We start from the raw sequence: 115,343 nt of genomic DNA on the forward strand, positions 1-115,343 counted from the left end.
CTTTATCAAGGCCTTCACGTTCGATCAAAAGGCGCTGCAAAGCCGCCGCAGCGTCGGCTTCTTTTTTGCGAAGATCCGGCAGGCTGGCGGCAATATGGGCCTGAACCGTGGTTGCCTCGGTCACCGATGATGTCAGATCACGTACCGCACTTTCGCCCGCGACAAGCAATTCACGGGCATCGGCTTGTCGTTTTTCCGCATCGGTCCAGCGGATATGGAACAGTAAGGCCTCGGTTTCACGGATGCTTTCGCTGAGTTTGCGATATCGTTCGGCCTGACGGGCCTGTTTTTGCAAGGATGCGATTTGACCATCAAGGGTGACCAGAACGTCATCAAGACGTTCCATATTCTGTTCGGCATTTTTCAAACGAAGTTCGGCTTCGTGCCGACGGGAATGAAGGCCGGTAATGCCGGCGGCTTCTTCAAGGATCAGGCGACGCTGGATCGGTTTCGCCCCGATCAGTGCACCAATTTTACCTTGGGAAACCATGGCATTTGACCGGGCACCGGTCGCGGCATCGGCAAACAGCAATTGCACATCACGCGCACGGACATCCTTGCCATTGACCCGATAATTCGATCCCCCGCTGCGTTCGATCCGGCGGGTGACCTCAAGCATTTCAAAGTCATTGAACATCGCGGGCGCCTTGCGCTCGCTGTTATCAAGGATAACCGATACTTCCGCCACGTTACGGGCGGGACGTGTCGACGTCCCGCCAAAGATGACGTCGGACATGTCCGAACCACGCATTTGCTTGGCCGAGGTTTCCCCCATGACCCAGCGCAGCGCTTCAACAAGATTGGATTTGCCACAGCCATTCGGGCCGACAACACCTGTCAGCCCGTCTTCAACCAATAAATCGGTTGAATCGACGAAGGATTTAAACCCCGTCAGCCGTAGTGATTTAAACTGGACCAATCATGTCCCCCGGTCCGAACCTGTGCCCCTGGTGCCGGACACCGTGGTTACGGTATCCGGCATGTTGTTTTCATCAGTCGATAAGGTCTTCGACTTTTTCAATAAAGAATTCTGCGTCACGTCCACCGGCAATGGTTTCACCATCAATGATGAAGCTTGGTGTCGAGGAAATGTTAAATTCCTGTTCGCCCTTCATGCGCGATGCAACGATGGCTTCAATCAAGGACTCATTCGCAATGCAGGCGTCAACGGCATCGCCGGTCATACCGCCAAAACGAACGACTTCTTTGATGCCGCCAACCGGATCTTCCGAGCGTGCCCAGGTCATCTGGGATTTAAACAGCATGCTCAGCACACCGAAATAACGGTCATCACCTGCACATTGGGCAACCGCCGCCGCGCGCAAGGCAACCCCATCAAGCGGGTAATCGCGGTAGATCAATTTGAGCTTGCCGGTATCGATCAGCTTTTCTTTAAGCTCTGGCAGAACTTCATTATGGAACGCTGCACAATGCGGGCACGTCAGCGACGCATATTCAATCATTGTGACCGGCGCGTTCTCGTCGCCCAATACGCGTTCTTTCCATTCTGTTGCATGTGCCTGTTGCGTGCCTGAGACACCAAGCGCAATCAGAAACGCACTTGCAAGAAACTTAACCGCCTTAAACAAGGAAACCTCCGTGAAAACAAAGTTTTGTGATTACAAGCCTGTTGCAGCACGCGAGTCAACACGCACCCCAAAACAGCTATTGCACCAACGAGTCGCCAAGCTGCCCGGAAAATGCGGCAACTCCGTGATCGTTCATTTCATGAAACTGATTCGATAATTTGATCTGACATCGCGTCCCTATGCCAACCCGCCAAGGGTTCAATCGGCAAGCCAGTCAGCAAGACCTTTAAGCGTTTGCAAGCCGTATTCCACCGCACCAAAACCAATGACGGCCAAGCGTCGTTCGCGGGTGGGGTGGAGCTGACGCAAAGTGACCACTGTTTTGCCATCGCTTTGTTCGTCAAAGGTAACCGTCATCCGGAACCGGTCGGGGTCGTTTGGATCGGGTGTGCCATAATCCATAACGATCCGCTCGTTCGGGACGATTTCCAGAAAATACATGTGGTTTTCAAAGCGCTGCTCTTTGCCTTCGAACGTGCCCACCATGTCGAACCGCCAAACCCCGCCTTCACAGATATCGGCTTCCTGCGTTTCGATGTCGAGACCCTCCGGACCATACCATTTTGCCAGCGCATCGGGGTTTGTCCATGCGGCAAAGACCTTGTCGCGCGGGTGATTGAACAGCTTTACGAGCACAATCTCCCGGTCGAGAGACCATGTCTCAATCGAATTTTTTATCTGATCCATCATCTTCTTCCTTCGAATCCAGGTAAATCTCCAGACGGTCCAGCTGAGCAGCCCAGCGCCGACGCTCTGCCTCCATCCAGACTGCTGCCTCGTTAAAACGTTCCGGCACCAGTCGACACCAGCGGCTGCGCCCGCGTTTCTCGCTGGCGATCAGCCCGCAATCCTCAAGCACTTTGAGATGCTGGGTGAATGACGGCAGCGCCATGTCAAAAGGCGCTGCCAAGTCGCTTACGGGCGCTTCACCGTCGGCAAGTTTTGAGACCACCGCGCGACGGGTCGGGTCACTAAGCGCGTGAAACGCAAGATCAAGGGGATTTGAATGATAAGGCATATGCCTTAGTAATCGAACTTTGCGGCATCTGTCAACAAAGATTAGGCAATCACCTAACTATTCCCATATGCGTCGTCAGGTCAAAAAATCAGGCCCTATGGTGGCTTCACACTGAGAAACGTTTAATCGGCATCCGCATTGAGCATCTAGTTGATCAGCGCAGCCGCCAACTGAGCTTGCGGATATGCCCTATTTTTTGCCGTCTTTTGGCCGAAGCCCGCCAGTCGCACCGGCAATATGACGGCCCAAACGGGTCAAGACTTCGCGCAAATGTGGATCTTCAATTTTGGCAATATTGATTTCGCTTGCCTGTGTGATGTTGCCTTCAGGCACCACCGTTGGGCGATGCACCGTACGTTCAGGTCGGGAAATATCGCCCTGCATCATCTTGATCCGTTCGACCGCGCGATACCCAAAATAGGTATTCACCCGATCAATGATCTGGGGCATGCGGTGCTGTAATTCGATCGCAACGGGTCCTGTCACCCGGATAACCAATGTTCCGCCACCGGCATTTTCGCCGCGCGGCGGGGCATACTTCACCGGCATGGTAAATTGTTCAAGATCACGTCCGACGATTTCGGCCCAATGCAGGATAATTTCCGTTTGGAAAAAACCGCGTTTGCGCACCAGCGGACGTGTTAGATTGCCGACCAAGGGTGCAACATTCCGCAATCCCATGCGGCGTTCCGTGCTGCCCATCGGTGTGATTTTTTGCTTCTTTTTAACCGCGTTTTTTGCTGCGACCGACGAGGATCCCTGATCCACCCCGACACCGCTTTTCGTATCACGACTATCTTTTTGCTTGCTCACGCCCGCTTCTTTCGTAGGGTCAGTTCAAATTTACCCGTCATTCAACCTGCAACATAACACGGGAACGCCGTGCATTTCACCAATCAGGAAATACAACGCCTCGGCCATACCATGCTTGAATGGTATGGCCGGCATCACCGCACGTTACCATGGCGCTCGGAACCCGGCGATACGCCCAATCCCTATCACGTCTGGCTTAGCGAAATCATGCTGCAACAAACCACCGTGCAAACGGTTGGGCCATATTTTGCGGCATTCCTGAAACGCTGGCCAACGGTTATCGATCTTGCCAAGGCGGAACTTGATGATGTTCTGCATGCCTGGCAAGGGCTGGGCTATTATGCCCGTGCGCGAAACCTTCATAAATGCGCCAAGGCAGTCGCAGACGAGTATAATGGAATTTTCCCCGATACCGAGGAAGGCTTGCTCAAGCTACCGGGCATTGGCCCCTATACCGCCTGCGCGGTCGCAGCAATTGCCTTTAACCGGCATGCAAGCCCGGTTGATGGCAATATTGAACGGGTCATATCGCGGCTGTTTGCCTTGGAAACCCCGCTTCCTGACGTCAAACCCGAGATCAAGGAAAAGTCATCGGCCCTGACCCCGTCAAACCGGCCCGGCGACTATGCGCAGGCCCTGATGGATCTGGGGGCGACGATCTGCACCCCGCGCAATCCGGCCTGTGGCATTTGCCCATGGCAGGCAGATTGCGAAGGCCGCAAGTCCGGCATTGCTCCTGATCTTCCGAAAAAGCGGAAAAAACCGGCCAAACCAACCCGGGTCGGGTATGCGTTCTGGATCAGACGCGAAGATGACGCCCGCATTTTGATCCGTCGACGCCCGGAAAAGGGTTTGCTTGGGGGACTTTATGAAGTTCCCGGTTCTGACTGGCGGGCGATTGACGCCCCCGATGATGTGATGCTGTCCGAAGCCCCGATATCGGCCAAGTGGTCAGAACTTGATGGCACAGTCGGTCATACCTTCACGCATTTTCATCTCAATGTCAGTGTATTGGCGGCCACCCTTCCGGCAGAAGAAGCCGATAAACTGGATGGCAGTTGGACAACAATTGACGGGCTGGCGGACTTCGCCCTGCCAACCATCATGAAAAAGATCGTCCGCCACGCATTGAAGTACCGATAAGGTTACTGATCTGGCAAATATCCATCCAGATCGTAGAATTGACAAAGGCCCGTGACATAACATCGCGGGCCTTTGTTTTTTTATAACTTGCTCGGCGCGATCAGGCGTAAATATCGATCACCTGTCCACGTCCCTCGGTCGGGGGTGGTGCGGCCTGTTGCGAAGTTTCCGTTTCTGCCGTTTGCTCAATTCGCTGTCGTGCCGGAGAATTCAGATCGTTATTTCCGGTTTCAGCAATCGGCGCTGCCGCCTGCTGAACCTGAACGGGGTTGGGTGCGTATCCTGCACCGCCTACTGAACCTGCTTGCATAACCTACTCCATCTATCCTTACGGATAATATTTAGAGATTAGATATAGCACTTTTTTTCGAAAATGCAAAAGCCGACGGGTTTCTCAACCACGTCGGCTTTTAGGCATCAATGATTTAATCGGAAAATTCCGATCAGGATCAGGCGGGGACCTGACCCATTTCTTTGCGTAACTGCGTGCGCAGATTGTCAATCACAACCAAACGCCCGTCACATTTGTAATGCCAATAAGTCCAACCATTACAAGCTTCTGCGCCTTGAACACGCGCACCGATCTGATGGATCGAACCGGCATTGTCCTTGTGACTGATTGATCCGTCTGCACGCACCATCGCCGCAACATTGCCGCGGTTGTCATAGATTTTGTCGCCGGGTGACAGAAGACCACGTTCAATGACCGCACCGAACGGAATCCGCGGAAGCGAGCGTTTCGATTCGGTCAGCTCAAGGCTGTCGCCATCCAGCATCTGGACCTTGGCAATCCGTTCACGGGCGGCTTCGGCATAGGTTTCTTCGCGTTCCAGACCGATAAAGTGGCGTCCCAAACGACGCGCCGCAGCACCGGTCGTACCCGTTCCAAAGAATGGATCAAGAACCACATCACCCTGACGGGTGGTTGCCATCAAAACGCGCTGCAAAAGGGCTTCCGGCTTTTGGGTCGGATGGACCTTTTTGCCATTATCGTCCTTGAGACGTTCCGAGCCAGAGCAAATCGGCATCAGCCAGTCAGAGCGCATCTGCAGCCCTTCATTGAGCTGCTTCATCGCCTCGTAGTTAAAGGTGATGGCTTTTTGCTCTTCGCTTTTGGAACACCACAGAAGCGTTTCATGCGCATTGCAGAAACGTTTGCCACGGAAGTTCGGCATCGGGTTGGTTTTGCGCCAGACAATGTCATTGAGGATCCAGTACCCGATATCCTGCAGCGTATTACCAACGCGGTAAATGTTGTGGTACGAGCCGATCACCCAGATCGCGCCGGTGTCTTTCAGCACGCGCCGCGCCGCCGTCAGCCAGTCACGGGTGAACTCGTCATAGTGACGGAAGCTGTCAAACTGGTCCCAATGATCGTCAACAGCGTCGACCTTGGAATTGTTCGGCCGCAGCAGATCGCCGCCAAGCTGAAGGTTGTAGGGCGGATCAGCAAAAATCAGATCAACGGATTTCTCCGGCAAGCTGTTCATAAGCTCGATGCAATCGCCGACCATAACCTGATCAAGTGGTAAAGTTGTCTTTTGTGTCATGATGCCTTCTAGGTTCCCCCTTGAAATCTTGAGGAAAGCATCGACTGAAATAGTTAATGAAAGAGTTAACCGACTCCGATTTTTTCCTCGGAGTCGCATTAATTTTTCAGGGAGTCGCATTGTGTTCGAAACTGTGCATTCCGTTTATACAATTTTAACGGATATGCTCCAGAAACCGGAAGATTTTGCTCGTGCTTCCGCTGCCCCCTTCTTATCACGCACAGACTGGTAAGACCGGGCGGACTCCGCAAGGCATGGCACCTTTCGCAAATCCCACCCAAACGGCATCCCCCATGCGGACATCACCTTTAAGATGATGTTTTTGCGGGTTATACACGCGAAAGACTTCATTAAAACGCGAAGACATCCCAAATACTTAGGTCAATCTATAAAAACTGACCATTTGGACAGAACAAGCTTTGCCTCTTTTCTGATCGTGTATACAATCTGCCCACAATCTACGCATGAGAGTTGAACTTCGCAAAACAGCAATAACCTGCAGGGGGACATTATGAAGTCTGCTACATTCGGCCTTTCCCGCCGCGCACTGCTTTCGGTCATGGCGGCCGCAGCAGCCGTCGTGTCGTTTGGCCTTGGCACACCGGCACAGGCCGCAGATCCGCTGAAAGTTTCAGCGATCTACACCGTTCCGGTTGAACAGCAGTGGGTATCACGCATCCACAAGGCGCTGAATGCCGCCAAAGACCGTGGCGAAATTTCCTATGAGTTTTCTGAAAACGTCGCCAATACCGATTATGAGCGCGTCATGCGCGAATATGCTGAAAACGGGTCAAACCTGATTGTCGGTGAAGTATTCGGCGTTGAACGCGCAGCCCGCAAGGTTGCCGCCCAATATCCCGAAACCGCCTTCCTGATGGGGTCAAGCTTTGCCCCGGAAGCCGACAATTTTTCGGTCTTTGACAACTTCATCCATGAGCCAAGCTACCTTGTCGGCATGGCTGCCGGTGCAGCAACCAAGTCGAACAAAATCGGCATGGTCGGTGGTTTTGCCATCCCGGAAGTAAACCGCTTGATGCATGCCTTCATGGAAGGTGCCAAATCGGTCAATCCGGATGTCGAATTCATGGTGACCTTCATCAACAGCTGGTATGACCCGCCCAAGGCCAAAGAAGCCGCCTTTGCCATGATCGATAAGGGTGCCGACATCATGTATGCGGAACGCTTTGGTGTTTCCGATGCGGCCAAGGAACGCGGTATCCTTGCAGTTGGCAACGTTATTGATACGGCGGCCGACTATCCGGGCACCATTCTTGGTTCGGCACTTTGGCATATGGAAGCCACCATTGACCACGCAATCGCTGCGGTCAAAGCCGGTGAATTCAAAGCCGAAGATTACGGTAAATTCAGCTACATGGAACATGGCGGCGGCAGTGTCGTGCTTGACGCAGCCCTGCTTCCGGAAGGCACGGTTGCCGACGTCGAAGCCAAGGAAGCAGAAATCCTTGGTGGTACGTTCAGCGTCACGGTAAATGACGAAGAACCGAAATCTTCGATGTAAGATTTCCTTAAATTTGCAGGGCAGTTCGGTGTAAAAGCCGAACTGCCCTTCATTTGTTTGATCCAAAATATTTTGACCCGCCCCCGTGTCGGGTTCCATCATCACTTCGCAATCTGTTCGCAATCTGTTCGCACCATCGCCTTACCGCCTTATCGCCCCACAGCGTGACGCATATAAACAAAACGGATTCCCCGGATGTCATCTGCTGCGCATACATCATCTGAAACGTCCCAGGACCTGCTGCTGTCGCTTGCAGGTATCACCAAGAAATTTGGCCCGCTGATCGCCAATGACGCCATCGATCTTACGGTTCATCGCGGCGAAATCGTCGCCCTGCTGGGCGAAAATGGTGCGGGTAAAACCACCTTGATGAACATTTTGTTTGGCCATTACATTGCCGATGAAGGCAGCGTAACTGTTGCCAATCGCAATGGTGATCTTGAACTGCTTGAACCGGGCGCCCCGCAGGCTGCCCTTGATGCCGGTATTGGCATGGTTCATCAGCATTTCACATTGGCCGAAAACCTGACAGGGCTGGACAATATTGTTCTTGGCACCGAACCGATTTTCCGCCTGCGTCGCGACCTGACCAAGCCGCGCGCCAAGCTAAATGATCTGATGGCAAGATCGGGTTTGAATGTCGATCTTGATCAGCCGGTGTATAAACTGACGGTCGGTGAAAAGCAGCGCGTTGAAATCTTAAAGGCACTCTATCGGGATGCACGGCTTCTGGTTTTGGATGAACCAACAGCGGTCTTAACCCCGCAAGAAGCCGAAAGCATGTTTGCAACCTTGCGCAAACTGGCATCAACCGGGCTTTCGGTCATTATCATTGCCCATAAACTGGCCGAAGTTCTTGCCGTATCGCACCGTATCGCGGTCCTTAGGGGCGGGAAAAAAGTCGGTGAAATGACCACGAGCGAGGCCGATCATAGATCCATCGCCGAACTGATGGTCGGGCGCGAAGTCCCGGTCAGCCGCCGCACAGCCCGTGAACTGGGCAAACCGGTCATATCACTGATTGATGTGACGATTGATCGCGGTGATTCCAGACGATCCTTGCATGGTGTCAACATCACCGCCCGCGAAGGTGAAATTCTTGGCATTGCCGGTGTATCGGGCAATGGTCAGGCGGCCCTTGCGCAACTGATTGCCGGGCTTGATAAACCCGATCACGGGACGGTGGAGATTTTTGGAGCGATCGTTACAAAATTCGATGCCCATCAGTTCGCCCAAAACGGCATCGCCCGCATTCCCGAAGATCGCCACCATGACGGCATGGTCGGGTCTATGACGGTGGCTGAAAACATCGCGATTGAAGATGTCCGAAGCGCTGAATATCAAAAACTTGGCTTCCTTGATTTTGACGCCATCCGCAAACGTGCCGAACATGCCATTACCGATTATGATGTTCGCTGCCCCGGGCCCGATGCCCCGGCACGGCTGTTATCAGGCGGTAACATTCAAAAACTGATTCTGGCCCGCGTTCTGGAAAAATCGCCAAAGCTTATTCTGGCCAATCAGCCATCACGCGGTCTTGACGTTGGCGCACAGTCCGAAGTCCATCGCCGGTTGCTTGAAGCGCGCCAAGGCGGTGCTGCCGTCATCCTGATTTCCGAAGATCTGGACGAATTGCTGACCATTTCTGATCAGATCGCGGTGATCCATGCTGGCCACATCACGCCTTCCATGGCGACCGACACCATTGATCGATCTGAACTGGGGTTGATGATGGCCGGGCACAAGAAATCACCCCATGCCGATACCACCCCGAACTCAGGAGAAACGGCATGATCCGGTTTGAACCGCGCAGCAATCCCGGTGCGTTTTTAACTTACGGCGTTCCCGTCATTGCCGCTGCCATTGCAATCCTTTTGGCCGCCATCCCGCTTGCCCTTGCCAATGCGCCGATCCTCAAGGCATACGGTCTTATGATCAGTGGTGCCTTTGGGTCGGTCTTTTCAATTTCGGAAATGCTGACCCGTGCGACCCCTTTGATCCTGACCGGACTGGCGGCAGCCATCGCATTTCGGGCAAAACTTTGGAACATCGGTGCCGAAGGACAGCTTTATATGGGGGCCATGGCCGCAGTTGCGGTTGGGGTCGGGGTGATTGATGGTCCAAGCTGGATCATGATCCCGATTGTGATGATTGCCGGTGCCCTTGCCGGTGCGCTGATGCTGATCGGTCCGACATTGATGAAGACGCGGCTTGGCGTTGATGAAGTTGTTACGACCTTGCTTTTGAACTTCATTGTCTTGCTGTTTGTTCAGATGATGCTTGAAGGTGCGCTTAAAGACCCGATGTCGATGGGGTGGCCGCAATCTGAACCGATTATTGATAGCGCGGCTTTCCCGGCCCTTATCGAACGGATGCGGGTTCACTTTGGTCTGGTCGTTGCCTTGATGTGTGCCATTGCATTGGCCGTTTTCGTTAAACGCACCGTCTGGGGTTTTGAAATCCGCGCAGTTGGTGAAAATGCCGCTGCTGCCAGGTTTTCGGGCATCTCTGTGACCAAAACCATGATCCTTGTTGCCGCCCTTTCGGGCGGGCTGGCCGGTCTTGCCGGTGTGTCGGAAGTTGCCGGTACGCGCGGCTATCTCGCAACTGATTTATCACCGGGTTATGGCTATGCCGGGATCGTTGTTGCCATGCTGGCCCGCCTATCCCCAATCGGGGTGATTGCATCAGCATTGTTTGTCGCATCGGTCTTTGTCGGGGCAGATTCCATGAGCCGTGCGATTGGTGTTTCAAGCTATCTCGCCGATCTGATTGTGGCGATGGCGTTGCTGTGCGTTTTGATTGGCGGCTTTCTAACCCGGTTTAAAGTTCATTTTGAACGCAAGACTGCGGGTTAAGGGGAAAAGACATGGAAATCCTTGAAATTCTTCTTGCCGCAAGCTTCTGGGAAGCCGCCATTCGCATCGCGACCCCATTGATCTTTGGGGTATTGGGCGCGCTTGTTTGCGAACGTGCGGGGGTTCTTAACCTTGGGATTGAAGGCATCTTTACCGCCGGTGCCATGGCGGGATGGATGGCCGTGTGGCTTGGTGCGGGTCTGTGGGGTGGGCTTTTGGTTGCCGCCCTTGCTGGTGGTTTCTTTGGTTTGATCCATGCGATCCTGACCGTCCCGCTTGGGTTAAGCCAGCATGTTTCGGGTATTGGCGTAACGTTGTTGGCCACCAGCCTGTCTTATTTTACCTATCGCACCGCCCTTCCGGACGTTTCTTCGCCCCCGCGCATTACGCCGTTCCAGCCCCTTGATATCCCGTTTTTGTCTGACCTGCCCTTCATCGGACAGGCGCTGTTTTCGCAAACGGCGATGACAATCCTTGCCTTTGTTCTGGTCTTTGTAACCGGCTGGGTTTTGTATCGCACCCCGCTTGGCCTTGCGATCCGGGCGGTTGGCGATAATCCATCGTCGGTCGAGGCACAGGGACTTTCGGTTTATGCGCTGCGTATTGGTGCGGTAGTTGTCGGTTCGGCAATGATGGCGCTTGGCGGCGCATTCCTGACCATGTCGGCCTTTGATGCGTTCTTCTTTGGCATGATCAATGGTCGGGGATGGGTTTGCATTGCACTGACCGTCTTTGCCAGCTGGCGACCGGGCAAGGCATTGATTGGTGCGTTGCTTTTTGGGGCGTTCGATGCGTTTCAGGTGCGCCTGCAAACCGAAGTCGGGGCGTTTTTGCCATCACAGGTTTTCTTGATGATGCCCTATATCCTGTCGATCATTGCCCTGATTGTCGTGGCGCGTAAGGCCGATTACCCAAAGGCCCTTCTTGTGCCATGGTTTAAAGGCCAACGTTAAACGTGACACCAACCGCGACCCTAAATCGTTCTTCTGATACCACGACCACCAGACCAAGGATGACACCATGCAAGCCGATCTGATTTTGAAAAATGCCAATATCGCCAACGGGCGTACCGGCGTTGATATCGCATGTCAAAACGGCAAGATCGTCGAGATTGGCGAAAACCTGAACATCCCGGCGGTTGAAGAAATCGATTGCGGCGGCATGTTGGTCAGCCCGCCATTTGTCGATAGCCATTTCCACATGGATGCAACTCTGTCGCTTGGCCTGCCGCGCATGAACGAGTCTGGAACGCTGCTTGAAGGCATCGCCCTTTGGGGGGAATTAAAACCCCTTCTGACCCCCGAAGCCGTTATTGAACGCGCCCTTAAATATTGTGATCTGGCCGTGTCCAAGGGGCTTCTTGCCATCCGAACCCATGTGGATGTTTGCGATGATCGTCTTTTGGCGGTTGATGCGTTGCTTGAGGTCAAACAACAGATCGCGCCCTATATCGATCTGCAACTGGTGGCCTTTCCGCAGGATGGTTATTTCCGAAGCCCGACCGCCAAGGACAATGTTATTCGCGCCCTTGATAAGGGGGTTGATGTCGTTGGTGGCATTCCACATTTCGAATGCACGATGAGCGACGGTGCCGCCAGCATCAAAGAACTGTGTGAAATGGCAGCAAATCGCGGGCTTATGGTTGATATGCATTGCGATGAATCCGATGACCCCTTATCCCGTCATATAGAAATGCTGACCTATGAAACCCAACGTCTGGGGCTTCAGGGGCGTGTTGCCGGATCGCACCTGACATCGATGCATTCGATGGATAATTACTATGTTTCCAAACTGATCGCCCTGATGGCCGAGGCAGAAGTTTCCGCCATCGCCAATCCGCTGATCAACATCACGCTTCAGGGCCGCCATGACACCTATCCCAAACGTCGCGGCATGACGCGTGTGCCGGAACTGCGCAAGGCGGGGTTAACAGTTGCGTTTGGTCATGATTGCGTCATGGACCCTTGGTATTCAATGGGATCGGGCGACATGCTTGAAGTTGCCTCCATGGGTCTTCATGTTGCCCAGATGACATCGCGCGAAGATATCCGGGCCTGCTACAACGCGGTCACTATCGAACCGGCCAAAATCATGGGCATTGAAGGATACGGCATTGACGTTGGCAACAATGCCGATTTTGTTGTTTTGCAAGCACGCGATACGATAGAAGCCATCCGCATGCGGGCCAATCGCCTGTTTGTTATTCGCCGTGGCAAGATCATTGCAGAAAGCCCGATGGCGCAAACCCGTCTGCACTTGGCCGACCGACCGGATCATGTTCGCGAACATGAATATGCGCCGGGTCTATGATCCAAACTAAATTGACTGCACGATAGAAACCATCAGTTGCTGAACGGAATGCCCCATGTTCTATGAACCCGGAAAAACCGCCCATAATCTTCCACACGATCCGTTCAAGGCCTGTGTCGCGCCACGTCCGATTGGCTGGATTTCCACGGTTGATGCCGAAGGTCGCCCGAACCTGGCACCCTATTCGTTTTTCAATGCTGTGCATGGCAATCCGCCAATGGTGATGTTTTCTTCAGGCGGGTCTGTCGATAGCCTGACAAATGCACGGGCCACCGGGGAATTTGTTGTCGGTGTTGCGCCAAAGGCGATGCTGAAAGAACTGAATTTCTCTTCTGCGCCGCTGCCATCTGATGAAGACGAATTTGAATATGCCGGGCTTGAAAAACTGCCCGCAACGTGCGTCAAACCGCATCTGATCAAAGGTGTTCCGATCCATATGGAATGCAAGGTTTTCCAGATTGTCGATTTGCCCAGTGCCAATCCCGAGCGCCCCTGCGCAATGGTCATCGGCACCGTCATCGGCCTGCATATTGATGATGCGATCATTCGCAATGGCATGGTTGATATCACACTGTTCGAGCCGCTTGCGCGTCTTGGCTATCAGGAATATGCCAGCATTTCGGAAACCTTTACTGTCAAACGCGAAGATTTCTGGAAGTAGGTCTTCTGCCAAGACATTGATTGGTTTCATTAAAACGACGCTCAACCGCAAACAAACTGTCACAGAGACTCTCTAATGTGAACAAGCACACAGTTCGCCCGAACATCAAACGGGCTTGAGCTGCATGTCTTTGTACATTTTACAGACCAGGTTCTGTGGGGGATTCCATATTATGAAACGGATGTTTGCAGCCGGTATCGCCGGCGTTGCAGCAATGCTTCTGGCCAGCACTGCAATTGCAGGCGAAGCCAAGGTTTTCGAAACCAAAAGTGCGATGAACAATCTTTCGACCGTCATGGTCGAAGGGGGCAAGGCCCGCGATTTAACCGTCGGTTTGGGTTCCGGTGCTTATCGTCGTCCCGGCGATCCGGCCAATATGTTCTATGCCGTTTCCGACCGTGGTCCGAACTTTGTCTGTGGTGACGTTCAGGATGTTCTTGGTGTTGCCGAAGATGTTGTCTGTCAGGGCAAAAAGGTCCGCGTTTATCCGACCCCGGATTATTCCCCGTCGATCTACACCATTTTCCTCAATGACGATGGCAGCTTTGACATCAAGGATGTCATCACCATCAAGGATCAAAGTGGCGTTCCGCTGACCGGCCTTACCAACAAGCTTACCGTTGCCAAAACCGAAAAGCCGGTTGATGCCAACGGTAAGCCACTGGAACAATCGGTATCGTCGATTGATGCAGAAGGCATCATTCGTCTGACGGACGGCACATACTGGATTGGTGAAGAAAACGGCCCATCGGTTCTGCATGTTGGCGCAGACGGCACCGTGATTAACCGTCTCGTCCCGGCTGGCTCGGAAAAAGATTTCGACGGTGCGGCCTATAAGGTATCCGGCGGCCTTCCAGCCATTCTGGTCACCCGTCAGACCAACCGCGGCATTGAATCCATGGCCGTTTCGCCCGATGAAACCAAGCTGTATTTCATGGTTCAGAACCCGCTGGCCAACCCGAATGCCGATGCCTACAAAGTGGCAAAAAACACCCGTCTGTTCGTTTATGACCGTGTTTCGGAAAAGCTGAGTGGCGAATATATTTATCAGCTTGATGACCCGCAGACCTTCCGCAACGATCCGTCTGACAAACAGAACGCACCGCGCATTTCCGAAGTTCTGGCACTGGGCGATGACCGCCTTCTGGTTCTTGAACGTACCGACAAAACCACCAAGCTTCATGAAATCAAGCTTGCTGGTGCGACCAACATTCTCTCGACCCGTTGGGATGATATGTCGACCAACCCATCGCTTGAACAGGAAAACGATCTTTCCAAGATCGACCTGATCGCGGTTTCCAAGACCCTTCGTTTTGACAGTGCGGATTACCCTGAAGCACCGAACAAACTTGAAGGCCTTGCAATCATGGGTGATGGCGCGCTTGCCATGATCAATGACAATGACTTCGGCATCAAAGGTGACCCGACCAAGGTGATCCTGATCGAAGGTCTGGTTCAGGCTGACAAATTCTGATTTCAGGCCTTTGTTCGGGTTATTCCTGATCAAACAGAACCAACCCGATCGAACACACACCAAAGCAGGAAGGCTGTTATGCAGCTTTCCTGCTTTTTTATTGCGAAAAATGGGCGTAAAAGCAGCCCCATGATGACAGAAAAACACACATTCGATACCCCGGACGGCGTTACAGCCGTCATCGAGCCAATGAACGCAACCGGCTATCTCGCCCCTGTCGGGTTTGAAGATCAGTTGTATAACGAGTTGGGCGATGTGATTGAACGCCACGACCGGTTGATGTTTGCGCCCGGTCCCGAACGGCGTGTTTTCTGGGCACAAAATGTCTGGCGTAATCCGGTACGGATTGCCATCCCGTCAATCAAGGGTGCTGCCAAGCTCCTGAAATTCAATCAGCGTAACTGGGCAATGTTCAAGTTTGACCATTTCTCCCGTGCCAAACTGATCGAAGCTAACCTGCCGCATGTATCGGCCAAACGTCAGGTCTTTGGCGAACCGGCCCCGACTGCACCGCTTGGGTCATGGACGCTGATTGATCCTGATACGATCATTGCAGCAACCGATTGTTCCAGCCCGTGGAAAAACGGCGAGGTCGAGTTTGAAGAAGACAAAACCACGCCGCCAAACCGCGCCTATTTGAAATTGTGGGAAGCATTCACGCGTCTGGGCGTTTATCCGCAACAGGGTGACAGCACCATGGATCTGGGCGGAAGCCCCGGCGGCTGGACATGGGTTTTGCATGAATTCGGGACCGATGTGATCAGCATCGACAAGGCCCGGCTTGATCACAATATCGCCAAATTGCCGCGTGTTGATTTCCGTCAGCAAAGTGCCTTTGGCATGAACCCGGAAGAAATCGGCTATATGGATTGGCTGTGCTCTGACGTGATCTGCTATCCGGATCGACTGTTTCAACTGGTCAATCAGTGGTTGGATGCCGGTATGGCAACCAATTTCATCTGCACCATCAAATTACAGGGCGACACGGATTATTCCGCCATCACCCAGTTTGCCGACATCCCCGGATCAAAAGTCGTGCATTTGTATAACAACAAGCACGAACTGACATGGCTGAAGATTCCCGGCATTACCGATCAGACTGACTGAACTGTTTAATCGCCGGATCAAGCGGATAATAATTGCCTTTATCCGCACAGAAAATCTGTCCCGTCACCATAAGTGTTCCGGTATCGTCAAGGGTGCCGGGCATGACCGCCATGCCGCTTGACCGCACTGGCCGCCAAAAAATGCCGGTTCCACATAGCTTGCAAAATCCGCGGTCGGTTTTGTCTGACATGCGATACCATCGCAAACCGGTGTCATCGGTCAATTGCAAGGCATGTGTATCAAACCGGCAATAGGAACTGACATGCCCATGCAGTTTGCGGCATAGCTCACAGTGGCACATGACCGGGTTATCAATCTGCCCTTTGATTTCAAAGCGGACCTTGCCGCAATGGCATCGGCCCGTATGCGACGGTTCTTGCGTATTGACATTGGTCATCGAAACCTCCCCTGATCCGCGCCCTGTTGCTCTTTAATAATCTGTCTGCCAAAAGCCCGATTGCAAGGGCTGCTAAGATCCCCCAACACCGCACGATCGTTAAACATCGTACGATTTCAGACAAATATGTTTGAGATTGCCGAAAAGCAGTCCTATTCTGCGCCTTCTGATCGGAGCCGATGTTGACGCCACCGCGCCAAATCCTGCCATCTGGCACCGCCCAAAAGCGATGGGATAAAATGGCCGAAAACTCTTTTCACTATGATGTGCTTATCATTGGCAGCGGTGCTGCTGGTCTGTCCACAGCCTTGAAACTTGCCCCAAGTTTGAAGGTCGCCGTTCTTTCCAAGGGAAAGATTGATGACGGATCTACCAACTGGGCACAGGGCGGGATTGCCGCCGTGCTTGATGCCACTGACAGCATTGAAAATCATGTCCGTGACACCCTGATTGCCGGTGCAGATCTGTGTAAACGCGAAACCGTTGAATTTGTCGCGGCCAATGCGCCGCGCGCCATTGCTTGGCTTGATGAACTTGGCATTCAGCTAACGCGTGATCCGCAAGGCGACAACAGTCAGCCGTTTCATTTGACGCGCGAAGGCGGCCACAGCCATCGGCGCATTGTCCATGCGGCTGATGCCACCGGGCGGGCGGTTCAAACCACGCTGCAAAGCGAGGCCGTCAATCATCCCAATATCAAGATTTTCGAAAACTATCTTGCGATTGATCTGGTCACAGATCGCAAGTTTGGCGGCGAAGGACGCCGTTGCATCGGCGCCTATGCGCTTGATCTTGATAGCGGAACGGTAAAATCATTTAACGCCCGCACAGTTGTTTTGGCAACCGGCGGGGCGAGTAAGGTTTATCGATTTACATCCAACCCGGATGGCTCGACCGGCGATGGTATTGCCATGGCATGGCGTGCGGGCTGTCGCGTGATGAATATGGAATTTAGCCAGTTCCATCCAACCTGCCTGTATCACCCGCAAGCCAAATCGTTCCTGATTACCGAGGCCGTCCGCGGCGAAGGTGGCAAGCTTCTTCTTGCAGATGGTACGCGTTTCATGGACCGGTTTGATGACCGTGGGGAACTTGCACCGCGCGATATTGTCGCCCGTGCGATTGACCATGAAATGAAACGTCTGGGGGCCGATTGCGTCTATCTTGATATCACTCACAAAGGGTCTGATTTCATCAAGGAACACTTCCCCACCATTTATGAAACCTGCCTTGGTTATGGCATCGACATGACCAAACAACCGATCCCGGTTGTCCCTGCTGCGCATTATACCTGCGGCGGGGTATTGACCGATCTGCGGGGGCGCACCGATCTTACCGGCCTTTACGCAATTGGTGAATGTGCCGGAACGGGCCTTCATGGGGCCAACCGCCTTGCATCCAATTCGCTTCTGGAATGTCTGGTGTTTGGTGAAGCCGCAGCAAAAGACATCATCGAAGCCTTCCCGGTCGAAGACCATTTCAAACCGCTTCCGGAATGGGACGAAACCGGCATTACCGATTCTGACGAAGAAGTCATTGTCGCCCATAACTGGGAACAGCTGCGCAACGTGATGTGGGATTTTGTCGGCATTGTCCGCACCACCAAACGCGTGCAGCGCGCCCAGCACAGGGTGGATTTGTTGCTCTCAGAAATTGACGAATATTACGGCAATTTCCGGGTTACCAATGATTTGCTGGAATTGCGTAACCTGTCCGTCGTTGCCAAACTGATCATTCAATCCGCCCTGTGGCGCCGCGAAAGCCGTGGTTTGCATTACACAACCGATTACCCGGAACTTGATGAAAGCGGATCACCACGCCAGACCATTCTGGTGCCTGAAAACTTCGCCGGTCGCTGGGTGATTTCCGGTCAATGGAAGACCTGATCTGTGGTTGCCGACCAACATAATGACACCGCAGTGCGTCGAGATAGAGTGCTCTGGAGTTTTCCGATATGACCGAGACAGCCGAACTGATCGGCATCGCCCGAAAAGCAAAATCCCATGCGCCAATGGAAACGCTTGATCAGGTTGACGTCACCACCAAGCTTGGCATCGATGGTGACTATCGTGGCAAACTGCGCCGTCGTCAGGTCACTATCCTGTCGAAAGAAGGCTGGCAGTCAGCCTGCAAAGAGATCAATCAACCCGATCTTGACTGGACAATTCGGCGTGCGAACCTTTTTGTCGGTGGCATCACTTTGCCGCGAACCAAAGGCAGTAAAATCGCAATTGGGTCAGTGATATTCGAGATCACCGGCGAAACGGATCCCTGCCACCGGATGGATGAAGCCGCACCGGGGCTAAAGAATGCAATGACGCCGGACTGGCGAGGCGGGGTGACGTGTCGGGTTATCCAAGATGGCGTCATTTGCTGTGGTGATCGCGTTAGCGCGATTGATTAAACGCCCAACCTCTCTTTAAACGCAGAGCTATCAGACCAACTTTAAATGAACTATAAATTATGGAGTTCTGAACATATGGTTCAGAACACGCACCACGTATGGCTGTCTGTGTTTTGGCATTGGTGCACGGAACTTTATAAAAGCCTGCACCAAATCGGGAGATCGCTTTGTGAAGCCTGCACCTATCCCTGCGAACGAGATGGCCCGTCAAACGTCGCTAAATACGATGGGGCTGCTTTCAATCGAACGCGATCCTGAGCTTGACCGAATCACAAAATTCGCCAAGCGGTTGTTTGGAACGGATATTGTCGCGATATCACTTCTCGACAATGACCGGCAATTCTTCAAGTCACACGTCAATCTTTCTGTTTCTGAAACCAGCCGGGACATTTCATTTTGCGGCCATACCGTCATGCATGACGCACCGATGGCCGTTTCCGACACCCATAAAGACGAACGGTTTATTGACAACCCGTTGGTCACTGGTGACCCCAAAATACGCTCCTACCTTGGCGTTCCGATTTCCAATGAACAAGGCTATAAGCTTGGCACAATTTGCGTGATCGACAGCCACACACGCAACTTCAGCGACGATGAAATTGCAACGCTTCAGGATATTGCCCATTGGGTAGAAACAGTAATCGCACTGCGCTATAGCGAACGCAGCCAGAGGCAACTGGTTTCGGACCTCGACACGGCACAGCGCGACGCACTGATTGATACTTTGACCGGCATCTGGAACCGGCGCGGACTTGAAGAATTGCTGGAACGCGAAATTTCATCTGCCCATATCCGGAACACGCCGGTTGGTATCTTCATGCTTGATATCGATCATTTCAAACGCGTCAACGACACCCATGGCCATCTGGTCGGTGACAAGGTGATTCAGGGCATTTCAGAAATCATCGCATCCAGCCTGCGCGATCAGGACATTATCGGGCGTTTTGGCGGCGACGAATTCGTCTGTATTTTGCCGGGTGTTCGTTTGGACCCTATAATGTTTCTGGGTGAGAAACTCTGTCAAACCATTCGCCAGCTTGGAAAAGTAAGCAACAAAAACGGTGATCCTGTTGAGGTTACCGTCAGCATTGGCGCAACGTGGGTCCCGCCGCACATCAAAACGAAATACAGTTCAAGTCAGGTTCTTCAAATGGCCGATGACGCCCTTTACCAAGCCAAAAAAGCCGGACGCGATACTGTGTGCTACAAGCCCCTTGATGTTGATCGTGCTTTGGATTAACGCGATGAACCATGCCCTGCAATGGATACGCCTTCCAAGCCATTGCAATAACAACGCGCACTCCAAAAAGCTAACTTGATCCCCTGTTAGAAATACCTAGAATTCAGTTTCGACGGGTTACCGATACACCGGGGGAACGGTTGGATGAAAAAAGCGGCATTGCCCGAAAACGAAATTGCGCGTCAGAAATCTCTTGAAAGTATGGGGATTCTGACCAGTGAAGCGGACCCGGAACTTGATCGCATCACACGGGTTGCTCAGCGTATTTTCGGTTCAGAAATCGTTGCGATCTCGTTGCTTGATAATGATCGTCAGTTTTTCAAATCCAACATCAACCAGCCCAGCACTGAAACCCCCCGTGATATTTCGTTTTGTGGTCATGTGATCAATGGCGACACGACCTTTGTTGTCGAAGATGCCACCCGTGATGAGCGTTTCCATGACAGCCCGCTTGTCACCGGGGTTCCAAATGTTCGCTCCTATGCCGGTGTTCCGTTGACCAACCCGGACGGGTTCAAGATCGGCACCCTTTGCGTGGTCGATAGCGAAACACGTCACTTTAGCGCGGAAGACCTTCAAATCCTTGAAGATCTTGGCCATTGGGCTGAAACAACCATCGCGCTGCGATATGGTGCAAGAACACCGCAGCAGGTCTATGACGATCTTGATCCTTCGAAACACAGCATGCTGATCGATCCATTAACCCGGCTGTGGAATGAAATGGGGATGAAAGAATTCCTGCATCGTGAATTGATCAATGCCCGACTGAAACATGGAAGCATTGCGATCTATCGTTTTGAAATTGATGATCATAAAAACCTTGTCACCAGTTTTGGCCAGGAAACCGTCAACAGGATTGTCCAGGCAATTGCATCTGCCATCACATCTTCATTGCGGGATCGCGATGTCGTCGGCCGGGTCGATGGGTGTGGCTTTGCCTGCTTGATGCCCGGTGTGCGTCAGGAACAAACAAGTTTTCTGGGATACAAGCTGTGCGACACGATACGTGAACAATGCCGTTTTACGGATGCGGAAGGCAATCCTGTGCGCATCACAGTCAGTGTCGGCTCAACTTGGGCCGAACCAGAAGCAACACAACATTTTCAGGCAAATGAAATTCTGGACTTTGCCGCCAACGCGATGCGTGAAGCCATCGCAGAAGGCATTGAAAATGTTGTCTATCGTTCGTTGCCAATCCCGGCAGACGCGAAATAACCGTTTATTCGCGGCTCAGCATCAAACCAAGTCGGTCTTTTAGTTCCGCGGGTGATAAATCTGCAAGCCCGGCAAGTGTGATGTATGGATCGCCATCAAGCCCAAGAATCTGAGCAAAGGCGGGTTCGGTCTTAACCCCGGCCTGCTTTAACGCCCGCACCTTTTGCGCAAAATCGTCGCCCAGAAGCGCCAAAATCCTTGCTTCAACCACCATATGAACAAACCCGAACTGTTCTGATGTCGGGCAATCTGTTGCAAAAATTTCGAACGGTATTTCGTCACACGTAAACCGCGCGACAACGGCCTGTCCAACATGGCGGGTTGGTGCACGGTCATGACGGGCGTAGTCGTCAAAGCCTGAAAAAACGTGATCGGCAATCTGTTTGAACGCGCCCAAATCCGAACATTCACAGAGAATATCAATGTCGGATTCTACGGTATCAACCGCAATTGGCAGCGTACCCGCGACAACCGGATTGAAGTTGGCCAAATTCTCAAAGATGCGATTTCTGATTATGCTTTCAGCCACAAATGCACCTTTTTCCGATGCACGCTTTAGTCGGCCCAGTCCATAAAACCCTTGGGGTTTCAGCTCATCCGGCCAATCCATTACCGTTTGGTTCATCGATAAAACCATTCCGTTTCTTGACGTCTCCCCCGACAACGGGGATACCTGTTACAACCATCCCGATACGATACGCCAAACATGCTACTCCATGCGTCAGCGGTCATATTTACATCAAACATCCGCGGGCACCCATGCTTGATATTCTGGCGATAACAACACCGATCTTCCTGATCATCGCAATTGGTTATTTCGCGGTATATCGCAATATTGTGCCCCAAACCATTGTCCGAGGCATGGGGGCATTTGTTCTGAACTTCGCCCTGCCATGCCTGTTGATCCGCGCCCTTGCCCAGCGTGACCTGACCGAAATCATCGATCCGATTTTTCTTCTGGCATATGGTGGCGGATCTATACTGCTTTTTGCACTGGGTTTTTCCTATGCCCTTCTGATCGCAAAGAAAAGCCAGCCGAATGCCACCTTGCAAGGCCTTGGCATGTCCATGTCCAACAGCGGGTTTGTTGGGTATCCGGTTGCATCACAATTGCTTGGCCCCGCTGCTGAAATCGCCTTGGCACTTTGTGTAATTATTGAAAACCTGATCATGATGCCAATGGTTCTTGTTCTTGGTGACAGTGCCAAAAATGAAGACCAAAGCCGTTGGCAGGTTTTAAGCAAGGCGCTCGGCAATCTGGGCAAAAACCCTATCATTATCGCCATCATGATCGGGCTGGTTATTTCGCTGTCTGGCATCACGCTGCCCCGTCCGATTTTTAAGGCCGTTGATATGCTGGCATCGGCATCAGGACCGGTTGCACTATTCGTCATTGGCGGCGGTTTGGTCGGGTTGAAGTTAAAAGGCCTTCGTGCGGATATGGCACGGATCGTCAGCGCAAAGCTGATCTTGCATCCGCTTGCCATCTTCACCCTGATCTATTTCATGCCAGACATTGATCCGATGTTGCAGATTGCCTGCGTTTCCTTTGCCTGCTCACCCATGCTCAGCATCTATCCGATTTTCGGCCAGCGATACGGTCATGAGGGGCTTTGTGCTGCTTCCCTGATGATGGCAACGTCGATGTCGTTCTTGACCATCAGCACGGCCCTTTGGCTGCTTGATACCACACAGGTTTTCGGGCCACTGCCCTGACCCGACAGATTTAGAAAGAAAGGCCGCCCAACCGGACGCCCCTTCTCATCTTTAGCGTGGTGGCGGGCCAAATTTTGGTCGCTGCCCGGGGAACCCGCCACCGCCACCCGGTGGTGGTGGACCACGACGCCCGTCGGGTCCGCCGCCGCCAGCGCCACTCCCACCCGGTGGCATGCCGCCCGGGCCTTTATTAAAACTTGGATCCCCCATTCCCGCCAAAACACGCGGAATAAACGGGAAACTTTCGGTGACGAAATAGGCATATGTGCCTTGCGGATATTCCGGTGTGACCGTTTCACGACCATTGGCCTCATCAAGATCACCAAGACCGGGTAAGAATTCGAAATCCTCGCCGTAAGTCCCATCATATCGACCACCCGGACCGCCTGATCGTTGTCCGTTTTTCACCTGCCAGGAACTGCGCAAGGCGACAATTGGCGACCCCGCATCATCGGGGTTCTGATACCCGAACATCGTATAGATCGGAAAACCATCTGCAGCAAAACCGATGCGGGCAGAGTGTTGATTGGGTGACCAGCTTTTGATCAGGCCCTTGGGAACCCCGTGATAGTGATAGGTGCCATCAGGTTGCACATGGGCATTATTCTGATCCAGACCCAAATCCACCGTCGGCGAAATTGCCTCATACCGCCATCCCGACTGACGGTCACGTTGCCAGTATTCTGCCGTGTAAGGATCAAACGGCACCCCATTGACCGCCACGCCGAATGACAACCGGTCGATGGGTGAAAACCGCCCGGTGCGGGTCGGGTTCAAGGGAAACCGAAATTCAAGCGACTGTGCCTTGATCGAATTGGGGTTTTTACGGTTGGGAAAACTGCCCGTTGCGTGATCGGGTATCGCGTTGGAATTGATATATCGAAAGCGTCCGTCTTCCCGAATATTGACTTCGTTGGACAAGGCCCACGCCTGTTTCGTCGGATTTAGCACCATCCCCGCCAGCGGCAACATACCCAACCCGACCAAAAGGTTTCGGCGCATACGATCAACTTCTTCACGCGTATCACCGGAATATTGCCCTTCATCAAGCGGTTCATGATGATGGTCATGACTGTGATGATGGTTGGCGTGACCGTGACCTGTTCCGCCATTTTGCAAAGCGTGCAGTTCGCTTCTTGTTAGTTTCGGCACCAGACTTTCCCCCAAAATAACTGTGACGTCATCCCCCTAATATTTGGCGATGACGTCACAAGGTTCCAGTCAAAAATCAGACTTTTCGCAATTAACTCGGGATTTCCCCCGCATGGGCAAGGATTTCTTCGGCTTCGCGGATTTCCTGCTGCTGCGCCCACATTTCCGTATACAGCCCGTCTTGCGCCAAAAGATCCTGATGGCGGCCGCGTTCTGCCACCTGACCATCGCGCAGGACGATGATTTCATCGGCATCAATCACCGTCGACAAACGGTGCGCAATTACAAGTGTCGTATGCCCGCGCGAAACGTCACGCAAGGCCTGCTGGATGTCTTTTTCCGTGCGGGTATCAAGGGCGGATGTTGCTTCATCAAAGATCATGATCTTTGGCCGCTTCAACAACATGCGGGCGATCGAAACACGTTGTTTTTCCCCGCCCGACAATTTCAGGCCGCGTTCACCAACCATGGTTTTGAACCCGTCGGGCAATCCGGCAACGAATCCATCAATGCTGGCGAGCTTTGCTGCGTTTTCAATTTCGCCCTGATCCGATCCCGGACGGCCATAGGAAACGTTATAGGCAATCGTATCGTTAAACAGGACAGTATCCTGTGGCACGATGCCAATATCTCGACGCAGCGAGTTTTGCGTCACATCGCGAATATCCTGCCCGTCAATCGTAATCCGGCCATCCGATACGTCATAGAACCGGAACATCAACCGGGTCAGGGTTGATTTACCCGCCCCGCTTGGCCCAACCACGGCAACAGTTTTCCCGGCGGGCACCTCAAAACTAACCCCCTTAAGAATCTTTCGATCCGGGTTATAGGAGAAATGCACATCTTCAAACCGGATCGCGGCCTGATCACATTCAAGCGCACGGGCATCGGGGCGGTCTTCGACTTCCTTTTCAACATCAAGCAACGAGAACATCCGTTCCATATCGGTCAGGGACTGCTTGATCTGACGATAGACAAAGCCAAGGAAGTTAAGCGGCATATAAAGCTGCAGCAAATAGGTATTTACCAACACAAAGTCGCCAACCGTCATGCTGCCGTCTTTGACACCTTGGGCTGCCAAAAGCATGTTTAAAACCAGACCAACCGCAATAATTGCGCCCTGCCCGACATTTAATTTCGACAAGGAAACTTGCGATAAAACGGCCGCGGTTTCATAGCCACGCAAGGCTGCATCATATCGTTTTGATTCGTGGGCTTCGTTGTTGAAATATTTGACTGTTTCGTAGTTGATAAGACTGTCGATGGCCTTGGTATTGGCTTCGTCATCGCGCTTGTTCATTTCGCGGCGAAACTTCATGCGCCATTCGGTCACGATCAGGGTAAAGGCGATATAGATTACGATGGTTGTAAACGTAATCACCGCAAACCAGACGTCATACAGCGCCCACAAGATGATCGAGACCATTACGATCTCAAGCAAGGTCGGCAGGATGTTAAACAGCATGAAGGACAAAAGAAATTCAATGCCCTTTACCCCACGTTCAATCGCACGCGAAAGCCCGCCCATCTGACGATCAAGATGGAACCGCAAAGACAAACCATGCAGGTGTTCAAACACCCCAAGTGCCGATCGACGAATGGCGCGCTGGGCAACCTTGGCAAACACCGCATCCCGTATCTCGCCAAAGGCCGACACCAAGATACGGACAAGGCCATAGCCAAGAATCAATGCCACCGGCACAACAATCAGTGATGTGCTGTCTGATGCACCTGATTGGGCTGCATTTGATGCGCCATCCACCATATTGGCGGATTTTCCACCACCCCCAAGGGCATCGACGGCATACTTATATAGAACCGGGATATAGACATTCGCGACCTTTGCCCCGACAAGGAACATAAGGGCAAGAACCACACGCACCTTGAGTTCAAATTCGCCACGCGGCCAAAGATAAGGCAAAAATGTCTTAACCACACCGAACTCTGCGCGCGCAGTCGGCTGATCAGAACCCATATTTTTCAATTTTTTATCCCCAATCAGGCACCGAACAACATTGCGGGATGCGCACGGCGTATCTTTTCATTCTGTCATCAACAGATGGACCGGCACGAACCGTTTGGCAAGCATGCTTGGTGCTTTATCACCTTAATGCCATTGCAGATCGTCGGTTTGATGTCTATTTTGCCAATTTGTTGATAAAATCTCAAAAAGACGGATCTGTTGCATGACCGCAATAGACCAAGCTTCTAGGAACGGAACCAGGACCATGACGGCTCTTGCCAGTATCGAAAACCAGGATGTCGCCGCACTTATGCGCGACATGGGCATCAAAGCACGCAAAGCAGCGCTGGAACTCGCACAGGTCCCGTCCAAGCCAAAAGAAGCCGCCCTCAAAGCCGCCGCTGCCAAACTGCGCGAAAATGCTGCCTTGATCCTTGCTGCCAATGAAAAGGATATGGAGGCTGGTCGCGCCAAAGGCCTGACCGATGCGCTTCTTGATCGCCTTGTGCTTGATGCCGGGCGGCTCGAAGGCATTGCAGCCGGTGTTGAAGCGGTTGCCGAACTGCCAGATCCGGTTGGCCGCGAACTGGCACGATGGAGCCCGGAACATAACCGCCTTGATATTGCACGCGTGTCTGTGCCGCTTGGCGTAATTGGCATCATCTATGAAAGCCGCCCGAACGTAACGGCCGATGCCGGTGCCATGTGCCTCAAATCGGGCAATGCGGCAATCCTGCGTGGTGGTTCGGAAAGCTTTCATTCATCGCGTGCGATCTTTGACTGCATGGTTGCCGGAATCCGCGAAGCCGGATTGCCTGACCATGCCCTTCAGATGATCCCGATCACGGATCGCGCCGCCGTGGGCGAAATGCTGAAACTTTCTGATTACATCGATGTGATTGTGCCGCGTGGGGGCAAGTCGCTTATTTCGCGCATCACCGAAGAAAGCCGCATTCCGCTGTTCAAGCATCTTGAAGGCCTGTGCCACACCTATGTCCATGCCAGTGCAGACCCGCAGAAGGCGGTCGACATTGTCGTCAATGCCAAGATGCGCCGTGTTGGTGTTTGTGGTGCGACTGAAACCGTTTTGATCGATAATTCGGTCGCGGGCCGTTTACTGCCCCGCATTGCCGAAGCACTTGTCGCCAAAGGCTGCGAGCTGCGCGGCGATGAAACGGCACAGGCTGTGGATGGTCGTATCAAACCGGCAACATCGGATGACTGGGTGACGGAATATCTTGATGCGATTGTCGCGATCAAGGTCGTTTCGGGTGTTGATGAGGCAGTTGATCACATCAACACATTTGGCTCCCACCATACCGATGCAATCATTGCTGAAAATGCCTCCGCAACAACAACGTTCCTCAATGGTGTTGATTCCGGGATCGTCATTGTAAATGCATCAACACAGTTCGCGGATGGCGGCGAATTTGGCATGGGTGCGGAAATTGGTATCTCGACCGGAAAGCTTCATGCGCGCGGTCCTGTCGGAGTCGAACAGCTTACAAGCTATAAATACATCGTTCGCGGCCAAGGTCAGACACGTCCATGACCTTTGGCACGCCAAGATCGCATGTGGCTCCGCCACGGGTTGGTTTGTTGGGCGGGTCGTTTAATCCCGCCCATGAAGGCCACCTGCATATCACGCTAGAAGCGTTGAAACGCCTAAGGTTGGATGCGGTTTGGTGGCTTGTCTCACCACAGAACCCGCTGAAGTCCAGATCGGGCATGGCAGACCTTGCGGATCGCTTTGATTCAGCACTAATGATGGCCAAGCATCCCCGCATTGTGGTTTCTGCAATTGAAACCGAGCTCGGAACCCGCTATACGGCCGATACTCTTGCAGCCTTGCAACGCCGTTTTACCCGAACACAGTTCGTTTGGCTGATGGGAGCAGACAACTTGGCCCAGTTCCATAAGTGGAAATGGTGGGACAGGTTGATTTTACGTGCTCCCATTGCGGTTATCGACCGTGAAGGGTATTCTAACAAGGCATTGTCCGGGACTGCCGCGCGCCGTATGGAACGCTGGCGTATCCCTATGGACAGGGCGGGTTTGCTGGCCGATCTGGATGTTCCGGCCTGGGTATACCTGCCAATCAAGCGCCATCCGGCCTCTTCGACCGCAATTCGCGCCGAAGGCAGATGGCAGGTGTAAGCAATACTGCGATGTGTGCTTTCGGTTTAAACCGAGCCATCGCGTGAAAATTAAGGTGGCGACCATAGGTACCGCAAAACAATCTCTGACTTCCGGCGAAATGCTTTCGCTGATCCAGAGTACTCTCGCAGATGACAAGGCCGAAGACCTTGTTACCATTGATTTGATCGACAAAACTTCTATTGCCGATCACATGATCATTGCTACTGGCTCGTCCTCGCGTCGCGTGGCCGCCATGGCAGAGCATCTCGTTGAGGTGATCAAGAATGCCGGTCAGGGCCGCGCCTTGGCAGAAGGCAAGGAACAGGGTGACTGGGTTCTGGTTGATACCGGTGATGTCATCGTCCATTTGTTCCGTTCGGAAGTACGCGCCTTCTACAACATCGAAGAGATGTGGGGCGTTGAAAATCCGGCACTGAAACAGCAGGCAGCGCGACTGTATTAACAGTCTGCGCCGCTTGGCGCGCTTGAGGTGATCCTCAAGCGCACGCCTGACAGTATCTGCGTAACGGTCTGGATCAGAAACATGCAAATCACTCTTGCAGCGGTAGGCCGGATGAAATCTGGCCCCGAGAAAGATCTGTTTGACCATTATGCTGCCCGACTGCGCTGGCCATTCGTTGTCCGCGAAGTCGAAGAAAAGAAAAAACTCCCGCCAAATCAGCTGAAAGACCGCGAAGCCGAACTTCTGCTTGGCGTCATTCCTGACAATGCCTTTCTGATCGCCCTTGACGAGCACGGCAAGGAATATGGATCTATTGATTTTTCACAGAAGCTTGAAGGCTGGATGGATCAATATGCAGGCAATATCGCCTTTGCCATTGGCGGGGCGGACGGTCATGGCACAGCCCTTAAATCACGCGCCAATACTCTTTGGTCGCTGGGCAAGGCCACCTGGCCGCATATGTTGGTCCGCGCCCTTATCGCCGAACAACTGTTCCGCGCACACGCCATTCAGACCAACCATCCTTATCATCGTGAATAATCCTACCGTGTGACGATATACGCGGTGAATTTGGCGATCCGCCTTATTCGTCACCCTTGCTGTGGCTGTCACCGTCACAGGCATCAATCCGGTTCAACTTGTGACCGAATGAACAAGCACCTTCTCCCGCTATTCGTTTATGCTGCCTTGCAACATAACCAAAGCTTGGCTAAAGTTTCATCATAAGAAAAAAACATTCCCAGAAAAATACCCTTGGGCAGTGGTGAGGCTTTTGACGATGGAACAAACCGTTTTCGCGGTACGCGACGTAACGTATGACAATGCCCAAACGTCTGCACAGGTCGACGACCTGATGCGGGGCATTACAACCGCACTTGATTATATCGAGCACCTTTTAAAATTCGCCAATACGGCCGGTGAAAGCCAGGACAGCCTGATGCGCGAGATCGACGTTCGATCCAGCAATCTGCGCATTGGCATTGAACAAACCGGTCGCGAAATCGATGAAAGCACCGTCACCGCAAGTGACGTGCAAAACGCCACGCGTGCGACGGTATCGGCAAAAACAAACGCCATCCGCAGTGATCTTGAAAAGATCAGTCAGGATCTTGAAACCAAGGCAGAAGGGGCGTCTAAAGTCCTTAAAGCCATTGAAGATATCGGTAAGGGGATCAAGCTTCTTGCGCTTAATGCAACGATTGAAGCAGCCCGTGCCGGTGAACATGGGCGTGGTTTTGCCGTGGTCGCCAAGGAAGTCGGCAACCTTGCGCAAAGCACAATGCAACGCACCAACGAGGCCGTCGATCTGATCGATCTTTCAGATGTGACAAAGTCCCTGCGTGAAAGCATGGGCAATATTGGCAATGATCTTGACAGTCTGGGCAGCGAAATCGAAGAGGCCCTTGGCGGCCTTAAAGACCGCTTTTCGCAAATGTCGGGACGATTGGAACATATCAGCGGCCACAATCAGGTCGTGTTTGAACTTCTGGACGCCAGCAAAGAATCATCGGCCCGAACGCGCGGCAAGGTTTCCTGGGCTGAAAGCGAAATCGCCAAACTTTCGCGCTGCACCATGGATGGCGCAACCGTAACTGGCAAACTTTCGCAATTTCTGGCATCCAACCACATCCATGAAGACCCCGCCTATGACCGGCTGGCCGATATCAAGGCGAGCGGCAAAATCCGGATTGCAATTGATCCGGCATTGGTTGGCGCATCTTTCCGGCCCCAAAAACATGGGCCACTGCACGGGATCGATATCGACTATGCCGAGGCCTTTGCAAAATCCATCGGTGTTACCTGCGAGTTTGTTGAACATCCATGGGACTTGCTGACCGAACTTTTATTTGTCGGCAAAAAGGAAGGCCAACCAACCGCCGATGTTGTCTGGTGCGCCTTGCCGCCAAGTGATTTTTACAAAGGTGTCGCCTTTTCAGACACCTACACCTATCTGAATTTTTCACTGATCCGCCGACCGGACAACACATCGATCAACACCATTGCCGATCTTGAAGGCAAAGTATTGGGTACGGTCAATGATCCGGCCGCCCTTGCCGTTCTTGAAGATGTTGGGCTGCGCTGGGCGGATAATGAAAACAAGCCGGGCGGCATTGCAAAACTGTCAAACATGATTGCCTATGGCGACATTTCGCGTGTCCATGACGCGGTTGCCAACGGGGCGATTGATGCCTTTGCCGGTGATCACCCTGTATTTCACTGGGCGTCACAAAACCCGCAAAGCCCATGGCACAAACGCCTTGAAGTTCTGCCCAAACCGATCTTGCCCCATCCGTTCTTCTATGTTGCTGCGGTCGCGGCAGACCCGGCATCCTATAACCTGTTGACCGCAATTAACGCCTTCATCGCCCAGTTCCGGACAACCCCTAAACGGGCCGAGATTGAAAAACTGTGGCAAGGTCAGGCCATCGAACATCACCTGACGTATAAGGATGAGGCCGGAAACCTGATCGGTGCGGATGAGCTCGCCAGCAGTTATCACGCCCATTGCCGGAAATACGGGCTGGATCCCGCGATCTGAGAGCACATAAACGGCTGGCGTGATGATGCCCTCGGCAGTATCATCACGCCATGGCAGCAAACAAAAAATCCCTGCGACAACAACGCATTCTAAGTGAATTGGAACACGAACCGTCTTTACGGATCGCGGATCTGTCTGGCCGTCTGAACGTATCGAGCGAAACCATTCGCCGTGACTTTGACGACCTGACGGAACAGGGATTGATCAACCGTACCTATGGCGGGGCAGTCCGCCGCCAATCAAGCGAACCGGGCTTGAATGAACGCCATAAGCTCCATATTGCCGAACGCGAAATCATCGCCAAACAATCGGTTCCTATTTTGGCCGGTGCGCGCCACATCATGATTGGATCGGGTGCGACCACGGTTCACGTCGCCAAACGACTTGCCATCACCATGAATGATCTGACCGTGATTACGCATTCGTTTGGCGTGGCAACCGTTCTGGCAATTAATCCGACCATCCGCGTGATCATGGCCCCGGGCTTGTATCACGCACAGGAAGGGGCGATGCACGGCGCACAGACCATTCGTTTTTTGGAAAACTACCGGGTTGAATGGGCCATCCTTGGCGCCAGTGGCCTTGATGACGATGGCGCAAGTGATGCCTTGATCGAGGCAGCAGACGTCTATTCCGTCATGATGGAACGGGCAACCCGCAGCATGATCGTTGCCGATCACACAAAATTCAATCAGGTCTTTCCTGCCCGATACTGTGACTGGAATGCAGTTGATGTGCTGGTCTGCGATGAAAATCCGATGGGGACGCTGGGGGGAACCATCCGGGGAGCCGGATGCACGATCAAGGCCGCAAGCAAACCTTGATCCCTGTAATCCTTAACCACATTCCCGCAACGATTTCCCAAGCGCCTCGATAAAGAAATCAACTTCGGACTGCCTCAGGCACAAGGGCGGGCGGATTTTTAATGTCTGACCATATTTCCCCGCCGCACCAATCAAAACCCGGTGACGACGCATGGCATTGATCACATCCCCGACCAACTGCCCGCTTGCGTCTCCCGGCACCCCATTCGGGGATAAATCCACGCCAAGAAACAGCCCCGCACCGCGGATATCACTGATACGTCCGTCGATATCGGCCAGATGCTGCAATCCTTCGCGCAGGTATTTCCCGCAAATCATCGCATTCGCCAAAAGGTTCTCGTCGCGAAGAACATCCAGTACGGCAAGTCCGGTTGCCGCCGCCACCGGGCTTGCGGCAAAGGTATTGAAATAACCAACATCTTCGCAAAATGCCGCCAGAAGTTCCGGGCGCACGGCGATCCCCGCCATGGGAAATCCATTGCCCATCGGTTTCCCCATGCTGACAATATCGGGCGTCACATCATGGCGTAGGAACCCCCAAAACGCATCCCCGGTCCGGCCAAAGCCCGGCTGAACTTCATCGGCAATAAAAAGCCCCCCGGCACGATGAACCACCGCAACCGCCAAGCGCAAAAAGCCACGCGGATTGGAAAACACGCCATCGCTGGAAAAGATACTATCAACGATCAGGGCGGCAATCCCGTGACCGCGATCTGAAAGAACAGCAATCGCCTTGACGATCGCATCGGCAAAACCCCCGGCGATATCATCGCCGTAAGCCAATTTACCGGGTGCAGGCACGCTCACCACATGGTCGGGCAATTCACCGCGCTTGAAGGCAGACGGCGAAATATCGGTCACCGTCGCTGTATTCCCGTGATAGGCGCACTCAGTCACGATAATGCCCCGCGCCCTTGTTCCACGCTGGGCAATGCGCAGAGCAAGATCGTTTGCTTCGCTCCCGCTGCAGGTCAGAACGACATTTTCCAAATGATCGGGGAAAGTTGCCTTTAGCCGATCAAGATAGGTTTCCGTGGTCTGATGCAGATACCGGCTGTTGATGTTCAGCCGTGCGGCCTGATCGGCCATGGCTGAAACCACCTTTGGGTGGCAATGCCCGACGGATGGCACATTGTTATAAAAATCCAGATAATTGGTGCCATCCGATGCTGTCATCCAGCATCCAGAAGCCGAAACCATTTCAATCGGATCACGGTAAAATAAAACCGATGCCGCCCCGACATTCCGGGTACGACGCATAAGAAGATCATTGCCCTGATCTGCTTTGGCGGACACCTGACCATCATAGGCGTTCATATCAAGGATGGGGCGCACGGTGGCGTTGGGTAAGGTCGGCGAAGTGGGCATTTTGCTCATCACACACCTTCAGCCGAAAGGTAGCTTTCCGCCATCTGCAGCGTTCCGGTCGTAAAGCCCGTCCCCATTTCCTGTGCCGTCGGTGTTTCCGGATGGCTGGCAATCCAGGCGGTTAACAACAACCGGCGCAGCATGACGAAACTATCAAGCATCGCAGTGTCAGCCGCCAGAAATGGTGCTTCGGTGCGATACCCTTCTACCCATGCTTCTTTTAAGGCCGGAACAATCGGATCAAGTTCGATGAAGCTGATGGCCGCGGCAAAGTCATAGCCAAACCAGCCAAAGCCACAATCATCAAAATCAATCACACCCAATCGGTGTCCATCGACCAACAAATTGGCCAAGCGCAAATCCGCATGGATCAAGCCAAACCGGTCCTTATCCATCCCGAACGCCATAAGCTTATGCTCAAGGTGATCACAAACCCGTTCCAACAAGGCCGTGCTGGCACCATCCAAACCCGGTGCTGCCCGCCAGTCTCCCCAATGGGGTGTCGCGCCAAGGGTCGTATCAAAGGTCCAGCTTTTGCGGACAAAATTAACCGATCGTGCCCATTGCTGCGCATGACCATGAAGCCGCGCACTGATCGCGCCCAGTTTAAAGAACCCGTCAACCAACGCGTCCCCCGCCGATGGCTCATCGCCTGCCAGAAAGTCAAACGCGACGACATGGCGACTGACCCCGTCCTGATCAAACTCGGCCACCAAACTTCCATCGCTGCGCAAACGGGGTTTCGGGGTGTGGACAATCTCGCTGGCACGAAGGGCGTTAATCCACGCCAGTTCGGATTCAATTTCAGCCCGTGTGTGATAGCCCGGACGATGCACCCGCAAAATCAGCTTCGCACCGGTCGCGGGATCGGTCGCAAGAAAGGTCGCATTTTCCGAGACGGTCAGAAGCGACACATCGGCATTTTTCCCCATGCCCCATCCCGGCAAAACCGACATGGCACCGGTCTTTAGGACACCAATCATGTTGTCATCATAAATGCCACCCAACAGTGATCTCCTTTGGCCCAGTACCAGCATACAGGCAACGCTTCACCAACCCCCAACAAGGCGGGAAACAAGAGTTGCGCCGGTTTGAAATCATTCACTTCCCGCCGAACTCTGTGGTTCAGCACGTTACCCTGTGAATATTGCGCCTTAAAATGTGTAACTTGCAACATTTTTTGTTGCATCACGGCAAAAATAACCCAATCATCGGGAAAACATAACGCACCGCACAATCAGGAAGGCCGCCAACAAGATGAACCGCATCATTGCCGTTCCTGTTGCTGGATGGTTTCACGAAAGGATCGACCATGCTGACTTCAATTTCCGGGAAAAGTGTCATCGTCACAGGTGGTTCAAAGGGTATTGGCAAAGGTATCGCCAGTGTCTTCGCCAGCAAGGGGGCGAAAGTCATGGTAGCCGCCCGCACGGAACCGGATGCTGCGGCTACGGTCGAAGAAATCCGCGCCAACGGCGGTACGGCCGATATGTTTCTGTGCGATGTGTCTGATTGGGATCAGGTCAAAGCCATGGCGGAATACACCGCCAAAACATTTGGCGGCATCGATATCCTGTGCGCCAATGCCGGTATCTTCCCACAGGTCAAAATGGTCGACATGGCGGCAGATGACTGGGACCAGGTCATGTCAACCAACCTTAAAAGCAGCTTTTTGTGCGTAAAGGCCTGCATCCCGTATTTTGAAAAATCGGGCAAAGGCCGGGTTGTCATCACGTCATCCATCACCGGCCCGGTCACCGGTTATCCGGGATGGGCCCATTATGGGGCGTCCAAGGCAGGTCAGCTTGGCTTTATCCGTACAGCGGCCATGGAATTGTCGCGCTATAACACAACGATTAATGCCGTCATGCCGGGCAATATCATGACCGAAGGTCTGGCTGATCTGGGACAGAGTTATCTGGAGTCAATGGCAAGCTCGATCCCGCTCAAACGATTGGGCAGCGTCGAAGACATCGCCAATGCCGCCCTGTTCTTTGCATCCGATGAAGCCGCCTATATCACCGGTCAGTCAATCGTCGTTGATGGCGGTCAGATCCTGCCGGAATCACTTGATGCAATTGGCGAGATTTAACACGTTAAACGTGTTTAGATTGGAAATGATCAATTAAAATTTGCACGACTCATCCCCTTTGGATACAGATAGATACAGTGTCCAAAAGGGGAATTTAATGAGATATAATTGTCTTAAGTTTATCGCGATTTTCGGCTGTGCAGCTTTGCTTAGCGCCTGTGCTGTTTCAAGAAGTGTTGTTCACATTGAACAGAGCGAGACAATAGAAAACCCGGCAGAAGGCCCAGAGGTTCGGATCGTCGAAGTTAACGACAATCGTCAATTCGAAATTGATCCGCGAAGCCCTGATATCCCGTCACTTGCGAATGACGAAATTGATGATGCTTCAGTCACTGAGCGCGCTTATGGCCGCAAGCGAAACACCTATGGGATGGCCCTGGGTGACGTCTTGACCCCAGAAGGCAAAACCGTTTCGGACGCTATCGCGAAAACTGTCGAAAACGGCTTCCAAGCCGCCGGTTATCGTGTCTTAACGCCTGAAGACAACAATTACGCCAATGCAAAGGATGTCAATGTCGATGTCACCGAATTCTGGTCTTGGCTGGAACCGGGATGGGAAATAACTGTTCATAATCGCAGTGACATAACCCTGACAGCGGACCGCGCTTTATTCACAGACCCAATCAGAATTAAAGCAGAGTCTTCCCAGCCCATGCAGATGGTTCTGGACAGTGACTGGCAAGCCAGTGCGATCAAAGCTCTGCAAGAAGTTCGCGAAAAGATCACAGATGCGCTTCTTGCTTTGCCCAAGCCTTAACCTTGCTCTGAAAAATAGAAAACCGCGCTGAACCAGCGCGGTTTTTATTATTCGTGCAGTCCGTACTGGCTGCGAACGACCCCGGAATTATACCGTTCGGAGGCCAGCAATCGGGGTTTTATCCCGCCGGCATCGCGTCCAAACAGGGATATCCCATCGCCCAGAACTTCGGGGATTGTGAAAATATCAAGTTGATCGGCAAAGCCACCAAACAGGAACTGTGTCACCACACTCCCGCCGCCAACAACCCAGATATCACCATTGCCATTTCGGCTATCGCGCAACTGATCAACCAGTTCGATGATACTGCCGCCATAGGACTCGGTATTGGCCGGTCGATTTTCTGGAAGTTCACGTGATGTCAAAACGATCGTGCGGCGGGCCTCATAGGGCCAGTCGCCAAATTCCATGACCTGATCAAAGGTATTCCTGCCAATGATCAATGTCCCGACGGAGTCCAGAAAATCCTCAAAGCCAAACTCGGCCGGATCATATTCATCCAACCAGTCCACCGCGCCATTGGCGCGCGCAATGAAGCCATCCAAACTGACCGCGATATAAATGCGAAACAGCTTTTTGCTCATATCTATGTCCAACCTTGGGTGGGGTCTTTGCCCCATTTTTGCTCGATTAATTATAACAGATTGCCATACACGCGTGACAATAAACCAAACACCCGGCCAGACGGTACTGCTGCAAAAACGCTAAATTTCCCGGTTTTCCGCCCTATTCTTACGAGGAGGCTCTAACACTCCACCACGTTGACATTGACGGCAAGACCACCCTGACTGGTTTCTTTGTACTTACTTTGCATGTCGAGTCCCGTCTGGCGCATGGTCTCGATGACCTTATCAAGGGACACCGTATGCTGCCCGTCACCGCGCAAGGCCAATCGGGCTGCGTTGATGGCTTTGACTGCCCCCATGGTGTTACGTTCAATGCACGGTACCTGGACCAATCCGCCAATCGGATCGCAGGTCAGGCCAAGATTATGCTCCATGCCGATCTCGGCGGCGTTTTCAACCTGTTCGGGGGTGCCGCCCATCACGGCACAAAGCGCACCTGCTGCCATTGAACAGGCAACACCAACTTCGCCCTGACAGCCAACTTCGGCAGCCGAGATTGAGGCGCGTTTTTTATAGATCGATCCAATCGCTGCTGCCGTTAACAGGAATTCACGAATATTGTGCTGGCTGGCATTGGCCCCGAACCGTTCGTAATAGCGCAAAACCGCCGGAATAACCCCTGCTGCACCATTGGTTGGTGCGGTAACCACGCGACTGCCGGCGGCATTTTCCTCGTTCACTGCAAGGGCATAAAGATTGACCCAGTCAATCACCGTCAGCGGATCCCGGAGCCCTGCCTCCGGCTTTTCGGTCAGCTCCTTATAAAGCTTCGATGCCCGACGTTTGACATTCAGCCCGCCGGGTAAAATGCCGTCGGTTCGACAGCCCCGATCAATGCAGTTCATCATCGCTTCATGGACACGATCAACAAATGCGATTGTCTCGTCGGGATTACGCCAGCTTTGTTCGTTTGCCATCATTATTTCAGCAATGGACAGCCCTTCGCGTTTGCAGATCTCCATCAATTCATCGGCTGATGAGAACGGAAATGGCAGCGTGATATTATCCCCGGAATATTCCGCACCGTGATCATCGCTTGAAACGATAAAGCCCCCACCGACCGAGAAATATTCCTGACTGTGGATTTTCACCCCGTCGTTATCAAAGGCCGTGATGCGCATGCCATTGGGGTGCTGCGGAAGCGTTTCGGTAAAATGGAAGACCAGATTGGTGTCGCGGTTAAAGACAACCGGATACTGACCATAAAGCTGGAGCTTGTGGGTTTCATCAATTGCCGCCATGGTCGGCTTGATATCATCCGGGTCAATATTGCGCGGACGCTTCCCGTTAAGGCCCATAATCACAGCCGTATCTGTGGCATGCCCCTTACCGGTCAGGGCAAGCGATCCATAAAGATCAACCACAACACTGCCGGTTTTCGCCAAAAGACTACGTGCTTCAAGCTCAAGGCAAAAACGATAGCCTGCGCGCATCGGACCAACCGTATGCGAACTCGACGGGCCAATTCCGATGGTATAAAGATCGACAACAGAAAGGTTTACGTCTTGCGATCCTGTCGTGGGACCGGTGGCGGGAGCATTGGTCATAGGGCCTCCTTCACGGCTCTTGAACGCGCGAAAAAATCGCGCCGTTTACGAACCGGTGTCTTGCCCCCTCTGTCCCTTGACCTGAGATTGTGTTCCTGCTGGCCAAAAACAATAAGCCAACAGGTTTTCATCCTTCGGTGGAAGCCAGATAACACACTCTCTCATGCGTTATCTTTTTTCTCTCTCCAGAGCCTCTATCCGCGACGGTCCATCTGCCTGAGAGTGTTTATGAGGCAATTGCTCCTTCGGCGCCGGTCATATTGGTGACCGGACTCTCCCGTCGCGGTGCGAAATGACATTTCTGTCACCTCTGAGGTTCACCGTTGGGGAAAACTGTATCTGCGTCTTTAGACGCTGTCAAAAGAACTGGTTCGCTGCTGCAAAATTTTCCCCGCCCAAGTGCTGTTAAGGCACCACATTCGTGCTAAATTGCCGGGATTACGCATGCGCCTGTTGTGAGTAACGGATAACCCACCCTGCCCGCACAACGGGATTGATGGCAAAATGGCCTGTAAGTCACCATATTTATTGGTAATTATTTACAGGTAATTCAGCCTTTATCTTTATTTGTGGGATCTATGAACGTGACTGTATCGAATTCCGTAAAGCGCCCGCGCCCTGTAGTGCTGTGCATTCTGGACGGCTGGGGGTATCGCGAAGAAACCAAGGACAACGCAGTTGCCTTGGCCAATACGCCTGTCTGGGATGAACTTTATGCCAACAATCCGACCGGTTTTTTAAAGGCCTGTGGTCTGGATGTCGGCCTGCCAGAAGGTCAGATGGGTAATTCGGAAGTCGGTCACATGAATTTGGGTGCGGGCCGCGTTGTCATGCAGGAACTGCCCAAAATTGACGAAGCCGTCAAAACCGGCACCATTGCCGAAACCGACACCGTCAAAAAAGTCATCGCCAAACTGAAGAGCAGCAAAGGTGTGTGCCATGTTGCCGGTCTTCTGTCCGAAGGCGGGGTTCATTCCCACCAGGTTCATATGGCTGCCTTGGCGAAAACCATTGCCGATGCCGGTGTGCCGGTCAAAATCCACGCCTATCTTGATGGCCGTGATACTGCACCGAAAAGTGCGGCAAAATTCCTTGAGAAATTCCGTACCCTGATCGGGGATGCCAATGTTGAAATCGCGACTGTAACCGGACGGTACTATGCCATGGACCGCGACAACCGTTGGGAACGTGTCAGTCAGGCCTATTTCACCATGGTTCAAGGCAAGAACTACGCCGATGGCCGCAGTGCGAAAAGTGCCGAAGCCGCGATTGCCGAAGCCTATGCCGCCAACACGACCGATGAATTTGTTCTGCCGACGGTGATTGACGGGTTTGATGGCATTGCCGATGGCGATGGACTGTTGATGACCAATTACCGTGCTGATCGTGCCCGTGAAATTCTCGCCGCCCTGTGCGCCCCGGAATTTGACGGATTTGATCGTGGCACCGCCCCCAAATTCGCCGTTCAGGCCGGTATGGTCGAATATTCGTCAGAACATGCCAAATATATGGATGCGATTTATCCGCCACAAACCCTGCCAAACATCTTTGGCGAAGTGGTTTCCAGGGCCGGATTGAAACAGCTCCGTATTGCTGAAACTGAAAAATACCCGCATGTGTCGTTCTTCTTTAACGGCGGTGAAGAACAGGTGTTTGACGGCGAAGATCGTATTCTTGTCGCATCGCCAAAGGTCGCGACCTATGACTTGCAGCCGGAAATGTCGGCCCCCGAAGTCACTGAAAAGCTCGTTGCGGCGATCAAGGCACAGACCTATGACACCATCATTCTTAATTTTGCCAATCCCGACATGGTCGGCCATAGCGGTATTCTAAGCGCTGCGATGAAAGCAGCTGAAGCCGTTGATGCCTGCCTTGGGCAAGTGATTGATGCCATCAAATCGGTTGGTGGTGTTGCCTTTGTCACTGCAGATCACGGCAATTGCGAAGTGATGGTCAATCCGGAAACCGGCGAACCACATACTGCACATACCCTTAATTTGGTGCCGACCATCCTTGTTAACGGTCCAGAAGGGGTAACATTGGAGAATGGACGTCTTGCCGATGTAGCACCAACCTTGCTGCAGCTGCTTGGCGTACCGCAGCCAGCGGAGATGACTGGCAAACCGTTGCTTAAGGGCATGAAACAGAATGATGCGCTTCTTGCGAGCTGATCCAGTCTCGAAGATGACCCTGCCTGCGCTGACTGCCTTGGCAGTTCTGATCGCGGGCGGGGCCGCACCTTCTTATGCCCAATCGCTGCAAAAAGTTGATCAGGAACTGGATCAACTTGAAAGCCAGCTGACCGAACAGCAAAAACAGGAAGAATTCCTGTCGCGTAAATCGCGTGAACTTTGGACCGAAGAACAGGCTCTTCAATCCGAAGCCATTTCAGTTGCCCGTCGGACCCAACGTCTTGAAGCGACCCTGACCGATATGGAAGATCAGCTTGCAACGCTGGAATCCCGTGAAAAACGTGCCGCGACCAGTCTTGAAGACAAGGCCGGACAATATGCCCGCATTCTGATGGCGTTGCAGCGCCTCTCGACCACCCCACCAGAAGCTGTGATTGCCTTGCCGACATCGCCGCAGGATACCTTGCGCTCCGCCGTTCTGTTAAAAGCAGCCCTGCCCGGTGTCGAGCAACATGCACGTGATCTGCGGAAGGAACTTGGCGAAATCGCCAGCTTGCGCGAAGATATCCGCAATCGTCGTGGTGACGTTGCAAAGGCGACAAGCGAACTGCAATCAGAACGTGCTTCCCTTGCCGAGCTGCTTGGTGAAAAGCGCCGCCTGCGTGCCGCAACCGAAGCCGAAGCCCACGAAGCAGCCAAAGCCGTCAGCGCCCTTGCCGACGAAGCTAAATCGCTTGGCGACCTTTTGCGGACTTTACGCAAACGCGCCGAAGGCCTGCCCAAGCCCCGTGCCCGCCCGGACGTTGAAGTTGCAACCCGCACGGAACCGGATGCCGATACGCTGGGCACTCCGACCATCGCAAAAAACACACCTCCCCCACCGCCTGTTGATCGAGATGATCCGGGCAAGGTCGGGACCGATAACGACACCACAAACGACGAAGATTTTGCTGTTGGTAGTTCGATAACACTGGCCCATGGTGATTTACGCATGCCAGCCAGTGGCAAAGTCGTCACACTGTTTGGGGAAAAATCACGTGGTCCGGATGGATTGACTGTTACACGATCAAAAGGAATTGAGATCAGCACACGTGCAAATGCACAGGTTGTCTCGCCATTTGATGGTAAAGTGGTCTTTTCTGGCCCCTTCCGCGGTTACGGCCGACTCTTGATTATCGAACACGGCGAAGGATACCATAGTCTCATCGCCGGTTTTGATCGGCTCGACAGTGTGGTAGGACAATATCTCTTGGCGGGCGAACCTGTTGGTATTATGGGTGAAACTGCGCCAAAACTGTATCTGGAGATGCGCCAGGACGGGGAAGCAATCAATCCGCTTCCGTGGCTGGCCTCGAAAAACGGCAAGGTAAGTGGATGAAAACCTCTCGATTGGCAGTACTCGCTCTCGCGACCGGCATGACTTTCGGCCTTGCGTCCCCATGTTTGGCGCAATCTTCAACGTCTTCGGCCGAGACCTATCGCCTGCTCAACCTGTTCGGCGATGTCTTTGAACAGGTAAAAGCCAAATATGTCGAAAATATCGATGACAAACAGCTCATCGAAGCTGCAATCAACGGTATGCTGACGTCGCTCGATCCGCATTCCTCATATCTTAACATGGATAATTTCGAGGAAATGCAGGTCGATACCCGTGGGGAATTTGGCGGGCTTGGCATCGAAGTCACGATGGAAGACGGTTTCGTCAAAGTCATCGCACCAATCTATGACACACCGGCTGAAAAGGCCGGTCTGCAGTCTGGCGACTTCATTACCCACATCGATGGCACCGCCATTCGCGGCCTGACGCTTAATGACGCGGTCGAAATGATGCGCGGCAAGGTCAATACAGACATTTTGCTGACGATTGTCCGTAAGGGCGAAGCAGCACCGTTTGATGTTACCCTGACCCGTGCCGTGATCAAGATCCAGTCGGTCCGCGCCGAAGTCAAAGAAGATATCGGTTATATCCGCATCACCAAATTCAACGAGCAGACCTTTAGCGGTCTGCAGCGTGCGATTGGCGATATGCGCGATCAAATCGGGCCGGAAATCAAGGGTCTGGTGATTGACCTTCGTAACAATCCGGGCGGTCTTCTTGATCAGGCGATTTCAGTATCAGACGCCTTCCTTGATAAAGGCGAGATCGTCTCGACCCGTCCGCGCGACACGCAAAACACTGAACGTTACAATGCACGTACCGGCGACCTTGCCGAAGGGCTTCCGATGGTTGTCCTGATCAATGACGGTTCTGCTTCGGCATCTGAAATTGTTGCCGGTGCGCTTCAGGATCACCGCCGCGCGGTCATCATGGGCACACGCAGCTTTGGCAAAGGATCGGTTCAAACCATCCTGCCAATGCCGGGCAATGTCGCACTACGTTTGACCACGGCGCGCTATTACACCCCGTCGGGTAAATCCATTCAGGAAGTCGGGATTGTTCCGGACATCATTGTCCCGCAAGCCCATCTTGAAAGCATCGAAGCGGAAACGCGACGTTCCGAAGCATCCCTGAGTGGTGCCCTTCGTAACGAAGATGCCCGCACAACAAATGCGGAAGAGGATGCGAATTCCCGCCGCGATCAGGCTGAGCAGCTTGCGACTGATGATTATCAGCTCTCGCGTGCGCTTGACATGATCCGAGGCATTTCCCTGTTTGGTCCGCGCCCTCATGGGTAAGGTCCAGCAGGGCATCGTGAGAGACTAGCTGTTCGTGTTCAGGAAAATCCTAAATTCCTTGCCGTTCCGTAAAAAGAACAACGGCGACATCGACGAGGACATGGCCGACGAATTGGCCGACGACCTTGACGACGGGATGACTGACGCCGACGATGAGGACGATGAACACGAAACTGATCTTGAAGACCTGCCCTTCAGTGAATGGCCAATTGACATTCAAACCAAAAAGCTGCCAAAGCGACCAAAGTCGCGGCGCAGCTGGATGTCGAAACTTCTAATCATCACGCTGTTTATGTCGCCCTTCGGGGCGACAGCAGTTGCGATGATCCCGATCCTTGATCCGGAAACCGGCTGGCGGCTGTTTCATATGGGGGGACCCGAAGCAACCGTTGCCGTGCCCGGATCGGAACGTGAACTCCAAGAAGAAATTGCCCGTGGTGTCCGCGATGTGCAGGAACGCGATCGCGCGCAGGCAGAAGATGGCGCATCGGACGCCACTGGTGACGCCCCCCTATCGGCTGAAGATATCGCCAATCAGCTTAATAGCGGGGCCGACGCAACTGATGCACCGGGACAAACTGATGGCACCGGATCAGGTGATCACCCAACACCCGAAGAACTTGCTGCCCTGATCGAAGAAGAAGGATCAATTGACGATCCGATTGAACCTGATCCGTTGCGCCCGGCCCCGTTGCCGGGTCTTGATGAGGAAGGCAGCTTTGGTCGCATCCCGCGGATTGCCGATGACGGCACAACACCGTTTGATGCCTATAAACGACCATTCGAATTGGTCGAAGGGCAACCTTATGTCGCGATTATGCTGACCGGGGTTGGTTTGAATGAAGCGCGAACCGAAACCGCCATCAACAAATTGCCGCTCAATATATCTTTGGCAATATCGCCTTATGCCCGCGATGTGCAAACCGTTGCCCGCGACGCCCGTGCGATGGGCCACGAGGTCTTTCTTGAACTGCCAATGGAACCGGTTGATTTCCCACTGTCTGATCCGGGACCACGTGCCCTTTTGACATCGCTTTCAGAAGGTGAAAACCTTGTGCGACTGGAGTGGTTACTGGCCCAGTTCCCGGGATATGCAGGCCTTGTCAGTCGTCAGGGATCGAAATTCGGTAGCCTTGATAGTGCGATCAGACCAATCATTGAATTCATCTCGCGCACGGGGCTTATGTATATCGAAGGATCAAACAGCGGTGTTGCCAGTTACGGCGCACAACTGGCAGCCAATGCGGGATCGCCAAATGCGATTGGCAATGTCATCATCGATCAGGTTCTCAGCCGCCGTCAGATTGATGCAAATCTGGCTGAGCTGGTGGAAATTGCCAAACGCAACGGGGCCGCTATTGGCATTGCCCAATCCTATCCGGTCACCATTCAGCGCCTGCGGAGTTGGGCGCTTCGATTAAAGCGGTTCGGTGTTGAACTGGTGCCGGTCAGCGCGATTGCCAACCTGCAGGTTGCCGCACAATCCGCAATCGAAGCAGAAGCAGCCCGTCGCGAAGCAGAAGAACGTGAAAATGCCGCCATGGCCGAAGAGGCCGCACAAGGCGAAGACACTGGCGGCGGCTCTATCGAAAACTAGGGATGAATGCCCCGCATGTCGGGCATCAATCAATCAGGAAGAACCATGGCAAAAAAGTCCCCGACCCCATCGACTGACGATACCCGCAAAAAGTCCAAAGTCCGGGCGGAAGACCTGCCGTACCGGCCGTGTGTCGGCATTGCATTATTTAATGAAGATGGTCTGGTCTGGATGGGAAACCGGCTTGGGTTCGAGGGGGCCTGGCAATTGCCACAAGGCGGGATTGATTACGGGGAAACCCCGGTTGAAGCCGCAATGCGCGAACTTAAAGAAGAAATCGGCACAAGCAAGGCCGAGATCATTGCCGAAACCCCCGGCTGGTTGACTTATGATCTGCCTGACCATTTGATCGGCAAAGCGTTCAAAGGAAAATATCGCGGCCAGAAACAAAAATGGTTCGCCATGCGCTTTACCGGCAAGGACAAGCATATCAAAATTGATGTCCCAAATCCGGAATTTGACGACTGGCGCTGGAACGATCTGGTGACTTTGCCGGACCTGATCGTTCCGTTCAAACGCCCCGTTTATTTGCAACTTGCCGACGCGTTTCATGATGTACCTCAAAGAATTCGTGAAATGAAAAATGCATAAAGAAACAGGTTGCGGCTTTGAAGCGACATGTGTTTCGCTTTATTTCACGAATTATCAGACACTTACGACACAAGGAACTCTACCATGGCGACGGATCGGTTTATCTTTGGTGTTTTGACCATCGCGGTTGGTCTTTTCGGCCTGTTTTATTCAGCAGGCTCGCATGACGGTTATTCCTACTTTGTTGGGCTGGCACTTTTCATTGGTGCGGTGCTGTTCATGTTCCATCTGATCAAGGGACATTATGACCAGCTAGAAGCATCTGATCACTGATCGGCCACGACCAACATCAAATGCTTTAAAATCACCCCGAAAAGCTCTAAGAATCACTTATGAGCAATACACATTGGGATCCTGCCCGCTACGGTTTGTTTGGCAATGAACGCCTGCGACCGGCCATCGATTTGATCGCCCGCCTGCCCAAAGCAGCAAGTGGGTTTTCGCCCCGTCATATTGTCGATCTGGGCTGCGGCCCAGGATCGGTGACCGCAGTTCTGGCCGATGCCTTTGCCGCGTCCGGTGATGATGCGCCACGTATTGTCGGGGTCGATTCTTCGGACGAGATGCTTGAAACCGCCCGCAAACGTTCTGAAAATATCGAATGGCAAAAAGCCGACATCGCCTCATGGGAACCCGATGGTCAGGTGGATCTGTTATTTTCCAATGCGGCCCTGCATTGGGTGCCCGAACATTCCACACTGTTTCCCAAACTGATTGAATTTGTCCGCCCCGGTGGTTTTATTGCCATTCAGGTGCCAAACAACTTTCTGGCACCCAGCCATCAATTGATCGGCGAAGCGGGCATTGAATGGCGCAAGGAAGTGGCAGAAGCAATGCATGTGGCCCGCATTATGCGCCCGGGCGACTACTTTGATGTTCTCGCGCCAACCTGTGACGACATTGATCTGTGGCAGACACAATATTGTCACGTCCTGACCGGACCCGATGCGGTGTATAACTGGACCAGTTCGACCATATTGCGTCCGGTGCTGGCCGCCCTTCCCGATGATGACGCCCGCGCGAGCTTGACCAAGAAATACAAAGACCGTCTTAATCAGGTCTACCCGTCGCGTGAAGATGGCCGCACCCTGTTTCCGTTCAACCGCCTGTTCATGATTGCCCGCAAACGTTCAGAATGATCATCTGATAAGACATCCCCTGACAAGGAGCCATCTATGGCAGAGTTTCGCGAACATTTCGTCAAATGCTGCGGTTATGAAGTCCATGTCAGGGCATGGGGTGATCCATCCAAACGTCCCTTGATCATGATGCATGGTCTGGCCCGCTTGGCCGATGATTTTGACCATGTCGCACCGCATTTCACCGATCAGTATTATGTTCTGTGCCCCACCATGATCGGGCGCGGTTTTTCCGGTTGGGCCAAGGATCCCGATGCGGAATATACCGTGCCATTCTATGTCGCGCAGATGTTCGAACTGCTTGATCATTTTGGCGTTCAAACCTGTGACTGGATCGGCACTTCCATGGGCGGGTTGATCGGGCTCTATGCCACCGCCGAAGTCGCCGGTCGGATTGAAAAACTTGTGCTGAATGATATCGGCCCGGAACTTGATCCCGATGCTGTTGCACGCATTAAATCTTATGTCGGCGCATCGCCGGAATTTGAAACCATTGATGATGTCGAAAAGCTTGTCCGACTGGTCTATGCCCCGTTTGGCGTTGCCGATGATGCGACTTGGGCGTTTTTGGCATCTCGTTCCGTGCGGCGCCTGCCCAATGGCAATTTCATGATGCATTATGATGCCGAAGTCATGCGCGTCTTTGCCGAACATATTGATTCCTTTGATGCTTGGCCCGAATTTGACGCCCTTCCCTGCCCCGTTATGCTGATCAGCGGCGAACAATCCGATCTAATCCCCAAAGCCATCGTCGATAAAATGAAAAATAAAAAACCACAAATGCCGGTTTTTGCAGTGGCGAACTGCGGTCATGCTCCCCATCTGAATGACAAAGCGCAAATCAACGCAATCAGGGACTTTCTGGGCATCGATCGTCAATAGTCTGCAAATCACTTGCACAAATTGACAATTTCCCGCCAAAGAACCTGAACAAATACGATCCTGACCGCATAGAACCATACTTAAATTGGTCGCTGCGGGCAGACATATGGTTGGTATGGGACCGACACTGATACTGCTCTGATTTGTCCATTCATCTGGACGATCCCGGACCAATGCGTCGATTGTTGTGTTTGTTTGATCACCTGTGGGAACAGGCGGCATGACGAAACTGCATTTGATAAAACGCTCGCTGCTTACATTAATTCTGGCCACCTGCATCAGCACAGGTTTGGGCCCGATTTATGCTGCGTACGCGCAATCAAATGAAACCGCGGAAACTGTCACCCCGTCATCCCGGCTGGCATTTGGCGGCGGCTTTGCCACGGGTATACTCCCGCCTGCAGGACATGACGGGATTGGTAATTATTTTTCTGGTCGGACAAGCTATGGCATTTCACTGCGGTCTGCCCCCGATGAACCAGATAGAACCGATCAATTCTGGTTGGAACTCGATAGCAACACCAACAACCAACAAGGCATCAGCGCCCAAATTGGTCTTGGCTATTCCCCGACACCGGATGTCGGTTTTGCCGTCGGGCCGTTTCTGGATCTGAATGCCGCCACAACGGATAATATCGGCATTTACCAAACAGGCGGGCTGGCAATTGAACAGCCCCGCCAACGGGCTTTGATATCGGGAAGTAACAGCGCCTTTAACGATGCTGGTCTTGCCGCATCTTTATCTTACATGCCGCTTGAAGATATCTGGATTGGCTTGCATGGCAGTGTGTCGCACAGCCTCACACCAACCCCGCCTGATCAGGGTATTCTGGACGGCATTGACGCCATGCTGGGCCTGACAGCCCGTTATCGCATCGAATTCTGATTTGGCATTTCTGTTGCGCGACTAAATTACGCTGTTGCACAGGCCAGGCAGTCCTGTATGACTCTTTGAAAGGCAAACCAAAGGGACATATAGAGACGCATGAGCCATTCGCTCCCACCAGAACAGTCTGTACTTGGCGCACCGTTTGACGCCTGCAACCAACTTGCAGCAGCCAAAAACGCCAATCTTTACCGTGCAGCCATGCGGCTTTCCCCGGAACGCCAACGTTTCTTTTTGGCAAGTTATGCTTCCATGCGCGTCATAGACGATATTGTCGATGACGGGTTTCTGGAACTGTCTGATGCAGAACGCGATGCCCATCGTGAAAACATCATTCAAACAATTGATCAGTGGCAGGCACAGATCATCTCCGCCAAGGCCGGTGCAGAAAACCCGCTTCCCGAAACCGGTCCGCTGAATAATGATGTTTATGAAGCCTTGCGCGCGACACTGGGCCGTAGCGACCTGTCACCGGAACCATGGGTCGAACTGGCAGATGCGCTTCATCGTGACGTTGCCGAAGAACCGATGGATGAATGGGATGACTTCATCGCCTATTGCGAAGGTGCGACGGCTGCCCCGGCATCGATTTTTGTCTATTTACTGTCCGCCCGATATGATCCGGACATCGGCTATACCTCGCCACTGACCAATCCACCGGTCTACCATGCACGCGATATGGCGATTTTTTGCTACATTATTCATATCCTGCGTGATCTTCCCGAAGACATCAAAGGCCCCGACCGCCTTGTCACCATTCCGGCAGAAATTCTGATTGCGGCCGACATTACCCTTGGCGAAATTCGCAATGTGATTGGTCAGGGGAAATATGACGACCTTGATTATCTTGGTGGCATCCTGCTTGAACGTGCGTGGGAACATTTTGAAACCGGTCAGGCGCGGTCCGGCGAATTGCTGTCGATTCTCGATACGGACGAGGCAGATACCCTTTCGCGCCTCTTTACGGTCTATATCGAACTGGGTGGCTCCATGATGGAAAACGGCTATGCCAGCTTCCTGAAAGATCGCGACACCATCATGCAGACCACCGCGCAAAACAATCTGCCGGACGTCAACAAACAATAAGATCAGGGCCGAGACGCTAGCGAAACTCGGCCCGAAACCCTGCCAAGAACATGAAGATTTCCGCCACACATCACCGAAACCAACCGCCCCGCTACATTTGACTTAAGAGAAACAGAAAATCAGGAAGACACTTCCTTGCTGCATCTCTTACTTACGCAACAAGAGGTTAAATGATGTTTCCTTTCCTTAAAAAGGTCGAATCATGGGTGCGGAACCAGTGGGTCGATGCTTCTGTGGGCTTCATATTGCTGTTCACCGCATTAAGCGACACCGGGGATACTCTTTTTGATGATGTGATGTCGGGGAATGTCGGCACATCCCATGGCGTACTGGTTCTGGGTCTTGCCCATATCATTCGCTCAATCCCGCCGGTTCTGCACAGTATCGGCCTTATTTTCTATCCGGAAAAAGCGTGAGGGCCCATCATCAGTCAGGGGCCTTACGTAAAAGAAAACCCCGCCAATTTGGCGGGGTTTGTCATTTTCAGTCTTGGTCAGATGATCTTCACTTGGTACTAAGCGCTGCAACACCCGGAAGGGTTTTACCTTCAAGCCATTCAAGGAATGCCCCGCCGGCGGTCGAGACATATGAAAATGCCTGATCGGAATCTGCATGACGCAGGGCCGCCACCGTATCGCCGCCACCGGCAACCGACAGAAGCTTGCCCGCCTTGGTCAGTTTGGCGGCATGTTGGGCAACCGAAACCGTCGCGGTATCAAACGGGGTAATTTCAAACGCACCCAGCGGTCCGTTCCAAACCAGTGTTTCACAGGCTTCAAGACGCGCATTCAGATCCAGAATGGTCTTCGGACCGGCATCAAGGATCATGCCATCAGATGCGACATCATTGATGTCTGAAACATCATGCGGTGCGTTTGCGGCAAATTCCTTGGCCACCAGACCATCGACCGGCAGAACGATTTCACAATTGGCAGCTTCTGCCTTGGTGAATATCTCGCGTGCGGTTGCAAGAAGATCATGTTCGCAAAGCGATTTGCCAACATTGACACCTTTGGCCGCAAGGAACGTGTTGGCCATGCCACCGCCAATAACAAGCTGATCAACCCTGGCAACCAGATTGCCCAGAAGATCAAGCTTGGTGGAAATTTTTGCGCCGCCAACAATCGCCATCACCGGATGTTTCGGTGCTTCAAGCGCATTGCCAAGTGCTTCTAGTTCAGCCTGCATCAGACGACCGGCATAAGACGGAAGTGCGCGTGCCAGACCTTCGGTTGATGCATGGGCGCGATGCGCACAGGAAAAGGCATCATTGACGAAAATGTCGCCAAGTTTGGCCAGTTCCGCAACAAATGCCGGATCGTTCTTTTCTTCTTCTGCATGATAGCGCAGGTTTTCCAAAAGCGCGATTTCGCCGTTCTCAAGGCTGTTGACCACGTCCTCTGCTGTCGCCCCGATACAGTCATCGGCAAACTTCACCGGGCGACCAAGCTGCTTGGCGAGTGCTTCTGCAACGGGCTTTAAGGTCATCTCTGCGACGCGTTGGCCTTTCGGGCGGCCAAAATGGGTAATCACAACCAGTTTCGCGCCGGCATCGGCCAGTTCGATCAGTCCGGGAACAGTCCGTTCGATACGGGTCGTATCGCCAACAACACCATCCTTCATCGGAACGTTAAGATCAGCGCGCAGCAAAACGCGCTTGCCAGCGACATTGACACCGTCAAGCGTATTAAAGTCAGCCATTATCTGAACCTGCTTTTGAGTTTTACAAAAGACGGGAGGGGGATGTCCCGACATGGATCGAACCAAATCCTGATGCGCCCTGTTTTGCCCGATCAGTGCAATCGACGCAAGACCAGATGGGGTCCGTAAGATTACCTGTAAATGATATCGGCATAAAATTTCGGCCAGTCACGTGATGTGCTGGCCGGAATTTAAAATGTAATCAATGCTGTCCCAAAAGGGATGAATGCAAAAAACCCTGGAAGCTGGTCGCCACCGGCCCGGTCATCAACACATGATCATCAGGCAACCATTCGATGGTCAGTTTGCCACCATCAAGAATGATTTCGGTTTTGCGATCTGTCAGACCGCGACGCGCTGCCGCAACCCCAACCGCACAGGCACCTGTGCCACATGCGCGGGTTATGCCAACACCGCGTTCCCACACCCGCATGCGGATCTGGTTTTCACCAACAATGCTGCACACTTCGATGTTCGCACGTTCCGGGAACATTTCGTGATGTTCAAGAACCGGTCCAAGCTTTTCGATATCAATCGCCTCGGCATCATCGACAAAAAACACCGCGTGCGGATTGCCGACATTAACACCGACCGGATCGGAAAGCGGTCCAAGTGACAGCGGAATATGATTGGTATCGACCGCCTGGGATAACGGGATATCGCGCCAGTCCAGTTTGACCTGCCCCATATCGACCGTCACACGCCCATCGGCAAGGCCATTTGAATCCAAAAGCCCGACCACCGTTTCGATGATGACGTCTTTTCGGCCCAACTCGCCCATGACGATGCTGGCGACACAGCGTGCGGCATTGCCACATGCCTCAACCTCGCCACCGTCATTATTGCGGATGCGCATGAATGCATCGGCCATGTCATCAAGGGCCGGTTCAATCACAATCAACTGATCGCACCCAACGCCGGTCTTGCGATCTGCAATTCTGGCCGCTGTTGCGTTATCAAGATCAAGCACAGCAGGATCGCGTCGTCCGTCAAAGACAACGAAATCATTTCCAAGACCATGCATTTTGACAAAAGGAATACCGTTCATAACCGCCTTATAGTCCTGATTCGAAATTGCGTCCATATGTCGCTTACCCGGATATAGACGCACCTTTATGTTCCGCAACCTTCCGATTTTGTGCCCGGTGATGACGGATCAGGAAAAACCAACATGACCACATCACCAATGACACCCCGGAAGCCCCCCAAATGGCCGGCATCGGATTGGCAAGCGAACTTTGTGCCCCAAACCAGCTACAAACAATCACATAGGGGACCGTGCCAATCAAATAGGCCAACCCGAAATAGCCAAACTTCATGCGCGTGCCCCCGGCCAAACAACATGAAACTTCCGGCAGGATCGGCATGGCCCGGCAAATCATCAAAACCACCATGCCATAGCGCGAAAACACGTCTTCCATTTCTAAAAGCCGTTGTTCATCCGAGATAACCCGGCGTAACAGCGCCCGGCCAAATTTTCGGCTGATGATATATCCGGTCACACCGGCCAAAATCATGCCCGATCCCGCCGCCAATGCCCCACCTATCGGCCCCAAAAAATATCCCGCAAGCAATGTGACCGTCATGGTCGGCACGGCTATAAAAAGATCCGCCACCAGAAGACCAACGACAATGGCAGCAACAAGCCATGGATCAATGCCCTGGGCAAATTCGAGCCATCCGACCACGTCATCACGCTGCAACAAGCCCGTCGCAACCAGAATGCCAAAGGTCGTGGCAAAGCAAATCGCCAGAACCAATCCCGTTTTCAAAAGATCTTTCATGACGCCGACTCCCTATCCGTTGCGCAGAATTGATTTCATCAGGGACGGCGACAGGCGGGTGATGATCGGGATCCACCGTGCCTTCCCGACATAAATCTCATTAAGACCGGCATCAATACCGTCATGGATGGCAAGAGCAGCTTTCCGGGCTGAAATCTTGCGCATCTTGCGGCTTTCGGTCATGGGCGTATCAACAACGGGTAAGAACACTTCGCTAATCGCAATCGGAATGCCTGCGGCGGCAAGTTGATACCGCAGACTTTGCGACAGACTGTGCAAGGCGGCCTTGCTTGCACAATAGATCGCACCGCTTGTTTTCGGGAAAAATGCAAGGCCCGACGAAATATTGACGATCCGGAGCGCCATGGGATCGGACAGGGGTCTTGGCCGGTTACTATTTGCGTATTTTGCTATGAAGGCATGACATATGCCGATTGGCGCAAACAGATTGATTGCAATTTCGCGCTGGGCCACGTCCGGATCAAAACCGACTTCGGTGAAAACACCCCGTTCCTGAATGGCGGCATTGTTAAAGATCAGTCTGATATCGGGATATGCGTTTAAAACATCGCGCATCATTGCATCGACCGCGTCCGGATCGCTCAGATCGGCTTTAACAATATGAAGGCCGGGATATTGATCCTGAAGTACGGCCAGTTTCTGTTCTGAGCGACCATGCGCGACAATCTCGAACCCTTGTGCGTGATAAATCCGGAGCAATTCCAACCCGATCCCCGATGTGGCACCAGTGATCAGGACAATTCCGGTTTGTTTGTTCATAATGGGCGTTCCTACCGCGTACTCGTAAGATCAAATCAGCGGTAAGGATCTAACGTGCACACCCATCTTGCATTAACCCGGGTTTATTGGTCATGGATTTTGGCGGATTAATTAAGCAGCTGGAAAGTAACCGGCATCTGGCCGGTCACATACGCACCGCACGGTTTGCCAAAGGTGCGCAGATCATTAAACAGGGCGAAATTTGTAAGGACGTGATTTTCCTGCGCAAAGGTCTGGCCCAAATGTCCTATGTCACGTTTGAAGGCAAAGAATGGATCAAAAGCTTTTTTGCTGAAAATGCGGTGATGGGATCACGGCGCTGCCAGATTTTGGGGGAGGCCAGCCATTTTGCCATAACCTGCCTTGAAGACTGCGAAATCACGGCATTTCCGTATGATAAACTTCGCTTGGCCACATCAGAAAGCCCCGATTTATTGGCGATATTTTTTGATTTCAACGAACAGGTCAGCCTGCGGAAAGAAAAGCGCGAATATGAATTTCTCTGTCTGTCGGCCCAAGATCGCTATCAGGGATTTATCGCGGAATATGCCAACATCGTCCCGCGCCTGACACAAGCACAAATTGCAAGCTTTATCGGCATCACCCCCATCGCCCTTTCGCGTATTCGCAAACGGCTCCGTCAGGCGGAAAGTTTGGGCGTTGCCGGCGCGCAATAGCGCACTTTGCTGGGGACAAAACCTGCCTTGGCAAAATAGTCGCGTAGTCGGCCTTCCATCTCGCCAAGGGAAACATAAACGTTGCGACAATCATGGTCGCTGGCCAACCGGGTCATGGCACCCCCCATCGCATCCAGAACATAGTCCCCGGCAACGATTTCGACGGCCATGACATTGTCCACGTGAAGAACAAGACCATCCGTCATGTCATCGCGGACATGATAGGAAAACAGCCCGTGGATATAGCCACGTTCATTGGCAATAACGATGATGCCGCGCTGGCGCTGCCACAGGATGCTATCCCCGTAATCCTGCCCGGCTTGTTCGTTTTTGATGACCGGCAGGCAATACTTATCCACAAAGGCGCGCCACCGCACAAATGTCAGATCAACCTGCAACATCTGAACCAGCGGAAAGGTCATGTCCGCTGTGTGGGATGTAAGTGGAAGTGCCTGATAGACTTCTGGCATGACCCTGACCTTAAACTTTATAATTTCCCGGATCATGCCGGAAATAAACCCGACCAACCTTGATGTGCATCAACACCCTTTGCCGGTTTTGTTGGCATAAATATTCCCAGCACTTGACGGCCCGACCAACAGGCATGTCGTTTTCTATGATTGAAATTATGACGGGTTTTTCGCGTTGATATTGACGTGGATCAATGGTTTTCGTCCTGCCTGCCCGCATACTTGTCGAACAGATTAGAAAACCTCGCCTGAAACCGAACGTGTTCGACTTTAAGAACACGCTAAGTGGGTGGGGCTTTTTGTGCAGGTGAGTTATCGGCGCCCGCGCCGTTAGTTCACGGGGACTGATGAAATTGTCCAAGAAGGTTTTGGACAGTTCACCCGAAGACCTTGAACGGGAGTCAAGCATGAGCCAGGGGAGCATGGCACAGACAGCGTCACCATCTGTTGCTGTCGACTATAATATGGACGTTGTGCGCTGGGGCGCATTGGCGACCGTGTTTTGGGGCGTAATCGGATTTTTGGTCGGTGATGTCATTGCATGGCAGTTGGCTTTTCCGGTTCTCAATTTCGATAACGAATTTCTGAACTTTGGACGTCTGCGCCCGCTGCATACGTCTGCGGTCATTTTTGCCTTTGGCGGTAACGCGCTTCTGGCGACATCGTTTTACGTTGTACAGCGCACCTGCCGCGCGTCGCTTTATGGTGGCAAGTCACTGCCGGCATTTGTTTTCTGGGGATATCAACTGTTCATCGTCATGGCCGCAATCGGCTATGTCACGGGAACGACCCAGGGCCGTGAATATGCCGAACCGGAATGGTTTGTTGATATCTGGCTGACAGTGGTTTGGGTTTGCTATCTGGCAGTCTTTGTCGGCACCCTGTTGAAACGGCGTGAACCGCATATTTACGTCGCAAACTGGTTCTATCTGGCCTTTATTGTGACCATTGCGATGCTCCATATCGGCAATAACCTTGCCATTCCTGTGTCGTTCATGGGTACCAAATCCTATTCGATGTTCTCAGGCGTACAAGATGCCCTGACCCAGTGGTGGTATGGCCATAATGCGGTTGGTTTCTTCCTGACTGCCGGTTTCTTGGGGATGATGTATTACTTCATCCCGAAACGCGCGGAACGCCCGGTATATTCTTATCGCCTGTCGATCATTCACTTCTGGGCGCTGATCTTCCTCTATATCTGGGCTGGTCCGCACCATCTGCATTACACTGCACTTCCCGATTGGGCACAAACCCTTGGCATGACGTTTTCGATCATGTTGTGGATGCCATCGTGGGGCGGGATGATCAACGGCCTGATGACGCTTTCGGGTGCATGGGACAAACTGCGCACCGATCCGGTTCTGCGTTTCATGGTCGCTGCTGTTGGCTTCTATGGCATGTCGACCTTCGAAGGGCCGGTCATGTCGATCAAGGCGGTCAACGGCCTGTCACATTATACCGACTGGACCATTGGTCACGTGCATTCCGGGGCACTTGGTTGGGTTGCCTTTGTCTCCTTCGGGGCGATCTATTTCCTGATCCCGGTTCTGTGGCACCGTGAACGGCTTTATTCGATGCGTCTTGTGTCACATCACTTCTGGCTGTCGACCATCGGGATCGTTCTTTACATCACTTCGATGTGGGTTTCCGGGATCATGCAGGGCCTGATGTGGCGCGCTTATGACGAACTGGGCTTCTTGCAATATTCCTTCATCGAAACCGTTGAAGCGATGCATCCCTATTACATCATTCGTGCAACTGGCGGCCTGTTGTTCGTACTCGGTTCATTCCTGATGGTCTGGAACGTCTACAAGACAATCCGTGGCGATCTGCGCGATGAAGCACCGATTGGCACACCTGCACCCGTTGCAGCTGAATAAGGGGGAACGAGATATGCTTCTTAAAAAACACCATATTGTTGAAAAGAACGTCTTTGTTCTGATCCTTGGCATTTTCCTGACCATCATCATTGGTGGCATTGTCGAAATCGTCCCGCTTTTCACGATGGAACAAACCATCGAGAAGGTCGAAGGCGTGCGTCCGTACTCGCCGCTTGAGCAGGCCGGTCGCAACATCTATCTCCGCGAAGGGTGCTATAATTGCCATTCCCAGCAGATCCGTCCATTCCGTGACGAGGTCGAACGTTATGGCCATTACAGCCTTGCCGCGGAATCGATGTATGACCATCCGTTCCAGTGGGGATCAAAACGTACCGGTCCCGATTTGGCCCGTGTTGGCGGCAAATATTCCAATGACTGGCATGTCGCCCACATGATTGATCCGCGCGCGGTTGTGCCGGAATCGATCATGCCCGGCTACCCGTTTTTGGCCGAGCGTAAACTGAAATTCGATGACGCCCGTGCCCATCTCGAAACGCTTAAAATGGTTGGGGTTCCCTATACCGACGAAATGATCGAAGCGGCAAAGGCAGACCTTTACCTGCAGGCCAGCGAGGACGCGGCCTATGACGATGATTTCCTTGCACGCTATCCGAATGCGGCGACAGGTGATTTTGACGGAAATCCGGAAAAACTGACCGAAATGGATGCGCTGGTTGCGTATCTGCAGGTGTTGGGCCGGATGGTCGATTTCACGACCTATAACCCGCAGATGAACCTGCGCTAGGGCAAAGGAAACGTCATGGAATTCTTTACGCAACTCGCTGAATTTTTCCGCCCTCTGTGGGGGCTGTGGCTGATGCTTTTGTTCGGCGCAATCATTGCCTGGGTCATGTGGCCCAGCAAAAAGCGCAATCAGGACATGGAAGACCACGCCCAAATCCCGTTGCGGGATCAGGATTAAGGGGAGAATCGAGCAATGTCGACAAAAGTCGAGAAAGACCAAGTATCCGGGCGTGAAACCACCGGCCATGAATGGGACGGCATCAAGGAGCTCAATACCCCCTTGCCGTCATGGTGGGTCTATGTTTTCTGGGTCACCATCATCTGGTCGGTTGGCTATTGGGTGGTCTATCCATCATGGCCAAGTGCGACCGACTATCTCAAAGGTACGTTTGGCACGACCAACCGCACCCAACTTCATGAAACCATGGCCAATGTGGCCGCTGAACGAGCACCCTATATGGAACGTTTGGCTGCGTTGGATGTCTCAGAAGTCGTCAATGATCCTGAACTTCTGAACTTCTCCATGGCCGGGGGCAAAGCCATCTTTGCGGATAACTGTGCCCCATGTCATGGCACGGGTGGGTCGGGCAATCCGGGCTTCCCGTCGCTTCAGGATGATGCATGGCTTTGGGGCGGATCGCTTGATGCCATCAATGAAACGCTTCATGTCGGTATTCGCTGGGATGCCAACGAAGATACCCGTTTCAACGACATGCCTGCATTTGGCCGTGACGGTTTGCTTGAACGTGATCAGATCGAAGACGTCGTTCAATATGTTATGGCCTTCACCAACCGCGCGACAGATGCAGAATCTGCAAATCGTGGTGCTGTTGTTTTTGAAGAAAACTGCGCATCCTGTCACGGCGATGATGCCAAAGGCGTTCAGGAGCTTGGCGGACCAAACCTGACCGATGCCATCTGGCTTTATGGCGGGGACAAATCCACCCTGACCGAATCTGTCACCAATTCACGCCGTGGTGTGATGCCTGCTTGGGGCGGTCGTCTGGATGAAGAAACCATCAAAATGCTGACCGTCTATGTCCACTCCCTTGGTGGTGGTCAGTAAGCTTAGAAATACAGAATGCCCGCCGCACCATCACCAAAATGATCCTGTCAGAAATTGATATGTATCATGGTGACTGCGGCGGGCTTTTCGTACTTTCAATATCAGATTTGAATAATTCGAGCCTGCCCCACAAAACTGTCAGACATATGCAATGTCATGACAGCATATCCGCATCATCTGGCTGGTGGCTTCTACGTTTCTACATAGAGAGCAGCCCGAAAATTGCGGCGTCAAACTCAGGTAGCGAACATGGCCATGTCCAATTTGCAACACCCCGATCCAAACACCATCACCGCAGATGGTGACGATGATCTTGACCAGCCACTTTATAAAACCCGCGATAAGGTCTATCCAAAACGGGTGTCGGGATATTTCAGGAACCTGAAATGGTTCGCTCTGGTAGCACTTCTCGCTATTTACTGGCTTGTCCCGTGGTTGCGCTGGGATCGCGGGGCAACTGCCCCTGATCAGGCCGTTCTGATCGATATGGACTTGGGCCGGGCTTATTTCTTCTTCATCGAAATCTGGCCTCAGGAAGTCTATTACATCACCGGCATCCTGATCATGGCCGCTATCGGTTTGTTTTTGGCAACATCGCTGTTTGGCCGTATCTGGTGTGGCTATGGCTGCCCGCAAACGGTCTGGACCGATTTGTTCATGTTGGTTGAACGCTATATTCAGGGGGATCGAAACGCCCGGGTTCGCCTTGATCAATCAAAATGGACGCTGGAAAAAATCTGGAAAATCGGTGCGACCCATCTGGCTTGGGTTGTCATTTCCATGATCACTGGCGGTGCATTTGTTTTGTATTTCAACGATGCACCAACCGTGATCATTGATGTTTTCACCGGCAACGCATCCCTGGCCGTTTATGTCACCATCGCGTTTTTGACATCTTCGACATATCTTCTGGCAGGTTGGGCACGGGAGCAGGTCTGCACCTATATGTGCCCATGGCCGCGTTTTCAATCGGCCATGCTTGATGATGAAAGCCTGATCGTCACCTATGAAGGATGGCGCGGCGAAACCCGTGGCCCGATCAAACGTAAAAACCTTGCACGCGGCGAAGTCCCCGAAACCGGTCACTGCATTGATTGCCATGCTTGTGTGAATGTCTGCCCGACCGGGATTGATATTCGGGATGGTTTGCAGATGGAATGCATTGGCTGCGGCCTGTGCATTGATGCCTGCAACGACATCATGGACAAAGTTGGTTTTCCGCGTGATCTGGTCCGGTTTGACTCGGTCCAGAACACGCAACTTCGCGCTGTTGGAAAAGCCACTCGCATCCGCCTTGTCCGCCCGCGCACTGTTTTCTACACGGCAGTTTTAATGATCGTCGCGGCAGTCATGATGTTTGGCTTGTTTAACCGCTCGGTTCTTGAACTCAATGTCTTGCGCGACCGCAATCCGCTGTTTGTCACATTGTCGGATGGCGATGTCCGCAACGGCTACACCGTCAAGGTTCTGAATAAGGAGCAGGCGGAAAAAACCTATATTTTGTCGGTCACGGGTCTTGCGACCACCGATCTGCAAATCATTGGTCAAACGCCCAATCAGGATGGCAGCTTTAACCTTGATGTCGCCCCGGACCGGGTCGGCAGCTTCCGGGTCTTTGTTGCAGCAACACCGGCAACACTTGAAGGCGAGGCAACCCCGTTTGAATTTAAGGTAACCGATCTCGAAACCGGAAATTCCGAAACTTATGATACAGTATTTGCCGGTCCAAAGACCGCGCACTGATCGTGAAAACGCTTCGGTACAGGAAACATAGCCCATGGCAACGCACATGACGTCACCTTCATCAGACCCGAACGGCCCGCGTAAATCGGATCGCTGGATTCCGTGGTACTTCGTTGGCGGCTTTGCCATCATGTTGATCGCCAACATCTCGCTGATCACGTTTTCCATGACCAGTTGGAACGGCCTTGTCACCAAACACGCCTTTGAAGAAGGCAATAATTACAACGCTGCGATTTCCGGTGCGGCCCGTCAGGCCGAATTGGGTTGGCGCAGCAAACTTTCGATAAGCGGCGTCATCAATCAGAACGGCACCATTACCGTCCTGTTCCGTGACAAGGATTCCCAACCGATAACGGGTGCAAAAATGTCGGTGGTCATGATCCGATCAGATCGGGATGATTTGGACATGACCGTCCCCATGGCTGAAATTACGCCGGGCGAATACCGCGCCAGTGCCTCTTTCCCGGTTTACGGTCGCTGGCAATTGCGCACCATTGCCCACGCCATGGGCGATGACTACCAGACGGTCGAGAACGTCGTCGTTAATCCATGACCCAGACTTTCCTTTGTCGTCATTGCAATGAACCGGTAACGGCCATGTCACCCGCCGCACCAGATTTTTGCTGTGCGGGATGTGCCGGTGCATTTAAACTGCTTGGCGAACTGGGACTGTCTTCCTATTACAAGCGCCGTGCGATTGATCCGAAAATCCGTGCCTTGCGTCCGGATGAAGATGAAATCGCAAGCTTTGATTTCACGGATCTGGCCAGCACCGATGACGACAGAAACCATCATCTGAGTTTGATGGTCGACGGCATTCATTGTGCGGCATGCGTCTGGCTGATCGAAACCCTGTTACAGCGAAATGAAGCCGTTCTTTCTGCCCGCATCAACATGACAACCCGTCGCCTTCGGCTAAGCTGGCAGGATAAGCTTGAAGATATCGCGACACTCATTCGCCCGGTTCTTCAGATGGGGTATCGCCTGATCCCGTTTGACCCCACCGCCCTTGAACAGGCAACCGCATCGCGGAACAAGGAATTGCTGCGCTGTTTGGCAGTATCCGGGTTTGCAGCGGGGAATGTGATGTTGCTATCCGTCTCGGTCTGGGCCGGATATTTTCAGGGCATGGGTGGGGCGACCCGCGATCTGTTTCATTGGTTATCGGCCCTGATTGCGCTGCCGGCTGCGGCCTATGCCGGGATGCCGTTTTATCGGTCTGCCCTTGGCGCGATCCGCAATCGTCGGGTCAATATGGATGTTCCGATCAGTCTTGGTGTGATCCTTGCCCTGGGAATGAGTTTGGCGCAAACCATCCGAAGTGAACCCCATGCCTATTTTGACAGTGCAATCACGTTGCTGTTTTTCCTGCTGATCGGGCGTTATCTTGATGGCCGTGCACGCGGTCAGGCCCGGTCTGCTGCGGAACACCTTTTGTCATTAAATGCCCGCTCGATCACGGTGATTGAAGACGATGGCACGCGACGCCTGATACCCCCACAAAAAGCCGAACCGGGCATGATTGTCCTCACCGCTGCGGGCGAACGTATTGGCGTCGACGGCAAAGTCATTGATGGTCAGTCCGACATCGATACAAGCGTCATTAGCGGCGAAAGCATTCCTGTACTGACACGGCCCGGAACAAATGTATTTGCCGGGACCACCAATATTTCGGCCCCGTTGCGCATATGTGTTACCGCAACCGGCGGAGGCACCTTGCTGTCTGAAATTGTCCGTTTGATGGAAAACGCCGAACAGGGGCGGGCCAAATATGTTGCCATCGCCGATCGGGTCGCCAAATCATATGCCCCGGTTGTCCATCTGCTTTCCTTGGCAACATTTGCTGGTTGGTGGCTGATTGGTGGCCTGCCTTGGCATGATGCCTTGATGAATGCAATTGCCGTATTGATCATTACCTGCCCCTGTGCGTTGGCTCTGGCGGTCCCGGTTGTTCAGGTCATCGCGACCGGGCGGCTTTTACGCGCAGGTATTTTGGTGAAATCGGCAACCGCACTTGAACGGTTGACCAAAATCACCGGCGTTATTTTTGATAAAACCGGCACCCTGACCACCGGCAAACCCGAACTGGTCGGAAGCCCGGATGATAAAACCCTGATCCTTGCGGCAGAAATCGCGGCCAACAGCAATCACCCGCTGTCACGTGCCCTGCTTCGCGCAGCCGGCACCGTCGCACCACGGTCAAACGTCACGGAACATCCCGGTCAAGGACTGATCGCGCAGGACCCGACTGGCCCGATTCGTCTTGGCAGTCGTGATTTTTGCGGTGTTGCTGAAAATGCCGATCTTCCAAGCGGTATTGTCGGGCCGGAATTGTGGCTTGCAGAACCGGGCAAGGCGGCAACACGCTTTATCTTTCGCGATACACTCCGCCCTGACGCCAGAAGCGTGATTGGTCAATTACAATCACGGGGCTTTGATGTGGGTTTGCTGTCTGGGGATCGGGAAAGCACAGTACAACAATTGGCCGAAACGCTTGGCCTTGAAAATTGGCAGGCCCGCATGTCGCCAACCCAAAAGGCATCCCATATTCAGGCGCGCGCAGACCAAGGACAGTTTGATTTGATGGTTGGTGACGGGATCAATGATGCCCCGGCCCTTGCCTGTGCCCATGCATCCATGTCCCCCGCAACAGCCGCCGAAATTTCACAGAATGCCGCTGATATTGTCTTTCAGGGCGACAAGCTAGGTGCGGTGATTGAAGCAATTGATGTTGCCCGCACCGCAGACAAACTGGTACGGCAGAATTTCGCCCTGTCCTTTACCTACAACCTGATCACCATCCCGCTTGCGGTATCTGGTTTTGTCACGCCGCTGATTGCTGCGATTGCAATGTCGTCATCATCCTTGATTGTCATCGCCAATGCACTGCGCCTGCATTCAAAGCCCCAAGCGCCCAAAGACAGCAGCTTCGATACCATCGCCCAAACCACGCAACAGGCAGGAGCCTAATCGCATGAGCAACCTTCTCCTCCTGATCCCGATTGCGTTGTTTTTGGGTCTATTGGGTTTGGCCGCATTTTTATGGTCGCTTCGTTCCGGTCAGTTCGATGACATGGAAGGTGCGGCGAACCGCATCTTGTTTGACGATGAAGACGACACCATTTCTTCAAAGCCCAAGAAAATCAATAAACACGATAGTTAGAATAACTTGAATTCTCCCTACTTGATCGTATAGATTGATTGCTCCTTAGACTTAATCGGGTTACTAGTATCGGAGTCTGCTATGGCAGTCGGTCCTCAGCTTTGCGAAGCCTGTTCTATCAAGGACTTGACCTTCTGCTCGTCATTGCACGGGGCTGAACATGATCAACTACGTAAACTGTTGACCCATGTCCGGTATGATGGCCACAGCACCATTTTTCACGAAGCCGAAGAAGCCGATTACGTCTTTAACGTCACATCAGGAACGGTAAAGCTTTACAAGTTGCTGGGTGACGGTCGCCGTCAAATCACAGGCTTCCTGTTTGCCGGTGATTTTCTGGGTTTGGCGCTGAATACCAATTACAGCTATACCGCCGAGGCGATTGAACCTGTCAGTGTATGCCGATTCTCGCGTCAGAAACTTGAAAAGCTATTTGACGAGTTTCCGCATCTTGAAAAACGCATGCTGGGCATGGCGGTTGATGAATTGGCCGCGGCACAGGATCAAATGCTTCTTCTTGGTCGCAAGACTGCCAAGGAAAAGGTTGCTTCATTTTTGCTGATGCTGGCCCGTCGCCAAGAGCATCGCGGTGAAAGCAGTGACACCATCATTGTCCCGATGAGCCGATCAGACATCGCCGATTATCTTGGCCTGACAATTGAAACGGTGTCGCGCACCCTGACTCAGCTGCGCAAAGATGAAACCATTACGCTTAAAGATAACCGCCATATCGAAGCGGTTAGCTTGGACATACTAGAAGATCTTGCCGAAGGTTTGTGACTTTGTCGTGCACCTGCACACCAAAATCGCAAAAAAACAGAACCCCCTTCGAAAAAGTCTGATCGTTCCAGAAAAAGCACAACTTATTGGCCCAATTGCTTATTTCGCGATTGCGAAAAAACATTTCCCGCAAATGGTCATCATATTGTAAACATGATCGTACGCCCGACAGAGATCGGGCAGCCAATTCCGGTTTAACCGGGGGAGAAACGTCATGAGTGCCACCAGTAACAAGATGGGCCGGATGTCCGTCCCACAACTTCGCGCCCGCAAAGGTGCGGAACCGATTGTCTGCCTTACGGCTTACACCACCCCTATGGCCCAGCGCCTTGATGAACATTGCGACCTTCTGCTGGTCGGCGATTCATTGGGCATGGTTGTCTATGGAATGGAAAGTACCCTTGCCGTGACCGTCGATATGATGGTCAATCACGGTAAGGCCGTCATGCGCGGATCGAAAAATGCCTGTGTTGTTGTTGATCTGCCTTTTGGCAGCTATCAGGAATCCAAGGAACAGGCCTTCCGAACGGCATCCCATATTATTGCTGAAACCGGCTGTGCTGCGGTGAAGCTTGAAGGCGGTGCCGAGATGGCTGAGACCATCGCATTTTTGAACGCACGTGGAATTCCTGTGATGGCCCATATCGGCCTGATGCCCCAACAGGTCAACACCATGGGCGGGTTCAAAAGCCAAGGTCGCGGCGATGAAGCCGCGCAGAAAATGATCACCGATGCCAAAGCCGTTGCCAAGGCAGGTGCTTTTTGCGTTGTTGTCGAAGGGACGGTCGAGCCGGTCGCACGCACGATTACCGAAACCATTGATGTGCCGACAATTGGCATCGGTGCTTCGGTCGCCTGTGATGGTCAGGTTCTCGTCACCGAGGATATCCTTGGCCTGTTTTCCGACTTCACACCGAAATTCGTCAAACGGTATGCCAATCTTGGCGATGCCGTGTCCAAAGCCGTTGGTCAATATGCCGATGAAGTGCGCAACCGCCAGTTCCCGGCGGATGAACATTGCTTTAGCATTGCGAAAAAAGGTAAGTTGCGCGCGGTCTGATCCGATCAGGGTCTGAACCGCCGCGATTTCATGAAATTTTCGATACGACGATAAAGATGTCCCTTACGACTGTTCACACTGTCGCTGATTTGCGCGCGACTGTTGCCGCATGGCGCACTGACGGCCTTCGTGTTGCTCTGGTTCCGACCATGGGCGCGCTTCATGATGGCCATATCAGTCTGACCAAACTGGCCCGCGAACATGCGGATCGCGTGATCGTATCCATCTTTGTCAATCCGACCCAATTCGGCCCGACCGAAGATTTCAGCGCATATCCACGCACCCTGCCCGATGATCAGAAACGTCTTGATGCCAGCGGGGTGGAGCTATGCTTTGCTCCGTCTGTTGATGAAATGTATCCCGACGGCTTTGCCACCAAGGTCAGTGTCGATGGGGCGATGACCACTGTTTTATGTGGTGCGGCCCGCCCCGGTCATTTCGACGGCGTGGCGCAAATCGTCACCAAATTGCTGCTGCAAGCCTTGCCCGATTGCGCGATTTTCGGCCAGAAGGACTATCAGCAATTGATGGTCATTCGCCGGTTTAGCAAAGATCTGAACATCCCGGTCGATATCATCGGGGCGAAAATCTTGCGCGAAGAAGACGGCCTGGCCATGTCATCGCGCAACCGGTATCTATCCCCCGAAGAACGCGCAATTGCCCCGACCTTGAACCGTGTATTGGCCGAAATTACCGCCAACGCTGCCCAAGGTGCTGAACTTGGCCCCCTTTTGGCCAAAGGCCGCCAGGACATTCTGACCGCCGGGTTTAACCCGATCGATTACCTTGAAGTCCGCGATGCCGAAACCCTTGAACGGGTCGATGAAACCGTCACCAAACCCGCACGTATCTTTGTTGCCGCCCATCTTGGCAAGGCGCGCCTGATTGATAATCACGCGATTACTCCGGTTGATATTGCGGGTTAAATACCCGACCCTGCTGGCAGAATCGCCGATTGGGCACAAAATGACTCGAAAAGCGCAGAACATTGGGCTTTTGCGCCCAATATCGCTTGACTCCCTAAACCTGATCCAATAAACCCTCCCCACCACAGGTCGCCCAAAGGGTGCCTCCCCCAGTCCTCGAGTTTTCGAGCACTGGGTTTTAGTTTTTTGTGCGCATACGGTGGAAACACCGGTAACACAGACGGGATTTGGAATGTTTGAAGGACTAAGCGATCGCCTTGGCGGGGTTCTTGATAAGCTGCGCAAACGTGGCGCGCTCAAGGAATCCGACGTCAAGGAAGCCATGCGCGAAGTACGCGTCGCCTTGCTTGAGGCTGATGTTGCGCTGCCGGTCGTTAAAACCTTCATCACCAATGCAACCGAACGTGCAATTGGCGCGGATGTTCTCCGCTCGATCACGCCGGGCCAGATGGTTGTCAAGATCGTCCATGACGAACTTAAAAACATGCTGGGCGACGGCGAAGAGATCAATCTTGCTGCCACCCCGCCTGTTCCGATCCTCATCGTTGGTCTGCAGGGTTCTGGTAAAACCACCAGTTCCGCCAAGATCGCCCTGCATCTGACGAAAAAGCGCAATAAGAAAGTCCTTCTGGCATCGCTCGATATTTATCGTCCGGCCGCGCAGCAGCAGCTGAAGGTTCTGGCCGACGATAATGGTTTAGGCATCCTTCCGATCGTCATGGGCGAAAAGCCGGTCTCGATTGCCAAGCGCGCCATGGATATGGGCCGCAAGGAAGGCTACGACGCCGTTATTCTTGATACCGCCGGTCGCCTGCATATCGACATGGAACTGATGAGCGAAGTCGCCCAGGTCCGCGATGCGGTCAACCCGGTCGAGACGCTTTTGGTTACCGATGCGATGACCGGTCAAGACTCGGTCAATGTCGCCAAGGAATTTGCTGAAAAGGTCGGTATCACCGGTATCGTTCTGACCCGTGTTGACGGTGATGCACGCGGTGGTGCGGCTCTTTCGATGCGGCAGATCACCGGCTGCCCGATCAAGATGCTTGGTGTTGGTGAAAAAATCGACGAGATGGAAGCGTTCCATCCTGATCGTATTGCCAACCGCATTCTTGGCATGGGCGATGTTGTCAGCCTTGTTGAAAAAGCAGCCGAGAACATCAAGGCCGAAGACGCCGAGAAAATGGCGAAGAAACTTCGTAAAGGTCAGTTTGACCTGAACGATCTTCTTTCCCAGCTTAAACAGCTTCAGAAGATGGGTGATCTTTCCGGCATCATGGGCATGCTGCCGGGCATGGGCGCGCTGAAAAAACAGATGTCGCAGACCAAGCTTGATCCAAAACTTCTGACACACCAAGAAGCGATCATCCTGTCGATGACGCCAAAAGAACGTGAAAATCCGGCCCTGATCAAGGCATCGCGCAAAAAGCGTATTGCGGCGGGTTGTGGTCTGTCTGTTCAGGATGTGAACAAGCTCCTGAAACAGTACCAGACCATGTCCACCATGATCAAAAAAATGGGCAAGATGGGTAAAAAGGGTCTGTTTGGCGGCATGCCAAAAATGGACCCGGCAATGCTTGAGGGCGGCGACATGCCAGACCTTGGCAATCTGCCAAAAGGATTAACCGGTGGCGGTGGTGGGTTACCACCCGGCTTTCCGGGATTGGGGGGCGGCGGTGGCATGCCTCCTGGATTTCCGGGGTTCGGCAAGAAGAAATAGCCAAACCCCCGGTTCTTAAAGAAGGTTCTTGAAGAATTTCTCTTAGGGACCAAAACCGGCCGACAAAGCCGGCGATAAAGACTGAGTGAATAGGCCTCTCGGGGCCATGATTTAGAAGACTACAACCCAAGCTGAAAGGAACTTATCCGAATGGCTGTTAAGATTCGTCTTTCCCGTGGCGGTGCCAAAAAGCGTCCGTACTACCGTATCGTAGTTGCTGATGCCCGTGCTCCGCGTGACGGCAGCTTCATCGAGCGTGTCGGGACCTATGACCCGATGCTCCCGAAAGAATCTGACACCCGCGTAACCTTCAAAGAAGAGCGCATCAAATATTGGCTGTCTGTTGGCGCACAGCCAACCGATCGTGTTGCACGTTTCCTGGGCAAAGCTGGCCTTGCTGACGCGTTCAAACCGACCGAACAGCCGCAGAAGTCTGCTCCGAAAGCGAAAGCTCAGGAACGTCTTCGTGAGAAAGCTGAAAAAGCTGAAGCTGCTGCTGCCGCTGCTGCGGAAGCCGCTGCCGAAGCAGCAGCACCTGCTGAAGAGGCTGCAAGCGAGTAATCGCTGAACGCACGCTTTGATCAGATACCGGAAAACTTGTGAACCGAAATGGCTGATACCCGCAAATCCAAAAACGACGAAGCTTATGTCTGCGTCGGCATGATTACCGCCCCTCACGGGGTGCGTGGTGCCGTGCGCGTCAAAAGCTATACCGTCGACCCGGATAACCTTGTCGGTTATGGCCCGTTGTTCGATGCCAAAGGCACCTTGAAATACAAGTTGTCTCCTGTCGGACATGTCCGCGACCAGCTGATCGCCAAGATCGAAGGCGTAGACGATCGGGATGCTGCCGAACGGCTGCGGGGAACCAAGCTTCATGTACCGCGGACGGCACTGCCTGAAACGATAGACGAAGACGAATTTTATCTTGCTGACCTTGTTGGTCTGACCGCCTACCACATTGATGGTTCGCTGTTCGGGACCGTACGGGGTGTGGCTGATTTTGGCGCTGGCGACGTAATCGAAGTCGCGCTTGAAGAAGTCCGGGGCAAGGTTGTCGTTCTTCCGTTTACCAAGGAAGCAGTACCAGAGGTGGTTCTTTCGGAACGCAAGCTGGTGGTAAATCCGCCCGAGGGGCTACTGCAGGATGAGGAAGGACCGGGCAATCGTACCCGTCGTCCCAACAAGTCCCGCAAAGACTCTCAGGCCGACCGCGATTCTTCTGATGCCGTTACTGCTGATGCAGTAGGCGCGGAAAACGCGACCGGCAGCGGGAAGGAGGCCTGATCGATGTCTGTGTGGCAGGCAAAAGTTGCAACTCTGTTCCCGGAAATGTTCCCGGGCGTACTTGGTCAGTCTTTGGCTGGTCGTGCGCTTGAGAACGGGATCTGGTCGCTTGATGTCAAAGACATCCGCGATCATGCAACCGACCGCCACCGCACTGTAGACGACAACCCATTTGGGGGCGGGGCCGGTATGGTCATGCGCCCGGATATTGTCGACGCCGCCCTGTGTGAATTGCGTGCATCTGCACCGCAATTACCGCTGATTTATCTCAGCCCGCGGGGAAAAGTGCTGAACCAGAAACGTTGCCGCGAATTGGCAGCGGGCCCGGGTGCCATCCTGCTTTGCGGTCGTTACGAAGGTATCGACCAACGGGTTCTGGATGAACATCAGGCCGAAGAGGTCAGCATCGGTGATTACATCCTCATGGGCGGCGAACTGCCGGCCATGGTCCTGATTGAATCGTGCATTCGCCTTATCGAAGGAACGGTCAATACGATCGCTTCCGTAGATGAGGAAAGCTTTGAAACCGGGTTGCTTGAATATCCGCATTACACGCGCCCGGCCAATTGGAACGGACGTGACGTGCCGGAGATCTTGCTTTCCGGTCATCATGCCAAGGTACAAGCCTGGCGGCATGCACAGGCAGAAGAAATTACTCGTGAGCGACGCCCGGACCTTTGGGACCGGTATGTTGCAAACGGGAACATCAAAGAGGGTTAAACCATGACCAACATCATCCAGCAGCTCGAGAATGAGCAGCTCGACAAAATCGTTGCGCAGCGTGAAGTTCCTGAATTCGACGCCGGTGATACCGTTCGTGTACACCTGAAAGTCGTTGAAGGTACCCGCGAGCGTATCCAGCAGTTCGAAGGCGTTTGCATCGCCATTAAGAACCGTGGCCTCAACTCTGCTTTCACCGTGCGTAAAATCGCATCGGGCGAAGGCGTTGAGCGTATTTTCCAGACTTATTCCCCGGCAATCGACAAAATCGAAGTCGTTCGCCGCGGTGATGTACGTCGCGCGAAACTTTACTACCTTCGTGGCCGTACCGGTAAATCTGCACGTATCGCCGAGCAGACCACCGGCCATAAAGGCAAACTGACCGCTGCAGAACGCACCAAAAGCAAGAAGTAATTCTTGGCGTTCCGACACGTCGGAATAATAAGCGGGCTCACCTTCGGGTGGGCCCGTTTTCTTTTGGCATGTTGTCTTGTCTAAAGATCGACAGTTGCATGTCTCTACCTACAAACGCCTGCCCGCCCTGAAGCGACTTACAATAGGTCACGACCAAGGGATCAGATTTGCTCTAAAACACGCTATGCGTGCATTATAGCGAATCGTTGTGTTTCCGCTTTATTTCCAAAGCCCCGCGGAAACCTTTGCATATTTCCATCAGCTTTCATTATATCAGGTATCTCTTACTTATAATGAATCCCGACGAATTGGCTACTATGGGATGCTGTTTTCCTGCCGACTCTATTTAAGGATGTGATCCTTGGAAAAACACGCGCTCTGCGCCTTGCGATTTAAGGGCCGAGGTGTATAAAGGCACTCCCGCGGCAAAAACGATCAAACCCGCGTGGTTCTGGATAATAAAATTTCGCAAACCGGATGAAGCCGGTTGCGTCGGAGAAAACGCCAAAGTCCGTCCCGCCCCTTGGGTGTGACTTCCTTTCGGTCCTTCTTCGCGACATCCAAAATCACATTCACCGGATGATTGTTGCTGCTCAAAAGATCGATATTTTATGAGGAGGTCGAGATGGGTGCACCTAAAACCCTTTTTGACAAGATTTGGGAAAGTCATGTAGTCGACACGCAGGATGATGGTACCTGCTTGATTTATATTGACCGTCATCTCGTCCACGAAGTGACCAGCCCTCAGGCCTTTGAGGGTCTTCGCAATTCCGGCCGCAAAGTGCGCCACCCTGAACTGACCCTGGCGGTTCCTGATCACAACGTTCCGACGTCTGATCGTTCCCAGGGCATCAAGGAAGAAGACAGCCGCATTCAGGTCGAAACGCTTGACCAGAATGCGCGCGACACTGGCATTCATTACTTCCCGATGGCTGACCTGCGTCAGGGCATCGTGCACATTGTCGGCCCGGAAGAAGGTTTCACCCTTCCTGGTGTGACAATGGTTTGTGGTGACTCGCACACCTCCACCCATGGTGCCTTCGGTGCGCTGGCATTTGGTATCGGCACCTCCGAAGTTGAACATGTTCTGGCAACCCAGACCCTTGTTCAGAAACCGGCTAAAAACATGCTGGTCAAAGTCGAAGGTGAACTGCATCCGGGCGTAACGGCCAAGGACATCACCCTTGCCATCATCGGCCGTATCGGAACCGCTGGTGGTACCGGTTACGTGATCGAATATGCCGGTTCGGCCATTCGTTCGCTGTCGGTTGAAGGCCGCATGACCGTTTGTAATATGTCGATCGAAGGTGGCGCACGCGCAGGCCTGATCGCACCGGACGAAAAAACCTTTGAATATATCAAGGGCCGTCCGATGGCACCAAAAGGTGCCGCATACGAGCAGGCTGTTGAATACTGGAAAACCTTGCCGTCTGACGAAGGTGCACATTACGACAAGATCGTCGAAATGGATGCCGCAGACATCGTTCCGCAGGTTACCTGGGGCACCAGCCCGGAAGACGTCGTTCCAGTCACCGGCAAAGTACCATCACCGACCGACGGCAAAGACGCTGGCAAACAAAAAGCCATTGCCCGTTCACTGGAATATATGGGCCTGACCGCAGGAACACCGATTGAAGACATCAAGATTGATCGTGTCTTTATCGGATCTTGCACCAATGGTCGTATTGAAGATTTGCGTGCTGTTGCCGTTGTCGTCAAAGGCCACAAGGTTTCTGAAACCGTCAATGCAATGATCGTTCCGGGCTCTGGTCTTGTCAAAGAACAGGCAGAAGCCGAAGGTCTGCATGAAATCTTCATCGAAGCAGGTTTTGACTGGCGGGAGCCGGGCTGCTCGATGTGTCTGGCAATGAACCCGGACCGTCTGGAACCGGGCGAGCGTTGCGCTTCGACCTCGAACCGTAACTTCGAAGGCCGTCAGGGCCGCGGTGGTCGTACCCACCTGGTCAGCCCGGCCATGGCTGCAGCTGCTGCAATCACCGGTCATCTGACCGACATTCGTAAATTCGGTTAAGGAAAGAATCCCATGGCCGAACAGGCATTGATCAATTTCCGCGAAAGCGCGCCCCGCATGGGACGCGCACCGGTGCTCGAGCACCTTTTGCCACAGCTCACCGGGATTAACCTGCCCGACTTTGTCGCGCAGGAACTCGACGCGACCGAAGAATTGATCGAAGCACTGGGTCTGGCCTGGGAAACTGGAAGCAAGGGATAAGACAATGGATAAATTCACCAAGCTCACCGGCGTCGCAGCACCGCTGCCGATGATCAATGTCGATACCGACATGATCATTCCCAAACAGTTCCTCAAGACCATCAAACGTTCGGGCCTTGGCAAGAACCTGTTTGATGAAATGCGCTACGATGACAATGGCAACGAAATCCCTGATTTCGTTCTGAACAAGCCAGCCTATCGCAATGCACAGATCCTTGTATCTGGCGATAATTTCGGCTGTGGTTCGTCACGTGAACATGCACCTTGGTCGCTGCTTGATTTTGGCATTCGCTGCGTGATTGCGCCAAGCTTCGCCGACATTTTCTATAATAACTGCTTTAAAAACGGCATCCTTCCGATCCGTTTGCCGCAGGAAGATGTCGACAAGCTGATGGCTGATGCCGAACGTGGTGCCAATGCCACCGTGACCATCGACCTTGAAAAACAGGAAATCTCTGGTCCGGACGGCGGCTGCATCAAGTTTGAAGTCGAAGCCTTCCGCAAGCATTGCCTGCTTAATGGCCTTGATGACATTGGCCTGACCCTGCAGAAGGGCGATGCCATCGATAGCTTCGAAGCCAAGCGCGCTGCATCGCAGCCGTGGCTGTCGCTTTAATTCAAAAGGGGCGGTGAACCCGGTGTTTGCCGCCCTTTTTCTATCCTTACGGGCTAAGCGGCCCGAAAATATCTGGGAAGGAAGCTTTTATGACCACCACCAAAAAAGTACTGATGCTGCCGGGCGACGGAATTGGCCCGGAAGTGATGCGTCAGGTTCAGCGCGTCATGGACTGGATGGCGAAAAAACGTGATGTGAATTTCGAGATCACCGAAGGCCTGATTGGCGGTGCTTCGATCGATGCGCATAACAACCCGCTGACCGACGAAACCCTTGCCGATGCAATGGCGGCGGATGCCGTTCTGCTCGGTGCTGTTGGTGGTCCGAAATGGGATAACATTCCGTTTGATATCAAACCGGAACGCGGTCTTCTTAAAATCCGCAAGGAAATGGGCCTGTTTGCCAACCTGCGCCCTGCGCTTGTGTTTGATGCACTTGTTGGTGCCTCGACCCTGAAAGAAGACATCGTCAAGGGTCTTGATATCATGATCCTTCGCGAACTGACCGGCGGCATCTATTTCGGCCAGCCACGCGGCATCGAAGAACGCGATGGTGTGCGCACCGGCTTTAACACGCTGGTTTATTCCGAACCGGAAGTCGAACGCATTGCCCGTGTTGCTTTTGACATGGCCATGAAACGCGACAAGCGCCTGTGTTCTGTCGACAAAGCCAACGTTCTGGAATCCACCGTTCTGTGGCGCGAAGTTGTCGAACGTGTTGCCAAAGACTTCCCGGAAGTCGATGTCAGCCACATGTATGTCGATAACGCCGCCATGCAGCTGGTTCGTAACCCGAAACAGTTCGACGTGATGGTCACCACCAACATGTTTGGCGACATTCTGTCCGATTGTGCTGCAATGTTGACCGGATCGCTTGGCATGCTGCCATCTGCATCCCTTGGTGCTGCAGATGCCGCTGGCAAACGCAAAGCGCTGTATGAGCCGGTACATGGTTCGGCCCCGGACATTGCCGGTCAGGACATTGCCAACCCGCTGGCAACCATCCTGTCATTCGCCATGATGCTGCGCTATTCGTTCGATATGGGCGAAGACGCAACCATGATCGAAACTGCTGTTCAGAACGTCCTTAAGGGCGGCCTGCGTACCGCAGACATCATGCAGGACGGCATGGCCAAAGTTTCGACCACTGTGATGGGCGAAGCCCTGATCAACGAACTCGACAAGCTTGCTTAATCGTTCGTTCTGAACTTTGAAGTTCAAAAGGCCGGGTGTCATCACCCGGCCATTTTATTTTTCGACAATCACTTCAACCGCATTGCCAAGAACCGGTTCAAAATGAACAAGTTTGTCCGGGTTACGATGGACAAACACATCAACCAGTTTCCCGTCGCGTTCAGATGCACTGATGCCTGTCACGATCACGCCACCCGCCTGCATCAAAAGCCAGTTTTCCCGGTCATTGCACAAATAGAACACCCGCGCATCCGGTTCGCGTTTGCCCCAGACGCCAACAAAGAACCGGGCAACATTTTCAGAACCGTAGATCGGATTAAGCGCAGCAGATCCTTTGCCCCCACCGTCAGAATGCATAATGACATCAGGGGCCAACTGACCGATCAGCATGCTGACATCCCCCAAATTAAGCGCCTTGATAAACGCTTCAATCTTTGACTGCTCGCAGGCCTGTGCATTTGGTTCAGGCGTTGCATCGCGGTCATTTTCACGCTGCATTTTACGCCGCGCACGAAACAGGATTTGCCGGGTATTGTTCGGCGTGCGTTCAATCACCGGGGCAATATCATCATGCACCCAATCAAAAACTTCGTGCAACACCAACGCCACACGCTCCACCGGGGCCAACCGTTCAAGCATCAACAAATAAGCCTGTCCCAGACCATCCTGTTCGATCAGGTTCTTCTCAGCTTGCGGCTGTTCCGCGGGAACCCAAGGTTCGGGCAACCAGTTACCCACATAATGTTCGCGTTGGCGCCGTGCAGATTTCAAAACATCAAGGCAGATATTGCTACATACCCGGACCAGCCACCCGGTGGCATCGCGGATCACGTCCTGATCCTGATTGCGCCATCTAAGCCACACATCCTGCACGGCATCTTCGGCATCGGCGTAACTGCCCAGCATGCGAAAAGCCAAGGCCGTTAAACGTGGTCGATGTGTTTCAAAAATCTGATCCGCCATATTCGGTCCATTAGGGTCAACACTCATTCACATAATGGCCCCGGTCTCCCGTATTTGTGCGGATACGCGAAGCAAAACCGCAGGAAGATATACATCTTTCAAGGTTTTGCGACAAAGTAGGCCGTGCAAATCCGGAGGATCCGAAGGACAACTGATATAAGAGAAGACTCTGCGTCAAATCCCTTGACCGGGCATCATCCCGCTCGGCGGTCTTTTCCTAGTGTTTTCTCTTATATCAATTGCCGGGGCGGTTATGTGAATGAGTTTTGACCCTAAACACATAGAGCGATACGGGGTTTCCCCGTATCGCTTGATAAGATCTTTCTTCGTTTGCCATCCTGCCTGAAGGGGGGCGGGGATGCAAAGGGGCGAGTTCACCCCCGCCCAAAGGTTTCACATGAACGGATTTACGCAAATTCATGCTGCGCAATTCCCAAACGGTTCCAGGCGTTCATGGTCGAAACGATGCAGGTCAGCTCGGAAATTTCGTCTTCTTCGAAATGATCAAGCAACGCGCGATGACTTTGCGAAATACGGTCCTGCGACGCCACCTCGGTCAGGGATTCCGCCCAATCAAGTGCCGCACGTTCCGCATCGTCAAACCCGCTGGCCGCACGCCATACCGGCAACATGGCAAGTTTCATCGGATCGCCACCATGCTCGGCAAAGCTTTTGGAATGCATACGCTGGCAAAAGGCACACTGATTGATCTGCGATACCCGGCATTCGATCAGATCCCGCAAAACCGGCGCGATCTTGGAGTCCGTCCCAAGAACAGTTGCCAGATCAAACATCGCCTTAAAAAGCTTCGGGGTGGCTTCAGGAAAATTGAAACGGCTCATTGTCAGTCTCCTTGTTTGTTTCGGGAAAATCCCTTCTGCCAACAAGGACGAAGCAAGGGCGGACCGTGTTACAGCAGCCCGCCCTTTTTTCTAAATAATTTTCAGAAATGCAGTTTAACCAATGCCGATTAAATCATTCCGGCCTGCTCCAATGCCTTGGCCACATTGTCATGCATCACCCAATGCCAGTCTTCACCATCTGATTGTTTGCCATCAGCAAGGGTAAAGATCGCGGCGAGATAATCACTGACATCGGTTGCACAGATCGGAAGACCGGCCGCTGTGGCAACTTTTGCGGCAAGACGTCCATATTTCTTGTTGCCAATACGGCATCCGAAATGTCCCACCGTATTGGCCAAACTCAGACCGGTAATTTCGCGCCCCGGTGCTTTGGCGTGCGCGCGCAGCATATCGCGTTCACAAGATGAAAGTTCGATGGCACCAAAGGCCCGCACGTAATCATCCGGGGTGCCGATATGGGGGGCACGGGTGCTATCAGATCCGTCACTCCCCTGATGGTTGCCGTCATCCCGGTTCAGTACTTTAAGCATGTCGTTTCCTCCCGACAGAATGACCGGTTCATGGGTTTTTCGCATCTGCCGCGCCGGTCGATCGCGCGATGCGTATTGAACTCAAAGGCGCGTTTTGGTCTTTCACCTAATCGGCAATGCTGCAGTTCGTTGTGCAGCAAAAAGCATCCGTATTCTTGCATATGGGGATCAAAATCAAACGGGGCAGGAAACCATCGTTTCCCACCCCGTATCATCATGCATAGTCAAAGCCCTGCTTGGTAAAGACGAATTGGCCAACCCGCATGCCGCCACCGCCTTCTTCGTCGTCAAAGGCATTAATGCAGCCCGCCAGATAAAACTCCCACATGCGTTTAAACTCGTCGTCATATTTGGCCGGATCGAGTTGATCTGAAATCGCCCGGAAACGGTCCCGCCAGGCAATCAATGTCCGGGCGTAATTCCGACCGGGATGAAAATGCGATGCTTCAACCATCAGATTGGCGTGTTCGGCCGCCTCGATCACTTCATGCACAGCCGGGATATACCCACCCGGAAAAATATACTTATCAATCCAGGGGGATGTGAATTCTGGCCGCGGTTTGATGATGGTGTGAATGACGGCCCGCCCGCCTGCCTTTAGAAGCGCGCTGACTTTTTCAAAGTATGTTTTGAACTGATGGCGGCCAACATGCTCAAACATCCCGACCGATACCACACGGTCGTATTTTCCCGCATTGGCGTCGGCAAATAACCGGTAATCAAGCAGATGATAATCAAGCCCGGACTTGGCATTGTCGCCCATCGCAGAACGCTTTTCCTGTGCCCAGCCATATTGCTCGGTCGACAGCGTAATACCATGGACCTCGGCCCCGGTTTCACGGTGAATAAACCGGCTAAGCCCGCCCCAGCCACACCCGATATCAACCACCCGCAAACCGGGTTCATTGATTTTAAGACGCTGGGTGGTCAGGGTCATCTTCCGGTGCTGGGCTTCTTCAAGTGTCTGTGCCCCATCATCCCAGAAGGCACATGAATATTGCATCTCCGGGTCAAGGAACCTTGTGTAAAGATCATTGCCTATATCGTAATGATGGCGCACGCGCTTGGACGCGGCCTTTACCGTGGTGAATTGTGCGATCTGGAATTTAAGCGCCTGAAGCTTTTCGATAAAGCTGCCAAACCCGTTCGCTGAATGACCGCCTTCGAAATTCAGACGCAACACCCGGATCAGGTCTTCCAGCTCGCCGCTGACAACCTCGAATCCGCCATGCATGTAGGCTTCACCAAAACCCGGATCGGGACTTAACGCCATTTTTAGCGTATCGCTCCAATCGGGTACTGTCATTGCCGCACGGGGGGATGTGCCATTCCCCAAAACGACTTCATGTTTATCATCGACGCGAAAAACCAATGTTCCGCGGGTAACATGTTCCCGAAAGAAATCGAGAACCTTTTTCTGTGTCCAAGCCAAATTCATCGGGTACGTCATCGGTTGTCCTTCTTCTTGCAAAGTCGGAATGTTGATCGCCCCATATGCGACCATGCCGCATATCTGCATCGAACCCCATATCTGGATCGTTTGATCACGCCGTTCGGAAGGTGGTCGGAATGTCACAACGGAAACGCGAAGCGGTCCGTGCCGAAAACAGAAATCAACCAAGCTGAACGCAAAACGATTCTGATATGGGGTCCGACACATGAACCCCGTCTGTAATTCTGCCAGATTTTTTTGCGATCTCAAGTAGTAATCATGGCTGGGTTACAAAGGATACGCTTGCGCTATTGCCCTGAACGCCTTACATCTCGCCGCAGATTATCAGAAATTATCCACAGGCATGTGCCCTGCGCCGTCCGTATCGTTGCTGTGATTATCATAGCCACAGCCCGGATCAGGCCGACATGCCCTACAGACTGAAAAGAGGCACCTGATGGGCTATAAAATTGCCGTTGTCGGCGCGACCGGAAATGTCGGGCGCGAAATGCTGAATACGCTTGCTGAACGCAACTTCCCGGCGGACGAAGTCTTTGCGCTGGCATCGACAAAATCAATTGGCCGCACGGTTGTCTATGGCGAAGATACCGACCTCACCGTTCTGGATTCCGCGACCTTTGATTTTTCCAAAGTCGATATCGCCCTGTTTTCAGCCGGTGGGGAAACCTCCAAAAAACTCGCCCCCAAGGCTGCTGAAGCAGGCTGTGTTGTCATTGATAATTCAAGCTATTGGCGCATGGAGCCGGGTGTTCCGCTGATCGTGCCTGAGGTCAATGGCGATGCTCTTGCCGGCTATGCCAAGAAGAACATCATTGCCAATCCGAACTGCTCGACCATTCAGATGGTGCTTGCCCTGAAACCGCTTCATGAATTGGCAACAATCAAGCGCGTTGTCGTTTCGACCTATCAGTCGGTATCGGGTGCTGGTCGTGCTGCGATGGACGAGCTGTTCAACCAGACCAAGGGCATCTATGTGAACGATCTTCCGAAAAAAGAAGAATTCACCAAGCAGATCGCCTTTAACGTCATCCCGCATATCGACAGCTTTATGGATGATGGCGCAACCCGCGAAGAATGGAAAATGTCGGTCGAGACTCGCAAAATTCTCGCCCCTGCAGACATTGCCGTTCATGCGACCTGTGTCCGCGTTCCGGTCTTTGTCGGTCACGGCGAAGCGGTAAATATCGAATTTGAAAAACCGATCACGGTTGAAGAAGCCCGCAAGGCAATGAAAGCATTCCCCGGTCTGTCGGTTGTCGATTACCGTCAGGACGAAGGCTATGTCACCCCGCAGGAAGTTCAGGGTGAAGACAACGTCTTTATCTCTCGCGTGCGTAAGGACCCGACCGTCAAAAACGGCCTGTCGCTGTGGTGTGTTGGTGACAATCTGCGCAAGGGTGCTGCCCTTAACGCCGTTCAGATTGCTGAATTGCTGGTTGCGGAATTCCTGCCTAAAAAGTGATCTTCTTCACCGGATCCAAACCAAAACCCGTCCAACTTTGGGCGGGTTTTGGCGTATATAGACGTATAGATGCTGGTAACTGCATTCAAAAGGCGCTAGGGAAAAGAATAAGACGTCAGGGATGAAATCGCCCGCCGCCTGCCCGCATACGGATGAAGAACAAAAAATTTCGGGGGAATCGGATGGTAAAAAGGACCCGCAAGGAAGCGGCGCGACTTGATGAGGCTGCCCGCGCTGGCTGGCTTTATTATTGTGCGCGAAATACACAAGACGAGATCGCCCACAAACTGGGTGTATCGCGCCCAACCGCACAGCGCCTTGTTTCGGCGGCTGTCAGCGAAGGGCTTGTCAAAGTGCGCCTTGATCATCCCATTGCCCGCTGCATGGAACTGGGCAAAGCCATCTGTGAAAAATACGGCCTGGCAAATTGTGACGTAGTGCCAACCGATCCGTCCGCACCCGAAGCCATGTTTGGCATGGCGCAGGCCGCGGCAACCTATCTTGAGCGGGCCCTGCAATCGCAAGAACCAAAAATCATTGCATTGGGAACAGGTCGCGCAATGCGCGCCATGGTCGATGAAGTCGGGCGCATTGATGGTCGCCATCACAAAATCGTCTCGCTGGTGGGCACCATCGCCCATGACGGGGCGGCAAGTTTTTATGATGCCGTCATCGATCTGGCAGACCGCACCCGCGCCCCCCATTACCCGTTACCGATTCCGGTCATTATTGAAGACCCGAAAATGCGTGAACGGATGCAGACCCAGCCGCCGATGGACAATATTCTGCAACTCGCACGTGAAGCCGACATTCGATTTATTGGTGTCGGGCAATTGGGCGATGACGCACCACTTCACATTGATGGCTTTATCACCAAGACCGAATTGGCTTCACTTCGCGATGCAGGTGCCATTGGCGAAGTGATCAGTTGGTCCTTTGATCAGGACGGTAATATCCTGGATCATCCGGTCAATCATTGTGTCACCAGCGCGCCTGCGGTTCAGCCCGCGACCAACACCATTGCGGTTGCAAAGGGCGCAAAAAAGGTCGCCGCGATTCGCGGTGCCATGCGCGGCAGACTGATTTCCACCCTGATTACCGACGAAGCAACAGCAGAAGCTTTGCTGCGTTAGCACCCCTTGTTACAGCCTCAGAACTCAAGACATAGCACCCTGCCAACGCGTTTGGCGGGGTTTGTTTTGTGCGCCGCAAAAACGAATTCGTTTGACAAGCAAGCCTGAAATTGAGTGAATGCTCATTACCTGAACAAATGATCAACACGGGCAATTCAAATTGCTCAACGGGTAGATAGTCCTTTTGGGAGGAAACATGAAACGCGTAATGGGAACAGCGCTTTGTGCGCTGTTGGCGGGCGGTATCGCTCATGCCAATGCTGAAACGAAACTAACCATCGCCACCGTAAATAACGGCGACATGATCCGCATGCAGAAGCTGACGGATGATTTCACCTCCAAAAACCCTGACATTTCGCTTGAGTGGGTCACGCTCGAGGAAAACACCCTGCGTCAGCGCGTCACCACCGACATCGCCACCAAGGGCGGCCAGTATGACGTCATGACCATCGGCACCTATGAAGTTCCGATCTGGGCCGACAAAGGTTGGTTGGCACCGCTTGATAATCTTGGTGCTGACTATGATGTCGACGACATCATGCCTGCCATCCGTGCTGCCGTATCCAAAGATGATGCGCTCTATGCTGCGCCTTTCTACGGCGAAAGCTCGATGATGATGTATCGCACGGATCTGTTCGAAAAAGCCGGTGTTGAAATCAATGGTCGTCTCACCTGGGACCAGACCCTTGAAATCGCCAAAAAACTCCATGACCCGGATAACGGCGTATATGGCATTTGCCTGCGCGGTAAAGCTGGCTGGGGCGAAAACATGGCGCTGATTTCGACCATGGGCAATGCCTATGGCGCACGCTGGTTCGACGAAGAATGGAAACCGACCTTCGACGGCGCAGAATGGAAAAACGCTCTGGACATGTATACCAATATCCTTGGTAACTACGGTCCTCCGGGTGCGACATCGAACGGGTTTAACGAAAACCTGTCGCTGTTCAACTCCGGTAAATGTGGCATGTGGATTGATGCAACCGTTGCCGCATCCTTCGTCACCAACCCGAAAGATTCCAAAGTTGCCGACAAAGTCGGCTTCACCGAAGCACCCTGTGCTGTGACCTGTACCGGTGCCAACTGGCTCTGGGCATGGAACCTTGGTATTCCGATGGGTTCCCAGAAAGTCGAAGCCGCCCAGAAGTTTATCGCTTGGGCAACCTCGAAAGAATATCTGGAACTGGTCGCCTCCAAAGAAGGTTGGGCAAACGTCCCACCGGGCACCCGTATCTCGCTGTATGAAAACCCGAAATATCTCGAAGCTGCACCATTCGCAGACGAGACGCTTCTGGCAATCGACAGTGCCGATCCGGTTAACTCCACCCTGAAACCGAAACCTTATGTCGGTGTCCAGTTCGCTGCGATCCCGGAATTCCAGGGTATCGGTACGACAGTTGGTCAGCAGTTCTCAGCCGCCCTTGCCGGTCAGTCCAGTGTTGAAGAGGCCCTTGCGGCTGCTCAATCCAGCACCGACCGGACCATGCGCAAAGCTGGTTACTACTGATGCATCACAGGCCAGATTTCAGTTTATTGCACATCATGAAATGATTTCTGGCCTGCGCCTCCTTGACCTGATGAACTTGGGGTGGCGGTTGTAAAAATCGCCACCCCCTTTCCATCTGGACAGGGATCAGCAACATCAATTTCGGGGAAGCACATCATGTCGACACGGGCCTCGACCCTTACCGGACGTATTATGTCCGCACCGTCGATCATCGTCCTGTTCTTGTGGATGGCCGTCCCGCTGGGCATGACGATTTATTTCTCCTTCCTGCGCTACAATCTGTTGTCGCCGGGAACGGAAGAATGGATCGGAACACTCAATTACGAATTTTTCCTGACAGATCCGGCGTTCTTTGCCTCGCTGACAAACACGCTTTTACTTGTCGGATCCGTTTTGATCATCACCGTGGTTGGCGGCATTCTTCTTGGATTGATGCTTGATCAACCGATTTTCGGACGCGGCATTCTGCGTCTTCTGGTGATCGCACCTTTCTTCATTATGCCGACCGTGAATGCACTGGTCTGGAAAAACCTTTTGATGGACCCGGTTTCGGGGATGTTTGCCTGGCTTGCCAGTTTACTGGGATTGCCGGCAATTGACTGGTTTACCAATATCCCGCTGACATCGATCATTATCATGGTGTCATGGCAATGGTTGCCCTTTGCCGTATTGATCCTTCTGACAGCCCTTCAATCGCTTGATCGCGATCAAAAAGAAGCCGCCCAGATGGATGGTGCCGGTCCGGTCTCAATCTTTTTCTATATTACGCTGCCCCATCTTAGCCGTGCGATCACGGTTGTCGTTCTGATCGAAACCATCTTCTTGCTGACCGTCTTTGCCGAAATCTTTGTCACCACAGGTGGTGGCCCGGGTCTGGCAACGACCAACATTGCCTTCCTTGTCTATACACAGGCCCTGTTGCAGTACGACGTCGGTGGTGCATCCGCAGGCGGCATTGTCGCGGTCATCCTGGCCAACATCGTGGCGATCTTCCTGATCCGCCTCATTGGCAAAAATCTGGATAATTAAGGGGCACGACATGGAAAAGAAACAAACACCCCTTGGCTATATCAGTTTTTCGGTATTCGCCTGGATTGTGGGACTTCTGATCTTCTTCCCGATCTTCTGGATGGTATTGACCAGCTTCAAGTCCGAACTTGAAGCCGTCTCCATCCCGCCCAGCTTCATTTCCTTTGACTGGACGCTGGAAAACTATGCCGAGGTTCAGGAACGGTCGAACTATTTCAAGTTCGCCATGAACTCGGTCATTCTTGCCGTCGGGTCAACGCTGGTTGGTTTGGTCTTTGCTGTGACCTGTGCATGGGCCATGGCCTTTAACCCGACCAAACGGACCAAGGATGCGCTTCTCTGGATGCTCTCGACCAAGATGATGCCACCGGTTGGTGTCCTTGTGCCAATCTATCTGGTGTTCCGCGATTGGGGGCTTCTCGATACCCGGTTTGGTCTGATCATGGTTCTGTTCTTGATGAACCTGCCGATCATGGTCTGGATGCTCTACACCTATTTCAAGGAAATCCCGACCGACATTCTGGAAGCCGCACGTATGGATGGCGCAACCCTGCCCAAAGAAATCATCTTTGTGCTGTTGCCCATGGCCTTGCCGGGCATTGCATCGACCATGTTGCTCAATGTGATCCTGGCCTGGAATGAAGCCTTTTGGACACTCAACCTCACAACGTCCGATGCTGCACCGCTGACTGCTTTCATCGCGTCCTATTCCAGTCCCGAAGGACTGTTCTGGGCAAAGCTTTCAGCCGCATCAACCTTGGCGGTTGCCCCAATTCTAGTAATTGGCTGGTTCTCTCAGAAACAGCTTGTGCGTGGTCTGACATTCGGCGCGGTCAAGTAACCGCAGCCCAATAGAAATCTGGAAAGAAGGAACACCAAAATGGGTGCTATCCGACTGGAGAAAGTCAAGAAAACCTTCGGAACGCTGGATGTTATTCCGGGTGTTGATCTTGAAATCAATGATGGTGAATTCGTTGTCTTTGTCGGCCCGTCGGGCTGTGGCAAATCAACCTTGCTGCGGCTAATTGCCGGGCTTGAAGATGTCACCGACGGTAAAATCCTGATTGACGGGACCGACGTTGCCAACGAAGCACCTGCCAAACGTGGTCTGTCGATGGTCTTTCAGTCCTATGCGCTCTATCCGCATATGAGCGTTTATAACAACATTGCTTTTGGCCTTAAAATGGCAGGCGAAAGCAAAGACGTTATCAACGACAAAGTCCAGAGTGCGGCAAAAATCCTGAACCTGACGGACTATCTTGAACGTCGTCCGGGGGCCCTGTCGGGTGGTCAGCGACAGCGTGTTGCCATTGGCCGCGCGATTGTCCGTAACCCGGCTGCCTTCCTGTTTGACGAACCGTTATCGAACCTTGATGCCGCCCTTCGCGTCAATATGCGTCTGGAAATCACCGGTCTGCATCAGGAACTGAAAACCACCATGATCTATGTCACCCATGATCAGGTCGAAGCCATGACCATGGCCGACAAAATCGTGGTGCTCCAAGCAGGTCGGGTTGAACAGGTCGGCAAGCCGATGGATTTGTACGCCCGCCCGGCCAATAAATTTGTAGCAGGCTTTATCGGCTCGCCAAAAATGAACTTCCTCGGCGGTGCGCTTGCAGCAAAACATAACTGCCACGAGATCGGTGTCCGTCCTGAACATCTGGCCGTCAGCACCGAAAGCGGCCCGATTGCCGCCACCGTCAAGATCGCCGAACATCTCGGGGCCGAGACATATCTTCATGTCCAGGCCGATGACTATGGCCCCATGACGGTCCGTGCCACCGGTGAAGTACCGCTAAGCGGCAATGACAAAATCTTCCTGACCCCTGAACAGGATCGCATCCACCGCTTTGACGCCCATGGTCTGGCACTCGGATAATCCTGACACGTGCATAACCCGGGCCGCAATGCCCCACACACGCATTGCGGTCCCGCCTTACCAAATCAAAAAAATTGTGAGTCCAAAATGTATCTTAAAAAGTTCGATCTTTCCGGGCGTCGTGCCTATGTCACCGGTGGCGGTCGCGCCATTGGTCTGTCCTGCTGCGAAGCACTCGCCGAAGCAGGCGCGCATGTCATTATCGGCGACATCAGCGATGCTGTCGCCGAAGAAGGCCGTGATTACCTGAAATCCAAAGGATACTCGGCTGACATCGATATCATGGATGTCACCAACACCGATCAGGTCCGCGCCAGTGCCGAAAAAATGGCCAAGCAAGGCGGCGTTGACATCCTTGTTAATAATGCCGGTATTGCCCGCTCGGAAACCCCCGCGGAAACCGTCACGGACGAACATTGGCTTAATGTCGTTGACGTCAATCTCAATGGCACATTCTGGTGCTGCCGCGAATTTGGCAAACTGATGCTGGCCAAGAAAAACGGCGTCATTGTCAATGTCGGTTCGATGTCCGGCTTTATCGTCAACAAGCCGCAAGAACAGGCCTATTACAACGCGTCCAAGGCCGCTGTGCACCACTTGACCAAATCGTTGGCGGCTGAATGGGGCGGACGCGGTGTGCGCGTCAATGCGGTTGCACCGACCTATATCGCAACACCGCTCAATGAATTCGTTAAATCCAAGCCGGAAATGTATGACGCATGGATCAATGGCACCCCGATGGCCCGACTGGGCGAAACCGATGAAATCGGATCGGTTGTGCTGTTCCTTGCTTCGGACGCCTCCAGCCTGTTGACCGGATCCATCGTATTGGCTGATGGGGGTTACACCTGCTGGTAAGGCCAGGTGGAACTGTTGATCACAATGTCCTGAAGCAAGGACCTGTACTCGTTGTGATCAGGTCAGTACGATGGTCAAACGGGGCGCGGTTGTGGGACCTGCGCCCCGTTTACCTTTTTAAACAACGCTGACGTCTGCCAAATACTTTGAAAAATCATTGGCCGGAACAACCTTCACCCCGCCAAGCCCCAAAAACGCTGCCAGACGATGCAGGTTTTCCATCAACGGTCCCGCAACATCAAGCCGTTCAAAGCCACCTTCAAGATGCGCGCTTTGCACCAAAAGCACCCCGGCCTTGCGATCTGATTTCAAATCAACACGCGCAACAAATTCGCCGTTTAGCATGAATGGCAGGACGTAATAGCCATATTGGCGCTTTTCAGCCGGAACATATATCTCGATCCGGTAGTTAAAGCCAAATATCCGCTCTACCCGATCACGTTCCCACATCACCGGATCAAACGGCACCATCAAACAGGTCGGCTTTGCCCGTGCCCGCTGGTTCACATTCGGGCAGAGATACCCGTCCTGTTTCCACCCCTGCACATCCGCGCGCAGCAACCGGCCTTCTTCGACAAGGCGCGCCAGACAGGCTTTGGTTTCAGCGGTTGGCATACGAAAATACTTGCGAAGGTCAATCTCGGCTGCGACCCCGGTTGCCGCAATCCCCTTACAGATCAAATCACACATCGCATCCTGACGGTCGGGTGCCGGATCATGGGCGGCATCCCCAATCACCCGATGGGGCAAATCATAAACCCGCTCGAAACTGTTACGCCGTTTGTGCGCGGTAACCTGACCGCTCCAGAACAGATATTCCAGTGCGGTTTTGGTATCCGACCAGCCCCACCATTCGGCACTCTTGGGGCCTGCCTGATCGAGATCACTTGCGCCAAGAGCACCTTCATTTTCAATCCGCTCAAGAATACCATCAATCAACTCAGGCTGTTCACGTTGCATGCGGGCGATCCGTCCCCACATGCCTTTGCCTGACCGGGCATCTTCCATCCGCCAGCGATATAACGGATAATCCTCAATCGGGATCATCGAGGCTTCATGCCCCCAATATTCAATCAGCTTTCGGTCGCGCGATTTGCCCCAGACAATATCATCAAGCAATTTCGGGTCATAAACGCCAAGCCGCGAGAAGATCGGCATGTAATGTGCGCGCGTCAAAACGTTGACACTATCGACCTGCAACATATTGGTCTTGCGGATCGCCTTCATGATCCGGCGCTTGGTTACAGGGCGGTTTTCATCGCAATCAAACCCTTGCCCGACAAGGGCAAGGTTCCGCGCCTGCTTGATGGAAATGGCAATAGACGGTTTTGGCATATGGGCACTGTCATCTGGCATGATGGATCAATCAATTCGCGAATTAAAACAGGATGATACTATCACATCCTCCTGACAAATATGGCAGCAGGGTTTGTGCCTTGAACGATAACTCTTCCCTTCGAAGATAACGCAAGGCCTGCTTGACCTAACAGCCTGTCACGCCATAGGCTTTTGCATCATAGGCCAACATGCAGCGCCCCAAAACAGGACGGACATAAATGGATAGCCCGCAAATCATGATCCTGACCGTTCTTGTTGGTACGGTTGCCCTGTTTTTATGGGGCCGCTGGCGCCATGACATGGTGGCCATGGCATCCCTTTTAACCTGCGTCGGATTGGGCTTGGTCCCGACCGGGGATGCTTTTGTCGGGTTTGGTCACCCGGCCGTCATCACCGTTGCCTGCATTCTGATCTTGTCATCGGCCCTTCAGAAATCGGGTGCTGTCGATACATTAACCCGGACCGTTTTGCCACAATCTGCGGGTCCTTTCGTCACCATGGCCGCCCTTAGTCTTCTGGCGGCCATCCTGTCAGCCTTTATGAACAATGTCGGTGCCTTGGCCCTTTTGATGCCGGTTGCCTTGCAAATCGCGCGAAAACAAAACCTGCCGCCGGGCAAAATCCTGATGCCGCTGGCATTTGGGTCGATCTTGGGCGGCATGACCACCCTGATTGGCACACCGCCCAACCTGATCGTGTCGGGCTTTCGTGCCGGACAGACCGGCGAAGGGTTTTCGATGTTTGCCTTTACGCCCGTCGGCGTCACGATTGCGGTTGCCGGGTTGGCATTTGTCATGCTGCTGGGTCGCTTTCTTGTCCCGACCCGCGAACGCGCCGGTGCCGAAGGATTTGAAACCGGCTCCTACCTGACCGAAGCCCGGATTACCGAAGGCAGCAAAGCGTCGGGCATGTTGCTGCGTGATATCAATCACGAACTGGAAAAAAGCGATGCACAGGTCATTGGCCTGATCCGCAACGAACGTCGCTTTCCGGCACCAAGTCCTTATCGCGAACTTCATCAGGACGATATTCTTCTCATCGAAGCCGAACCCGAAGGTCTGGCCTCTGCCCTTTCTGCACTCGAACTGACCCTTGAAGCCGAATGGAATGACGCCCGGGCCAAGGCCGCGGAAAAAGAACAGGCCAAGGCGCTTGAACGCGAGAAAGACGCGCAGAAGGATATCATTCCGGAAACTTCAGACACTCAAGACCCTGCAAATGTCCCGGTCGTCGGCGGTGCTGAAGTGAACGACGACGCTGTTAAAACAGATGACATCACCAATCCGCCCAAGACCGAAGTCGAACGCCAAAAGGCTCTGGAATCCGATGACATATCGCTGATCGAACTTGCCGTTCTGCCAAATGCCACCTTCATTGGCCGGTCGGCTTCCGACATACGGTTGCGGGATCGTTATGGCATCAATCTGCTGGCCGTTTCCCGACAGGGACAACGTTCCATGGCACGCTTGCGCACCATGACAATGCAGGCAGGTGATGTTCTTTTGATGCAAGGCACCCCCGATGCTGTTTATGATTTCGGCAATCGCCTTGGATGTGTACCGCTTGCCGAACGCTCCTTGCATCTGGCCGATACCAAGATTGCCTTGCGCGCGACATTTATCATGGCCGTCGCCATTCTACTGGCTGCTTTTGGCATCCTGCCGGCCGCGATTTCCTTTTCCTTTGGGGTGCTTGCGGCATTGCTGTTCGGGGTTGTTTCGCCGCGCACGCTTTATAATGCCGTCGACTGGCCGGTGGTGGTGTTGCTTGCCGCCTTGATCCCCGTCGCGAATGCGATGGAAAGTACGGGCAGTGCGGATTTAATCGCCCGTTTCCTGCTTGAAACGATCGCACAGGGCAACGCCACGATCGCGGTTGGCCTGATCCTGATCGTCACCATGACCCTGTCGGATTTCATGAACAATGCCGCAACGGCAGCCGTCATGTGCCCGATTGCCATTGGCAGTGCAGCCCAACTGGATGCCAGTGCCGACCCGTTCCTGATGGCGGTTGCGATTGGTGCATCCTGTGCTTTCCTGACGCCCATCGGGCATCAAAACAACACCTTGATCCTCGGCCCCGGCGGGTTCCGCTTTGGCGATTACTGGAAGCTTGGCCTGCCAATTGAAATCATTGTGGTCGCGGTTGGCGTGCCGATGTTGCTTTGGGTCTGGCCGTTGTAGGATATCTGACCGGACAACCGAAAGCCGCAAAGCTCACCTCGGCTTTTCAAACCTTACTTGGCAACAGATTGCAGGATCTTGATGGCGGCGGCCGCCGCCCCGAAACCATTGTCGATATTTACGCTCAGAATGCCCGGTGAACAGCTGCCCAGTGCAGATTCTAGTGCTGTTCTCCCGCCCGCCGTCACGCCATACCCGACAGAAGTTGGCACCGCGATCACGGGTGCCCCGACCAACCCGGCCAGAACACTGAACAAAGCACCTTCCATCCCGGCAAGTGCAATTATGATGCGGAATTTCTGAACTTCCTCGATCCGGTCAAGCAGCCGCCAAAGACCGGCCACACCAACATCCTGGATCATGGTGCTGTCATACCCGCAAAAGGCCAATGTTCTTTGGGCCTCGGTTGCCACCGGAATGTCGGACGTCCCCGCCGCAATGATCCCGATCCCCGACGGTCCAAGCGGCCCTGTCTTGCCAACAATTCCGGTTGCCGAAACCGGGTCATAGTCAAGCTTGGCACGATTGTCGCCATTAAGCCCCTGATATGTTTCCGGCGTAAGCGCGGTCAGGAAAAGCGGACGTTCGCGCGTGATCGCATCTTCAATGATAATATTGATTTGGTCCGCAGATTTTCGCGCACAATAAATCGCCTCGGGAAAGCCGGTCCGGTTTTGCCGGTCCCAATCGGGCTGATGAACGTTTTTCATGGTTGGTCCTGAATAAACATCGCACCCCGCTGATAAGGCCGCAGCCCCATGAACGCACGATCATTCATCTTACACCGTTCTTCAATCCGGGTTTCAATATCGGTGGTCATCTGGCTTTCGGGAAGTTCAATGATAACGCCTGATTTGGTGATACGGCACCTGACATCGCCGCGAAGACCAAGCTCGTTGCTCAGATACCCTTCGATGCTATCGACAAAGGCAAGGTCTTTGGGGTCAATGGCAATTCCGGTTTCAATCCGACTGGCAAGGCACGGCTGTGCGGGAAGTTCGGCGACATCGTCCAACCCAAGTTCACGGGCAAGGGTTCGGATGTCTGTTTTTGCCATACCGGCATCAACAAACGGGTGAAGAACGTCATGCTCCGATGCCGCAAGCAATCCGGGTCGGTATTCCCCCAGATCATCTAGATTTGCCCCCGATGCGATGGGGGCCGCCGTCAGACTGCGTATCCGGTCATACAAATTGGTCTTGCAGAAATAGCATCGGTTGACCGGATTATCACGATAGCGCGGATCATCAAATTCACCCGTGCCGGTCACGGTTAAGTGCCAATTCTGCACACGTGCAGCATCCCGCACCCGAACCGTTGCTGTCGGCTGCACCGCGGGCGACACAGCATGCAGCATTTCGGTACGATTTGGTGCGACCATATTGGCAAATGTTGCAAGCGTCATGCTATCGACACCACCGCTCACCGCGATTGCAAGGCGTGGCTGCGCAAGGATAATATCGGCAAGGAGTTGGTGAGAAGTCAAAACCATGCTCACCCCTTTTGTTCGGCTTGTCGTTTGGCTTGTAATTCGGCTTGATATTTTTGACGACGGCGGGAATGCAAATCTTCGCCGGTCAAATCATCATGTTCAACCTTACACGATGTAACCCCCGCTGGTCGCGCAACGGACTTTGTCCGAATACCCGTTTCATCACGGGATTCTGTCCGGCGCAAGATACGCCGTTCGGTCACATGATGGCGAAGGCCGATGGTTGATGTCTGGGCGAAACACGCATCCATTACCTGATCTGCCAAATCCGTTTGCGCTAATAAACGGAGCGAAACCACCGGGCGGTTTTTCTTACCCTGCCCGGCAAACTGCACCAGATCAATCACCCCGTCACAGTCGCGCAAGATTTCGGACGCCGTGGCAATTTCCTCGCCGGTCATATCGTCAATTTCAAATTCAATTACTGTGACATGATCCTGATCGCAGGTCATATCGCGTGCCGCCGATGCTGCATCAAATTGCAATGCGCGCAAAATGTTTGGCAATTCCTTGATGGTGCGGGTTCCCGCCCCGACACCACTCGCCAGCAACTTTTTTGAACCTGCCGACGGCGTAGCGTTGCCTTCTGGATCAATCAGATATTTCAGGATGGCGGCACCGGTCGGGGTCACACGTTCGCCCGAAACGCCATCATCACGCCATGTAAATCCGGCCAGAAGTTCTGCTGTGGCCGGGGCAGGCACAGGCAATAACCCATGCTGTGTTTTGACAAGCCCGCCGCCGCGCGGCAGGTCCGATACGCTCCAGCGTGTATCGGGCAAGGCAGCAATGATGCTGCCTGCGATTACGACATCCAAAACTGAATCCCAGTCGGCAATTTCGTGGAAATGAACATCACTGATATCAACCGCGTGCGTTTTCGCCTCGGCCTCGGCCAGAAGGGTCAGAATGGCACAGGCAACCGTAATCGTGCCCGGTGCCAGATCAGATGACCGGATATAGCCAACAATATCGGTGTAGGCCCCTGATCCTATGCGGTGTTCATGTTCATGTCCGTGATCATGCCCATGATCCGATTTGCCATGTGCGTCATAATCCGGGTTAAAGACCAGATTGAACGTTCGGGCATGCATGCCGTTTTTGCGGATTGTCGCAATTTCGACACTGCCGATATCGGCGGGAAGAATGCGGTGTATGTCCTGATCGATGCTAGGGCGCAGGTGCGGGATCAAATCAAGCATTGCGGCAATAAACATATCGCCGGCAATCCCGCCAACAGCATCAAGATGAATATGGTTCATTCATTGTTGCCCGACACCGGAATGACATAGGGGCCTTCGGGGATAATGGCCACGTCAAAATCACCGCTTTGCGCGATGCTCTGCGCAATTGCCTGATCAAGGTCATCCACGACCTCGACACAGGTGATACGTTTTTCTTCCGCACTCAACCCCTTGGTATAAAGCTGCACCTTGCCAACCCGCATCGGTTTAAGCTGCATTTCGGTTTGCCATTCGTCGATATCGGCAAGTGTCTTGGCCTTAAGCGTTGCCAAAAACCGCTCCGACCCAAGATCGGCAAGGCGTGCCTGTGCATCGCGGAATTCTTCGGAGCCAAACCCTTCGGAACATTCTGATGCAATGATCAAGGTCCCGCCGGGTTTCAGGATATCCATCGGGGTGACCATACCCTTGACCGTCTGATAATAGGTTTTATCAAGCGGATAACCGGCAGACGACGTAACCACGGTGCTGTATTTACGCCCAACATCAACGCGGGTTGCTTCTGAAATATAACTCACAGCGGCAAGGTGGCTGGCGATGATTTCGCCAAAGGTCACATGAACAAGGTCACGGTCTTCATCAAGCACGGTGTTTAACGCATATGTCTCGCCAAGCATGCGAACGATTTCAAGCTGCTCTTCATGCAGCGGATTACCTGCCAGATTGCATTGAACCGCAAGCGGATCTTCCATGAAGCGCGCGGAATGGAATGTGCGGATGGTTTCATGTCCGGCAACACCCGGGGCAACAACTTTGCGCCCACCTGACCACCCGGCCATGAAATGTGGTTCAACCAGCCCTGTTGCAATCCGAAGATCGGCCTCGACCAGACGTTTGTTGAGCTTGACCGGAACACCGCGGGTTGGCGTGACGCCAAGATCAATCAGATCGTCTTCGTTGCGCGCATAGTGGTTTTCAACCCGGACATTTTCCAAAACCCACGGATCACCGACAAGTTCTTCAAGCTCTTCGTCCAGATTTGGCCGGTGCAGACCGGTCGCAACCAAAACACTGATCTCGCTTTGCGCGATGCCTGCTGCAACCATCGTCTCGATCATCGGGCGCAGGAACAGCTTATTGGGAACCGGGCGGGTAATATCGCAAATCAGGATACAGGCACTTTTGCGATTTTTCGCCAGCTCCGAAAGCGGCGCGGCATCAACCGGATTTTCAAGGGCGTTTCGAATGGCGACATGATTGTCAGGAAGCTTTGCAAGCTCGGCCTTACGAATGACGGTCGCGCGCGCAGTGTCGGGCAGTTTTACCGAAATAAATCCACGGCCATAGGCAAGTTCGGGTTGGGAATGGGGCATCGGTAAAACCTTATTCAATCAGAAGCGCACAAACTTCATTATGGTGGTCCGAAGACGACCAGCATACACCAATTTCATCTGGTGGAAAAAGATCGCGGCACCCTCTGTTTGGGTCTTTGCTCAAACTTGAAATTATAGCGATTGCTGTTTGAACTTAAGCTAGTGCGATTGGCAGTGCTACGCAATTGGATACAAGTGCCAGCCCTTTCCTGATGGCGGTTGCGATTGGTGCATCTTGTGCCTTCCTCTCCCGATCGGGCATCAGAACAACACCCTGATCCTTGGTCCCGACGGGTTCCGCTTTAGCAATTACTGGAAGCTTGGACTGCCGATTGAAATCATCGTGGTCGCCGTTCGGGGTGCCGATGTTGCGTTGGGTTTGGCCGTTGTGAGGTGGAACTCCTTGCGGGTAGGTGTTCGGGCCTCAAAAAAATCAAATTCCAGAAATGATTTCGTATCGGTTATCCTCGGCTTTGTAAGGATAAGGAGACCGAACTTGCTCACATCAAATTGAGTCTAGTGATCAAAATTTCTTCGCTGTTTGAAGAACCACTGACTGGATCTTTGGCATTGTACTAGCCATGTAAACTGGCATTTTCTCGACTATTGAAATACCTTCAGGCGATCCATAAAAATCTGCAAGGGCATTCAATTCATTAGTTGTAAAATGCTCAGTCATTGAAGTAACGATTAAGCCCTCAAGCATCTGTATATCTAATGCGTCTGACATAAATTGGATGAACTCCTGCCGCTTGTTTTCAGGAACATTCAGCGCGATCTGAGCCACCGTTTGATTCATCATTTTTGGCAAATCGAAGACTTTTGCATACCGCTCAGCAGCTTCTAATCTTGCTTCTGACATATCCTGCGCAAACGCAGTGTTGGATAAAACTACCATAGCCAGAAAAGCTAAGATCAGAACAGGCCCCTTTAGACCTGAACAACAAGCGCTTTCTCTCAGAATTTTCATACTGTCCTCCATAGATTTGATCCCGCTCAGTTCGACAAAATGCTATCGTCTTATAGTAGCATATCAACCATCATCCATTTCCTTATAGTAGAGTGTCAATAGACCATCAAAACAACACCCTAATCGTCGGCCCGGCGGCTTCCGCTTCGGCGACTATTGGCACCTAGGCCTTCCCACCGAGATCATCGTGGTCGCAATTGGGTATCCTATGTTGCTGTGGTTTTTCCCACTTTAATGGTGGGTCTCAATAAACAACTTTACAGTGTTGGGTCATCATGAGTGCGTTGCGCCATATAAAGATCAGGTGTCATCATATGCAGGAAATTCGCATGTGAACCTTCGGTCAGGCTCACAATTGCACCGCTATCGGTCAATCGCACAACAGAACGGCGATATCCGTTTGGCGATTGTCCATCTTTCAGGGTTTCAAGGTTGTTTGCCCCAGTTATTCCGGCGAGTACTGCCATTGCATCATCTCGGAACTGACCAATGCGGCAATAACGCCCATCCTCTGCCACCACAAGATCCCCGTAGCCGGGCAAGGAATACCAACGCGTTTTTACCACTGTTGGGCCGCGCATGACATGATCACGCAATGCGGGTTTAATATCGTCGGTATAGAACGGCAAAACCTTTTTCACCGCCGCGGCCATTGCGGGACCATCACCGATATGGGCGACACAGACCTGTTCGAACGCATAGTACAAAAGGTTCTGACCACGATATTGCGTGGTCTGACAGCTTGTTAGAACCAAGATGCCGACACTAACGCCAATAGTTTTCCACATTAGCAACATGTGCATTGCCGATCCCTGAAACAAAAAAGGCGGCCCAATGGACCGCCTTTCACATTACGTTCCAGTGACTTAGTTGTCAAAACCAAGGTTCGGCACCGTAACGCCATTCGCACGGCAGGCTGAAATCAGGGTATTGTTGAGCAAACACGCAATGGTCATCGGGCCGACACCGCCAGGAACCGGGGTAATCGCACCGGCAACTTTTGATGCGGTTGCAAATTCGACATCACCGACCAGTTTCATTTTGCCGTTTTCGCCTTCGATGCGGTTAATCCCGACATCAATCACGGTCGCACCCGGCGCGATCCACTCACCCTTGATCATGTTCGGGCGACCAACAGCGGCAATCACGATATCGGCACGGCGGACTTCTTCTGGAAGATCGCGGGTGCGCGAATGGGCGATGGTGACGGTGCAGCTTTCTTTCAGCAATAGCTGCGCCATTGGTTTTCCGACAATGTTGGAACGCCCAACAACCACCGCACGTTTGCCCGACAGATCCCCAAGGGTGTCTTTAAGCAACATCAGGCAGCCATAGGGCGTGCAGGGTGCGAACCCTTCGCCGCCGGTTGCCAGGGCACCGGCATTGACCACGTGGAAACCATCAACATCCTTGGCCGGATCGATTGCACCCAAAATCGCCTGATCATCAATATGATCGGGGACCGGCAACTGGCACAGGATGCCATGAACGTTCGGATCGGCATTCAGTTTGGCGATCAATGCCAGAAGTTCATCCTGCGGGGTATCCGGGGAGAGTTTATGTTCATAGGAATTCATCCCGCATTCAAGGGTCTGCTTGCCCTTGTTGCGGACATAAACCTGACTGGCGGGGTCTTCCCCCACCAAAATCACGGCCAGACCGGGGGTAACGCCGTGATCGGCTTTCAGCTTGGTTACTTCGGCTGTAATGTCTTCGCGCAATTTGGCTGCGAATGCCTTGCCGTCGATGATTTTTGCGTCACTCATGTGTCTGTCCGCCTGTCAGTTCGGTGATTTTCGACATCAACTCTGTGGGGCTGCCGGTAATAACCAGCGATTTGTTGCGGTCTGTCTTTCCGGCAGCGATCCCGAACGAGGATTTAGGCCATTTAACCGCTTTTGCCAAAAGTTTTATCAAGACCTGATTGGCTTTGCCGTTTTCCGGCACCGCAGCAACCGATACCTAAAGGCGCAAACGCCCGCTGGCATCTTTCATCAGACTATTGATCGCATCACGCGAAGCTTTTGGCGTTAAACGCACAAACAGACAATCCCGGTTTGGTCAGAGAGTATCTCGCAAACAGGATCAGACATTGTCTGAATGAGACATTTAATACCCTAAAAGAGCCATCCGGACATCGGTCTGGATCAGCATATTGCCAAATTGCAGAACCAGAATCAGAATGATTGGCGAGATATCGATACCGCCAAGGTCCGGCATGATCCGCCGGATCGGGCGCAAGGCCGGCTCTGTCAGGCGGTATAAGGTATCCCCCAGCATATAAACGAACCGGTTGCTGGTATTGATCACGTTGAACGCCACAAGCCATGACAGGATTGCAGATGCAATCAGCATGAAAATGTAGATACCAACCACAGTGTCAATAAGCCAAAAAATCGCCAGCATTGCCGCTCCTTACGATCGCCGGGTCGAAAACCGATATGCGCCCGGTAAGATGTTTACACGCTGCAAAACCTAGTCGGCAATGACCGGTAACGCAAGCGCAGAGCGTTGTTTTTCCCACTTTCCGGGCCAAGTTTTCATCGCTTTGTGATCCCTGTCACCCAGACGACGAACAATATGGGCCCCTCCCCAACCCAAAACTGTCAGGAGATGTCTGGCAATCGCCTATTACAGCTTGCAGGCAATCAGGCTTCGCGCCAGAAATACGGGATTGTAATCACGGAGCATTCAGCATGAACATTTCCGATCACCCACGGTGCAAATGGGCCATGACCCACGCTGACAAACCGTTTTATGTCGATTATCACGACACGGAATGGGGTGTTCCGGTGCATGATGACCGGCTTTTCTTTGAAATGCTGATCCTTGAAGGCGCGCAGGCCGGGTTAAGCTGGCTGACCATTCTGGCCCGGCGCGACACATACCGTGCAGCGTTCGATAATTTCGATGTGCATAAAGTTGCGGCCTATGACGATGCCAAACAACAGACGCTTCTGGCTGACCCCGGGATTATTCGAAATAAGTTAAAAATCGCCGCGACTGTTCAAAATGCCAAAACATTCATTGCCATCCAGAACGCGTTCGGAAGCTTTGATGCCTATATCTGGCAGTTCGTCGAAAACAAGCCGGTTATCAATCACTGGAAAACCATGGGCGATGTCCCGGTTTCGACCGAGCTGAGCGACCGCATTTCCAAAGATTTGAAAAAACGCGGCATGAAGTTTGTCGGCACCACCATCATCTATTCATTCTTACAAGCCACCGGCCTTGTGATGGACCATACAGTTGAATGTTACCGCTACCATGATCTGGTGAAATAGCCATCTGTTCGGATCGACCAAGGCCTGCTATAGGCTTGGTATGACTTTGGTAATGCACATCATCAATGAACTTGATGCCGGGGGTGCGGAACGCGTTCTGACCCGGATTGCGTGCCATAATGCCCAAAGCACAGATCCCGATGCACCGCGTCAGATCGTTGTTTCATTGATGGGTGAAGGCGTCTTTGGCGCTGACCTTCGCAAGGCAGGGGTTGAACTTTTTTGTCTTGGTATGTCATCGGGGGTTCGTGACCTGCCCGGTGCAATTTTCAAGCTTGCCGGTCTTATGCGCCGTCATAAACCTGATGCCATCATGTCATGGCTGTATCATTCCGATTTTATCGCCACCTTGGCGGCAACCGTTTCAGGACGTGGGACCAAGCGTTTGGCATGGAACATTCGCTGTGCGGAAATGGATCTGTCGCTTTATGGCCGATCGACACGAATTGTCTTAAACCTTCTGGCAAAACTTTCGTCTCGCCCCGCGGTTGTTGCAGCGAATTCCCATGCGGGACAACGCCATCACATCACATGCGGGTATCATCCGAAAAAATGGGCTTATTTGCCCAACGGGTTTGATACCAATGAATGGCGCCCTGATCCGGCTGCAAAAAAGCGCCTTTGCAAGGAACTTGGCCTTACCCCGACCACATCGCTGATCGGTATGGTCGCACGCAAGGACCCGGCAAAGGATCATGCGACCTTGTTTGATGCTGTCGAACTTCTACGTGCCAACGGCCAGGATGTGCATCTGGTTTTGATCGGACAGGATACAGAAACACTGACATTCTCCGACGCGCTTAAGGGCCATATTTCCGCCCTAGGCCTGCGCCGTGATGTTGCCCAACTTGTCCCGGCCCTTGATGTTGCAGTTTTGTCATCAAGCTTTGGCGAAGGCTTTCCCAATGTCATTGGAGAGGCCATGGCATGTGGTGTACCGGCAGTTGGCAATGATGTTGGTGATGTGGCCGAAATTCTGGGTGGAACCGGCAAGACCGTCCCGCTTCACGCGCCGAATGACATGGCAAGCGCGATTGAAGAACTTCTTGGCGAGGACCCCGATAGCAAAACGTTCCGTAAGGCAGCATCACGCAAACGGATCGTTGATCATTATAGCCTTACAGCCATGAATGACCGATATCTTGCCCTGTGGGATGGCTTGGCGGGCAAGCGGGACTTACCCGAATTTGATTTCGCTGATTAATCAGACTTGCTGGAACCACGGAGCAGTAGTTTGGTTGTCAGGGTGATGGTTTTCCCACCGTCATCCGATAGCGCCATTTCAGCGGCCAGTCGGCCTTTTTCAACGGAATCCTGATACATCGTCGTCAAGGGTGGGTCGGTGCGTTCGCCTGCCACAATCCCGTCAATGCCAATGACCTTAAGATCATCCGGGACCTTGCGCCCGACGGTCCGCGCGGCATCAATCGCGCCAATCGCAATCACATCGGACATGGCAAGAATGCCGTCAATTTCAGGATGGCTTTCCAGCATCTCCGCCGTCATTTTGGCACTGTGTTCAGACTGGTTATCGCATTCGATATGGATCACATCATCGGCTGTGATCCCGGCCTTACCCAATGCGTCGTGATAGCCCGCCAATCGTTCGCGGACGACACGGTGGCTGGCAGCACCAACGCGGTTGGCATTCATCGGGCCGAAGTGATCATGCTCGGTTGCCTGCAACAACAGGATGGCAAACCGTTTCGCCCCACAATCAAGCAGATGCTGTGCCGCCCCCTTTGCCGCAGCATGATCATCTAGAACCACGGTTCCGGCGGCACCGGCAATATCGGTATCAATGCTGATCAAGGGCTGATTGCGGCGCTGAATGGCGGCAATGATGTCATTGTTATCCGAATAGCAATGAACCAGAAACGCATCGACCGCGGCATTATTGACCGCGGCAATCGCCTGTTGCTGATTTTCAGCCGATATGATCATGACATTGACGCCGCGATGGGCGCATTCCCGCCCGATCCCGCGCAGCAATTCAATCGCCACCGGATCACTAAAGGCATATTCAAGATTATCGGGGAAAACCACGCCAAGTGCCCCGGCCTTGCCGGTGCGCAACATGCGGGCCATGACATGCGGGCCGCGATAGCCAAGGTCCTTGGCGGCGGCAAAAATGCGTTCACGGACTTCCGGGCGCACCAGATCCGGTTTGCCAAAGGCATTCGACGCTGTTCCTTGCGAAACCCCGGCGGCCTTGGCGACATCCAGAAGTTTTACGCGTTTTGCCATGCGTCCCGTTCTCCGATCCCGTGTCTTCACGATGCTATTGGTTTGAATTAGCTACACTATAGCCAGAAGCCCGCCGTCTCTACCAGAAGAGATCCCTATCGGGATTCCGATTGCGTTTTGCGGAATGTCAGATTGATGCGGGGGCCCACCTGTCTTGCGGTTTTGGGCAATTGATGAAGCCAGAAATGCTGTGTTGCGCCCGACATGATCAGGGCCGAATTATGGGGTAAATCAATGCTGATCCGATCACCGGTTTTCTTGTGACGCAAATGAAACCGGCGTTCTTCACCAAAAGACAAACTGGCAATGATCGGATTTTCACCCAGCACATCTTCGTCATCGGCATGCCAGGAAACGCTGTCGCGGCCATCGCGATACTGATTCAAAAGAACCGTGTTAAACGATACCCCTGCCCCGGAAAGTTCTTCGGCCAAACTGCGTAAAGGCGCTATGATTGATGGAAACGGCGCTGCTGGGTGATACACACCGCTATAGCGATAGGCGACCTCGCCATACCATGCGGTCAGGCGCGGAACGGCAATTTCTTTGCCATGAATTCTGGCAATTTCCTGCTGCCAGACAATACCACTTTTAAGGCGGGCAAAGGTCCGGTCCGCATCATCAGGCGCCATGATGTCACGCAACAACAAGACGTCGCCGTCAAATGGCAAAAGATTGCGTGGTGGTTCATTGGCAAACAGATCGCCGGTCATGATTTTCCCCGGAAGTCATTCTGCCAAAGACCTAGGCCGAACGAAGGCGAAACTCAAGCCACAGTTCGCTGATATATTCGTTTTTGCAAGTTGTTGGGATGTTACGTCGCCAAGAAGCTAGCCGTTGATCAGTGTCACACCTTCTTGCGCGGCATAGCGTTCAACGTCTTCAACGCTTAATCCCGCAGCACTGTAAAGATTGATGGTTTCAAGTTCGAGATCGGTTTCGGCATCGGCAAGTGCCTGTAACGATCCGGTCAGGCTGCGCTGAGAATCCAAAACGTCGAGAAAGTCCGACAGACCTTGCACAAACCGTACCCGCGATTGATCAAATGCGTCCCGGTGATATTGCACCGATGCAATCAAAGAATCACGTTGCTGCACCGCCCCGACATAGCCGTAAATCGCACTTTCAACTTCCTCAATCGCGTTCAACAATGTCTGGCGATAGATCAAAAAGGCCTGCTCGGCTTCTTCTTCGGCAACCGTGATATTGGCCCGGCGTTCGCCACCATCGTAAAGGGTGGCATCAATCACTGCACCGATTGCCGCCATCGCGGTCCGAATGATGGGCCCGGTGCCATAGCCCGTCGCCCCCAAGGCCAAAGACCCGTTAATGGTCAATTCCGGGTACAGTGTTGCCGTTTCCACCCCGATTTGCGATGTCGCAGAGATCAGGGAAAGCTCAGCTGCCCGCACATCTGGTCGGCGGCGCAAAAGGTCGGCGGGGACGCCAATCGGCGGGCTGCTTTGGAATTCCGGCAAGGGTGATGTATCAAGCAAGGCATCACGATGTCTGCCCGGCTGCGCGCCGACCAGGATCGAAATTGCATTGATGGATCGATCAATACTGGTCTGCAGGGTTGGTACGGTCGCTTCAAGGTCGGCGACTTCGGCACGGGCACGGGACAGATCAAGTTCCGATCCAAGCCCGGTTTGCAAACGCACCTGAACGATGTTGCTGGTCTGACGTTGCAGATCAAGCGAGTCTTGTAAAAGTCCGAGACGTTTTTGCGCGCCACGCAGCTCAATATAGTTGGTGATGATATCGGCAATCATGGTGCGATAGACATCTTCGCGCAGATAAACCTGTTGCAAATAGTCTGCTTCAGCGACTTCTTCTTCGCGTGCCTGACCACCCCAGATATCCGCCGTCCATGACAGATCAATTCCCGCGCCAAATCCAATGTCATCAACACGGTTGCCACTGGCACGGCTTGATGTCGTGCGATCAGCCGATCCATCAACGCTGGCATCAATTGTCGGACCATTGGCCCCGGCCACCCCGCGCGCGGTTGCGGCGGCGGCGCGAATACGGCTGATAGCGATCTTAAGGTCGATATTATTGGCAACACCTTCGTCGATCAGGCTTTGCAAAACAGGATCTGTCGTGCTTTCCCACCAACGCCCCTGTTCTGCCTGACGTGCGGCAATCACCGGAATTTCCGGGGAATAGGCCCCGACCAGATCAAAGTTCGGTGCGGTATAATCCGGACCAACCGACTGACACCCTGCCAACCCGACCAGCATCGCAATGCCAGAAACTGCGAAAAGACGATTGTTCTTCATGTTATTTCGCACTTCCTTCGATTCCGCTGGGTGCTGCACCATGCGTCACGTCATCTGGAATTTCACCGGTATCGGGAATGTCTTCTGCGGCACGCAGCTGGGTTTGCAATTTCAAACCGCCATCCGCACGGGCCGACACCAATGGTGCCAACAACAAATAAAGCACCGGGGTCAGGAACAAGGTAAAGACCGTGGCAAAGCCAAGCCCGCCAAACACGACCCAGCCAATCGCCGCACGGGCTTCTGCCCCGGCACCCGATCCCAACACCAATGGCAAGCCACCCAAGACGGTTGAAATCATCGTCATCATGATTGGCCGTAAACGCACCATTGCCGCATCGTGAACCGCTTCGCGGACGGATTTACCTGCATCGCGCAACTGATCCGCAAATTCGACAACCAGAATACCGTTCTTGGCCATAAGCCCGACCAACATCACAAGCCCGATCTGGCTATAGATATTGATCGATGTGCCGCTTAGGCTGAGCGCGTAAATTGCTGCGGCCAAACCAAATGGCACGGTCAGGACAACCACCAAAGCAGACATGAAGCTTTCAAATTGTGCGGCAAGAACAAGCAGCACAACAAGAACTGCAATCAAGAACGTGATTTGCACATCGTGCGATGCTTCGCCAAGGGCCGCAGCATCGCCCAGGAACAAAATTCCAATACCGGGTTGCAGGACTTTATCGGCAACTTCATTCACATCACTGACCGCGTCATCAAGCGTATAACCCGGTGCAAGATTGGCCGAAACTGTCACCGCACGTTGCTGGCCTTCGCGTTCAAGTTCGGATGCGACGGCTTCTTCACTTAGCGTTATGACCGAGGACAATGGCAGGATGCGGCCATTGGTCCCACTGACAAACAGGTTTTCAAGATCGGATGGATCATTGATGCTGCCAACCGAACTGCGCAATTTGACCGGAATGTTCTGATCATCAACATTGATGTCGGTGACTTCATATCCCTCGATCATTGCGCGTAACGTCGTATCAAGTTCGTCAATCTCAATGCCAAGATCAAAGGCGCGTTTGCGGTCAATATTGACCAGAAGCTGTGGCTGGGTTGTCTGATAGGACACCCGCACACCGGTCAGATTGGGATAGTTGGCTTCAATTTCCTGCTGCATGGCGCGCGCATTGCCCGCCAGCGTGCGGTAATTCGTCCCGGTCAGGGCAAATTGCAAACCTTCACCCGTGCCGCCGCGCAACCCCAGACTGTTGGGCTGCCAGACAACCGCCTGAACCCCCGGAAGATCGTTCAGTTTTCCCCGAACACTGTTGGTGATATCTTGCTGACTGCGGATACGTTCATCCCATGGCACCAAAGGTGCAATCACCAGCGCACGGTTGGGGTCCCACAGACCGACGATGGTGTAGATGTTATAAGCATCACCGGCCTCGACAATCGGGCGCAGAATGTTTTCAACCGCCTCGACCTGACGGTCCATATAATCAATGCCAACCCCATCAGGACCGCGCAGCGATACCAGAATACGCCCACGATCTTCTTCGGGCAGCAGTTCCTTGGTCACAGTGTTATAGGCACCAAACGCCAACCCACCCGCGACAACGCAAATCATCAAAGTGATGACGGGGCTGCGTAAAACCCATTCCAGGATATGGCGATAAATTCCGGCAAAGAAAATCCCGACGCGTTCCAGCATATTCGGTTCAACATCGGTATCGCCATCATGCGGATCGATATGTTTCAAACGCGATGCCAGCATCGGACACAATGACAGGGCGACAAACGAAGATACCGCCACTGAAAAAGCCAACACAAAACCGAATTCACGGAACAACCGTCCTGCCGTGCTTGGCAGGAATGAAATCGGCACAAACACCGAAATCAATGTCAGTGTGGTTGCAATAACGGCAAAGAAAACCTGCCGGGTACCCAGCACGGCGGCCGCCATAGAACCAAGACCCTGATGACGACGACGCTGGATATTTTCCAGAACGACAATCGCGTCATCAACAATCATCCCGGTTGCCAGAACAAGGGCAAGCAAGGTCAGAATATTGATCGAAAAGCCCATCGCCCAGATTGCCGCCACTGTCCCGATCAAGGCAATCGGAATGGTAACGGTCGGGATCAATGTCGCGGTAAAGGATCGCAGGAACAGATACAGCACGGCAATAACAATAATAATCGCCAAGGCAAGGCTGAAGATCACTTCCCAAAGCGCGCCTTCAATGAACACCGCATCATCGGAATTCACGAATACGTTGATGTCATCATACTGACTGTTCAGCCGTTCAACGGCATCGCGCACACCGTTGGAAATCGCAATCGTATTTGATTGCGCCTGACGGACAACACCAAGCCCAATCACAGCACGTCCATCAAGGCGCACATAGGATGACGCATCATCGGGGCCGTAATAGATATCAGCCACATCCCCGAGACGAATGGCACCACGGACAAGCATCTGATTTAGCTTGTCGACTTCCCAAACGGATGCATCAGCACGGACAAACAATTTCTGATCGGTTGATTCAAAGCTGCCAGCCGGAATATCAAACTGTGCCGTTTCCAAAACATCGGCAATGTCTTGAACCGACAGCCCGTAACTGGCAATCCGCAGCGGATCAATCCGCACATGCAGGACTTTTTCACGGTCCCCGTTTACCGTGATTTCGGCAACACCGGGCACAGCCAACAGGGCCGGGCTAATCTGATCTTCAACAATATTGGCCAGTTCTTCTTCGGTCAGGCGGTTGCTGACAACGGCCATGCGCATGATCGCGCTGGCGTCGGCATCGGCCTTGATCACGCGGACATCTTCAACCCCATCGGGGAGGCTGCGCGAAGCACGGCTGACTGCTTCGCGAATGTCGCTGGCAGCATCGTTGATTTCAATATCGGGATAAAATTCGATGCGAACACGGGCATTGCCCTCTTCGCTTTGGGAATTGATGTCTTTGACACCGCTGACCCGTGAAGCAGCACTTTCCAGAACCGAGGTGACTTCGGCATCGACCGTTTCCGGCGAAGCACCGTTATAATTGGCGGTGATGGTGACGGTTGGACGGTCCACATTGGGCAGTTCGCGAATTTCGACACCCAACATCGCCGCAAGACCGGCAAGAATGATCAAAAGAGCAACCACACACACAAGAACCGGTCGCCGGATACTTAGCGACGCAAGATCATTGTGGTCCTGATTACCGGGATTGTCCGTCATGATCAGGATCCTTCACCAGTACCCTCGCGGGCGGCAACACCGGTTTCCTCGCTGCCGCGAATGTTTGCCGTAACTGTGCGGCCCGGCCGCAGACGCAAGACACCTTCAACAACAATCAGGTCACCTTCGGAAACCCCGCCTTCAAGCAGGATGCGGCCATTGGTCCGTTTCACGACACGGACAGGAACACGCGAAACTGTTTCATCCTTAATCCGCCAGACATAGGTGCCACCTTCGCCCCACAGGACCGAAATTTCGGCAACAGACGGATATTGTTTGCCTTCGATATCGACATAGACAGCAAAGGACATCCCGCTCAGCAATCGCGCATTCGGGTTTGGCACCCGTGCACGCACGTTAAATGTCCGGCTTTCAGGGTCGATACGACTGCCGATGGATTCGACAACACCGGTAAACAGCTCGCCCGGTAAACTCCATGTTTCGACCCGAACCGACTGACCGGGTTTTACGTTATCGAACCGGGTTTCCGCGACTTCGAAATCGACCAGAATGCTATCGATGTTATCAAGGGTGAGCAGAATGGTTGAACTATCAACCCGATCACCTGCTTCGACTTGCGGGATACCGATAATGCCATCAAACGGGGCGAGAATGGTGCGATCTGCCAAATTTACTTCGGCCTGATCAAGCTGAATTTTTGCTTCTGCAAGAGCTGTACGCGCGCTGTCAACTTCACTGGCGGCAACTGCACCCAATGGGCGGGCCTGTTCATAGCGCCCCAAAAGTTGCTGGGCATCTTTGGCCTGAACCGCGGCCAGGTCACGGGCAAGGCGTTCACGTTCGGAATTCAGGATAACAAGAACCTGTCCCTTGGTAACCTTGTCACCGGCGCGAACCAATACATCAGATACTTCGCCAGATACCGCCGGATAGATTGAAACACCCAGTGCTGATTTGCCGGTCCCGACAGATTCGACCACGGTTGTTTCATCCATCAGGCTGGCATATTCAGCAATCACCGGCAAACCGCGCTCAGCACCATTGGCACCGGCCCGTTGCTCAGCCTGCTGTGATTGTCCAGCCGGCGACACAAGAGCAATGATGTCGTCCTTGGCAAAGATATAGGCAGATGCCGCCACTGCAATCAGTACGACACCTGCGATCAGAAGCGTTGATTTACGCGCCATCACATTGATACTTCCAAGTCGGGCCAGATCAAATGATCTCCCCGTGAGAGCCCCATTCCCGTCCGGGAAAACTTCTGTATTTCAATTTATTACCCGAAAGGGGTGTTTATTCTTTTCCGAAATACCTATGCCGGGAAAGATATTGCAACCTGCCCGCCAGAACCACACAAAAAGTGTATCAGAAACGTCGCAGATTGTATCGCAACTCTCGCTAAACTCTACGTTTCTTGCCGATACAATATTTCAAATGCAACGGGCCTGCATACTCTGTACGGCATGCAGGCCCGTTCCGTTTAAACCGTGACAAGATTTATGTCAGATGCAGGTGATCGTTAAACCCGATATCAGGCAGCACCGCGCATATTGCCATGGGGAAACGCGACAAGATTCTGATCCCGCCAATCATCGATTTCGGACGCATCATGATCATCCCCGGATACCGGATCATCGTCACCGGTCGAGGCCACTGCACGATCAAGCGAGGCGGTCAGTTCCGTCACATTGCGTTCGACTTCATCTGCGCGGCGGTTCAGATCAAGGCTTAGTTTTCGGGTGACTTCGATATCGTCGGAAACTTCACCAATTGCCGTACCGACATTGCGCACCGCATCACCGGCAAGGGAAATGGCCCCGGTGATTTCTTCGGTCTCGCGGCGTTGATGTTCGACATCACCGGCAACTTCATCAGATATCGTCATCATCGACCGCACGGTCACACCGACTTCTTCCATTGATGCGACACAGCGATCTGTCACAGCACCCATCGCATTGACATGCTCTGTGATCTGTTTGGTTGCCTGTTCGGTTTGACCGGCAAGATTTTTGACCTCGGCTGCGACAACGGCAAAGCCTTTGCCTGCTTCACCGGCACGGGCAGCTTCGATTGTTGCATTCAGGGCAAGCAAATTGGTTTGTCCTGCAATGCCGCGGATCAAATCAACGATCTGTTCGATACTGATCGCAACTTCGCGCAGATCATCAACCGCCTTGGTCGATTGTTCGGTTGATCCAACTGCGTTCTGGGCAATTTCGCGCTGATGTTCGACCCGGTTGGCGATTGACCCGATGGCCTGGGTCAGTCGGATGGCGGCATCGCCAATTGCATTGGAATGCGACTGGCTGTCTTGTGCGGCACCGGTTGCGGTTTGGGTTTGAAGGGTCACACGTTCAGCGGCGGCGGCAACCTCGGTCACGGCTTCACGCATGCGGGTGACCTGATGGCTGACCGATTTGACCAGCCCGGTGGTTTCACCTTCGATCGTATCGGCCATGGCGCCAAGGGACGCACGACGTTTTTCTTCTTCGATACGCTGCATGGTGATGCGTTCTTCGGCCATTTGCTCGATCTTCAGCGCATTTTCGCGGAAGATCGCAACCGTACGCGACATCGCACCAAATTCATCAAAACGGTTGATATCCACCAGATCGATTTCCGTGTCATTTTCACTCAGCCGCGTCATATCGCCATTCACGCGCTTGAGCGGACGCAGGATGCTCATGGCAATGCCAAATGCCAGTGCCAAGGCAACAATTACACCGACGGCCGCGACCATGATGTTGGTGAGTGCGGAGCTTTCTGCCTCTGCATGGGCGGCTTCGACCAATGCGGCCTGGCTTGCCATTGCTTCCTGGCGGATATTTTGGGTGATGGATTGCACTTCACGTACGGCAGATTTGAAGTTGTCCATTGATTGACGGAACCCGCCGATTGATCCTTGCAGCTGATTGGCACCTTGTTTGAGCAAATCATTGTCGCGGATCGCGTACGAAAACAGCTTCTTGTCATTGCGCTTCAGATCGTCAAAGGACGATTTGATCTCTTCCTGAAGGTCGGTCAGGGCAGATGTCTGACTGCGTGCTGCTTCAAGCGCCTCATCGGTCCTAAGGATCGGGAATTGCAGACTGTTGACGATGGCCGCCAGATTGGCGGCACCAAGTTTATCGCTGTATTTTTCCGCAATCGCCGGATCGCGTTTGGCGATGAATTCTTCAAGCTTGGCAGCAGACTGGCCCAACTGGTTTGCCCCCAGCAGCATCGTATCAGATGCCGCCGTCAGGTTTTCGGCCCGCAGGACAAGCGGTTCAAGCGTTCCGATATATTCAGCACTCAAGCTTTCAAGCGCGCTTGCGCGGTCCAGATCACCGGCGGTCCGCAGCGCATCAACAAGGGTCGCACCACTCAGTTCTGCGGCTTCGCGAATGGTGGTGATGCCTTCGCGATCCTGAAGTTCGACAGTTTGGGCAAACAACAGAACCTGATTTGAAAGACGTTCAAGTTTCAGGGCATAATCATTGGCAAGGCCGACCAGACTGGTGCTTTTGCTAATACGATCAGCATGGGCACCGAAGCCAAGAAGATAGGTCGAGGAAAGCGCACTTAGACCGACAAGCAAGACAACCAGAACAAAGAAGCCGGCGAAGATGCGTGATCCAATGCGAATTCGATCAAGGAACATGGGATATCCAAACATAAAGTGGGACGTTTGGCGCGATCCTTACATCGGCTGAGTGCCTCGTTTTGTAACACTTAGATGAAACTCGCATTCATCCACACATATCTGATCGCTACGATGGATTTTGCAGCGCAATACAACATTTAATCCCATCAAAAATGTTCATATGAACATGACCCTATACAGAAATAGAGGTCGAACTATTCCTTTCTAAAAGGCCTGTTTTGCACTTTTGTCCCGATTATCGGCGCGACTCGGTCGGCTGGCGTGTGATGATTGGAAAATCCGGTCCCGGCCGACTTAAAATGTCACCATGACAATATTGTACAAGCAGGGTTGATTTCGGATCGTTATAATTTCCCGATGGAACAGACTTCGCGCAAAATCGCAGCACCCGGAAATCGCAACACTGCGACCCGGCGCCCGCCTGAGATTGCCCGTCATTGGCGGGCAGCGAACGGGATTGATTTGTTCGAAGCCGACTATAAGAATTTCACATTCCCCAAGCACAGCCATGACTATTACGCCTTTGGCACCATCCTGAACGGGGCGGAACAGTTTATGACGCGCGGGACGAATTATGTCGCATCGCGTGGCCAGCTTTTAATGATGAACCCGATGCAGGTTCATGACGGTGGTCCGGCATCCGAGGACGGCTATCAGTACCAGATCATGTTCATCGCACCGGACGTATTTGGCGATCTGGTCCGTGAATTATCCCCCAACAGCAAAGGCCTGCCGTTTTTTGGCAATTGCGTGGTTGATGACCCGGAACTGCATGTGCAGCTTCAGTCACTGCACCGCATGTTCCGACCGGATTTGGCACAATCGACAAGCCTGTTGGAACGCGACAGTCAGCTTTTATACAGTGCCGCGCGCTTGGCCCTGCGTCACGCAGATGCGCCGCCTTATCTTTATCGACCCGGATCAGAAGACAAACGGGTTCAGGCGGTTATTGATTATATGGAAGCCCACCTTGATGAGAATATTGCGCTGGATGATCTGGCGACCCTGACCGGGATAAGCCGGTTTCATTTGCTGCGCGTGTTTCGCGAAGCGACCGGGCTTCCGCCACATGCCTATTTCAACCATATGAGATTGCGCCGCGCCAAACGGATGCTGTTTGACGGCGAAACAATTGCCGATGTCGCTGCGGCAACCGGGTTTTCCGATCAAAGCCACCTGAACCGCCATTTCAAGGCAATGTGGGGGGTCAGCCCCGGTGCCTTTATCGCAAGTCTTGATCAGTTTTCGTCAAGAATGCCGAAATAGCTTTCCGGGCGTCGATCCGCCAGATACGGGAACTCGGCACGTGATTTTTTCAGCGCATCAAAATCCAGATCGGCCATGATCAACCCGTCCTGCCCGTCTGCACGGGCAAGATCACGCCATGGGCTGCAAATCACACTTTTCCCGACATAATCAAGCGCACCTTCCTGATCGCATCGATTGGCATAGGCCAGAAACATCTGGCTTTCCATCGCCCGCACCGGAACCATCATTTCCGCCACCCGGTCATAAGGGGCCATTTGCGCGGTTGGAACCAGCAAAAGATCACATCCCTTTAACGCAATGCTGCGCACCAATTCAGGAAATTCAACGTCATAGCAGATCAGCATCGATACTTTGATGCCGTTCCAGTCAATCACCAGCGGCATATTATTGCCCGGCGCAAAACATGAACGATCAAGTTCACCGAATAACTGAATTTTACGGTGCAGCAAGCGTCGCTTGCCGGTTTTATCAAACAACGCACAGGCATTGTAATTGCGCCCGTCATCGCCCAACTCGCCAAAGCCGACCACAATCGCAATGCCGGTTTCACGCGCGATGTCACATACCGCCGACAGGCTTTCCCCCGATAGGGGTTCGGATTCTGCCAATATCTTTTCGCGGCCAATATTATAGCCGGTCAAATACATTTCAGGGGCCGCGATCAGTTCGGCACCGGCATCGCGGGCCTCACGCGCACGGCGTGCGAGGCTCGCGATCCGGGTCGGTTTATCAATGATTGCGTTTGGGCCGGACTGATAAACCGCAATTTTCATGACTTATGCCCCGCCTTTGCGACGTTTCAGCGCATCGGTCACCAAGCAGAGTTCTTCGAACAGAACCTGTGCACCGGCATGGGCGGTATTGGTGGTGGCATCATATTGCGGGGCGACTTCGACCACGTCGGCACCGACGAAATCAAGTCCCTTAAGACCGCGTAAGATCGCAAGTGCTTCGCGTGATGTCAGACCGCCGATTTCCGGTGTTCCGGTTCCCGGTGCAAAGGACGGATCAAGGCAATCAACGTCAAAGGACAGATAAACCGGGCCATCACCGATGACTTCACGCGCCTTGGCGATCACGGCCTCAACCCCCATTTGCGGGACTTCTTCGGCATGGATCACGGTCATGCCACTGTCATAGGAAAATTCCCACAGATATTCCGCACCCCCGCGAATACCGATCTGGATGGTGCGTTCCGGATCAAGCACCCCGTCCATGACCGATTGACGGAACGGCCCGCCATGATGGAATTTCGCCCCTTCATATTCGCCGCTGGTGTCGCAATGGGCATCCAGATGGATCATGCCAACCGGGCGGTCTTTGCCAACTGCGCGCTGGATGGAATAAGTGATCGAATGATCCCCGCCGATCGCAATCGGGATGACACCGGCATCAACAATCTTGGTGAAATATTCTTCGATATCCTCATGGCATTTTTCCAGAGAAAACCGGCTTCTGAACGGAACATCGCCAATATCAGCCACAGAACAATGCGCGCCGGGCACCATGCGCAAAACGTGTTCATACGGGCCAATGCGTTCAATGTTGCGCACCGCACGCGGGCCAAGACGCGCACCGGCACGGTTGGTCACACCCAAATCCATCGGCACACCGACCAAGGCAACATCGATGCCGTCAAAGTTGGTTTTGGCGGCATCGGGTGCAAAAGGCGCATCAAGGAATGTCGGCACACCGGCAAAGGGCCATTTGCGTTCGCCAGTGGCCGAAAACTGGGTTTCAGCTACTTCCTTGAAATGCGGGTCGAACATATCGCCGCCTTTGGCATTGCCATATTTCTCGCGGAGTTTCGCAAGCTTTTCACTGTTAACCATGGTGGCCTCCTAATACCGTGTGGGACGTTTCTGATTGTTTGAAATTGCGGGCGTAGATTGCATTAGCTGTCCTCGTCATGACGCCAGGCGCCAAGTAGACGCGGCAGATCGCCAAAGCGTGCAATCAAACCAAACACCACTATCGCCACCGCGACAAACAGCACAGTGACCGAGGCCATGGTTGGCGTGTAGCCATATCGCAGGGAATTGAAAATCTTGATCGGCAGGGTCTCGACCGTGAAGCCGACCGCCATATAGGCAACGATATATTCGTTCAGCGAGAGCACGAACGCGAAAGCCATGCCCGAAATGATGTAGGGCAGGATCAGCGGTAAAATGATTGTCCGCAAAATGGTCCTGTCATCGGCCCCCATTGTGGCGGCGGCTTCGACCAGACTGTCATCGACGGCCTCAAACCCAAGGGTCAGCGTGACCAGCGGCAGTGTGACAAAGAATATCCCGTGACTGATCACCACCGTCCATGGCTGCCCATAGGCCCCTGCCGTGGTCCAGAAACTTAGGAACCCAAGAGCGGTAATCACTGGCGGCAGGATGAATGGCGCCAGTCCCAAAACCTGAACAATCCGTGCCCAAGGCGCATGGAACCGCCATAAGAACCATGCAAGCGGGAAGGCAATGATCACTGACAGGCTTGATGCCCCAATCGCCACACCAAGACTGTTAAACAGCGCCTGTCGCCAGCTATCTTCGGTAAAGATCTGGGCATACCAATCAAGCGAGAAACCTTCGGGCGGGAAAGACAGCGACTTCTTTTCATTAAACGAGACACCGGCAACCACAACCAACGGGGCCGAAAGAAACAGCGCCATGGCGGCAAGGAACAGGCGCAAGACAAAACGGTTGATCATCCTGCATTCTCCTTCTTGCCATAAAGAAGCGAGATCGCAACCAGCGACAGGCTGACAAGGACAAGAAACACAGCCATGGCAGCCGCAAACGGCATGTTTGATTGATAGATCGCCTGATCCGTAATCAGAACCGACAGGGTCCAGTGTGATGGCTTGCCCAACAATTGCGGCAGCAAATAACACCCCAGCGCAAAGACAAACACCATGATCAGGGTCGATACGATGCTGTTGCGCAACGCCGGAACGACAATATTCAGGAAACTGCGCGCCGGGCCCGATCCCAATGTCCGGGCGGCTTCGACCAGTGACGGATCAAGGCGCGACAATGCGGGATAAAGGACCAGAACTGTATAAGGGAATGTCTGATAGACCATGCCGGTCATGACCGCGCCAAAGCTTGGCGACAGCGACATCGGTTTATCCATGATGCCCAGCGACACCAGAAGATTGGTAATCCCGGCTGTCCGTGACAACAAGGTCGACCAGCCAAACCCGATCAGAACTTCCGAGAGTGACAGAACCGATAGTAAAAACACCAGCCACACGACCTGTGTACGGCGCGCCATTCGGGTCAGGATATAGGTAAATGGAAAGGCCAAAAGGACGGACACCACTGCAACAAGCGCCGCCAGTCCAACCGAAAACCCGAGAATGCCGCCAAAAAACGTGCTTAGAAACCGTGCGTAGTTTTCAAACACAAAGGCCGGTTCATAAAAGGCACCCTGCACGCGCTGAAAAAACGACACCGCGATCATGATGCCAAACGGAATGACAAAGAAAACCGTGAGCATCCCGGCCGGGAAGCCTATTGCTGCGTAATCGGAAAACTTTCCGGGTTTGATTTTCATGCGTCCCCCAACACCACACAGGCATCTTTGGGGAAGGCGACTGAAACAGCATCACCGGCAACAACATCCGGGCGATCTGACGGAGTGGTAATCGCCGTGATCTGTTGGCCCGCAACATTCAGATAAAATTCGATACTGGCACCAAGATCACGGATATAGGACACCTCGCCGCTCAAAACGCCGGGGGTATTTTCGCCATTATCCTTTGTCACCCGGATATTTTCCGGACGCACAGACAGTGTAACATCCCAGGATTTCGGCAGATCATTGGCCAACAAGGTGCCCCCTGCCACCGCGACGTTACCCGCAGCACTCACCCGACCTGACAGCAGGTTGGTCATGCCGATAAAGCCCGCCACAAAGGCGTCTTTGGGTTTGCGGTAAATTTCAACCGGTGGGGCAACCTGATGGACTTTGCCCTGTGACATCACAACGACCAGATCGGCCATGGTCATGGCTTCGCGCTGATCATGGGTCACGACAATGGTGGTAATGCCCAGTTTCTGCTGCAGCTGTTTAAGTTCAATCTGCATGCTTTCACGCAGTTTGGCATCAAGGGCGGATAGTGGTTCATCAAGCAGGAAAAGCTTTGGTTCCAACGCCAAGGCGCGTGCGATCGCAACGCGCTGTTTCTGACCACCGGAAAGTTTGGCAACCGGACGGTCCGCCATATCGGGCAATTGCACCAGATCAAGCAGACGTTTGACCGCCTTGAAACAATCGGCCTTGGACCCACCACGAATGCGCAGCGGATAGGCGATGTTTTCACCAACGCTCAGATGCGGGAAAAGGGCAAGATTTTGGAACACCATCCCAAAATCGCGCTGATGGGTCGGAATGCGGGTGACATCGTCGCCTTCCAACAAAATACGTCCAGCGGTCGGGTCTTCCAGACCGGCAATCATCCGAAGCAAGGTCGTCTTGCCGCAGCCCGACGGCCCAAGAAGACAGACAAACTTCCCTTGCGGGATTGTAAGGCTGGTTTCATGAACGGCGGTAAAATCACCGAACTTTTTTACAATCGAATCAAAGACCAAACCGGACATTGGCGATCCTGTATATAACGTTAGACGCGACAAACGAATTGCCATGGAAGTCGAAATGTCAGGCAGCATACCGGTGCAAATGTCTGCACGATGCAACAGGTGGCATGCTGCCTGACCAGATCAGCAAAATGATGCTGAAACCACCGCCAGCCTTAGCTGACGATCAGTTCTGTCCATTTCTGCGACAGCCAATCGGCACGCTGCAGATAGATGTCA

General features: G+C 53.1%; 111 protein-coding genes and 1 riboswitch (2 of these 112 cut by a window edge). Of the genes, 65 read left to right on the plus strand and 46 right to left on the minus strand.

The window, feature by feature from the left end; all coding sequences use genetic code 11:
• The 5 genes from smc to RIC05_RS12815 all read right to left on the minus strand — a co-directional run.
• Positions 1-919, minus strand: the start of a protein-coding gene (smc, locus tag RIC05_RS12795; protein ID WP_350048389.1) for a chromosome segregation protein SMC. 2,615 nt of this gene lie to the left of the window's left edge; the window shows 919 of its 3,534 coding nt (coding positions 1-919); it begins with the start codon at positions 917-919; the stop codon falls past the left edge of the window.
• Positions 920-992: 73 nt separating this feature from the next.
• Positions 993-1,589 (minus strand): DsbA family protein, encoded by a 597-nt coding sequence (locus RIC05_RS12800; RefSeq protein ID WP_350048387.1) that lies wholly within the window; start codon positions 1,587-1,589, stop codon positions 993-995.
• A gap of 198 nt (positions 1,590-1,787) precedes the next feature.
• Positions 1,788-2,276 carry an SRPBCC family protein gene (locus RIC05_RS12805; RefSeq protein WP_350048385.1) on the minus strand — a complete coding sequence of 163 codons (489 nt, stop codon included), beginning with the start codon at positions 2,274-2,276 and terminating at the stop codon, positions 1,788-1,790.
• Positions 2,251-2,607 (minus strand): ArsR/SmtB family transcription factor, encoded by a 357-nt coding sequence (locus RIC05_RS12810; RefSeq protein WP_350048383.1) that lies wholly within the window; start codon positions 2,605-2,607, stop codon positions 2,251-2,253. The genes RIC05_RS12805 and RIC05_RS12810 overlap by 26 nt, the downstream gene beginning before the upstream one ends.
• Positions 2,608-2,796: 189 nt before the next feature.
• The gene (locus tag RIC05_RS12815) at positions 2,797-3,420 is read right to left on the minus strand and encodes a DUF721 domain-containing protein (protein ID WP_350048381.1); all 624 of its coding nucleotides are present in this window, start codon (positions 3,418-3,420) and stop codon (positions 2,797-2,799) included.
• 69 nt (positions 3,421-3,489) lie between these two features.
• On the opposite strand from RIC05_RS12815, the gene mutY reads away from it, so the two are divergent.
• On the plus strand, positions 3,490-4,563 hold the full coding sequence (mutY, locus tag RIC05_RS12820; RefSeq protein ID WP_350048379.1) for an A/G-specific adenine glycosylase: 1,074 nt from the start codon (positions 3,490-3,492) through the stop codon (positions 4,561-4,563).
• A gap of 100 nt (positions 4,564-4,663) precedes the next feature.
• Here the strand turns inward: mutY and RIC05_RS12825 are convergent, their stop codons facing one another.
• The gene (locus RIC05_RS12825; protein ID WP_350041391.1) at positions 4,664-4,873 is read right to left on the minus strand and encodes a hypothetical protein; all 210 of its coding nucleotides are present in this window, start codon (positions 4,871-4,873) and stop codon (positions 4,664-4,666) included.
• Between the two features lie 139 nt (positions 4,874-5,012).
• The gene (locus RIC05_RS12830; protein ID WP_350041390.1) at positions 5,013-6,113 is read right to left on the minus strand and encodes a site-specific DNA-methyltransferase; all 1,101 of its coding nucleotides are present in this window, start codon (positions 6,111-6,113) and stop codon (positions 5,013-5,015) included.
• A 511-nt stretch (positions 6,114-6,624) separates the two neighbouring features.
• Here RIC05_RS12830 and RIC05_RS12835 point away from each other — a divergent pair.
• From RIC05_RS12835 to RIC05_RS12870, 8 genes are all read left to right on the plus strand, one after another.
• On the plus strand, positions 6,625-7,632 hold the full coding sequence (locus RIC05_RS12835; RefSeq protein ID WP_350048377.1) for a BMP family protein: 1,008 nt from the start codon (positions 6,625-6,627) through the stop codon (positions 7,630-7,632).
• Positions 7,633-7,827: 195 nt separating this feature from the next.
• Positions 7,828-9,426 (plus strand): ABC transporter ATP-binding protein, encoded by a 1,599-nt coding sequence (locus tag RIC05_RS12840; protein WP_350048375.1) that lies wholly within the window; start codon positions 7,828-7,830, stop codon positions 9,424-9,426.
• On the plus strand, positions 9,423-10,490 hold the full coding sequence (locus RIC05_RS12845; protein ID WP_350048373.1) for an ABC transporter permease: 1,068 nt from the start codon (positions 9,423-9,425) through the stop codon (positions 10,488-10,490). Before RIC05_RS12840 ends, RIC05_RS12845 begins: the two co-directional genes overlap by 4 nt.
• A gap of 11 nt (positions 10,491-10,501) precedes the next feature.
• Positions 10,502-11,443: an ABC transporter permease gene (locus tag RIC05_RS12850; protein ID WP_350041386.1), complete on the plus strand. Its 942-nt coding sequence runs from the start codon at positions 10,502-10,504 to the stop codon at positions 11,441-11,443.
• Between the two features lie 67 nt (positions 11,444-11,510).
• A complete protein-coding gene (locus RIC05_RS12855; RefSeq protein WP_350048371.1) occupies positions 11,511-12,800 on the plus strand; it encodes an amidohydrolase family protein in 1,290 nt (429 codons plus the stop codon).
• 55 nt (positions 12,801-12,855) lie between these two features.
• Positions 12,856-13,461, plus strand: coding sequence for a flavin reductase family protein (locus tag RIC05_RS12860; protein ID WP_350048369.1), 606 nt, complete (start codon positions 12,856-12,858; stop codon positions 13,459-13,461).
• Between the two features lie 172 nt (positions 13,462-13,633).
• Positions 13,634-14,935 (plus strand): esterase-like activity of phytase family protein, encoded by a 1,302-nt coding sequence (locus tag RIC05_RS12865; RefSeq protein WP_350048367.1) that lies wholly within the window; start codon positions 13,634-13,636, stop codon positions 14,933-14,935.
• Between the two features lie 132 nt (positions 14,936-15,067).
• Positions 15,068-16,042 (plus strand): SAM-dependent methyltransferase, encoded by a 975-nt coding sequence (locus RIC05_RS12870; protein WP_350048365.1) that lies wholly within the window; start codon positions 15,068-15,070, stop codon positions 16,040-16,042.
• On the opposite strand, the gene RIC05_RS12875 is transcribed toward RIC05_RS12870, so the two are convergent.
• A complete protein-coding gene (locus RIC05_RS12875) occupies positions 16,023-16,439 on the minus strand; it encodes a GFA family protein (protein ID WP_350048363.1) in 417 nt (138 codons plus the stop codon). The two genes, RIC05_RS12870 and RIC05_RS12875, sit on opposite strands and share 20 nt — an antisense overlap.
• A 179-nt stretch (positions 16,440-16,618) precedes the next feature.
• On the opposite strand from RIC05_RS12875, the gene nadB reads away from it, so the two are divergent.
• From nadB to RIC05_RS12895, 4 genes are all read left to right on the plus strand, one after another.
• Positions 16,619-18,325: an L-aspartate oxidase gene (gene nadB / locus RIC05_RS12880; protein ID WP_502989550.1), complete on the plus strand. Its 1,707-nt coding sequence runs from the start codon at positions 16,619-16,621 to the stop codon at positions 18,323-18,325.
• A gap of 68 nt (positions 18,326-18,393) precedes the next feature.
• On the plus strand, positions 18,394-18,843 hold the full coding sequence (locus RIC05_RS12885) for an MOSC domain-containing protein (protein WP_350048361.1): 450 nt from the start codon (positions 18,394-18,396) through the stop codon (positions 18,841-18,843).
• Positions 18,844-19,012: 169 nt separating this feature from the next.
• Positions 19,013-20,083 carry a GGDEF domain-containing protein gene (locus tag RIC05_RS12890; RefSeq protein WP_350041379.1) on the plus strand — a complete coding sequence of 357 codons (1,071 nt, stop codon included), beginning with the start codon at positions 19,013-19,015 and terminating at the stop codon, positions 20,081-20,083.
• A 144-nt stretch (positions 20,084-20,227) separates the two neighbouring features.
• Positions 20,228-21,298: a sensor domain-containing diguanylate cyclase gene (locus RIC05_RS12895; protein ID WP_350048360.1), complete on the plus strand. Its 1,071-nt coding sequence runs from the start codon at positions 20,228-20,230 to the stop codon at positions 21,296-21,298.
• 4 nt (positions 21,299-21,302) lie between these two features.
• On the opposite strand, the gene RIC05_RS12900 is transcribed toward RIC05_RS12895, so the two are convergent.
• Positions 21,303-21,923 carry a DUF4269 domain-containing protein gene (locus RIC05_RS12900; RefSeq protein WP_350048358.1) on the minus strand — a complete coding sequence of 207 codons (621 nt, stop codon included), beginning with the start codon at positions 21,921-21,923 and terminating at the stop codon, positions 21,303-21,305.
• A 134-nt stretch (positions 21,924-22,057) separates the two neighbouring features.
• Here RIC05_RS12900 and RIC05_RS12905 point away from each other — a divergent pair, with 134 nt between their 5' ends.
• Positions 22,058-23,014, plus strand: a complete 957-nt coding sequence (locus RIC05_RS12905) for an AEC family transporter (RefSeq protein ID WP_350048356.1) — start codon at positions 22,058-22,060, stop codon at positions 23,012-23,014.
• A 51-nt stretch (positions 23,015-23,065) separates the two neighbouring features.
• On the opposite strand, the gene RIC05_RS12910 is transcribed toward RIC05_RS12905, so the two are convergent.
• Together RIC05_RS12910 and RIC05_RS12915 are read right to left on the minus strand one after the other, a co-directional pair.
• A complete protein-coding gene (locus RIC05_RS12910) occupies positions 23,066-24,166 on the minus strand; it encodes a YHYH protein (protein WP_350048354.1) in 1,101 nt (366 codons plus the stop codon).
• A gap of 91 nt (positions 24,167-24,257) precedes the next feature.
• Positions 24,258-26,141, minus strand: a complete 1,884-nt coding sequence (locus RIC05_RS12915; protein ID WP_350048837.1) for an ABCB family ABC transporter ATP-binding protein/permease — start codon at positions 26,139-26,141, stop codon at positions 24,258-24,260.
• 253 nt (positions 26,142-26,394) lie between these two features.
• On the opposite strand from RIC05_RS12915, the gene RIC05_RS12920 reads away from it, so the two are divergent.
• The 6 genes from RIC05_RS12920 to RIC05_RS12945 all read left to right on the plus strand — a co-directional run bounded on the left by RIC05_RS12920 (position 26,395) and on the right by RIC05_RS12945 (position 32,094).
• The gene (locus tag RIC05_RS12920; protein ID WP_350048352.1) at positions 26,395-27,681 is read left to right on the plus strand and encodes a glutamate-5-semialdehyde dehydrogenase; all 1,287 of its coding nucleotides are present in this window, start codon (positions 26,395-26,397) and stop codon (positions 27,679-27,681) included.
• Positions 27,678-28,286 carry a nicotinate-nucleotide adenylyltransferase gene (locus RIC05_RS12925; RefSeq protein ID WP_350048350.1) on the plus strand — a complete coding sequence of 203 codons (609 nt, stop codon included), beginning with the start codon at positions 27,678-27,680 and terminating at the stop codon, positions 28,284-28,286. The genes RIC05_RS12920 and RIC05_RS12925 overlap by 4 nt, the downstream gene beginning before the upstream one ends.
• Positions 28,287-28,329: 43 nt before the next feature.
• The gene (gene rsfS, locus RIC05_RS12930; protein WP_350043195.1) at positions 28,330-28,731 is read left to right on the plus strand and encodes a ribosome silencing factor; all 402 of its coding nucleotides are present in this window, start codon (positions 28,330-28,332) and stop codon (positions 28,729-28,731) included.
• A gap of 81 nt (positions 28,732-28,812) precedes the next feature.
• Entirely contained in the window at positions 28,813-29,271 is a 459-nt protein-coding gene (gene rlmH / locus RIC05_RS12935) for a 23S rRNA (pseudouridine(1915)-N(3))-methyltransferase RlmH (RefSeq protein ID WP_350048348.1), read from the plus strand.
• A 238-nt stretch (positions 29,272-29,509) separates the two neighbouring features.
• Positions 29,510-31,270, plus strand: a complete 1,761-nt coding sequence (locus tag RIC05_RS12940; RefSeq protein ID WP_350048346.1) for a methyl-accepting chemotaxis protein — start codon at positions 29,510-29,512, stop codon at positions 31,268-31,270.
• Between the two features lie 50 nt (positions 31,271-31,320).
• Positions 31,321-32,094 carry a DeoR/GlpR family DNA-binding transcription regulator gene (locus tag RIC05_RS12945; RefSeq protein WP_350048344.1) on the plus strand — a complete coding sequence of 258 codons (774 nt, stop codon included), beginning with the start codon at positions 31,321-31,323 and terminating at the stop codon, positions 32,092-32,094.
• 12 nt (positions 32,095-32,106) lie between these two features.
• On the opposite strand, the gene RIC05_RS12950 is transcribed toward RIC05_RS12945, so the two are convergent.
• Positions 32,107-33,471, minus strand: a complete 1,365-nt coding sequence (locus tag RIC05_RS12950; RefSeq protein WP_350048342.1) for an aspartate aminotransferase family protein — start codon at positions 33,469-33,471, stop codon at positions 32,107-32,109.
• On the minus strand, positions 33,471-34,469 hold the full coding sequence (locus RIC05_RS12955; RefSeq protein ID WP_350048340.1) for a phosphotransferase enzyme family protein: 999 nt from the start codon (positions 34,467-34,469) through the stop codon (positions 33,471-33,473). The genes RIC05_RS12950 and RIC05_RS12955 overlap by 1 nt, the downstream gene beginning before the upstream one ends.
• Positions 34,470-34,774: 305 nt before the next feature.
• Here RIC05_RS12955 and fabG point away from each other — a divergent pair, with 305 nt between their 5' ends.
• Both fabG and RIC05_RS12965 read left to right on the plus strand, forming a co-directional pair.
• On the plus strand, positions 34,775-35,554 hold the full coding sequence (gene fabG, locus RIC05_RS12960; RefSeq protein ID WP_350048338.1) for a 3-oxoacyl-ACP reductase FabG: 780 nt from the start codon (positions 34,775-34,777) through the stop codon (positions 35,552-35,554).
• A 97-nt stretch (positions 35,555-35,651) separates the two neighbouring features.
• The gene (locus RIC05_RS12965; RefSeq protein WP_350048336.1) at positions 35,652-36,311 is read left to right on the plus strand and encodes a YajG family lipoprotein; all 660 of its coding nucleotides are present in this window, start codon (positions 35,652-35,654) and stop codon (positions 36,309-36,311) included.
• A 47-nt stretch (positions 36,312-36,358) separates the two neighbouring features.
• Here the strand turns inward: RIC05_RS12965 and RIC05_RS12970 are convergent, their stop codons facing one another.
• Positions 36,359-36,895 (minus strand): dihydrofolate reductase family protein, encoded by a 537-nt coding sequence (locus RIC05_RS12970; RefSeq protein WP_350043187.1) that lies wholly within the window; start codon positions 36,893-36,895, stop codon positions 36,359-36,361.
• A 161-nt stretch (positions 36,896-37,056) separates the two neighbouring features.
• Positions 37,057-38,484 carry an L-serine ammonia-lyase gene (locus RIC05_RS12975; protein WP_350048334.1) on the minus strand — a complete coding sequence of 476 codons (1,428 nt, stop codon included), beginning with the start codon at positions 38,482-38,484 and terminating at the stop codon, positions 37,057-37,059.
• 194 nt (positions 38,485-38,678) lie between these two features.
• Positions 38,679-38,774: riboswitch (glycine riboswitch) on the minus strand.
• 288 nt (positions 38,775-39,062) lie between these two features.
• Here RIC05_RS12975 and gpmI point away from each other — a divergent pair.
• From gpmI to RIC05_RS13030, 11 genes are all read left to right on the plus strand, one after another.
• Positions 39,063-40,655 carry a 2,3-bisphosphoglycerate-independent phosphoglycerate mutase gene (gene gpmI / locus RIC05_RS12980; RefSeq protein WP_350048332.1) on the plus strand — a complete coding sequence of 531 codons (1,593 nt, stop codon included), beginning with the start codon at positions 39,063-39,065 and terminating at the stop codon, positions 40,653-40,655.
• A 13-nt stretch (positions 40,656-40,668) separates the two neighbouring features.
• Entirely contained in the window at positions 40,669-41,994 is a 1,326-nt protein-coding gene (locus RIC05_RS12985) for a murein hydrolase activator EnvC family protein (RefSeq protein WP_350048330.1), read from the plus strand.
• Positions 41,991-43,292 (plus strand): S41 family peptidase, encoded by a 1,302-nt coding sequence (locus RIC05_RS12990; RefSeq protein ID WP_430473271.1) that lies wholly within the window; start codon positions 41,991-41,993, stop codon positions 43,290-43,292. Before RIC05_RS12985 ends, RIC05_RS12990 begins: the two co-directional genes overlap by 4 nt.
• Before the next feature lie 34 nt (positions 43,293-43,326).
• The gene (locus RIC05_RS12995; RefSeq protein ID WP_350048328.1) at positions 43,327-44,889 is read left to right on the plus strand and encodes a divergent polysaccharide deacetylase family protein; all 1,563 of its coding nucleotides are present in this window, start codon (positions 43,327-43,329) and stop codon (positions 44,887-44,889) included.
• A gap of 45 nt (positions 44,890-44,934) precedes the next feature.
• The gene (locus RIC05_RS13000; protein WP_350048326.1) at positions 44,935-45,480 is read left to right on the plus strand and encodes an RNA pyrophosphohydrolase; all 546 of its coding nucleotides are present in this window, start codon (positions 44,935-44,937) and stop codon (positions 45,478-45,480) included.
• An 84-nt stretch (positions 45,481-45,564) separates the two neighbouring features.
• Positions 45,565-45,753 carry a hypothetical protein gene (locus RIC05_RS13005; protein WP_350048324.1) on the plus strand — a complete coding sequence of 63 codons (189 nt, stop codon included), beginning with the start codon at positions 45,565-45,567 and terminating at the stop codon, positions 45,751-45,753.
• 59 nt (positions 45,754-45,812) lie between these two features.
• Entirely contained in the window at positions 45,813-46,619 is an 807-nt protein-coding gene (locus RIC05_RS13010; RefSeq protein ID WP_350048322.1) for a methyltransferase domain-containing protein, read from the plus strand.
• 36 nt (positions 46,620-46,655) lie between these two features.
• Complete coding sequence (locus RIC05_RS13015; RefSeq protein WP_350048321.1) at positions 46,656-47,501, plus strand: alpha/beta fold hydrolase; 846 nt, start codon at positions 46,656-46,658, stop codon at positions 47,499-47,501.
• A gap of 220 nt (positions 47,502-47,721) precedes the next feature.
• Positions 47,722-48,387 carry a hypothetical protein gene (locus tag RIC05_RS13020; RefSeq protein WP_350048319.1) on the plus strand — a complete coding sequence of 222 codons (666 nt, stop codon included), beginning with the start codon at positions 47,722-47,724 and terminating at the stop codon, positions 48,385-48,387.
• 99 nt (positions 48,388-48,486) lie between these two features.
• Complete coding sequence (locus RIC05_RS13025) at positions 48,487-49,473, plus strand: phytoene/squalene synthase family protein (protein WP_350048317.1); 987 nt, start codon at positions 48,487-48,489, stop codon at positions 49,471-49,473.
• A gap of 170 nt (positions 49,474-49,643) precedes the next feature.
• Positions 49,644-49,889, plus strand: a complete 246-nt coding sequence (locus tag RIC05_RS13030) for a hypothetical protein (RefSeq protein WP_350048315.1) — start codon at positions 49,644-49,646, stop codon at positions 49,887-49,889.
• 88 nt (positions 49,890-49,977) lie between these two features.
• On the opposite strand, the gene RIC05_RS13035 is transcribed toward RIC05_RS13030, so the two are convergent.
• The 4 genes from RIC05_RS13035 to RIC05_RS13050 all read right to left on the minus strand — a co-directional run bounded on the left by RIC05_RS13035 (position 49,978) and on the right by RIC05_RS13050 (position 53,738).
• On the minus strand, positions 49,978-51,174 hold the full coding sequence (locus tag RIC05_RS13035; RefSeq protein WP_350048313.1) for a phosphoglycerate kinase: 1,197 nt from the start codon (positions 51,172-51,174) through the stop codon (positions 49,978-49,980).
• Positions 51,175-51,376: 202 nt separating this feature from the next.
• A complete protein-coding gene (dapF, locus tag RIC05_RS13040; RefSeq protein WP_350043174.1) occupies positions 51,377-52,258 on the minus strand; it encodes a diaminopimelate epimerase in 882 nt (293 codons plus the stop codon).
• A 7-nt stretch (positions 52,259-52,265) separates the two neighbouring features.
• Positions 52,266-52,958 carry a TVP38/TMEM64 family protein gene (locus RIC05_RS13045; RefSeq protein WP_350048311.1) on the minus strand — a complete coding sequence of 231 codons (693 nt, stop codon included), beginning with the start codon at positions 52,956-52,958 and terminating at the stop codon, positions 52,266-52,268.
• A gap of 12 nt (positions 52,959-52,970) precedes the next feature.
• Complete coding sequence (locus tag RIC05_RS13050) at positions 52,971-53,738, minus strand: SDR family NAD(P)-dependent oxidoreductase (RefSeq protein ID WP_350048309.1); 768 nt, start codon at positions 53,736-53,738, stop codon at positions 52,971-52,973.
• Positions 53,739-53,830: 92 nt separating this feature from the next.
• Between RIC05_RS13050 and RIC05_RS13055 the strand changes: the two genes are divergently transcribed.
• Positions 53,831-54,415, plus strand: a complete 585-nt coding sequence (locus tag RIC05_RS13055) for a Crp/Fnr family transcriptional regulator (RefSeq protein ID WP_350048307.1) — start codon at positions 53,831-53,833, stop codon at positions 54,413-54,415.
• Here RIC05_RS13055 and RIC05_RS13060 read toward each other — a convergent pair.
• On the minus strand, positions 54,379-54,885 hold the full coding sequence (locus RIC05_RS13060) for a hypothetical protein (RefSeq protein ID WP_350043170.1): 507 nt from the start codon (positions 54,883-54,885) through the stop codon (positions 54,379-54,381). The genes RIC05_RS13055 and RIC05_RS13060 overlap by 37 nt on opposite strands.
• A 422-nt stretch (positions 54,886-55,307) precedes the next feature.
• Here RIC05_RS13060 and ccoN point away from each other — a divergent pair, with 422 nt between their 5' ends.
• The 20 genes from ccoN to leuB all read left to right on the plus strand — a co-directional run bounded on the left by ccoN (position 55,308) and on the right by leuB (position 74,430).
• Complete coding sequence (gene ccoN, locus RIC05_RS13065) at positions 55,308-56,765, plus strand: cytochrome-c oxidase, cbb3-type subunit I (RefSeq protein WP_502989552.1); 1,458 nt, start codon at positions 55,308-55,310, stop codon at positions 56,763-56,765.
• A gap of 13 nt (positions 56,766-56,778) precedes the next feature.
• Complete coding sequence (gene ccoO / locus RIC05_RS13070; protein WP_350048303.1) at positions 56,779-57,510, plus strand: cytochrome-c oxidase, cbb3-type subunit II; 732 nt, start codon at positions 56,779-56,781, stop codon at positions 57,508-57,510.
• A gap of 15 nt (positions 57,511-57,525) precedes the next feature.
• Positions 57,526-57,687, plus strand: a complete 162-nt coding sequence (locus RIC05_RS13075; RefSeq protein WP_350048301.1) for a cbb3-type cytochrome c oxidase subunit 3 — start codon at positions 57,526-57,528, stop codon at positions 57,685-57,687.
• A gap of 15 nt (positions 57,688-57,702) precedes the next feature.
• Complete coding sequence (ccoP, locus tag RIC05_RS13080; RefSeq protein ID WP_350048299.1) at positions 57,703-58,575, plus strand: cytochrome-c oxidase, cbb3-type subunit III; 873 nt, start codon at positions 57,703-57,705, stop codon at positions 58,573-58,575.
• A 249-nt stretch (positions 58,576-58,824) separates the two neighbouring features.
• On the plus strand, positions 58,825-60,318 hold the full coding sequence (ccoG, locus tag RIC05_RS13085) for a cytochrome c oxidase accessory protein CcoG (protein WP_350048297.1): 1,494 nt from the start codon (positions 58,825-58,827) through the stop codon (positions 60,316-60,318).
• A gap of 34 nt (positions 60,319-60,352) precedes the next feature.
• On the plus strand, positions 60,353-60,871 hold the full coding sequence (locus tag RIC05_RS13090; RefSeq protein WP_350048295.1) for a FixH family protein: 519 nt from the start codon (positions 60,353-60,355) through the stop codon (positions 60,869-60,871).
• Positions 60,868-63,288 (plus strand): heavy metal translocating P-type ATPase metal-binding domain-containing protein, encoded by a 2,421-nt coding sequence (locus tag RIC05_RS13095; protein ID WP_350048293.1) that lies wholly within the window; start codon positions 60,868-60,870, stop codon positions 63,286-63,288. The genes RIC05_RS13090 and RIC05_RS13095 overlap by 4 nt, the downstream gene beginning before the upstream one ends.
• A 4-nt stretch (positions 63,289-63,292) precedes the next feature.
• The gene (gene ccoS, locus RIC05_RS13100) at positions 63,293-63,481 is read left to right on the plus strand and encodes a cbb3-type cytochrome oxidase assembly protein CcoS (protein ID WP_350048291.1); all 189 of its coding nucleotides are present in this window, start codon (positions 63,293-63,295) and stop codon (positions 63,479-63,481) included.
• 81 nt (positions 63,482-63,562) lie between these two features.
• A complete protein-coding gene (locus RIC05_RS13105; protein ID WP_350043161.1) occupies positions 63,563-64,261 on the plus strand; it encodes a cyclic nucleotide-binding domain-containing protein in 699 nt (232 codons plus the stop codon).
• Positions 64,262-64,475: 214 nt separating this feature from the next.
• Complete coding sequence (gene panB / locus RIC05_RS13110; protein WP_350048289.1) at positions 64,476-65,321, plus strand: 3-methyl-2-oxobutanoate hydroxymethyltransferase; 846 nt, start codon at positions 64,476-64,478, stop codon at positions 65,319-65,321.
• A 56-nt stretch (positions 65,322-65,377) separates the two neighbouring features.
• Positions 65,378-66,247 carry a pantoate--beta-alanine ligase gene (panC, locus tag RIC05_RS13115; protein ID WP_350048287.1) on the plus strand — a complete coding sequence of 290 codons (870 nt, stop codon included), beginning with the start codon at positions 65,378-65,380 and terminating at the stop codon, positions 66,245-66,247.
• A gap of 232 nt (positions 66,248-66,479) precedes the next feature.
• On the plus strand, positions 66,480-67,967 hold the full coding sequence (gene ffh, locus RIC05_RS13120; protein ID WP_350048285.1) for a signal recognition particle protein: 1,488 nt from the start codon (positions 66,480-66,482) through the stop codon (positions 67,965-67,967).
• A gap of 150 nt (positions 67,968-68,117) precedes the next feature.
• Positions 68,118-68,528, plus strand: a complete 411-nt coding sequence (gene rpsP, locus RIC05_RS13125; protein ID WP_350043157.1) for a 30S ribosomal protein S16 — start codon at positions 68,118-68,120, stop codon at positions 68,526-68,528.
• Between the two features lie 48 nt (positions 68,529-68,576).
• A complete protein-coding gene (gene rimM, locus RIC05_RS13130) occupies positions 68,577-69,254 on the plus strand; it encodes a ribosome maturation factor RimM (protein ID WP_350043156.1) in 678 nt (225 codons plus the stop codon).
• Positions 69,255-69,257: 3 nt separating this feature from the next.
• A complete protein-coding gene (trmD, locus tag RIC05_RS13135; RefSeq protein WP_350043155.1) occupies positions 69,258-69,974 on the plus strand; it encodes a tRNA (guanosine(37)-N1)-methyltransferase TrmD in 717 nt (238 codons plus the stop codon).
• A 3-nt stretch (positions 69,975-69,977) separates the two neighbouring features.
• A complete protein-coding gene (gene rplS, locus RIC05_RS13140) occupies positions 69,978-70,388 on the plus strand; it encodes a 50S ribosomal protein L19 (protein ID WP_350043154.1) in 411 nt (136 codons plus the stop codon).
• 625 nt (positions 70,389-71,013) lie between these two features.
• Complete coding sequence (leuC, locus tag RIC05_RS13145) at positions 71,014-72,420, plus strand: 3-isopropylmalate dehydratase large subunit (RefSeq protein WP_350043153.1); 1,407 nt, start codon at positions 71,014-71,016, stop codon at positions 72,418-72,420.
• 12 nt (positions 72,421-72,432) lie between these two features.
• Positions 72,433-72,621: a hypothetical protein gene (locus tag RIC05_RS13150; RefSeq protein ID WP_350048283.1), complete on the plus strand. Its 189-nt coding sequence runs from the start codon at positions 72,433-72,435 to the stop codon at positions 72,619-72,621.
• 4 nt (positions 72,622-72,625) lie between these two features.
• Positions 72,626-73,237 (plus strand): 3-isopropylmalate dehydratase small subunit, encoded by a 612-nt coding sequence (leuD, locus tag RIC05_RS13155; RefSeq protein WP_350043151.1) that lies wholly within the window; start codon positions 72,626-72,628, stop codon positions 73,235-73,237.
• Positions 73,238-73,326: 89 nt separating this feature from the next.
• On the plus strand, positions 73,327-74,430 hold the full coding sequence (leuB, locus tag RIC05_RS13160; protein WP_350043150.1) for a 3-isopropylmalate dehydrogenase: 1,104 nt from the start codon (positions 73,327-73,329) through the stop codon (positions 74,428-74,430).
• Positions 74,431-74,484: 54 nt separating this feature from the next.
• Here the strand turns inward: leuB and sigJ are convergent, their stop codons facing one another.
• The 4 genes from sigJ to RIC05_RS13180 form a co-directional block, all read right to left on the minus strand.
• The gene (sigJ, locus tag RIC05_RS13165) at positions 74,485-75,420 is read right to left on the minus strand and encodes an RNA polymerase sigma factor SigJ (protein ID WP_350048281.1); all 936 of its coding nucleotides are present in this window, start codon (positions 75,418-75,420) and stop codon (positions 74,485-74,487) included.
• Between the two features lie 380 nt (positions 75,421-75,800).
• A complete protein-coding gene (locus RIC05_RS13170) occupies positions 75,801-76,235 on the minus strand; it encodes a carboxymuconolactone decarboxylase family protein (RefSeq protein ID WP_350048279.1) in 435 nt (144 codons plus the stop codon).
• Between the two features lie 128 nt (positions 76,236-76,363).
• Entirely contained in the window at positions 76,364-76,786 is a 423-nt protein-coding gene (locus tag RIC05_RS13175) for a hypothetical protein (RefSeq protein WP_350048277.1), read from the minus strand.
• 214 nt (positions 76,787-77,000) lie between these two features.
• On the minus strand, positions 77,001-78,290 hold the full coding sequence (locus RIC05_RS13180; RefSeq protein WP_350048275.1) for a class I SAM-dependent methyltransferase: 1,290 nt from the start codon (positions 78,288-78,290) through the stop codon (positions 77,001-77,003).
• Between the two features lie 385 nt (positions 78,291-78,675).
• Between RIC05_RS13180 and RIC05_RS13185 the strand changes: the two genes are divergently transcribed.
• The 7 genes from RIC05_RS13185 (at position 78,676) to RIC05_RS13215 (ending at position 86,110) form a co-directional block, all read left to right on the plus strand.
• Positions 78,676-79,701 carry an aspartate-semialdehyde dehydrogenase gene (locus RIC05_RS13185; RefSeq protein WP_350048273.1) on the plus strand — a complete coding sequence of 342 codons (1,026 nt, stop codon included), beginning with the start codon at positions 78,676-78,678 and terminating at the stop codon, positions 79,699-79,701.
• Between the two features lie 182 nt (positions 79,702-79,883).
• Positions 79,884-80,834 (plus strand): sugar-binding transcriptional regulator, encoded by a 951-nt coding sequence (locus RIC05_RS13190; RefSeq protein WP_350048271.1) that lies wholly within the window; start codon positions 79,884-79,886, stop codon positions 80,832-80,834.
• 196 nt (positions 80,835-81,030) lie between these two features.
• Entirely contained in the window at positions 81,031-82,341 is a 1,311-nt protein-coding gene (locus RIC05_RS13195; protein ID WP_350048269.1) for an ABC transporter substrate-binding protein, read from the plus strand.
• A 156-nt stretch (positions 82,342-82,497) separates the two neighbouring features.
• The gene (locus RIC05_RS13200) at positions 82,498-83,370 is read left to right on the plus strand and encodes a carbohydrate ABC transporter permease (RefSeq protein ID WP_350043142.1); all 873 of its coding nucleotides are present in this window, start codon (positions 82,498-82,500) and stop codon (positions 83,368-83,370) included.
• A 10-nt stretch (positions 83,371-83,380) separates the two neighbouring features.
• Positions 83,381-84,211, plus strand: coding sequence for a carbohydrate ABC transporter permease (locus RIC05_RS13205; RefSeq protein ID WP_350048267.1), 831 nt, complete (start codon positions 83,381-83,383; stop codon positions 84,209-84,211).
• 39 nt (positions 84,212-84,250) lie between these two features.
• On the plus strand, positions 84,251-85,252 hold the full coding sequence (locus RIC05_RS13210; protein WP_350048265.1) for an ABC transporter ATP-binding protein: 1,002 nt from the start codon (positions 84,251-84,253) through the stop codon (positions 85,250-85,252).
• A gap of 87 nt (positions 85,253-85,339) precedes the next feature.
• Positions 85,340-86,110, plus strand: coding sequence for an SDR family NAD(P)-dependent oxidoreductase (locus RIC05_RS13215; protein ID WP_350043139.1), 771 nt, complete (start codon positions 85,340-85,342; stop codon positions 86,108-86,110).
• A gap of 117 nt (positions 86,111-86,227) precedes the next feature.
• Here RIC05_RS13215 and RIC05_RS13220 read toward each other — a convergent pair whose 3' ends face one another.
• On the minus strand, positions 86,228-87,466 hold the full coding sequence (locus RIC05_RS13220; RefSeq protein ID WP_350048263.1) for a winged helix-turn-helix domain-containing protein: 1,239 nt from the start codon (positions 87,464-87,466) through the stop codon (positions 86,228-86,230).
• Positions 87,467-87,666: 200 nt separating this feature from the next.
• Between RIC05_RS13220 and RIC05_RS13225 the strand changes: the two genes are divergently transcribed.
• Entirely contained in the window at positions 87,667-89,631 is a 1,965-nt protein-coding gene (locus tag RIC05_RS13225; protein WP_350048262.1) for an SLC13 family permease, read from the plus strand.
• Between the two features lie 53 nt (positions 89,632-89,684).
• Here the strand turns inward: RIC05_RS13225 and larB are convergent, their stop codons facing one another.
• The 9 genes from larB to RIC05_RS13270 form a co-directional block, all read right to left on the minus strand.
• Positions 89,685-90,341 carry a nickel pincer cofactor biosynthesis protein LarB gene (gene larB / locus RIC05_RS13230; protein WP_350048260.1) on the minus strand — a complete coding sequence of 219 codons (657 nt, stop codon included), beginning with the start codon at positions 90,339-90,341 and terminating at the stop codon, positions 89,685-89,687.
• Positions 90,338-91,123: an ATP-dependent sacrificial sulfur transferase LarE gene (larE, locus tag RIC05_RS13235; protein WP_350048258.1), complete on the minus strand. Its 786-nt coding sequence runs from the start codon at positions 91,121-91,123 to the stop codon at positions 90,338-90,340. The genes larB and larE overlap by 4 nt, the downstream gene beginning before the upstream one ends.
• A 2-nt stretch (positions 91,124-91,125) precedes the next feature.
• Positions 91,126-92,385 carry a nickel pincer cofactor biosynthesis protein LarC gene (gene larC, locus RIC05_RS13240; RefSeq protein ID WP_350048256.1) on the minus strand — a complete coding sequence of 420 codons (1,260 nt, stop codon included), beginning with the start codon at positions 92,383-92,385 and terminating at the stop codon, positions 91,126-91,128.
• Complete coding sequence (locus RIC05_RS13245; protein ID WP_350048254.1) at positions 92,382-93,680, minus strand: nickel-dependent lactate racemase family protein; 1,299 nt, start codon at positions 93,678-93,680, stop codon at positions 92,382-92,384. Before RIC05_RS13245 ends, larC begins: the two co-directional genes overlap by 4 nt.
• A gap of 523 nt (positions 93,681-94,203) precedes the next feature.
• Positions 94,204-94,650, minus strand: coding sequence for a DUF2059 domain-containing protein (locus RIC05_RS13250; RefSeq protein ID WP_350048252.1), 447 nt, complete (start codon positions 94,648-94,650; stop codon positions 94,204-94,206).
• Between the two features lie 257 nt (positions 94,651-94,907).
• Positions 94,908-95,453, minus strand: coding sequence for a hypothetical protein (locus RIC05_RS13255; protein WP_350048250.1), 546 nt, complete (start codon positions 95,451-95,453; stop codon positions 94,908-94,910).
• A 63-nt stretch (positions 95,454-95,516) separates the two neighbouring features.
• The gene (gene folD / locus RIC05_RS13260) at positions 95,517-96,416 is read right to left on the minus strand and encodes a bifunctional methylenetetrahydrofolate dehydrogenase/methenyltetrahydrofolate cyclohydrolase FolD (RefSeq protein ID WP_350048248.1); all 900 of its coding nucleotides are present in this window, start codon (positions 96,414-96,416) and stop codon (positions 95,517-95,519) included.
• Positions 96,409-96,597, minus strand: a complete 189-nt coding sequence (locus RIC05_RS13265) for a DUF167 family protein (protein WP_350048246.1) — start codon at positions 96,595-96,597, stop codon at positions 96,409-96,411. Before RIC05_RS13265 ends, folD begins: the two co-directional genes overlap by 8 nt.
• 162 nt (positions 96,598-96,759) lie before the next feature.
• Positions 96,760-97,056 carry a YggT family protein gene (locus RIC05_RS13270; protein WP_350048245.1) on the minus strand — a complete coding sequence of 99 codons (297 nt, stop codon included), beginning with the start codon at positions 97,054-97,056 and terminating at the stop codon, positions 96,760-96,762.
• A 290-nt stretch (positions 97,057-97,346) separates the two neighbouring features.
• Here RIC05_RS13270 and RIC05_RS13275 point away from each other — a divergent pair, with 290 nt between their 5' ends.
• Positions 97,347-97,934 (plus strand): DNA-3-methyladenine glycosylase I, encoded by a 588-nt coding sequence (locus RIC05_RS13275; protein ID WP_350048243.1) that lies wholly within the window; start codon positions 97,347-97,349, stop codon positions 97,932-97,934.
• A 52-nt stretch (positions 97,935-97,986) separates the two neighbouring features.
• Positions 97,987-99,138, plus strand: coding sequence for a glycosyltransferase (locus RIC05_RS13280; protein WP_350048241.1), 1,152 nt, complete (start codon positions 97,987-97,989; stop codon positions 99,136-99,138).
• On the opposite strand, the gene RIC05_RS13285 is transcribed toward RIC05_RS13280, so the two are convergent.
• The 6 genes from RIC05_RS13285 to RIC05_RS13310 form a co-directional block, all read right to left on the minus strand.
• Entirely contained in the window at positions 99,135-100,181 is a 1,047-nt protein-coding gene (locus RIC05_RS13285; RefSeq protein WP_350048239.1) for a LacI family DNA-binding transcriptional regulator, read from the minus strand. The two genes, RIC05_RS13280 and RIC05_RS13285, sit on opposite strands and share 4 nt — an antisense overlap.
• Before the next feature lie 95 nt (positions 100,182-100,276).
• Positions 100,277-100,894, minus strand: coding sequence for an alpha-ketoglutarate-dependent dioxygenase AlkB family protein (locus RIC05_RS13290; protein WP_350048237.1), 618 nt, complete (start codon positions 100,892-100,894; stop codon positions 100,277-100,279).
• 117 nt (positions 100,895-101,011) lie between these two features.
• On the minus strand, positions 101,012-102,463 hold the full coding sequence (locus RIC05_RS13295; RefSeq protein WP_350048235.1) for an efflux transporter outer membrane subunit: 1,452 nt from the start codon (positions 102,461-102,463) through the stop codon (positions 101,012-101,014).
• Between the two features lies 1 nt (position 102,464).
• Entirely contained in the window at positions 102,465-105,656 is a 3,192-nt protein-coding gene (locus tag RIC05_RS13300; protein WP_350048233.1) for an efflux RND transporter permease subunit, read from the minus strand.
• Between the two features lie 2 nt (positions 105,657-105,658).
• The gene (locus RIC05_RS13305; RefSeq protein ID WP_350048231.1) at positions 105,659-106,804 is read right to left on the minus strand and encodes an efflux RND transporter periplasmic adaptor subunit; all 1,146 of its coding nucleotides are present in this window, start codon (positions 106,802-106,804) and stop codon (positions 105,659-105,661) included.
• A 344-nt stretch (positions 106,805-107,148) separates the two neighbouring features.
• Positions 107,149-109,260 (minus strand): methyl-accepting chemotaxis protein, encoded by a 2,112-nt coding sequence (locus RIC05_RS13310; RefSeq protein ID WP_350048229.1) that lies wholly within the window; start codon positions 109,258-109,260, stop codon positions 107,149-107,151.
• Positions 109,261-109,620: 360 nt separating this feature from the next.
• Between RIC05_RS13310 and RIC05_RS13315 the strand changes: the two genes are divergently transcribed.
• Entirely contained in the window at positions 109,621-110,529 is a 909-nt protein-coding gene (locus RIC05_RS13315; RefSeq protein ID WP_350048227.1) for an AraC family transcriptional regulator, read from the plus strand.
• On the opposite strand, the gene RIC05_RS13320 is transcribed toward RIC05_RS13315, so the two are convergent.
• The 6 genes from RIC05_RS13320 to RIC05_RS13345 all read right to left on the minus strand — a co-directional run.
• Positions 110,502-111,305 carry a carbon-nitrogen hydrolase family protein gene (locus RIC05_RS13320; protein WP_350048225.1) on the minus strand — a complete coding sequence of 268 codons (804 nt, stop codon included), beginning with the start codon at positions 111,303-111,305 and terminating at the stop codon, positions 110,502-110,504. The genes RIC05_RS13315 and RIC05_RS13320 overlap by 28 nt on opposite strands.
• Positions 111,306-111,308: 3 nt before the next feature.
• Entirely contained in the window at positions 111,309-112,364 is a 1,056-nt protein-coding gene (gene speB, locus RIC05_RS13325) for an agmatinase (RefSeq protein ID WP_350048223.1), read from the minus strand.
• Positions 112,365-112,426: 62 nt separating this feature from the next.
• Entirely contained in the window at positions 112,427-113,233 is an 807-nt protein-coding gene (locus RIC05_RS13330; protein WP_350042625.1) for an ABC transporter permease, read from the minus strand.
• Positions 113,230-114,081, minus strand: a complete 852-nt coding sequence (locus RIC05_RS13335; protein WP_350042626.1) for an ABC transporter permease — start codon at positions 114,079-114,081, stop codon at positions 113,230-113,232. Before RIC05_RS13335 ends, RIC05_RS13330 begins: the two co-directional genes overlap by 4 nt.
• On the minus strand, positions 114,078-115,127 hold the full coding sequence (locus RIC05_RS13340; RefSeq protein WP_350048221.1) for an ABC transporter ATP-binding protein: 1,050 nt from the start codon (positions 115,125-115,127) through the stop codon (positions 114,078-114,080). Before RIC05_RS13340 ends, RIC05_RS13335 begins: the two co-directional genes overlap by 4 nt.
• 152 nt (positions 115,128-115,279) lie before the next feature.
• On the minus strand, positions 115,280-115,343 hold the 3' end of the coding sequence (locus tag RIC05_RS13345) for an ABC transporter substrate-binding protein (RefSeq protein WP_350048219.1). 1,037 nt of this gene lie beyond the right edge of the window; the window shows 64 of its 1,101 coding nt (coding positions 1,038-1,101); its start codon lies beyond the right edge, outside the window; the stop codon is at positions 115,280-115,282.

It is taken from the genome of Thalassospira sp., from assembly GCF_040218635.1.
GTDB lineage: Bacteria > Pseudomonadota > Alphaproteobacteria > Rhodospirillales > Thalassospiraceae > Thalassospira.

Coding starts and splice junctions, on each gene's coding strand:
- leuC (WP_350043153.1), top strand. CDS start 71,014: ATGGGTGCACCTAAAACCCTTTTTGACAAGATTTGGGAAAGTCATGTA.
- RIC05_RS12905 (WP_350048356.1), top strand. CDS start 22,058: ATGCTTGATATTCTGGCGATAACAACACCGATCTTCCTGATCATCGCA.
- RIC05_RS13225 (WP_350048262.1), top strand. CDS start 87,667: ATGGATAGCCCGCAAATCATGATCCTGACCGTTCTTGTTGGTACGGTT.
- RIC05_RS13055 (WP_350048307.1), top strand. CDS start 53,831: ATGGATTTTGGCGGATTAATTAAGCAGCTGGAAAGTAACCGGCATCTG.
- trmD (WP_350043155.1), top strand. CDS start 69,258: ATGTCTGTGTGGCAGGCAAAAGTTGCAACTCTGTTCCCGGAAATGTTC.
- RIC05_RS12975 (WP_350048334.1), bottom strand. CDS start 38,484: ATGACCAATGCTCCCGCCACCGGTCCCACGACAGGATCGCAAGACGTA.
- RIC05_RS13170 (WP_350048279.1), bottom strand. CDS start 76,235: ATGAGCCGTTTCAATTTTCCTGAAGCCACCCCGAAGCTTTTTAAGGCG.
- rlmH (WP_350048348.1), top strand. CDS start 28,813: ATGCAAATCACTCTTGCAGCGGTAGGCCGGATGAAATCTGGCCCCGAG.
- sigJ (WP_350048281.1), bottom strand. CDS start 75,420: ATGAGTGTTGACCCTAATGGACCGAATATGGCGGATCAGATTTTTGAA.
- ffh (WP_350048285.1), top strand. CDS start 66,480: ATGTTTGAAGGACTAAGCGATCGCCTTGGCGGGGTTCTTGATAAGCTG.
- ccoP (WP_350048299.1), top strand. CDS start 57,703: ATGTCGACAAAAGTCGAGAAAGACCAAGTATCCGGGCGTGAAACCACC.
- RIC05_RS12810 (WP_350048383.1), bottom strand. CDS start 2,607: ATGCCTTATCATTCAAATCCCCTTGATCTTGCGTTTCACGCGCTTAGT.
- RIC05_RS13285 (WP_350048239.1), bottom strand. CDS start 100,181: ATGGCAAAACGCGTAAAACTTCTGGATGTCGCCAAGGCCGCCGGGGTT.
- RIC05_RS13255 (WP_350048250.1), bottom strand. CDS start 95,453: ATGCACATGTTGCTAATGTGGAAAACTATTGGCGTTAGTGTCGGCATC.
- RIC05_RS13200 (WP_350043142.1), top strand. CDS start 82,498: ATGTCGACACGGGCCTCGACCCTTACCGGACGTATTATGTCCGCACCG.
- RIC05_RS13000 (WP_350048326.1), top strand. CDS start 44,935: ATGGCAAAAAAGTCCCCGACCCCATCGACTGACGATACCCGCAAAAAG.
- larB (WP_350048260.1), bottom strand. CDS start 90,341: ATGAAAAACGTTCATCAGCCCGATTGGGACCGGCAAAACCGGACCGGC.
- RIC05_RS12855 (WP_350048371.1), top strand. CDS start 11,511: ATGCAAGCCGATCTGATTTTGAAAAATGCCAATATCGCCAACGGGCGT.
- RIC05_RS13045 (WP_350048311.1), bottom strand. CDS start 52,958: ATGAAAGATCTTTTGAAAACGGGATTGGTTCTGGCGATTTGCTTTGCC.
- RIC05_RS13210 (WP_350048265.1), top strand. CDS start 84,251: ATGGGTGCTATCCGACTGGAGAAAGTCAAGAAAACCTTCGGAACGCTG.
- RIC05_RS12885 (WP_350048361.1), top strand. CDS start 18,394: ATGACCGAGACAGCCGAACTGATCGGCATCGCCCGAAAAGCAAAATCC.
- panC (WP_350048287.1), top strand. CDS start 65,378: ATGTCCCTTACGACTGTTCACACTGTCGCTGATTTGCGCGCGACTGTT.
- RIC05_RS13015 (WP_350048321.1), top strand. CDS start 46,656: ATGGCAGAGTTTCGCGAACATTTCGTCAAATGCTGCGGTTATGAAGTC.
- RIC05_RS13205 (WP_350048267.1), top strand. CDS start 83,381: ATGGAAAAGAAACAAACACCCCTTGGCTATATCAGTTTTTCGGTATTC.
- leuB (WP_350043150.1), top strand. CDS start 73,327: ATGACCACCACCAAAAAAGTACTGATGCTGCCGGGCGACGGAATTGGC.
- RIC05_RS13220 (WP_350048263.1), bottom strand. CDS start 87,466: ATGCCAGATGACAGTGCCCATATGCCAAAACCGTCTATTGCCATTTCC.
- RIC05_RS13005 (WP_350048324.1), top strand. CDS start 45,565: ATGGCGACGGATCGGTTTATCTTTGGTGTTTTGACCATCGCGGTTGGT.
- RIC05_RS13340 (WP_350048221.1), bottom strand. CDS start 115,127: ATGTCCGGTTTGGTCTTTGATTCGATTGTAAAAAAGTTCGGTGATTTT.
- RIC05_RS13010 (WP_350048322.1), top strand. CDS start 45,813: ATGAGCAATACACATTGGGATCCTGCCCGCTACGGTTTGTTTGGCAAT.
- RIC05_RS13105 (WP_350043161.1), top strand. CDS start 63,563: ATGGCAGTCGGTCCTCAGCTTTGCGAAGCCTGTTCTATCAAGGACTTG.
- RIC05_RS13245 (WP_350048254.1), bottom strand. CDS start 93,680: ATGCCCCATTCCCAACCCGAACTTGCCTATGGCCGTGGATTTATTTCG.
- speB (WP_350048223.1), bottom strand. CDS start 112,364: ATGGTTAACAGTGAAAAGCTTGCGAAACTCCGCGAGAAATATGGCAAT.
- RIC05_RS13050 (WP_350048309.1), bottom strand. CDS start 53,738: ATGAACAAACAAACCGGAATTGTCCTGATCACTGGTGCCACATCGGGG.
- RIC05_RS12845 (WP_350048373.1), top strand. CDS start 9,423: ATGATCCGGTTTGAACCGCGCAGCAATCCCGGTGCGTTTTTAACTTAC.
- RIC05_RS13090 (WP_350048295.1), top strand. CDS start 60,353: ATGGCAACGCACATGACGTCACCTTCATCAGACCCGAACGGCCCGCGT.
- RIC05_RS12970 (WP_350043187.1), bottom strand. CDS start 36,895: ATGAGCAAAAAGCTGTTTCGCATTTATATCGCGGTCAGTTTGGATGGC.
- RIC05_RS13185 (WP_350048273.1), top strand. CDS start 78,676: ATGGGCTATAAAATTGCCGTTGTCGGCGCGACCGGAAATGTCGGGCGC.
- ccoN (WP_502989552.1), top strand. CDS start 55,308: ATGGCACAGACAGCGTCACCATCTGTTGCTGTCGACTATAATATGGAC.
- RIC05_RS13025 (WP_350048317.1), top strand. CDS start 48,487: ATGAGCCATTCGCTCCCACCAGAACAGTCTGTACTTGGCGCACCGTTT.
- larE (WP_350048258.1), bottom strand. CDS start 91,123: ATGGTTTTGACTTCTCACCAACTCCTTGCCGATATTATCCTTGCGCAG.
- ccoO (WP_350048303.1), top strand. CDS start 56,779: ATGCTTCTTAAAAAACACCATATTGTTGAAAAGAACGTCTTTGTTCTG.
- RIC05_RS13150 (WP_350048283.1), top strand. CDS start 72,433: ATGGCCGAACAGGCATTGATCAATTTCCGCGAAAGCGCGCCCCGCATG.
- RIC05_RS12860 (WP_350048369.1), top strand. CDS start 12,856: ATGTTCTATGAACCCGGAAAAACCGCCCATAATCTTCCACACGATCCG.
- fabG (WP_350048338.1), top strand. CDS start 34,775: ATGCTGACTTCAATTTCCGGGAAAAGTGTCATCGTCACAGGTGGTTCA.
- RIC05_RS13250 (WP_350048252.1), bottom strand. CDS start 94,650: ATGAAAATTCTGAGAGAAAGCGCTTGTTGTTCAGGTCTAAAGGGGCCT.
- RIC05_RS13030 (WP_350048315.1), top strand. CDS start 49,644: ATGATGTTTCCTTTCCTTAAAAAGGTCGAATCATGGGTGCGGAACCAG.
- leuD (WP_350043151.1), top strand. CDS start 72,626: ATGGATAAATTCACCAAGCTCACCGGCGTCGCAGCACCGCTGCCGATG.
- RIC05_RS13175 (WP_350048277.1), bottom strand. CDS start 76,786: ATGCTTAAAGTACTGAACCGGGATGACGGCAACCATCAGGGGAGTGAC.
- rpsP (WP_350043157.1), top strand. CDS start 68,118: ATGGCTGTTAAGATTCGTCTTTCCCGTGGCGGTGCCAAAAAGCGTCCG.
- larC (WP_350048256.1), bottom strand. CDS start 92,385: ATGAACCATATTCATCTTGATGCTGTTGGCGGGATTGCCGGCGATATG.
- RIC05_RS13035 (WP_350048313.1), bottom strand. CDS start 51,174: ATGGCTGACTTTAATACGCTTGACGGTGTCAATGTCGCTGGCAAGCGC.
- RIC05_RS12965 (WP_350048336.1), top strand. CDS start 35,652: ATGAGATATAATTGTCTTAAGTTTATCGCGATTTTCGGCTGTGCAGCT.
- RIC05_RS12895 (WP_350048360.1), top strand. CDS start 20,228: ATGAAAAAAGCGGCATTGCCCGAAAACGAAATTGCGCGTCAGAAATCT.
- RIC05_RS13315 (WP_350048227.1), top strand. CDS start 109,621: ATGGAACAGACTTCGCGCAAAATCGCAGCACCCGGAAATCGCAACACT.
- RIC05_RS12825 (WP_350041391.1), bottom strand. CDS start 4,873: ATGCAAGCAGGTTCAGTAGGCGGTGCAGGATACGCACCCAACCCCGTT.
- rplS (WP_350043154.1), top strand. CDS start 69,978: ATGACCAACATCATCCAGCAGCTCGAGAATGAGCAGCTCGACAAAATC.
- RIC05_RS12830 (WP_350041390.1), bottom strand. CDS start 6,113: ATGACACAAAAGACAACTTTACCACTTGATCAGGTTATGGTCGGCGAT.
- RIC05_RS13300 (WP_350048233.1), bottom strand. CDS start 105,656: ATGACGGACAATCCCGGTAATCAGGACCACAATGATCTTGCGTCGCTA.
- RIC05_RS12835 (WP_350048377.1), top strand. CDS start 6,625: ATGAAGTCTGCTACATTCGGCCTTTCCCGCCGCGCACTGCTTTCGGTC.
- RIC05_RS13275 (WP_350048243.1), top strand. CDS start 97,347: ATGAACATTTCCGATCACCCACGGTGCAAATGGGCCATGACCCACGCT.
- RIC05_RS12875 (WP_350048363.1), bottom strand. CDS start 16,439: ATGACCAATGTCAATACGCAAGAACCGTCGCATACGGGCCGATGCCAT.
- RIC05_RS13280 (WP_350048241.1), top strand. CDS start 97,987: ATGCACATCATCAATGAACTTGATGCCGGGGGTGCGGAACGCGTTCTG.
- RIC05_RS12850 (WP_350041386.1), top strand. CDS start 10,502: ATGGAAATCCTTGAAATTCTTCTTGCCGCAAGCTTCTGGGAAGCCGCC.
- RIC05_RS13095 (WP_350048293.1), top strand. CDS start 60,868: ATGACCCAGACTTTCCTTTGTCGTCATTGCAATGAACCGGTAACGGCC.
- RIC05_RS12920 (WP_350048352.1), top strand. CDS start 26,395: ATGACGGCTCTTGCCAGTATCGAAAACCAGGATGTCGCCGCACTTATG.
- RIC05_RS12865 (WP_350048367.1), top strand. CDS start 13,634: ATGAAACGGATGTTTGCAGCCGGTATCGCCGGCGTTGCAGCAATGCTT.
- RIC05_RS13290 (WP_350048237.1), bottom strand. CDS start 100,894: ATGACCGGCGATCTGTTTGCCAATGAACCACCACGCAATCTTTTGCCA.
- RIC05_RS13215 (WP_350043139.1), top strand. CDS start 85,340: ATGTATCTTAAAAAGTTCGATCTTTCCGGGCGTCGTGCCTATGTCACC.
- ccoS (WP_350048291.1), top strand. CDS start 63,293: ATGAGCAACCTTCTCCTCCTGATCCCGATTGCGTTGTTTTTGGGTCTA.
- rimM (WP_350043156.1), top strand. CDS start 68,577: ATGGCTGATACCCGCAAATCCAAAAACGACGAAGCTTATGTCTGCGTC.
- RIC05_RS12945 (WP_350048344.1), top strand. CDS start 31,321: ATGGCAGCAAACAAAAAATCCCTGCGACAACAACGCATTCTAAGTGAA.
- RIC05_RS13020 (WP_350048319.1), top strand. CDS start 47,722: ATGACGAAACTGCATTTGATAAAACGCTCGCTGCTTACATTAATTCTG.
- RIC05_RS13195 (WP_350048269.1), top strand. CDS start 81,031: ATGAAACGCGTAATGGGAACAGCGCTTTGTGCGCTGTTGGCGGGCGGT.
- RIC05_RS13180 (WP_350048275.1), bottom strand. CDS start 78,290: ATGGTCGCATATGGGGCGATCAACATTCCGACTTTGCAAGAAGAAGGA.
- RIC05_RS13060 (WP_350043170.1), bottom strand. CDS start 54,885: ATGCCAGAAGTCTATCAGGCACTTCCACTTACATCCCACACAGCGGAC.
- ccoG (WP_350048297.1), top strand. CDS start 58,825: ATGGCCATGTCCAATTTGCAACACCCCGATCCAAACACCATCACCGCA.
- RIC05_RS12925 (WP_350048350.1), top strand. CDS start 27,678: ATGACCTTTGGCACGCCAAGATCGCATGTGGCTCCGCCACGGGTTGGT.
- RIC05_RS13190 (WP_350048271.1), top strand. CDS start 79,884: ATGGTAAAAAGGACCCGCAAGGAAGCGGCGCGACTTGATGAGGCTGCC.
- RIC05_RS13075 (WP_350048301.1), top strand. CDS start 57,526: ATGGAATTCTTTACGCAACTCGCTGAATTTTTCCGCCCTCTGTGGGGG.
- RIC05_RS12805 (WP_350048385.1), bottom strand. CDS start 2,276: ATGGATCAGATAAAAAATTCGATTGAGACATGGTCTCTCGACCGGGAG.
- RIC05_RS12870 (WP_350048365.1), top strand. CDS start 15,068: ATGACAGAAAAACACACATTCGATACCCCGGACGGCGTTACAGCCGTC.
- RIC05_RS12990 (WP_430473271.1), top strand. CDS start 41,991: ATGAAAACCTCTCGATTGGCAGTACTCGCTCTCGCGACCGGCATGACT.
- dapF (WP_350043174.1), bottom strand. CDS start 52,258: ATGGACGCAATTTCGAATCAGGACTATAAGGCGGTTATGAACGGTATT.
- RIC05_RS12950 (WP_350048342.1), bottom strand. CDS start 33,471: ATGAGCAAAATGCCCACTTCGCCGACCTTACCCAACGCCACCGTGCGC.
- RIC05_RS12985 (WP_350048330.1), top strand. CDS start 40,669: ATGACCCTGCCTGCGCTGACTGCCTTGGCAGTTCTGATCGCGGGCGGG.
- RIC05_RS12940 (WP_350048346.1), top strand. CDS start 29,510: ATGGAACAAACCGTTTTCGCGGTACGCGACGTAACGTATGACAATGCC.
- RIC05_RS13330 (WP_350042625.1), bottom strand. CDS start 113,233: ATGATCAACCGTTTTGTCTTGCGCCTGTTCCTTGCCGCCATGGCGCTG.
- folD (WP_350048248.1), bottom strand. CDS start 96,416: ATGAGTGACGCAAAAATCATCGACGGCAAGGCATTCGCAGCCAAATTG.
- RIC05_RS13295 (WP_350048235.1), bottom strand. CDS start 102,463: ATGAAGAACAATCGTCTTTTCGCAGTTTCTGGCATTGCGATGCTGGTC.
- RIC05_RS12840 (WP_350048375.1), top strand. CDS start 7,828: ATGTCATCTGCTGCGCATACATCATCTGAAACGTCCCAGGACCTGCTG.
- RIC05_RS13270 (WP_350048245.1), bottom strand. CDS start 97,056: ATGCTGGCGATTTTTTGGCTTATTGACACTGTGGTTGGTATCTACATT.
- RIC05_RS13335 (WP_350042626.1), bottom strand. CDS start 114,081: ATGAAAATCAAACCCGGAAAGTTTTCCGATTACGCAGCAATAGGCTTC.
- gpmI (WP_350048332.1), top strand. CDS start 39,063: ATGAACGTGACTGTATCGAATTCCGTAAAGCGCCCGCGCCCTGTAGTG.
- RIC05_RS13320 (WP_350048225.1), bottom strand. CDS start 111,305: ATGAAAATTGCGGTTTATCAGTCCGGCCCAAACGCAATCATTGATAAA.
- RIC05_RS12915 (WP_350048837.1), bottom strand. CDS start 26,141: ATGGGTTCTGATCAGCCGACTGCGCGCGCAGAGTTCGGTGTGGTTAAG.
- nadB (WP_502989550.1), top strand. CDS start 16,619: ATGTTGACGCCACCGCGCCAAATCCTGCCATCTGGCACCGCCCAAAAG.
- RIC05_RS13305 (WP_350048231.1), bottom strand. CDS start 106,804: ATGGCGCGTAAATCAACGCTTCTGATCGCAGGTGTCGTACTGATTGCA.
- panB (WP_350048289.1), top strand. CDS start 64,476: ATGAGTGCCACCAGTAACAAGATGGGCCGGATGTCCGTCCCACAACTT.
- RIC05_RS12900 (WP_350048358.1), bottom strand. CDS start 21,923: ATGAACCAAACGGTAATGGATTGGCCGGATGAGCTGAAACCCCAAGGG.
- RIC05_RS13310 (WP_350048229.1), bottom strand. CDS start 109,260: ATGTTCCTTGATCGAATTCGCATTGGATCACGCATCTTCGCCGGCTTC.